General features: G+C 71.3%; 77 protein-coding genes and 3 pseudogenes (1 of these 80 running past the window's edge). 40 read left to right on the plus strand and 40 right to left on the minus strand.

The window, feature by feature from the left end; translation table 11 throughout:
• Positions 1-261, minus strand: a pseudogene (locus NQU54_RS04445) (hypothetical protein); the annotation flags it as partial.
• A gap of 470 nt (positions 262-731) precedes the next feature.
• On the opposite strand from NQU54_RS04445, the gene NQU54_RS04450 reads away from it, so the two are divergent.
• The 4 genes from NQU54_RS04450 (at position 732) to NQU54_RS04465 (ending at position 26,071) form a co-directional block, all read left to right on the plus strand.
• On the plus strand, positions 732-19,640 hold the full coding sequence (locus NQU54_RS04450; RefSeq protein ID WP_257629856.1) for a non-ribosomal peptide synthase/polyketide synthase: 18,909 nt from the start codon (positions 732-734) through the stop codon (positions 19,638-19,640).
• Between the two features lie 244 nt (positions 19,641-19,884).
• Entirely contained in the window at positions 19,885-23,109 is a 3,225-nt protein-coding gene (locus NQU54_RS04455; protein WP_257629857.1) for a non-ribosomal peptide synthetase family protein, read from the plus strand.
• Positions 23,110-23,188: 79 nt separating this feature from the next.
• A complete protein-coding gene (locus NQU54_RS04460; RefSeq protein ID WP_257629858.1) occupies positions 23,189-24,622 on the plus strand; it encodes an FAD-dependent oxidoreductase in 1,434 nt (477 codons plus the stop codon).
• 237 nt (positions 24,623-24,859) lie between these two features.
• Entirely contained in the window at positions 24,860-26,071 is a 1,212-nt protein-coding gene (locus NQU54_RS04465; RefSeq protein WP_257629859.1) for a cytochrome P450, read from the plus strand.
• A gap of 59 nt (positions 26,072-26,130) precedes the next feature.
• On the opposite strand, the gene NQU54_RS04470 is transcribed toward NQU54_RS04465, so the two are convergent.
• From NQU54_RS04470 to NQU54_RS04480, 3 genes are all read right to left on the minus strand, one after another.
• Positions 26,131-27,045, minus strand: a complete 915-nt coding sequence (locus NQU54_RS04470; RefSeq protein ID WP_257629860.1) for a TauD/TfdA dioxygenase family protein — start codon at positions 27,043-27,045, stop codon at positions 26,131-26,133.
• Positions 27,046-27,212: 167 nt separating this feature from the next.
• Positions 27,213-27,710 (minus strand): sulfotransferase domain-containing protein, encoded by a 498-nt coding sequence (locus NQU54_RS04475; RefSeq protein ID WP_257629861.1) that lies wholly within the window; start codon positions 27,708-27,710, stop codon positions 27,213-27,215.
• Positions 27,711-28,169: 459 nt separating this feature from the next.
• A complete protein-coding gene (locus NQU54_RS04480; protein ID WP_257629862.1) occupies positions 28,170-29,225 on the minus strand; it encodes a methyltransferase in 1,056 nt (351 codons plus the stop codon).
• Positions 29,226-29,388: 163 nt separating this feature from the next.
• Here NQU54_RS04480 and NQU54_RS04485 point away from each other — a divergent pair, with 163 nt between their 5' ends.
• From NQU54_RS04485 to NQU54_RS04515, 7 genes are all read left to right on the plus strand, one after another.
• Complete coding sequence (locus tag NQU54_RS04485) at positions 29,389-30,555, plus strand: glycine amidinotransferase (protein WP_257629863.1); 1,167 nt, start codon at positions 29,389-29,391, stop codon at positions 30,553-30,555.
• Positions 30,556-30,935: 380 nt separating this feature from the next.
• On the plus strand, positions 30,936-31,790 hold the full coding sequence (locus NQU54_RS04490) for a thioesterase II family protein (protein ID WP_257629864.1): 855 nt from the start codon (positions 30,936-30,938) through the stop codon (positions 31,788-31,790).
• Positions 31,762-32,118, plus strand: a complete 357-nt coding sequence (locus NQU54_RS04495; protein ID WP_257629865.1) for a hypothetical protein — start codon at positions 31,762-31,764, stop codon at positions 32,116-32,118. The genes NQU54_RS04490 and NQU54_RS04495 overlap by 29 nt, the downstream gene beginning before the upstream one ends.
• Positions 32,115-33,743, plus strand: a complete 1,629-nt coding sequence (locus tag NQU54_RS04500) for a condensation domain-containing protein (protein WP_257629866.1) — start codon at positions 32,115-32,117, stop codon at positions 33,741-33,743. The genes NQU54_RS04495 and NQU54_RS04500 overlap by 4 nt, the downstream gene beginning before the upstream one ends.
• Positions 33,734-35,245, plus strand: a complete 1,512-nt coding sequence (locus NQU54_RS04505) for an argininosuccinate lyase (protein WP_257629867.1) — start codon at positions 33,734-33,736, stop codon at positions 35,243-35,245. The genes NQU54_RS04500 and NQU54_RS04505 overlap by 10 nt, the downstream gene beginning before the upstream one ends.
• The gene (locus tag NQU54_RS04510) at positions 35,242-36,174 is read left to right on the plus strand and encodes a GHMP family kinase ATP-binding protein (protein ID WP_257629868.1); all 933 of its coding nucleotides are present in this window, start codon (positions 35,242-35,244) and stop codon (positions 36,172-36,174) included. Before NQU54_RS04505 ends, NQU54_RS04510 begins: the two co-directional genes overlap by 4 nt.
• Positions 36,164-38,395 (plus strand): pyridoxal-phosphate dependent enzyme, encoded by a 2,232-nt coding sequence (locus NQU54_RS04515; RefSeq protein ID WP_257629869.1) that lies wholly within the window; start codon positions 36,164-36,166, stop codon positions 38,393-38,395. The genes NQU54_RS04510 and NQU54_RS04515 overlap by 11 nt, the downstream gene beginning before the upstream one ends.
• A gap of 94 nt (positions 38,396-38,489) precedes the next feature.
• Here NQU54_RS04515 and NQU54_RS04520 read toward each other — a convergent pair whose 3' ends face one another.
• Both NQU54_RS04520 and NQU54_RS04525 read right to left on the minus strand, forming a co-directional pair.
• Positions 38,490-41,303: a helix-turn-helix transcriptional regulator gene (locus tag NQU54_RS04520; RefSeq protein ID WP_257629870.1), complete on the minus strand. Its 2,814-nt coding sequence runs from the start codon at positions 41,301-41,303 to the stop codon at positions 38,490-38,492.
• A 960-nt stretch (positions 41,304-42,263) separates the two neighbouring features.
• Positions 42,264-43,010, minus strand: a complete 747-nt coding sequence (locus NQU54_RS04525; RefSeq protein ID WP_257629871.1) for an SDR family NAD(P)-dependent oxidoreductase — start codon at positions 43,008-43,010, stop codon at positions 42,264-42,266.
• Between the two features lie 94 nt (positions 43,011-43,104).
• On the opposite strand from NQU54_RS04525, the gene NQU54_RS04530 reads away from it, so the two are divergent.
• Both NQU54_RS04530 and NQU54_RS04535 read left to right on the plus strand, forming a co-directional pair.
• Positions 43,105-43,713 carry a TetR/AcrR family transcriptional regulator gene (locus tag NQU54_RS04530; RefSeq protein WP_257629872.1) on the plus strand — a complete coding sequence of 203 codons (609 nt, stop codon included), beginning with the start codon at positions 43,105-43,107 and terminating at the stop codon, positions 43,711-43,713.
• Between the two features lie 80 nt (positions 43,714-43,793).
• Positions 43,794-44,333 (plus strand): GNAT family N-acetyltransferase, encoded by a 540-nt coding sequence (locus tag NQU54_RS04535; protein ID WP_257629873.1) that lies wholly within the window; start codon positions 43,794-43,796, stop codon positions 44,331-44,333.
• 62 nt (positions 44,334-44,395) lie between these two features.
• On the opposite strand, the gene NQU54_RS04540 is transcribed toward NQU54_RS04535, so the two are convergent.
• On the minus strand, positions 44,396-44,821 hold the full coding sequence (locus NQU54_RS04540) for a MarR family winged helix-turn-helix transcriptional regulator (RefSeq protein ID WP_099016251.1): 426 nt from the start codon (positions 44,819-44,821) through the stop codon (positions 44,396-44,398).
• 61 nt (positions 44,822-44,882) lie between these two features.
• Between NQU54_RS04540 and NQU54_RS04545 the strand changes: the two genes are divergently transcribed.
• A complete protein-coding gene (locus NQU54_RS04545) occupies positions 44,883-45,689 on the plus strand; it encodes an alpha/beta fold hydrolase (protein WP_257629874.1) in 807 nt (268 codons plus the stop codon).
• Positions 45,690-45,790: 101 nt separating this feature from the next.
• Here the strand turns inward: NQU54_RS04545 and NQU54_RS04550 are convergent, their stop codons facing one another.
• Positions 45,791-46,708 (minus strand): aminoglycoside phosphotransferase family protein, encoded by a 918-nt coding sequence (locus tag NQU54_RS04550; protein WP_257629875.1) that lies wholly within the window; start codon positions 46,706-46,708, stop codon positions 45,791-45,793.
• Between the two features lie 102 nt (positions 46,709-46,810).
• Positions 46,811-47,548, minus strand: a complete 738-nt coding sequence (locus tag NQU54_RS04555; protein WP_257629876.1) for an SDR family oxidoreductase — start codon at positions 47,546-47,548, stop codon at positions 46,811-46,813.
• Between the two features lie 143 nt (positions 47,549-47,691).
• On the opposite strand from NQU54_RS04555, the gene NQU54_RS04560 reads away from it, so the two are divergent.
• On the plus strand, positions 47,692-48,264 hold the full coding sequence (locus NQU54_RS04560; protein ID WP_257629877.1) for a TetR/AcrR family transcriptional regulator: 573 nt from the start codon (positions 47,692-47,694) through the stop codon (positions 48,262-48,264).
• Positions 48,265-48,311: 47 nt separating this feature from the next.
• On the opposite strand, the gene NQU54_RS04565 is transcribed toward NQU54_RS04560, so the two are convergent.
• The 4 genes from NQU54_RS04565 to NQU54_RS04580 all read right to left on the minus strand — a co-directional run bounded on the left by NQU54_RS04565 (position 48,312) and on the right by NQU54_RS04580 (position 51,552).
• Positions 48,312-49,331: an NADPH:quinone reductase gene (locus NQU54_RS04565; RefSeq protein WP_257629878.1), complete on the minus strand. Its 1,020-nt coding sequence runs from the start codon at positions 49,329-49,331 to the stop codon at positions 48,312-48,314.
• Positions 49,332-49,425: 94 nt separating this feature from the next.
• Positions 49,426-50,319: an aldo/keto reductase gene (locus NQU54_RS04570; protein WP_257629879.1), complete on the minus strand. Its 894-nt coding sequence runs from the start codon at positions 50,317-50,319 to the stop codon at positions 49,426-49,428.
• Positions 50,316-50,873, minus strand: coding sequence for a TetR/AcrR family transcriptional regulator (locus NQU54_RS04575; protein WP_142881305.1), 558 nt, complete (start codon positions 50,871-50,873; stop codon positions 50,316-50,318). Before NQU54_RS04575 ends, NQU54_RS04570 begins: the two co-directional genes overlap by 4 nt.
• Positions 50,874-51,015: 142 nt before the next feature.
• Complete coding sequence (locus NQU54_RS04580) at positions 51,016-51,552, minus strand: GNAT family N-acetyltransferase (protein ID WP_257629880.1); 537 nt, start codon at positions 51,550-51,552, stop codon at positions 51,016-51,018.
• Positions 51,553-51,724: 172 nt separating this feature from the next.
• Here NQU54_RS04580 and NQU54_RS04585 point away from each other — a divergent pair, with 172 nt between their 5' ends.
• The gene (locus tag NQU54_RS04585; RefSeq protein ID WP_093701196.1) at positions 51,725-52,090 is read left to right on the plus strand and encodes an MmcQ/YjbR family DNA-binding protein; all 366 of its coding nucleotides are present in this window, start codon (positions 51,725-51,727) and stop codon (positions 52,088-52,090) included.
• Between the two features lie 9 nt (positions 52,091-52,099).
• Here NQU54_RS04585 and NQU54_RS04590 read toward each other — a convergent pair whose 3' ends face one another.
• A complete protein-coding gene (locus tag NQU54_RS04590; protein WP_257629881.1) occupies positions 52,100-52,648 on the minus strand; it encodes a TetR/AcrR family transcriptional regulator in 549 nt (182 codons plus the stop codon).
• Positions 52,649-52,759: 111 nt separating this feature from the next.
• Between NQU54_RS04590 and NQU54_RS04595 the strand changes: the two genes are divergently transcribed.
• Positions 52,760-53,773: an NADP-dependent oxidoreductase gene (locus tag NQU54_RS04595; protein ID WP_257629882.1), complete on the plus strand. Its 1,014-nt coding sequence runs from the start codon at positions 52,760-52,762 to the stop codon at positions 53,771-53,773.
• A gap of 76 nt (positions 53,774-53,849) precedes the next feature.
• On the opposite strand, the gene NQU54_RS04600 is transcribed toward NQU54_RS04595, so the two are convergent.
• From NQU54_RS04600 to NQU54_RS04615, 4 genes and pseudogenes are all read right to left on the minus strand, one after another.
• Positions 53,850-54,773, minus strand: coding sequence for a GbsR/MarR family transcriptional regulator (locus NQU54_RS04600; RefSeq protein WP_372505780.1), 924 nt, complete (start codon positions 54,771-54,773; stop codon positions 53,850-53,852).
• A gap of 32 nt (positions 54,774-54,805) precedes the next feature.
• Positions 54,806-55,510, minus strand: coding sequence for an ABC transporter substrate-binding protein (locus tag NQU54_RS04605; protein WP_308408468.1), 705 nt, complete (start codon positions 55,508-55,510; stop codon positions 54,806-54,808).
• Positions 55,459-55,803, minus strand: a pseudogene (locus NQU54_RS49960) (helix-turn-helix domain-containing protein); the annotation flags it as partial. The gene NQU54_RS04605 and the pseudogene NQU54_RS49960, both read right to left, overlap by 52 nt.
• Positions 55,804-55,819: 16 nt before the next feature.
• Positions 55,820-56,767, minus strand: a complete 948-nt coding sequence (locus NQU54_RS04615; RefSeq protein WP_257629883.1) for a methionyl-tRNA formyltransferase — start codon at positions 56,765-56,767, stop codon at positions 55,820-55,822.
• Positions 56,768-57,043: 276 nt separating this feature from the next.
• Between NQU54_RS04615 and NQU54_RS04620 the strand changes: the two genes are divergently transcribed.
• The 8 genes from NQU54_RS04620 (at position 57,044) to NQU54_RS04655 (ending at position 77,066) form a co-directional block, all read left to right on the plus strand.
• Entirely contained in the window at positions 57,044-58,399 is a 1,356-nt protein-coding gene (locus NQU54_RS04620; protein ID WP_257629884.1) for a lysine N(6)-hydroxylase/L-ornithine N(5)-oxygenase family protein, read from the plus strand.
• Positions 58,400-58,478: 79 nt separating this feature from the next.
• Positions 58,479-59,537, plus strand: a complete 1,059-nt coding sequence (locus NQU54_RS04625; protein WP_257629885.1) for a FecCD family ABC transporter permease — start codon at positions 58,479-58,481, stop codon at positions 59,535-59,537.
• Positions 59,534-60,595 (plus strand): FecCD family ABC transporter permease, encoded by a 1,062-nt coding sequence (locus NQU54_RS04630; protein ID WP_257629886.1) that lies wholly within the window; start codon positions 59,534-59,536, stop codon positions 60,593-60,595. Before NQU54_RS04625 ends, NQU54_RS04630 begins: the two co-directional genes overlap by 4 nt.
• A gap of 38 nt (positions 60,596-60,633) precedes the next feature.
• Positions 60,634-61,473, plus strand: a complete 840-nt coding sequence (locus NQU54_RS04635) for an ABC transporter ATP-binding protein (RefSeq protein WP_069868472.1) — start codon at positions 60,634-60,636, stop codon at positions 61,471-61,473.
• Positions 61,474-61,584: 111 nt separating this feature from the next.
• Positions 61,585-62,634, plus strand: coding sequence for an iron-siderophore ABC transporter substrate-binding protein (locus NQU54_RS04640; RefSeq protein WP_257629887.1), 1,050 nt, complete (start codon positions 61,585-61,587; stop codon positions 62,632-62,634).
• A 3-nt stretch (positions 62,635-62,637) separates the two neighbouring features.
• Complete coding sequence (locus NQU54_RS04645) at positions 62,638-64,425, plus strand: ABC transporter ATP-binding protein (protein ID WP_257629888.1); 1,788 nt, start codon at positions 62,638-62,640, stop codon at positions 64,423-64,425.
• Between the two features lie 58 nt (positions 64,426-64,483).
• Positions 64,484-75,379 (plus strand): non-ribosomal peptide synthetase, encoded by a 10,896-nt coding sequence (locus NQU54_RS04650; RefSeq protein ID WP_257629889.1) that lies wholly within the window; start codon positions 64,484-64,486, stop codon positions 75,377-75,379.
• Entirely contained in the window at positions 75,366-77,066 is a 1,701-nt protein-coding gene (locus NQU54_RS04655; RefSeq protein ID WP_257629890.1) for an ABC transporter ATP-binding protein, read from the plus strand. Before NQU54_RS04650 ends, NQU54_RS04655 begins: the two co-directional genes overlap by 14 nt.
• 9 nt (positions 77,067-77,075) lie before the next feature.
• On the opposite strand, the gene NQU54_RS04660 is transcribed toward NQU54_RS04655, so the two are convergent.
• Positions 77,076-78,176: an alpha/beta hydrolase-fold protein gene (locus tag NQU54_RS04660; RefSeq protein ID WP_257629891.1), complete on the minus strand. Its 1,101-nt coding sequence runs from the start codon at positions 78,174-78,176 to the stop codon at positions 77,076-77,078.
• A 94-nt stretch (positions 78,177-78,270) separates the two neighbouring features.
• On the opposite strand from NQU54_RS04660, the gene NQU54_RS04665 reads away from it, so the two are divergent.
• The 4 genes from NQU54_RS04665 to NQU54_RS04680 all read left to right on the plus strand — a co-directional run bounded on the left by NQU54_RS04665 (position 78,271) and on the right by NQU54_RS04680 (position 82,584).
• Entirely contained in the window at positions 78,271-78,483 is a 213-nt protein-coding gene (locus tag NQU54_RS04665) for an MbtH family protein (protein ID WP_147964881.1), read from the plus strand.
• A 46-nt stretch (positions 78,484-78,529) separates the two neighbouring features.
• Positions 78,530-80,107: an amidohydrolase gene (locus tag NQU54_RS04670; protein ID WP_257629892.1), complete on the plus strand. Its 1,578-nt coding sequence runs from the start codon at positions 78,530-78,532 to the stop codon at positions 80,105-80,107.
• A 175-nt stretch (positions 80,108-80,282) separates the two neighbouring features.
• The gene (gene ctaD, locus NQU54_RS04675) at positions 80,283-81,950 is read left to right on the plus strand and encodes an aa3-type cytochrome oxidase subunit I (RefSeq protein WP_372505795.1); all 1,668 of its coding nucleotides are present in this window, start codon (positions 80,283-80,285) and stop codon (positions 81,948-81,950) included.
• A gap of 55 nt (positions 81,951-82,005) precedes the next feature.
• On the plus strand, positions 82,006-82,584 hold the full coding sequence (locus NQU54_RS04680; RefSeq protein WP_257629894.1) for a hypothetical protein: 579 nt from the start codon (positions 82,006-82,008) through the stop codon (positions 82,582-82,584).
• Between the two features lie 86 nt (positions 82,585-82,670).
• Here NQU54_RS04680 and NQU54_RS04685 read toward each other — a convergent pair whose 3' ends face one another.
• On the minus strand, positions 82,671-83,135 hold the full coding sequence (locus NQU54_RS04685) for a pyridoxamine 5'-phosphate oxidase family protein (protein WP_257629895.1): 465 nt from the start codon (positions 83,133-83,135) through the stop codon (positions 82,671-82,673).
• Between the two features lie 443 nt (positions 83,136-83,578).
• Between NQU54_RS04685 and NQU54_RS04690 the strand changes: the two genes are divergently transcribed.
• Both NQU54_RS04690 and NQU54_RS04695 read left to right on the plus strand, forming a co-directional pair.
• Positions 83,579-84,271: a response regulator gene (locus tag NQU54_RS04690; RefSeq protein WP_257629896.1), complete on the plus strand. Its 693-nt coding sequence runs from the start codon at positions 83,579-83,581 to the stop codon at positions 84,269-84,271.
• Between the two features lie 202 nt (positions 84,272-84,473).
• Positions 84,474-85,679 (plus strand): globin domain-containing protein, encoded by a 1,206-nt coding sequence (locus NQU54_RS04695; protein ID WP_257629897.1) that lies wholly within the window; start codon positions 84,474-84,476, stop codon positions 85,677-85,679.
• Positions 85,680-85,764: 85 nt separating this feature from the next.
• Here the strand turns inward: NQU54_RS04695 and NQU54_RS04700 are convergent, their stop codons facing one another.
• The 6 genes from NQU54_RS04700 to NQU54_RS04725 form a co-directional block, all read right to left on the minus strand.
• Positions 85,765-86,373 carry a vitamin K epoxide reductase family protein gene (locus NQU54_RS04700; RefSeq protein WP_257629898.1) on the minus strand — a complete coding sequence of 203 codons (609 nt, stop codon included), beginning with the start codon at positions 86,371-86,373 and terminating at the stop codon, positions 85,765-85,767.
• The gene (narI, locus tag NQU54_RS04705; protein ID WP_257629899.1) at positions 86,370-87,134 is read right to left on the minus strand and encodes a respiratory nitrate reductase subunit gamma; all 765 of its coding nucleotides are present in this window, start codon (positions 87,132-87,134) and stop codon (positions 86,370-86,372) included. Before narI ends, NQU54_RS04700 begins: the two co-directional genes overlap by 4 nt.
• Positions 87,131-87,901, minus strand: a complete 771-nt coding sequence (gene narJ, locus NQU54_RS04710; protein WP_257629900.1) for a nitrate reductase molybdenum cofactor assembly chaperone — start codon at positions 87,899-87,901, stop codon at positions 87,131-87,133. The genes narI and narJ overlap by 4 nt, the downstream gene beginning before the upstream one ends.
• A complete protein-coding gene (narH, locus tag NQU54_RS04715) occupies positions 87,898-89,430 on the minus strand; it encodes a nitrate reductase subunit beta (RefSeq protein WP_257629901.1) in 1,533 nt (510 codons plus the stop codon). The genes narJ and narH overlap by 4 nt, the downstream gene beginning before the upstream one ends.
• 1 nt (position 89,431) lies before the next feature.
• Positions 89,432-93,127: a nitrate reductase subunit alpha gene (locus NQU54_RS04720; protein WP_257629902.1), complete on the minus strand. Its 3,696-nt coding sequence runs from the start codon at positions 93,125-93,127 to the stop codon at positions 89,432-89,434.
• Positions 93,128-93,265: 138 nt separating this feature from the next.
• On the minus strand, positions 93,266-93,829 hold the full coding sequence (locus tag NQU54_RS04725; RefSeq protein ID WP_257629903.1) for a TetR/AcrR family transcriptional regulator: 564 nt from the start codon (positions 93,827-93,829) through the stop codon (positions 93,266-93,268).
• 93 nt (positions 93,830-93,922) lie between these two features.
• Between NQU54_RS04725 and NQU54_RS04730 the strand changes: the two genes are divergently transcribed.
• From NQU54_RS04730 to NQU54_RS04740, 3 genes are all read left to right on the plus strand, one after another.
• On the plus strand, positions 93,923-94,798 hold the full coding sequence (locus NQU54_RS04730) for an NAD(P)H-binding protein (protein WP_257629904.1): 876 nt from the start codon (positions 93,923-93,925) through the stop codon (positions 94,796-94,798).
• Between the two features lie 320 nt (positions 94,799-95,118).
• On the plus strand, positions 95,119-96,144 hold the full coding sequence (locus tag NQU54_RS04735; protein ID WP_257629905.1) for an Acg family FMN-binding oxidoreductase: 1,026 nt from the start codon (positions 95,119-95,121) through the stop codon (positions 96,142-96,144).
• Positions 96,145-96,626: 482 nt separating this feature from the next.
• On the plus strand, positions 96,627-97,838 hold the full coding sequence (locus NQU54_RS04740) for an MFS transporter (RefSeq protein ID WP_257630083.1): 1,212 nt from the start codon (positions 96,627-96,629) through the stop codon (positions 97,836-97,838).
• 146 nt (positions 97,839-97,984) lie between these two features.
• On the opposite strand, the gene NQU54_RS04745 is transcribed toward NQU54_RS04740, so the two are convergent.
• Positions 97,985-99,676 (minus strand): sensor histidine kinase, encoded by a 1,692-nt coding sequence (locus NQU54_RS04745; RefSeq protein WP_306278381.1) that lies wholly within the window; start codon positions 99,674-99,676, stop codon positions 97,985-97,987.
• A gap of 257 nt (positions 99,677-99,933) precedes the next feature.
• Positions 99,934-100,143 (minus strand): hypothetical protein, encoded by a 210-nt coding sequence (locus NQU54_RS04750; protein ID WP_257629907.1) that lies wholly within the window; start codon positions 100,141-100,143, stop codon positions 99,934-99,936.
• On the opposite strand from NQU54_RS04750, the pseudogene NQU54_RS49965 reads away from it, so the two are divergent.
• Together NQU54_RS49965 and NQU54_RS04755 are read left to right on the plus strand one after the other, a co-directional pair.
• A pseudogene (locus tag NQU54_RS49965) lies at positions 100,107-100,526 on the plus strand (transporter permease); the annotation flags it as partial. The gene NQU54_RS04750 and the pseudogene NQU54_RS49965 overlap by 37 nt on opposite strands.
• A gap of 4 nt (positions 100,527-100,530) precedes the next feature.
• Entirely contained in the window at positions 100,531-101,403 is an 873-nt protein-coding gene (locus tag NQU54_RS04755) for an SLC13 family permease (protein WP_257629908.1), read from the plus strand.
• Here the strand turns inward: NQU54_RS04755 and NQU54_RS04760 are convergent.
• From NQU54_RS04760 to NQU54_RS04795, 8 genes are all read right to left on the minus strand, one after another.
• Positions 101,393-102,556, minus strand: coding sequence for an enolase C-terminal domain-like protein (locus NQU54_RS04760; RefSeq protein ID WP_257629909.1), 1,164 nt, complete (start codon positions 102,554-102,556; stop codon positions 101,393-101,395). The genes NQU54_RS04755 and NQU54_RS04760 overlap by 11 nt on opposite strands.
• 25 nt (positions 102,557-102,581) lie before the next feature.
• A complete protein-coding gene (locus tag NQU54_RS04765; RefSeq protein ID WP_257629910.1) occupies positions 102,582-103,523 on the minus strand; it encodes a phosphoglycerate dehydrogenase in 942 nt (313 codons plus the stop codon).
• A gap of 178 nt (positions 103,524-103,701) precedes the next feature.
• Positions 103,702-104,469 (minus strand): HpcH/HpaI aldolase family protein, encoded by a 768-nt coding sequence (locus NQU54_RS04770; RefSeq protein WP_257629911.1) that lies wholly within the window; start codon positions 104,467-104,469, stop codon positions 103,702-103,704.
• Positions 104,470-104,545: 76 nt separating this feature from the next.
• On the minus strand, positions 104,546-105,391 hold the full coding sequence (locus NQU54_RS04775; RefSeq protein ID WP_257629912.1) for an ABC transporter ATP-binding protein: 846 nt from the start codon (positions 105,389-105,391) through the stop codon (positions 104,546-104,548).
• On the minus strand, positions 105,388-106,194 hold the full coding sequence (locus tag NQU54_RS04780; protein ID WP_257629913.1) for an ABC transporter ATP-binding protein: 807 nt from the start codon (positions 106,192-106,194) through the stop codon (positions 105,388-105,390). The genes NQU54_RS04775 and NQU54_RS04780 overlap by 4 nt, the downstream gene beginning before the upstream one ends.
• Positions 106,191-107,102 (minus strand): ABC transporter permease, encoded by a 912-nt coding sequence (locus tag NQU54_RS04785; protein ID WP_257629914.1) that lies wholly within the window; start codon positions 107,100-107,102, stop codon positions 106,191-106,193. Before NQU54_RS04785 ends, NQU54_RS04780 begins: the two co-directional genes overlap by 4 nt.
• Complete coding sequence (locus NQU54_RS04790; protein WP_069868414.1) at positions 107,099-108,034, minus strand: ABC transporter permease; 936 nt, start codon at positions 108,032-108,034, stop codon at positions 107,099-107,101. The genes NQU54_RS04785 and NQU54_RS04790 overlap by 4 nt, the downstream gene beginning before the upstream one ends.
• A 1-nt stretch (position 108,035) precedes the next feature.
• Positions 108,036-109,619, minus strand: coding sequence for an ABC transporter substrate-binding protein (locus NQU54_RS04795; protein WP_306278364.1), 1,584 nt, complete (start codon positions 109,617-109,619; stop codon positions 108,036-108,038).
• A 130-nt stretch (positions 109,620-109,749) separates the two neighbouring features.
• Between NQU54_RS04795 and NQU54_RS04800 the strand changes: the two genes are divergently transcribed.
• From NQU54_RS04800 to NQU54_RS04810, 3 genes are read left to right on the plus strand one after another with little or no spacing between them, the layout of a single operon-like run.
• Positions 109,750-109,977, plus strand: coding sequence for a hypothetical protein (locus NQU54_RS04800; protein WP_257629916.1), 228 nt, complete (start codon positions 109,750-109,752; stop codon positions 109,975-109,977).
• Positions 109,974-110,978 carry a 4-hydroxythreonine-4-phosphate dehydrogenase PdxA gene (pdxA, locus tag NQU54_RS04805; RefSeq protein ID WP_231981120.1) on the plus strand — a complete coding sequence of 335 codons (1,005 nt, stop codon included), beginning with the start codon at positions 109,974-109,976 and terminating at the stop codon, positions 110,976-110,978. The genes NQU54_RS04800 and pdxA overlap by 4 nt, the downstream gene beginning before the upstream one ends.
• The gene (locus NQU54_RS04810) at positions 110,965-111,309 is read left to right on the plus strand and encodes a DeoR/GlpR family DNA-binding transcription regulator (protein WP_257629917.1); all 345 of its coding nucleotides are present in this window, start codon (positions 110,965-110,967) and stop codon (positions 111,307-111,309) included. The genes pdxA and NQU54_RS04810 overlap by 14 nt, the downstream gene beginning before the upstream one ends.
• A 153-nt stretch (positions 111,310-111,462) precedes the next feature.
• On the opposite strand, the gene NQU54_RS04815 is transcribed toward NQU54_RS04810, so the two are convergent.
• Entirely contained in the window at positions 111,463-112,338 is an 876-nt protein-coding gene (locus NQU54_RS04815; RefSeq protein WP_257629918.1) for a universal stress protein, read from the minus strand.
• 73 nt (positions 112,339-112,411) lie between these two features.
• Positions 112,412-113,299 carry a universal stress protein gene (locus tag NQU54_RS04820; RefSeq protein ID WP_257629919.1) on the minus strand — a complete coding sequence of 296 codons (888 nt, stop codon included), beginning with the start codon at positions 113,297-113,299 and terminating at the stop codon, positions 112,412-112,414.
• Between the two features lie 393 nt (positions 113,300-113,692).
• On the opposite strand from NQU54_RS04820, the gene NQU54_RS04825 reads away from it, so the two are divergent.
• Entirely contained in the window at positions 113,693-114,439 is a 747-nt protein-coding gene (locus NQU54_RS04825) for a CBS domain-containing protein (RefSeq protein ID WP_257629920.1), read from the plus strand.
• A 72-nt stretch (positions 114,440-114,511) separates the two neighbouring features.
• On the opposite strand, the gene NQU54_RS04830 is transcribed toward NQU54_RS04825, so the two are convergent.
• The gene (locus tag NQU54_RS04830) at positions 114,512-114,715 is read right to left on the minus strand and encodes a ferredoxin (RefSeq protein WP_069868397.1); all 204 of its coding nucleotides are present in this window, start codon (positions 114,713-114,715) and stop codon (positions 114,512-114,514) included.
• 64 nt (positions 114,716-114,779) lie between these two features.
• Positions 114,780-115,343, minus strand: partial view of a cytochrome P450 gene (locus NQU54_RS04835; protein ID WP_257629921.1) — the 3' end only. 654 nt of this gene lie beyond the right edge of the window; only the last 564 of its 1,218 coding nucleotides appear in the window; the start codon falls outside the window, past its right edge; its stop codon occupies positions 114,780-114,782.

The following is a 115,343-nucleotide window of genomic DNA, read 5'->3' on the forward strand; positions in this document are numbered from 1 at the left end:
GGAGCGGCGGTCGGCAAGATCGGCGCGGGGCGTGTCCGGCCCGTCCTGCGCCGCCTGTTCGACCAGGCCCGCCGAGACCAGGGCACCCAGATACGCCGCCGCGCCCGGTGCGGGCACCGCCGCGAGATCGGTGGCCTGCCGCAGGGTGAACGGTTCGGCACGGTCCAGTAGGTCGGACAGCCCAAGCTCCTCTGCGATCTCCAAGAGCGCCGCCTCGGCGGCGAGATCCGCGGCGGTCTCGGCGGAGTCGGTCCTGTTCATGCGTCACTCCCGAAGGTGCGAAGGGCGTATGTCTCGAAGGAGGGCGGTGCGCGCCGGGCCGCTCCGCGTCGCCAACCGTCCGCCGACGCGGTTCTGCCCGCCGGGCGGCCCGCGCCCGGCACCCGATCTGTCCAGCGCAATGATTCGGCGCCCCGCGCGGACGGGCATCCGCGACCCCCGCCGTTACGGTCGCCGCGGCCCTGGGCGGCACGCTCCACACGGGTACCCGGAGTGCCGTCGGCACCGGGCGCGTCGCGCGGGCGGCCCGTAACTGTGGCTCCCACCGATGCCGCCACCCGCGTGGCCCAGCACGATCACAACCGTCGGAGTGGAGCCGGACACGTCGGCCGGGCCTACCGCCGCGGACCGGACCGGCGATCGCCCCGCGTTCCGCCCGGACACCCGTTGTCCGTCCCTCACCGGATGCGCTCGCACAGACGGATGTGCCCGCACTGCACTAAGGAGTGCACGTGATTCCTGCGTCGTACGCGCAGCGTCGGCTGTGGTTCCTGGACCGTCTGGAGGGGGCCGGCGCCCTCTACAACGTTCCGCTCGTCCTCCGGCTGTCGGGCCGGCTCGACGTGGCCGCGCTGCGGGCGGCGCTGACCGATGTGCTCACCCGGCACGAGAGCCTGCGCACCCGGTTTCCGCAGCACGACGGCGAGCCCGTCCAGGAGATCGTGCCCCCCGACGGCATCGGCGACCCGTTGACCGTCACCCCCGTGCCCCCGGACCGGCTGGATGCGGAGATCGCCCGCGCCGCCCGCCACGTCTTCGACCTGGCCCATGACCTCCCGTGCCACGCGCGGTTGCTGACCGTCGGCGACGAGGAGTCCGTCCTCGTGCTGGTGCTGCACCACATCGCCGCCGACGGCTGGTCGGTGGCCCCGCTGTGGCGGGACCTGTCCGCCGCCTACACCGCGCGCGTCGCCGGGAGCGCACCGCGCTGGGAACCGCTGCCCGTGCAGTACGCCGACTACACCCTCTGGCAGCGCAAACTCCTCGGCGACGCCGACACCCCCGGCAGCGTGCTGGCCACCCAGCTCGCCCACTGGCGCACGGCCCTGGCCGGCGCCCCCGAAGAACTCTCCCTGCCCACCGACCGGCCCCGCCCCACCACTTCGGCGCGCGCCGGCGGCACCGTACGCCTCGATGTGCCGGCCGGTCTCCATGTACGGCTCGCGGAGCTGGCGCGCGCCGAGGGCGCGACCCTCTTCATGGTGTGGCAGGCCGCGATCGCCGTCCTGCTGTCCAAGCTCGGCGCCGGCGAGGACATCCCCGTCGGCACCCCCGTCGCCGGACGCGACGAGGTCGATCTGGAGGACCTCGTCGGGTTCTTCGTCAACACCCTCGTCCTGCGCACCGACCTGAGCGGCGACCCCGCGTTCACCGAGGTCGTGGGCCGGGTCCGGCAGGCCACCGTAGCGGCCCTGGAACACCAGGACGTGCCCTTCGAACGGCTTGTGGCGGAGCTGGCCCCGAACCGGTCCCTGACCCGCCACCCTCTGTTCCAGATCAACCTGACCCTCCACAAGCCCCCCGAGGCCACCGTCGAGCTGCCCGGTCTGACGGCCACCGCGCACGCCGCCGAGCTGCCGCTCGCCAAGTTCGACCTCGACTTCCAGGTCCTGGAACGCCGCGACGCGCGGGGCGGGCCCGCCGGGCAGGACGTCGAGATCACCTACTCCGCCGACCTGTTCGACCACACGACCGTGGAGTCGTTCGCCGCCCGCCTGCTGCGCGTGCTGCACACCGTCGCCGTCGACCCCGGTACCCGGCTGCACGCCGTCGACGTCCTCGACCCGGCCGAACACCGCGTGCTCCGCCAAGCGGCCACCGGCCCCACCCGAGCCCTGCCCGGGACAACCCTCCCCGACCTCTTCGCCGAGCAGGCCGCCGCCCGCCCCGACGTGGTCGCCGTCACCGCGGACGGCGCGAGCCTCACGTACGCCGAACTCGACGCCGCCGCCAACCGGCTCGCCCGCCATCTGATCGCGCAGGGCGTCGGCCCCGAGACCCGGGTCGCCGTTGCCATGGAGCGCACCCCCGACCTCGTCACCGCGCTGCTGGCGGTCATGAAGGCGGGCGGCGCCTACCTGCCCGTCGACCCCGCGTATCCGGCCGGCCGGATCGCCACCCTCCTCACCGACGCCACCCCCGCGGTGCTGCTCACCACCACCGGCCTCGCAGGACGCCTCCCCGAAGACGTGGACATCCCCCGCGTCCTGCTCGACCGCCCGGCCGTCCGCGCCGCCGTCGCCGCCCGTGCCCCGGACCCGCTCGCCCAGGAGGAGCGCTCCGCCCCGCTGCTGCCCGACCACCCGGCGTACGTCATCCACACCTCCGGCTCCACCGGCTCCCCGAAGGGCGTCGTCGTCGCCCACGCCCAGGTCACCGACCTGCTGCGGACCGCCCGCGAACGGTACGGATTCGACGGCCGGGACGTGTGGACCTGGTTCCACTCCCACGCCTTCGACTTCTCGGTGTGGGAACTGTGGGGCGCCCTGCTGACCGGCGGCCGGCTCGTCGTCGTCGACCACGAAACCTCCCGCTCCCCGCGGGAGTTCCTGCGCCTCCTCGTCCGTGAAGACGTCACCGTCCTCAGCCAGACCCCCGCCGCCTTCCACCAGCTGGCACACGCCGACGCCCAGGAACCCGGCACCGGCCTCGGCGCCCGGCTGCGGCTCGTCGTCTTCGGCGGCGAGGCACTGGACACCGCCCGGCTCGCCGACTGGTACGCCCGCCATGACCCCGGCGCTCCGCTGCTGGTGAACATGTACGGCATCACCGAGACCACCGTGCATGTCACCCACCTCACCCTCGACACCGGTGCGGGCCCCGGCCCGCACGGCGCGAGCCCGATCGGCCGGCCCCTGGACAACACCCGCGTGCATGTCCTCGACGCCCATCTGCGCCCCGTACCGCCCGGCGTACCAGGCGAGATGTACGTCACCGGCTCCGGCGTCGCCCGCGGCTACCTGAACCGGCCCGCCCTGACCGCGGACCGCTTCGTCGCCTGCCCCTTCGAGCCCGCCGGCGCCCGCATGTACCGCACCGGGGACATCGCCCGGTGGACGCCCGACGGCACCCTGGAGTACCTGGGCCGATCCGACGACCAGGTCAAGATCCGAGGCTTCCGCATCGAACCCGGCGAGGTCGAGGCCGCCCTGCTCGCCCATGAACGCGTCGCGCACGCCGCGGTCGTGGTCCGCGAGGACACCCCCGGCGACCGGCGGCTGACCGCCTATGTCGTACCCCGTCGTCCCGCCGACGCCACCGGGGAGAGCGGTACCGCGCTGGCCCAGCTGGTCCGCGCCGCCGTCGCCGAACTGCTGCCCGCCCACCTGGTGCCCGCGGCCGTCGTTCCGCTGGAACGGCTGCCGCTCACCCTCAACGGCAAACTCGACCGGGCCGCCCTGCCCGCGCCCGCCCATACCCCCGGCCCCGCCGAGGGCCGTGGCCCCGCCACCGTCCGCGAGGAAATCCTCTGCGCCGTCTTCGCAGCCGTCCTGGGCGTGGACCGGGTGGGTGTCGATGACGACTTCTTCGCTCTCGGCGGGCACTCCCTGCTCGCCGTGCAACTCGTCGAGCACCTGCGCGACCGCGGCGTGCTGGTCGACATCCGGACCCTGTTCACCGCGGCCACGCCGGCCCGGCTCGCCGCCGTCGCCGGCCACGAGCCCGTCGAGATCCCGGAGGGCACCGTACCGTCCGGCGCCACCCGGATCACCCCGGACATGGTGCCGCTGGCCGGGCTCACCGCCGCCGAACTGGACACCGTCACGGCCGCCGTCCCCGGCGGCGCCGCCAACGTGGCCGACGTCTACCGGCTCGGCCCGCTCCAGGAAGGATTGTTCTTCCACCACCGGCTGCACACCGAGAGCGGCACCGACGCGGGTGACCCGTACATCGTGCGGTACGTCATGCGGTTCGACACCCGGACGCTGCTGGACGCCTTCCTCGACGCCTGGCCACGCGTCATCGAGCGGCACCAGGTGCTGCGCACCGGCCTCGCCTGGGCAGGGCTCCCGCATCCCGTGCAGGTCGTGCACCGGCACGTCGAGCTGCCCGTCACCGAGGTCGATCTCGGCCCCGACACCCCCGGCGCCCCGGCCGACGACGCCGAACTCGTCGAACGGCTCCTGGCCCGCGCCGACGACCCGATGGACCTGCGCCGCGCCCCTCTGATGGACATCCGTACAGCCGCCGAACCCGGCACCGACCGCTGGCTGCTGGTCGTCCGCATGCACCACATCACCCAGGACCACACCACCCTCGAACTGGTCCTCCGCGAGGTCACCGCTCTCCTCGCCGGCCGCGGCGACGACCTGCCCGCCCCGCTGCCCTACCGCACCTTCGTCGGCCAGGCCCTGCTCGGCACGCCCGCCGAGGAACACGACGCGTACTTCGCGCGCGTGCTCGGCGACGTCACCGAGCCGACCGCCCCCTTCGGGGTGCTCCAGGTCCGCGGCGACGGCCGCGACGTCACCGAGCGCCGAACCGTCCTGGACCCGCTCGTCACCGCCCGGTTGCGCGAACAGGCCCGCCGCGCCGGAGTCGGTGCCGCCACCGTCCTGCACGTCGTCTGGGCCCGGGTACTGGCCGCGCTCGCAGGCCGCGACGACGTCGTGTTCGGCACCCTCCTCTTCGGCCGTATGCAGGCCGGCGGCGGCGCCGACCGGGTTCCGGGCATGTTCATCAACACCCTTCCGGTGCGGGCCCGAACCGGCGGCACCGGCGTGGCCGACGCGGTGCGCGCCATGCACACCCAGCTGGCCGACCTGATGGTGCATGAACACGCCTCGCTCGCCGCCGCCCAGCGTGCCAGCGGCGTCCGCGTGCCGGCCCCGCTGTTCACCGCCGTTCTCAACTACCGGCACAACTTCTCCGGCGACCCCGAGACCGTCCTCCCCGCCGGCGCCGACGTGCTCGCCTTCCGGGAACGCACCAACTACCCGCTGCTCGTCTCCGTAGACGACCACGGCCACGGCCAGGAGATCGCGTACGTCGTGCAGGCCGCCGCGGGGATCGACCCCGACGCCGTCACCGGACTGCTGCTCGCCACCACCGACCACGTCGTGACCGCCCTCGAACGGGCCCCGCACAGCCCGCTCGCCCACATCGACGTGCTGCCGCCCGGCGAACGGCACCGCATCCTCGTCGAGTTGAACGACACGGGCCATCCCGACACGAGCCATCCCGACACGGGCCATCCCGACACGAGCCATCCCGACACGGGCCATCCCGACACGAGCCATCCCGACACGGGCCACTCCGACACCGGCCACTCCGACACCGGCCACTCCGACCACCCCGCCACCACCCTCGCCGACGTGTTCGCCGACCGGGCCGCCGCCACCCCCGGAGCCGACGCCCTCGCCTTCGGCGCCGAACGCCTCGGCTACGCCGAACTCGACGAGCGCGCCAACCGGCTGGCCCGCCACCTGGTCGGCCACGGCGTCGGACCCGAAGGCCGGGTCGTGCTTCTGATGGACCGCTCACCCGACCTGATCACCGCGCTCCTGGCGGTGCTGAAGTCCGGCGCCGCCTACGTGCCGATCGACCCCGACCAGCCCGCCGAACGCATCGCCCACCTGTGCGCCGACGCCGCCCCGGTGGCCATCCTCACCGCCACCGCGGCCGCGGCGGCCACCCCGCTGCCCGGACCGGCCCCGATCGTCGTCGACGCCCCCGCCGTCCAGGCCGCCGTCGCCGCCCTCCCCGGCCACCCCCTCGCCCAGGCCGACCGGACCACCCCGCTGCGCCCCGACCACCCGGCGTACGTCATCTACACCTCCGGCTCCACCGGCACCCCCAAGGGCGTCGTGGTCCCGCACGCCGGCGCCGTGAACCTGCTCGCCTTCCGGTGGCCGCACCTGGAGCCCGGCGGCCGGCTCCTCCAGTTCGCCTCGATCGGCTTCGATGTCGCGACCTGGGAGATCATGACGGCCTTCGCCGCCGGCGCCTGCCTCGTCGTCGCCCCCGCCGCCGAACTCCTGCCCGGCGCCGGTCTGGAGGAGACGGTCGCCCGGCACGGCGTCACCCATCTGCAACTCCCGCCCACCGTCCTCGGCATGGTCGCGGAGCCGCACCGGCTGGCCTGCGTACGGACCCTGCTCGTGGCCGGTGAGGCCCTGGGCTCCGCACTCGTCGACCGGTGGGGCGCCGACCACTGGTTCGGCAACGCGTACGGGCCGACGGAGATCACCGTCATCGCCGCCGCGGACGGACCGCTGCGCCCCGGCGACGCCCCCACCATCGGCCGCCCGCTGCCCGGCGTGCTCCTCTACGTCCTCGACGCCCATCTGCATCCCGTACCGGACGGCGTGGACGGCGACCTGTACGTGGCCGGAAGCGGGGTCGCCCGCGGCTACCTCGACCGGCACAGCCTCACCGCGGAGCGATTCGTCGCCGACCCGTTCGGGCTTCCGGGCACGCGCATGTACCGCACCGGCGACACCGTCCGCCGCACCCCCGAAGGCCGTCTGCTGTACGTCGGCCGATCCGATGACCAGGTCAAGATCCGTGGCTTCCGCATCGAGCCGGGCGAGATCGAGGCCCACCTCGCCGACCACGTACGAGTCGCCCAGGCGGCGGTCGTCGTCCGCGAGGACACCCCCGGCGACAAACGGCTCACCGCATACATCGTCCCCGCCGGGCCCGCCGGCCCGGACCTGCCCGCCGCCCTGCGCGGCCATCTCGCGTCCCGGCTGCCCGCCCACCTGGTGCCGTCCGCCTTCGTCGTCCTCGACCGGCTGCCGCTGTCGGTCAACGGCAAGCTCGACCGCGCCGCTCTGCCCTCGCCCGAGCACGGCGCCGGTCCCGCCACCCGTCCGGCGGGCCCGCGCGAGGAACTGCTGTGCTCGGTGTTCGCCCAGGTCCTCGACGTGCCTCGGGTGGGTGTCGACGACGACTTCTTCGCGCTCGGCGGGCACTCCCTGCTCGCCGTCCGCCTCGTCAGCCGGATCCGCACCGTCCTCGGCGTGGAGATCCCCGTGCAGGCCGTCTTCGAGTTGCCCACGGTCGCCCTGCTCGCCGCCCGGCTGGCCGGGTCGGGCGGTACCCCCGTACGTCCGGAGCTGACGGCGGGGGTGCGGCCGGGGCGGTTGCCGTTGTCGTTCGCGCAGCGCCGCCTGTGGTTCGTGGACCGCATGGAGGGTGCCAGCGCGCTGTACAACATTCCGCTGGTGTTGCGGTTGGCCGGGCGTGTCGATGTCGGTGCGCTGCGTAGGGCCTTCGGGGATGTGCTGGCCAGGCATGAGACGCTGCGTACCCGGTTCCCGGAGGTGGACGGCGAGCCGTACCAGGAGATCGTGCCTGTGGCGGGGGCCCCGGTCGAACTGCCGGTGATCCCGGTGGACGACGGCGAGCTCGAGGCGCGGATCGCGGAGGTGTCGGGGTACGTCTTCGATCTGGCTGTTGAACTTCCTCTTCGGGCGGCCCTGTTCGCCCATGGGCCGGAGAGTTCCGTTCTTGTGCTGGTGGTGCATCACATCGCGGGTGACGGGTGGTCGATGGGTCCGTTGTGGCGGGATTTGTCGGCGGCGTATGCGGCGCGGTGTGGGGGTCGGGCGCCGGTGTGGGAGCCGCTGCCGGTGCAGTATGCCGACTACGCGCTGTGGCAGCGCGACCTCCTCGGCGATCCCGACGACCCCGACAGCCTCCTCTCCGGCCAGCTCGCCTACTGGCGCGCGGCACTGGCCGGCGCCCCCCAGGAACTCGCCTTGCCCACCGACCGGCCCCGACCGGACGTGGAGAGCCATGCCGGTGACCTGGTGCCGCTGCACATACCCGCCGAACTGCACGGGCGGCTGACGGAGTTGGCGCGGGCCGAGGGCGTGACGATGTTCATGGTGTGGCAGGCGGCCGTCGCCGTCCTGCTGTCCCGGCTCGGTGCGGGAGAGGACATTCCGCTGGGCAGCCCGGTGGCGGGCCGTACCGACGGGGCCGCCGAGGACCTCGTCGGCTTCTTCGTCAACACCCTGGTGCTGCGCACCGACCTGTCCGGCGACCCGGACTTCACCGAGGTGCTGGCCCGGGTGCGGCAGGCCGCGCTCGGCGCCCTGGAACACCAGGACATCCCCTTCGAACGGCTGGTCGAGGAGCTGGCACCGACCCGTTCCATGGGCCGCCACCCCCTCTTCCAGGTCGTCCTGGAGGTGCGGTCCACCCTGCTCACCGCCCCCGAACTGACCGGCGCCGACGTCGAACCGCTCCCGTACGGCACCAGCGACGCCAAGTTCGACCTGGACCTCCAGATCGCGGAGAGCTTCGACGCCGGGGGCCGGCCCGCGGGCATGGCGGGCGCGCTCATCTACGCCACCGACCTCTTCGACCCCGGCACCGCCGAGACCCTTGTCGCGCGCCTGCTGCGCGTCCTCGACGACATGACACGGGACCCCGGCCGCACCGTGCACACGGTCGACGTCCTCGAACCGGCCGAACGGCGGCACGTCGTGGCGGAGTGGCCCGGCCGGCAGTCGCACTACGCGGGCCCCGACGCCCGCGTCTACGTCCTGGACGCCCACCTCGCCCCCGTGGCTCCGGGCGTACCCGGCGACGTCTACGTCCTCGACGGCGCGGCCCGGGACGATGACGCCTCCGTACCCTGCCCGTTCACGGACGACGGGAGCCTCATGCGACCCACCGGCAGCCGCGCCCGCTGGGACCGCGAAGGCCGGTTGCACCCGCTCGACCCGGAGCCCGGCCACACCGCCGACGACACCGCCGCCGGGGTGCCCGCGCGGCGCCCGGTGAGTCTGCGCGAGGAGCTGCTGTGCTCGGTGTTCGCGCAGGTCCTCGGCGTGGACCGGGTGGGTGTGGACGACGACTTCTTCGCGCTCGGCGGGCACTCGCTCCAAGCGGTGCGCCTGGCCAGCCGGATCCGCGCCGTCCTCGGTGTCGAACTTCGCGTCCGCACCCTGTTCGAGGCGCCGACCGTGGCGGGGCTGGCGGCTCGGCTGGCCGGGTCGGGCGGTACCCCCGTGCGTCCGGAGCTGACGGCGGGGGTGCGGCCGGGGCGGTTGCCGTTGTCGTTCGCGCAGCGCCGCCTGTGGTTCGTGGACCGCATGGAGGGTGCCAGCGCGCTGTACAACATTCCGCTGGTGTTGCGGTTGGCCGGGCGTGTCGATGTCGGTGCGCTGCGTAGGGCCTTCGGGGATGTGCTGGCCAGGCATGAGACGCTGCGTACCCGGTTCCCGGAGGTGGACGGCGAGCCGTACCAGGAGATCGTGCCCGCTGATGAGGCCGTGGTGGATCTGCCGGAGACGGAAGTGGATCCGGCGGAGTTGGAGGCGCGGATCGCGGAGGTGTCGGGGTACGTCTTCGATCTGGCTGTTGAACTTCCTCTTCGGGCGGCCCTGTTCACCCATGGGCCGGAGAGTTCCGTTCTTGTGCTGGTGGTGCATCACATCGCGGGTGACGGGTGGTCGATGGGTCCGTTGTGGCGGGATCTGTCGGCGGCGTATGCGGCGCGGTGTGGGGGTCGGGCGCCGGTGTGGGAGCCGCTGCCGGTGCAGTACGCCGACTACGCGCTGTGGCAGCGCGACCTCCTCGGCGACTCCGACGACCCCGACAGCCTGCTGCGCGGGCAGGTCGAGTACTGGCGGGCCGCACTCGACGGCGCCCCCCAGGAACTCACGCTCCCGCTCGACCGCCCCCGTACCGCGGACACCGGACGCGGCGCCGGCTGGGCGGACATCGCCGTACCCAACGAACTGCACGGGCGGCTGGTGGAGTTGGCGCGGGCCGAGGGCGTGACGATGTTCATGGTGTGGCAGGCGGCCATGGCCGTGCTGCTGTCCCGGCTCGGTGCGGGGGAGGACATTCCACTGGGCAGTCCGGTGGCCGGCCGTACGGATGAGGCGGTGGAGGACCTGGTGGGGTTCTTCGTCAACACCGTCGTGCTGCGCACCGACCTGTCCGGCGACCCGGACTTCACCGAGGTGCTGGCCCGGGTGCGGCAGGCCGCGCTCGGCGCCCTGGAACACCAGGACATCCCCTTCGACCGCCTCGTGGAGGAACTCGCCCCCACCCGCTACACCGACCGCCACCCTCTCTTCCAGGTGATACTGGCCGTGCAGAACATCCCGCAGAGCGACGTGGTGCTGCCCGGCCTCGAGGTGGACGCCCGTCCGGGCCCGCCCACCCTGGCCAAGTTCGATCTCGACTTCCAGGTCATCGAGCTCTTCGACGACGCCGGTGAACCGGACGGAATGCTCGGCGGCCTCACCTACGCCACCGACCTCTTCGACCCCGGCACCGCCGAGACCCTTGTCGCGCGCCTGCTGCGCGTCCTGGACGCCGTCACCACGGCCCCTCACCAGCCCGTCGCCCGCGTCGACCTCCTCGACCACACCGAACGGCGGCGCCTCCTCACCGAGTGGAACGCCACCCGCAGCGACACCCTGGCGCTCACCGTCCCGGAACTGTTCACCATCCGCGCCTCCCGGGCCCCGAAGGCCGTCGCCCTCACCTCCGGCACTGAACAGCTCACCTACGGCGAACTGGACACCCGCTCCAACCGGCTCGCCCACCACCTCGTCGACCTCGGCGTCGCCCCCGAGACCCCGGTCGGCGTGGTCATGGACCGCTCGACCGACCTCGTCACCGCTCTGCTCGCGATCCTCAAGGCCGGCGGCGCCTACGTCACCGTCGCCCCGGACCAGCCCGCCCCCCGGATCGCCGAGGTGCTCTCCCGCGCCGGGGTCGGCGTGTGCCTGGCCGACGGCAGGTACGCCGACGACGTGCGCGACGACGTCGCCACCGTGGTCGTCGCCGACGACGGCGGCACCGCCTGGGCGGACCGGCCGGCCACCGCGGTCACCGGGCGCAGCCTTCCCGACCAGCTCGCCTACATCATGTTCACCTCCGGCTCCACCGGCGAACCGAAGGGCATCGCGACCACCCACCGGGACATCGTCGACCTCGCCGGCGACCGCTGCTGGCAGTTCCCCGGCACCGCCCGCGGCCTGTTCGCCGCACCGCACACCTTCGACGGCTCCACCGTGGAGCTGTGGGTGCGGCTGCTCACCAGCGGCGAACTCGTCATCGCCCCGCCCGGCCGCCTCGACGCCGCCCGGCTGCGGTCCCTCGTCGCCCAGTACGGGCTGACGCACGTACATATGACGGCGGGTCTGTTCCGCGTCATCGCGGAGGAGGACCCGTCCGCCTTCGCCGGCGTGTCCGACGTGCTCACCGGCGCCGACGTCGTCCCCAAGGCCGCCGTACGGCAGATCCTCGAGGCGGTCCCCGGGATCGTCGTCCGCAGCAGCTACGGCCCCACCGAGGTCACCGTCATCGGCACCCAGATTCCGCTGACCGACCCCGAGGGGATCGGCCAGAGCGTCCCCATCGGCCGGCCCATGGACAACACCCGGATGTACGTCCTGGACAACGCCCTGGACCCGGTCCCGGCGGGAGTCGCCGGAGAGCTGTACATCGCCGGGGCCGGTCTGGCTCGCGGCTACGTCGGCCGCGCCGGGCTCACCGCGGAACGCTTCGTGGCCTGCCCGTTCGACGGGGTCGGCGAACGCATGTACCGCACCGGCGACGTGGTGCGGTGGCGGACCGACGGGGTGCTGGAGTTCGTCGGTCGCGTCGACGACCAGGTGAAGATACGCGGGTTCCGGGTGGAGCCCGCGGAGGCCGAGTCACTGCTCGCCGCGCACCCGGCCGTGGGCCAGGCGGTGGTCGCCGTCCGGGAGGACACTCCGGGCGACAAACGCCTGGTGGCGTACGTGGTACCGGCGGCCGACGCCGCTGAATCGGGCGACGCGCTCCGCGACCATGTCGCCGCCCGGCTGCCGGACTACCTGGTGCCGAGCGCCGTGGTCACCCTGGACCGGCTGCCGCTGACCGGCAACGGCAAGGTGGACCGGGCCGCCCTGCCCGCCCCCGAGACGGTCGCCGCCGGTGCGTTGCTCCGCCCGCCGTCGCTGCGCGAGGAGCTGCTCTGCTCCGTCTTCGCCCATGTGCTGGGCGTGCCCCGGGTGGGTGTGGACGACGACTTCTTCGCGCTCGGCGGGCACTCGCTGCTCGCCGTACGCCTCGTCAGCCGCGTCCGCGTCGTGCTCGGCGCGGAGATCCCCGTGCAGGCCGTCTTCGAGACGCCCAGCGTCGCCGGACTGGCCGCGGCGATCGACGCGACCGGCGCCCTCCCGGCCCGGCCCGCCCTCACGCCCCGGCCGCGGCCGGAGCGGCTGCCGCTGTCGTACGCCCAGCGCCGCCTGTGGTTCGTGGATCGCCTCGAAGGCGCCAGCGCGCTCTACAACATCCCTCTTGTGCTGCGGCTGACCGGCCTCCTCGACATCGGCGCGCTGCGCGCCGCCCTGGCCGACGTGGTGGCCCGGCACGAGAGCCTGCGCACCCGCTTCCCGCAGCAGGACGGCCGGCCCCACCAGGACGTCGTACCCGCCGACGAGGCCCGTCCGCACCTGGACGTCGTGCCCGTCTCCCGCGCCGCGCTCGACGCGCGGATCGCCCAGGCGGCCGGCCACGTCTTCGACCTCGCCGGGGAACTTCCCGTGCGGGCGACCCTGTTCGACCTCGGCGGGCCGCCCGTCGGCGACGTGGCGGAATCGGCGGAGGGAGCCGTACCGGCTGAAGTGGCCGAGGCCGTGCTGGTCCTCGTCACCCACCACATCGCCGCCGACGGCTGGTCCATGGCCCCGCTGCTGCGCGACCTGTCCACCGCCTACACCGCCCGCCGCGCCGGGAGCGCACCGCGCTGGGAACCGCTGCCGGTGCAGTACGCCGACCACACCCTGTGGCAGCGCGAACTCCTCGGCGATTCCGACGACCCGGACAGCCCCCTCAACGGCCAGGTCGCCTTCTGGAAGGACGCGCTGCGCGGCATCCCGGAGGAGCTGGAGCTGCCCACCGACCGGCCCCGGCCCGCGGTCGCGAGCCGCGAGGGCGGCTGGGTGCCGCTGCGGGCGACGGACGAGTTGCACCGTGCGCTGGCCGAATTGGCCGCCGCGCAGGGCGTCACCATGCACATGGTGTGGCAGGCGGCCGTCGCCGTCCTGCTGTCCCGGCTCGGCGCGGGCGAGGACATCCCGCTCGGCAGCCCGGTCGCCGGCCGCACCGACGAGGCCGCCGACGACCTGGTCGGCTTCTTCGTCAACACCCTGGTGCTGCGCACCGACCTGTCCGGCGACCCCACCTTCGCCGAGGTCCTCGGCCGGGTACGGAGGTCGGCGCTGGGCGCGCTGGTCCACCAGGAAGTGCCGTTCGAGCGGCTGGTGGAGGAACTGGCACCGGCCCGGTCCATGGCCCGCCACCCCCTCTTCCAGGTCATGCTGGCCGTGCAGAACGTGCCCACCGCCACCATCGACCTGCCGGGCCTGCACGTCGAGGGCGTTCCCACCGATGTGCCCGGGGCCAAGTTCGACCTCGACTTCCAGGCCGTCGAACGGTTCGACGACGAGGGCCGGCCCGCCGGTGTCGACGGCGGCCTCACCTACGCCGCCGACCTCTTCGACCGCGCCACCGCCGAGACCCTGGCCGCCCGGCTGCTGCACGTACTGCGCGTCGTCGCCGCGGACCCGCGGCTGCGGGTTCGCGACATCGACCCCCTGGACGCCACCGAACGGCACCGCGTCCTCACCGAGTGGAACGCCACCGACCGGTCCGAACCGGCCGCGACCGTGCCCGCCCGGTTCCGCGCGCAGGCCGCCCGCACCCCGGACGCTCCCGCCCTGGTCGCCGACGGCACCCGTATGACGTATGCCGAACTCGACGCCGCCTCCGACCGGCTCGCCCGGTATCTCGTGCGCCACGGCGCCGGGCCGGAGAAGTACGTCGCCGTCGTCATGGACCGCTCACCGCAGATGGTCACCGCCCTCCTCGCCGTCCTGAAGACGGGCGGCGCCTATCTTCCCGTGGACACCGGATACCCGGCCGCCCGCGTCGAGTTGATGCTCCGGGACACCGGCCCGGTCGCCCTCCTCACCACCACCGACGTCGCGGCCCGGCTGCCCGCGACGAGCGCCGTGCCGGTCCGTCTCGTCCTGGACGACCCGGCCACGCGAGCCGCCGTGCACGCCGAGGACGCCACGCCCCCGGCTCCGCTCCCGCACCTCGACGCGGCCGCCTACACCGTCTACACCTCCGGCTCCACCGGCACCCCCAAGGGTGTCGCCGTCACCCACCGCGCCATAGACCGGCTGGTCCGCCCCGCCGACTACGCGGACGTCCGGGCCGGGGACGTGGTGGCGCACATGGCGTCCGTGTCGTTCGACTGCACCACCTTCGAGATCTGGATCACCCTGCTCAACGGCGCCACTCTCGCCGTCGCACCCGCCGGGACGCCGTCCGCCGCCTCCCTGCGCACCTTCCTGGCCGCGCACCGCGTCACCGTCGCCGTGCTGCCCACCGGACTGCTGCACCAGGTCGTCGACCTCGACGTCGACGCGCTGAGCGGCGTGCGCTCCCTGCTGACCGGCGGCGATGTGCTCTCCGTCGAGCACTGCCGCGCCCTGCTCGACGCGCTGCCCGACACCGTCCTGATCAATGGCTACGGCCCCACCGAAAGCACCACCTACACCCATAGCCACCCCGTCAGCCGCGCGGACGTCGACAGCGGCCGGGACATCCCCATCGGCCGTGCCCTGGCCCGAACCCGCGGCTATGTCCTCGACAGCGCCCTGCGCCCGGCTCCCGTCGGTGTGCCCGGTGAGCTGTACATCGCCGGTGACGGACTCGCCCGCGGCTACGCCGGACGCCCCGGACTGACCGCCGAACGCTTCGTCGCCTGCCCGTTCGAGGGCGCGGGCGCCCGTATGTACCGCACCGGCGACCTGGTGCGGTGGCGGGCCGACGGGGTGCTGGAGTTCGTCGGCCGCGTCGACGACCAGGCCAAGATCGGCGGATTCCGCGTCGAACCCGGCGAGGTGGAGGCCGTCGTGTCCGCGCACGCCGACGTGACCCAGGCCGTGGTCACCGTCCGCGAGTACGGCCCGGGGGACAAGCGCCTGGCGGCGTACGTGGTGCCCGCCGACGGCACCGACGGTGCCGAACTGGCTTCCAGGTTGCGGGAGTTCGTGGCCGAGCGGCTGCCGAAACATCTGGTGCCGTCCTATGTGACGGTGCTCGACCGGCTGCCCCTGACCGCGAACGGCAAGGTGGACCGCGCCGGTCTGCCGGAACCCGAACCCCTGTCCGCGACCGGCCCCGGACGTGCCCCGGCCTCCCCGCGGGAGGAACTCCTGTGCACCGTCTTCGCCTATGTGCTCGGCGTGCCGCGCGTGGGTCCCGACGACGACTTCTTCGCCCTGGGCGGGCACTCTCTGCTCGCGGTGCGGCTGGTCAGCCGCATCCGGGCCGTCCTCGGGGTGGAGACGTCCGTACGGGCGGTGTTCGAGGCGCCGACCGTGGCCGGACTCGCCCGGAAGCTGGCGCAGGCCGTCGGCCCGGTACGGCCGCCGGTGGTGCCCATGCCCCGGCCCGCCGTGCTGCCGGTGTCCTACGGGCAGAGCCGCCTGTGGTTCCTGGACCGTCTGGAGGGCCCCAACCACCTCTACAACATCTGCCTGCTGCTGCGGCTGTCCGGGCGGTTGGACACCGCGGCCCTGCGGGCGGCCCTGGCCGATGTGGTGGCCCGGCACGAGAGCCTGCGGACCACCTTCCCCCTGGTGGGCGATCAGCCGTCCCAGCTCGTCCACCCCGCCGAAGAGGTGACCGTCGACCTGCCGACGACCACCATCATGGCGGCGGAGCTGGCGGAGCGCCGCAGCGAGCTGGCCGCCCACGCCTTCGACCTCGCCGCCGAACTGCCCGTGAAGGCCGACCTGTTCCGCCTCATGGACGGTGAGTCACCCGGCGGCGAGGAATGGGCGCTCTCGTTGGTCGTCCATCACATCGCGGGTGACGGATGGTCCATGGGTCCCCTGTGGCGGGATCTGTCGGAGGCGTACGCGGCGCGGTGCGCGGGGTACGAGCCGGGCTGGGAGCCGCTGCCGATGCAGTATGCCGACTACACACTGTGGCAGCGGGACCTGCTGGGGGACATGGATCACCCGGACAGTGTGCTCGCCCGACAGGTGGCCTACTGGAAGGCCCAGCTCGGAGGGGCACCCGAGGAGCTGGCCCTTCCGGTGGACCGGGCGCGGCCGGCCGTGGCCGGCCGCCGGGCCGGATGGGTTCCGCTGCGGATACCGGCGCGACTGCACGCGCGACTGGCCGAACTGACGCTCGGCCAGGGCGTGACGATGTTCATGCTGCTCCACGCGGCGGTCTCGGTGCTGCTGTCGAAGAGCGGCGCCGGGCGGGACATCGTGATCGGCAGCCCGGTGGCCGGGCGGATGGACCAGGGCCTGGACAAGCTGGTCGGATTCTTCTCCAACACCGTGGTGATGCGGACCGACCTGTCGGGCGACCCGGACTTCGTGGAACTGCTCCACCGGGTGCGTGCCGCCGGCCTGGAGGCGTTCGAGCACCAGGACGTGCCCTTCGAGCGGCTCGTGGAAGAGCTGGCACCGGCCCGTTCGATGGCCAGGCACCCGCTGTTCCAGGTCCTGCTCGCCGTGCAGAACAACCCTCGGTCGGTGCCGCAACTGCCCGACGTGCGGGTGACCGAGGATTCCACCGGTCTGCCGTCGGCCAGGTTCGACCTGGACATCGAGGTCCACGAGCAGTTCGACGAGACGGGTGCCCCGGCGGGCCTGGACGGCGGGGTGGTGTTCGCGGCCGAGCTGTTCGACCAGTCCACCGTGGAGGGCCTGACGGCCCGGCTCGTACGGGTCCTGGAGGCGGTCACCGCGGACCCCACCACGCCGGTGCACGGCATCGACCTGCTCGACGGCGCTGAACGGCGGCGGGTGCTCGAGGAATGGAACGACACCGCCCATCCGGTGCCGGACGCGACCCTCGCCGAACTGCTCCACCAGCAGGCCCGACGCACCCCCGACGCCATCGCCCTGCTCGCCGAGGAGGAGCGGGTCTCCTACGCCGAGCTGGACGCGCGGACGAACAGGCTGGCCCGGTATCTGATCGCCCGCGGGGCGGGGCCGGAAGCCCCGGTCGGCGTGGTCATGGACCGTTCCGTGGAACAGGTCGTGGCGATCCTGGCCGTCATCAAGGCCGGCGGCGCCTACCTGGCCATCGACTCCGACCAGCCGTTCCAGCGCGTGAACAGCTCGCTCGCCGACGCCTCACCGGTGGCCGTGGTGAGCACGGAGGCCGTCGCCTCCCGGCTCCGGCGCCCCACCGGCCCGTCCCGGCCGGCGGAAGCCGTGGCGGAGTGGATCAGGCTGGACGATCCGGAGGTACGGGCGGAGGTGGCCGCGGCGGATGCCCGGGAGGTCACCGACGCCGACCGGACAACGCCACTGCGGCCCGGTCATCCGGCCTATGTGATGTACACCTCCGGGTCCACCGGCACCCCGAAGGGCGTCACCGTCCCGCACCACGGGGTGGTCAACCAACTGGCCTGGATGCAGCAGGAGTTCCAGCTGGGAACCGCGGACCGGATCCTGCAAAAGGCTTCGTTCGGGTTCGACGCCTCGGTATGGGAGCTGTTCTGGCCGTTGCTGACCGGCGCCGGGATGGTGCTGGCCCGACCGGGCGAGCACCGGGATCCCCGATACCTGACCGGCTTGATCAACCGGGCACAGGTGACGGTCGTTCAGCTCGTTCCCTCCGTGCTGCGGGCGTTCCTGGAAGACGCGGCCATGGAGAAGTGCACCAGCCTGCGGACGGTCCTCTGCATCGGGGAGGTGCTGCCGGCACCGGTGCGCGACCGCTGCCAAGCCGCGCTGGGCGTGCCGTTGCACAACCTCTACGGGCCCACCGAAGCCTCGGTCGCCGTCACCTCCTGGGAGTGCGATCCGGAGCGGGACGGCGAGACCGTGCCGATCGGAGCGCCCATCTGGAACATCGGGGCCTATGTGCTCGACGATGGTCTCCGGCCCGTGCCGCCGGGCGTGGCGGGGGAGTTGTACGTGGCCGGCGACGGGCTGGCCCGGGGCTATCTGGGGCGTCCGGCACTCACCGCCGAGCGGTTCGTGGCCTGCCCGTTCGGACCGGCTGGTGAGCGGATGTACCGCACGGGCGATGTGGTCCGGTGGGATGCAGCCGGTCGGCTGGAGTTCGTCGGCCGCGTCGACGAGCAGGTCAAGATCCGCGGTTTCCGGATCGAGCCGGGTGAGATCGAGGCGGCACTCGCCGGGCACGAACAGGTGGCGCAGGCGGCGGTCGTCGTCCGGGAAGCGGCTCCCGGTTCTCCGCGCCTGCTGGCCTATGTCGTCGCCCACGCCGGAGCCGATGCCGACAGCGAGCGACTGGCGGCGGCGGTGCGGGAGTTCGCGGCGAGCCGGCTGCCGGAGTACATGGTGCCGGCGGCGGTGGTCGTACTGGAGAAACTGCCGTTGACGGCGAACGGCAAGCTGGACCGCGCCGCGCTCCCCGCCCCCGACCACTCCGTCGGCCCCGGATCGGGCGGCCGCGGCCCGGTCACACTGCGGGAGCAACTGCTCTGCTCGATCTTCGAGCAGGTGCTGGAGGTGCCGTCCGTCGGGGTCGAGCAGAGCTTCTTCGAGCTGGGCGGGCACTCGCTGCTGGCGGTGCGGCTGGTCAACCGCATCCGGGCGGTCCTCGACGCGGAGATCCCGGTACGGGCGGTGTTCGAGGCGCCGACCGTCGTCGGCCTCCTCGACCGGATCGCCCGGGGCGGGCAGCGCAGGACCACGGATGTGCTGGTGCCCATGCGATCGAGCGGCGACCAGGCGCCGATCTTCTGCGCACACACCGTGCTGGGGCTCGGCTGGGAATACGGCTGGCTCGCCAACTGCGTGTCGGACCGGTATCCGCTCTACGCCCTGCGGCCCCGGGGCACGGACACGGGCACGGCCGAACTGCCCGACTCGCTGTCGCAGATGGCCGCCGACTACGTCGCACAGATCCGTACGGTGCAGCCCACAGGCCCCTACCAGCTGCTCGGTTGGTCCTTCGGCGGGAACGTCGTCCAGGAGATGGCCGCCCAGCTCAGGGATGCCGGCGAGGAGGTGTCGCTCCTGGTCGTACTGGACTCGAGCCCGATGGACGGGGACCCCACCGCGGAGCAGCGGGCGGGCTTCGTGGAGCAGGAGGACACGGTGGCCGGGGCGCTCACCGGAGAGGAACACGAGGCGTACATCCGGATCGTGCGCAACAACACGAAGATCCTGCTGGCACACCGGACACGGAAGACGGCCGGTGACTTGCTGCTGCTCTCCGCCGACGCGGAACCGAAGGCCGACCTGTGGCATCCCTTCGTCGCCGGCGAGGTCCGGGAGCACACTCTCGACTGCTCCCACCGCGAGATGTTGCTGAACCCCGATGTCGCCCGGCAGATCTGGGACATCGTGGCCGCCGAGCTGGACGGGGGGCGGGCCGACTGAGCGCTCCGCTGGAAGTGCCCTGATCTGCCGTCGACCGTCCGCGGCGCCGTCGTGGCCGGTCGCCCACGCGGCGGAGCCGCATATCGACACAGCCGCGGCGGAGCCGCCCATCGACACAGCCCCGCGCCCCTTCGGGGCGCCACCCAACCGCAGCCGACTTCCGCCGATCCGATTCGTTCCCGCCGGGACCATCCGCGGGGGAGCCGCCCCGCGCCGTTTCACCGATCAGCAGGAGGAGACCCCAATGCAGGACACAGCCACCGGTGCCCTCGGCGCCGAACGGGCGGCACCCGGTGAGCGTGCGGAGGCCGTCGCCGCCCTGGCCCGCTCGTGCGGGGCCGAGGCCGAGGCGGTGTGGCGCGCCGCACGGCTGAAGGTCGCCTCGGTGGTCCTGGGGGCGCCCGCGTTGCCGCCCGACGCCACCTGGCGCGACCTGATCCTGCGCGCGGCCACCGCGGAGGGGCGTGAGGAAGCCGAGGAAGCCTGGGAAGGCGCCGGCGCACAGCCCCACATACCCGCCGAGCGCCTGGACCACTATGTCCGGCGCGCCCTGCGACTGCTGACCGGCGCCCCCGACGCGCCGCACACCCGGCACGGGCTGCTCTCGGCGGCGGAGGCCGAGGACGTCATCTCCGCCGGCTCCGGCCCCGTACGGCCGCTGCCCGGCCGCCGCTTCCACGAACTCTTCGAGGAGCGCGTCCGCCGCCACCCCGACGCGGTCGCCGTTGTGCACGGCCCGGCCACCCGGACGTACCGCGAGGTCAACGAGGACGCCAACAAGATCGCCTGGGCGCTGCACCGACGGGGGCTGCGCCCGGAGGACGTGGTCGCCGTCGTCACCGAGCGCACCCCGCACTGGCTCGCCGCTGTGCTCGCCGTGTTCAAGGCGGGCGGCTGCTACCTGCCGCTGGAGCCCCGTTTCCCCGCCGGGCGCATGGCCAGGACCCTCACCCGGGCGGAGTGCCGCTGGGTCCTCGCCGACCGCGACGTACCGCCCCTGGACGAGGCACTCGACGGCCGCGACGGGGTGCACCGCATGGACGTGACCGAGGTGATCGACGCCGACGGCCCCCGCCACGACCCGGACCTGCCCGTGGCCGGTGACCAACTGGCGTACGTGTACTTCACCTCGGGCTCCACCGGCGAACCCAAGGGCGCCCTGTGTGAGCACGACGGCTTTCTCAACCATCTCTACGCCAAGATCGAGGACCTCGGCGTCCAGGAGGGCGACACGGTCGCTCAGACCGCGCCGCAGTGCTTCGACATCTCCCTGTGGCAGCTGGTCTCCCCGCTGCTGCTGGGCGGCCGTACCCTGCTGGTCGAGCAGGAGGCCGTGCTCGACGTGCGCCGGTTCGTCGATCTGCTGGCCCGCCACCGCGTCCAGGTCGCCCAGGTGGTGCCGACCTACCTCGAACTCCTCCTCGCGGAGACGCCCGACGGCCGCGCCGCACTGCCCGACCTGCGCGTCATGGCCGTCACCGGGGAGGCGCTGAAGAAGGAGCTGGTGCGCCGCTGGTTCGCCGCCTTCCCCGGCGTCCCCCTGGTCAACTGCTACGGGCTCACCGAGGTCAGCGACGACTCCAACCACGGCGTCATGCACGCGCTGCCCGGCCACCGTTCCATACCGCTCGGCGACACCATCCGCAACTGCCGTGTGTATGTGATGGACGAACAGCTCCACCTCGTGCCCATCGGCGCGCCCGGCGAGATCGTCATGGCCGGGGTCTGCGTCGGCCGGGGCTACGTCAACGACCCCGACCGCACGGCCGCCGTCTACGGGCACGACCCCTACCGCCCCACCGACCGCCTCTACCGCTCGGGAGACTTCGGCCGCCGGCTGCCGTCCGGGGACTTCGAATACCTGGGGCGACGCGACTCCCAGGTGAAGATCAGCGGATTCCGCATCGAGATCGGCGAGATCGAGGACCGGCTGCTCCAGGTGCCCGGCGTGCGCGACGGCGCCGTCGTCGTCGCCGGAACCCAGGACGATCCCCAACTCGTCGCCTACTACACCGGCGAGGACGCCCCCGACGGCGACGGTGTCGCCCGCGCCCTGGGCGCCGCCCTGCCCGACTACATGGTGCCGCCCCGGCTGTACCACACGCGCGAACTCCCCCTGTCCGGCAACGGAAAGATCGACAAGATCGCCCTCACCGCCCGGGCCGGCCACGACCGCGACACCGGCGGCGCCGACGGCGCCGGTACGGGCACCCCGCGGCTCGCCACGGACACCGAACGCCGCGTCGTCGCCCTGTGGGCCCGGTTGCTGAAGGTGCCCGAGGAGCGCATCGGCCGCGACTCCCGCTTCGCCGAACTCGGCGGCACCTCGCTGTCCGCGATCCGGCTGTCCATCGCCCTCGACCGCCTGGTGACCGTCGCCGACCTCAAGGACACCCCCACGGTCGCCGACGTCGCGGCCCTTCTCGACCGCGCGTCCGCGACGGCCGGGGAGGGAGCCCCGGCGGACCCCTCCCCGCCCGCGCCTGCCCCCGCTCCGGTCCCGGCCGCGCCCGCCCCGCTGCGCGTGCTGGACGCCCGTGGCGGCCCGGACCCCGCCGGGCGGGCCGCCGCGCACCGCGGCGCGGCCCGCGCCGCGCTCGCCGAGTCCGGCGCCGTCATGCTGCGCGGCTTGGGCGTCCGCACCCCCGGCGACGTCGCCGACGTCGCCGCGGCGCTGGGGATCGCGGCGATGACGGAGCGCGAGGGCTTCGCGCCCCGCACCGCCCATGCGCCGGGCGTCTATTCCGGCAGCCACTGGCCCGCCGACGAACCGATGTGCATGCACCACGAGTTGAGCTACGCCGCCACCGTCCCCGGCACCCTCCTCCTCGGCTGCCTCACCGCACCCGGCAGCGGTGGCCGCACCACCGTCGCCGACTCCCAGCGAGTCCTCGCCGCCCTGCCACCGGGCCTCGTCGCCCCCTTCGAGCGCCACGGCTGGCTGCTGCGCCGCATGTACCACGACGTGGGGGTCGCCTGGGCCGACGCGTTCGGCACCGCCGACCGCTCGGCCGTCGACGCCTACTGCGCCGCCGCCGGGATCGAGCACGCCTGGCTGTCCGACGACCGGCTCGCCACCCGGCAGCGTCGCACCGCCGTCGTACGCCACCCGCGCACCGGGGCGCCCGGCTGGTTCAACCAGGTCGCCTTCCTCAACGGGCTCACCATGGACCCGGCCGTCCGTGACTACCTCACCGACGTTTACGGCCCCGACGGGCTCCCCTTCGACACCTCCGCCGGCGACGGCACCCCCGTCACCGCCGCCACGGTGGACGGCATCAACGCCGTCTACGACCGGTTCACCGTCGGCGAGCCGTGGCGGGAGGGCGACGTCCTCCTCGTCGACAACATCCGCACCGCCCACGCCCGCGAACCGTACGAAGGGCGGCGCGACATCGCCGTCGTCCTGGGCGACCCCACCGAACTGCCCGGCCATGTGCTGCCGGTGAGTGACGGCGAGCACCCATGACCCGCCGTGGCCCGACGGCGACTACCACACCGGTCGGCGCCGCCGACCGGGTTCCCTGCGCGCGGAAGGTCCATCCCTCATGACACATCCCACCGACGGCAAGGTCTATGACGTCATGGTCGCCGGGGGTGGCCCCGCCGGTTCGTCCGTGGCGGCGTTCGCGGCCATGCAGGGCCACCGGGTCCTGCTGCTGGAGAAGGAGGAGTTTCCCCGGTACCAGATCGGCGAGTCCCTGCTGCCGTCCACGGTGCACGGGATCTGCGGTCTGCTCGGCGTCACGGAGGAACTGGAGAGCGCCGGGTTCGTGCGCAAGCGCGGCGGCACCTTCCGCTGGGGCTCTAACTCCGAGCCCTGGTCCTTCGACTTCGCGCTCTCCGAGAAGTTCGCCGGTCCGACCTCCTACGCCTACCAGGTCGAACGCGCGAAGTTCGACCAGCTGCTCCTCGACAACGCCCGCCGCAAGGGCGTCGAGGTGCGCGAACGGTGCGCGGTGCGCGACGTCCTGGAGGACGACGGCCGGGTCCGCGGTGTCCGGTACACCGACCCGGACGGTGCCGAGCGCGCGGTGCACGCCCAGTTCGTGGTGGACGCCACCGGCAACCAGAGCCGGCTTCAGCGGTACATCGGCGGACAGCGCCGCTACTCGGACTTCTTCCAGAACATCGCGCTGTTCGGCTACTTCGAGGGCGGCCGGCGGCTGCCCTCGCCCAACAGCGGGAACATCACCTGTGTGGCCTTCCCCTCGGGCTGGTTCTGGTACATCCCGCTGAGCGACACCCTCACCTCGGTCGGCGCCGTGGTCCGCAAGGAGTGCGCGGACCAGGTGCGCGGCGACCGGGCCGAGGCGCTGGCCGCGCTGATCGCGGACTGCCCGCTGATCGCCGACTACCTCTCCGACGCCCGGCGGGTGACCAGCGGCCGGTACGGCGAGGTCCGCGTCCGCAAGGACTGGTCCTACCTCCACGACACCTTCTGGCAGCCGGGCATGGCCCTCGTCGGCGACTCCGTGGGCTTCATCGACCCGCTGTTCTCCTCCGGCGTCCATATGGCGACCTACAGTGCCCTGCTGGCCGCCCGCTCCCTCAACACCGCGCTCCGCGGCGACCTGGGGGAGCGCGAGTGCTTCGCGGAGTACGAGGCCCGGTACCGCAAGGAGTACCAGTCGTTCCACGACTTCCTCGTCAACTTCTACGACGTCAACCGCGACGAGCAGCAGTACTTCGAGGTGGCCAGGCGCGTCACCCGGGACACCGCGCCCGGCGCCGGGGCGTTCGTCGGGCTGGTCGGCGGCGGCGCCTCGGACGAGGCGGCGCTGACCTCCGAGTCCTACCGCGACAAGCGCAAGAAGGACCTTCTCGAACAGTCCCGGGCCGTCCACCACGAGGGGCACCGCATCCAGCTACAGGCGGCTTTCGGCGAGGCGGTCGACGACACCCCGCTCAGCGCGGACGGCCTGGTCGTCAGCCAGGACGGCATGCACTGGGAGAAGAGCGTGACGTCCTCGACGGTGTGACGCGTTCGCCGGCCGACGGGGCACCCGGTCCGGCCCGGACCGGGTGCGGTCGGCGGATCCGGAGCGACCTCGCCTTGCCGCCGGGTGGGAGTGAGTGCACAGGCTCGGTGTCGAGCGGGTGGGCGGGCGGGCGGTGGTATCCGAGCGGACGGCCTGCACGTGGGCGGGCCCGTATTCAGCATGCAAGTAGCTTTCGTGCATTGTCACGTAGATGCCGTCGCGAGATGAGGTTTGGCCATGGATGAATCCCTGCACACCGTCACGACGATGCCGACGGCGCGGCAGCCCGGCCGCCCCTTCGACCCGCCTGCGGAGCTGCTCGACGCCCGCCGGCACGGCCCCATCAGCCGCTATATCTTCCCCGGTGGAAAACCCGGCTGGCTGCTCACCGGATACGACCTGATCAAGTCGGTCCTGGCCGACTCGAGGTTCAGCTCACGCCAGGAGCTCATGCTCCACCCGACCATCGACTACACAGACGCCGAGTTCTCTCCGGCGCCGCCCGGTGAGTTCCTCTTCATGGACGACCCCCGGCACAGCCGTTATCGGAAACCGCTCATGGGCAAGTTCACCGTACGGCGGATGCGACTGCTCACCGAGCGGGTCGAGCAGATCACCGCCGACCACCTGGACGCCATGGAGAAGGCCGGGCCTCCGACGGACCTGGTGACCGCGTTCGCCAAGCCCATCCCCGCCATCATGATGTGTGAGCTGCTGGGGGTGGAGCACCAGGACCGGGACTCCTTCCGGGAGCAGATCGACGCGTTCAGGGATGTGGAGGCCGACGGCGAGGATGTGATGGCGGCCTATACGGCGACTCGGAACCATCTCGCGGAGTTGGTGGCCGCCAAGCGCGCGCACCCCACCGACGATGTGCTCAGCGACCTCACCGACAGCGATCTGAACGATGAGGAGCTGAAGGGCATGGCCCTGTTCCTGCTGGCGGCCGGGCTCGACACCACCATGCACATGCTGGCGCTCGGCACCTTCGCGCTGCTGCGCAACCCGGATCAGCTGGCCGCGCTGCGCGCCGACCCCGCGCTCATCGACCGGGCCGTGGAGGAGTTGCTGCGGTATCTGAGCGTCGGCAAGACGTTCATGCGGACCGCGCTGGAGGACGTCGAGCTCGGCGGCCGGACCATCAAGGCCGGCTCGCCGCTGATCCTGTCGTACAACACCGCCAACCGCGACCCCGAGCGCTTCCCCGACCCCCATGTGCTCGACCTTCACCGGCAGGACGGCGGGCACCTGGCCTTCGGCCACGGTGTCCACCAGTGCCTGGGCCAGCAACTGGCCCGCGTCGAGATGCGTGTCGCCTTCCCCGCGCTCCTCAACCGCTTCCCCACACTGCGCCTTGCCATACCGGCCGAACAGGTCCCCCTCCGCCCGGAGGCGGACATCGCGGACGTCTATGGAGTGAAGAGTCTCCCGGTCACCTGGGATGCGTGACCGGCCACGACGGTGCCGCGGACGATCGGCGGCAGGCCAGGGCACTTCCAGCGGAGCGCTCAGTAGCCGACGCGGGCGTTGATGCGGCGCGGGTAGTACCGTTCGTCGCCGATCTGCTCGTAGTCGGGCTTGCGCGGGGTGTCGCTCGTGGGCAGGTCCCCGGAGACGACGACGCGCCGGCCGCGGCGGTATTCCTGGTAGTCGTTGATGGCGACGTGCTGGGTGGCCCGGTTGTCCCAGAGTGCCACGGTGTGCGGGTCCCAGCGATGCCGGCAGGTGAAGCGCGGCTGCTCGGAGTGCTCGAACAGGTGCTGGAGCACGGCGTCGCTCTCGTGCCGGGACAGCTGCGGGATGTGCGAGGTCCACATCCGGGTGACATAGAGCGACCGGCGCCCGGTTACCGGGTGGACCCGCACGACGGGGTGCTCGGCGGACATCTCGACGACCGGCGGTACCTTCAGCACGTGGACGGCGGTGAGGCCCTCGAGCATCTCCTGGAACGTCGGGGACAGAGTCTCGTACGCGAGGTACTGGTTGCTCCACATGGTGTCGCCGCCCGATGGCGGGCAGGTGATCAGGTGCAGGATCGCGGCGATGGGCGGATTGGGACTGAAGCTGACGTCGATGTGCCACTCGTCGGCCTTCCCACCCTTGTCGGGCTCGATCAGCGTGACCTCGGGGTAATCCTCCAGCCTGGGCAGGTTCGGGTGGACCTTGACGTCGCCGAAGCGCCTGCCCAGCGCCACGTGCGCCGTCGGGGTCAGGTTCTGCTGGTCCGGGAAGAACAGCACGAGGTGTTCGAGCATGAGCGCGTGGATCCGGTCGAACTGCGCGTCCGTGACCTCGTTCAGATCGATTCCGCGCACCTCGGCGCCGAGGGCGCCGGAGACGAGGCGGATGTCGAGGCCGTCGCCGGAAGCGGAAGCGGCGGCCGGAGCAGTGGTGGTGGGCTGCCGGGATGCGGACTGCGTCACAGAGGTATCTCCTTCATCTGTAGGGGAGCCGAGGTATGAGGGAGGGCGGTGGCGGCGCGGTGGTTCGGCCCCCGGCACCCGGTGGGAGCGCGGACCGGGTGCCGGGCCGACCTGCTGGAACCGGTCCAGCGGGGTCATCGGCAGGGGCTGAGGCCCGCCGCCAGAGGTCATCCGAGTGCGCTCGCTCCGCCGCCGTCGGCGGGCGGATCGCGGTGCAGCCAGTCCAGGAACGGCTGCGGAGCGAGGGGTGCGACCCGCTTCCGGTACGCCTCCAGGTCGTCCTCGGTCAGGAGCTCGCGGCCGGCGCCCGAGCGTCCTTCGCGGAAGAATTCCACCGGATCCGTGAGGATTTCCGTGTCCGGCGCCAGCCACTCCGCGCGGGCCTTCATCTCGTCGAACGTCGCGGCCTTCACCAGCTCGGGCCAGACCGCCTCGTCCACGGTGATGCCCAACCACTCGGCCAGCGCGGCCATTTGGCCCGCGAGGTCGGTGCACAGGTCGTCGTAGTGCAGGAGCCTGACGTTCGGCTGCGCCCGCCGTTTCCAGGCGTCGAGGGGATGATGGAGCTCGGCAGCGGCCACGTCCTGTTCCCAGCCGTCGCCCGGATCGGGCTGACACCACTTCAGCAGCCACTCGCGCTCCGGCGGAAGCGTGAGCGAGGTCACCGGCACGCACCGGGAAGTCGTCCCAGCGGGCGCAGATCCGGCGCGGTGCTTCCGTCATCATCGGCTCCCGACCCGTGGGAGGTCGTCGCTCGGCACCCATGCGCCACCGTCACAGGTGGCCGGAGGCGGCACGGGGCGACATTTCTTCAGGATCGGGTCTTGGCCACTCATATGACGGCACTCCTCAAATGAGAACGAGAGGCGGCGGATACCGCCCCAACCTGCCGCCGTCGTCGAGGGGAAACATCCACAATCACCACAGTTACGGCCGTACGGCGGTCCCTCCGCCGCGCGGCGAGCGCGAGGACGACCGTACGGCGCCGAGACTGGCGCTGATGACCCGACGACCGGCGACCGAGTGCCGACGATCGAGCCCCGGCAGCCGGCCGTCGCTTCGTCAGACGGGGGCGGCCGGCTCCGACAAGGCGGGTGCCATGACCATCCTGTGGTCTGCGTTTGTCAACGCTTGACGCCCAGGCTCAGCCCGTGCTCGTACGGCAGCCCGCCGACCGTCCTGACCTCCTCGAACCCGGCCCGGCCGAGCCACCGTTCGTAGTCCCGGGCCGGGTAGGCCATGCCCCGGCCGCTGGCGAGAACGTTGAAGTAGAGCCCGAGCCGGGCGCCGAAGATCCCTTCCGTCTCGTCGTCCGAGACGTTGTAGCCGTAGAGCAGCACCTTCCCGCCCGGCGGCAGCGACGCGTACGCCTTGCCCAGCAGGTGCAGGATGCCGTCCTCGTCGAAGATCTCCAGGACATGGCTGAACAGCACCGCGTCCGGACCGTCCGGGAACGGGTCGGTGAAGATGTCGCCCGCGAGGAGGTCCACCCGGTCCGGTCGCCCGGCGGAATGTCCGGCGTCCTGTCCGCCGTCCGCGAGTCGCGACACGCTCGGCATGTCGAACACCGTCGACCGCATCCCCGGATGGCGCGCGACCAGCCGCGCCGATGTGCTGCCGTCGCCACCACCCACGTCCAGGACGTGCTGGACGTCCCCGAACACGGGTTGCTCGATCAGCGCGTCCACCGAGCGGAGCGTGAACGCGGTCATCGCCCGGTGGAAGACCTCCTCCAGCGGTGGATTGTGCGCAAGCCGCTCGTAGAGGGTCGGCTCGTCGCCGGGGTGGATGCGCAGCGCGGTGTTGGTGCCGGCCCGCAACGCCTGCGTCATATGGGCGAACGCCGGATAGTACACCTCCTTCCAGCCGGTCAGGATGTGGCGCCAGCTGTCCGGCCCGTCCGGGGCCAGCAACTCCTCGGCGACGGCGGAATTGTGGTAGCCGCCGTCCCTGCGTTCCAGCAGCCCGGTCGTGCACACCGCCTGTAGCAGGACGCGCAGCTGATGGGCGGGCAGCCCGCTGAAAGCGCGGATCTCCTCCGCCTGGGCGCCCGGTTTCCCGGACAGGAAGGAGAAGACGCGCAGTTCGGCGGCGGTGGTGACGGCGTTGAACAGTGCGGGTGCGTTGACGAGGAAATGGAACCGGTCGAGAACCGGGTCGTCTTCATGCTCGTTCTTCATGACTCTCCGCATGGTGGTGGTTTTCGCAAAGCCCTTCGGCTTCATACCAGGAAAAGCCGGGGCGGAGACTCATCCGGGTCCGTAACTGCGGTGAGTACTGGTGCGGTGGTCCCGCGCTCTCCCGGAGTATCGGGGATACCCCGATGAGTAGGCGGTGCCCTGCGTGCGTTTGAACAGCTTTGACGAATGGTCGCCCTTGCGGGAAGTGGTCGTCGGATCCGCGGAGAACTATGTCTCCCACGAGCGGGAACTCTCCTTCGACCTTTTCTTCCACGACAATCTCGTGCACGACAATGCCGAACAGCGGGGATCTGGCCGGTCCGAGTGGTACTACCCTCGGCTGACCGCCCGCCGTGGCGAATCCGGCCGGTGGCACACGCCAGTGGCCCGACGGTACGTGGACGAGCTGAACGAGGACCTGGAAGGGCTCGCCGACACCCTGCGCTCCCTCGGCGTCACCGTCCACCGGCCGCTCACGCTGCCCGCGGACACCGCGGAGGTCACGACCCCCGCCTGGTCCGCGTCCGTCGTCCCGCCGCTGAACGTCCGCGACAACACGCTCATCGTCGGCGACGAGATCATCGAGACCTCACCGATGATCCGCTCCCGCTACTTCGAGACGCAACTCCTCAAGCCGCTCTTCCAGGACTACTTCCGCCGCGGCGCCCGCTGGACCGTTATGCCGCGCCCGCTCATGACCGATGCCTCCTTCGACCTGTCGTACGCGGGCACCGCGACTGCCGGCGGGCCCACCGAGCCCGTCGAGGACCCGCGGCCCTCACCCTGGGACGTGGGGGTGGAGATGATGTTCGACGCCGCCCAGTGCCTCCGGCTCGGGCGGGACATCGTCGCCAACGTCTCCACCGAGCACCACGCACTCGCCGTCACCTGGCTGGAGCGCCACCTCGAAGGACGCTTCCGCATCCACCGGGTGCACAAGCTGAGCGACAGCCATATCGACAGCATGGTGCTGGCCCTGCGCCCCGGCCTGCTGCTGGTCCGCTCCGACGCGGTGGCCGACGCGCTGCCGCCCGCGCTGCGCCGCTGGGACCGGATCGTCGCCCCCACACCCCGGCAGAACAACTTCCCCCGGTACGAGGCCGACGCGCTCATCCTGACCAGCCCCTTCATCGACCTCAACGTGCTGTCCGTCGACTCGGAGACCGTCCTGGTCAACGAGGCCAGCCCGGAACTGGTCCGGACCCTGGAGGACGCGAAGTTCACCGTCGTCCCGGTACGCCATCGGCACCGGCGGCTGTTCGGCGGCGGCTTCCACTGCTTCACCCTCGACACCGTCCGCGACGGCGGACCCGAGGACTACCTCACCTGACCCAGGAACGGCCGGTGTCCCGCGTACCAGGCCGTCGCACGGAAAGGGGCGCGCGACGTATGGACGAGCATCCGCTGACGCGGTATCCGGAGCAGATCCGGACCGGCCGTGGCGACGGCCGCCGCGAGTGGACCCGCCGCGGGCTGTCGCGAGCCGGTGGGGGCGAGGGCGCGGCCCCGCGCGTGCGCGGAGCGGGGCGTGGCGGAGGCCCCCGAGGACGTCATCCGGCGTGATCGCGCCTCGGCGTCCTCGTCCTGGCGTGGCCCGCCCTGGACGCATTCGCCCTGAGCGCCCGTGACGAGGGGATACCAGCCGGACAACCACGCGCACCCGCCGCATCACGGCCAGCACCGACAAGCCGAAGGGACACCGACCCCGCCATGGCACCGCCCGTCACCCCCGCCAGTCCGTGGTTCCGCAGATTCCACCCGCGTCCGGACGCCGAGGTCGCTCTGGTCTGCCTGCCGCACGCGGGAGGATCCGCGAGCAGTTACTTCTCCCTGTCGTGGCGTCTCTCCGCGAGTGCCGACGTCCTCGCCGTGCAGTACCCGGGGCGCCAGGACCGGCTGCACGAACCGTGCCTGGACAGTGTGCGGGACCTCGCCCGTGGGGTCGCGGCGGACCTGGAACGACTGGTGGCGGGGCGGCCCTTCGCCCTGTTCGGCCACAGCATGGGTGCCGCCGTCGCCTTCGAACTGGCACTTCTCCGCCGGCGCGAGGGCGCCCGCGCGCCCCACACCCTGTTCCTCTCCGGCCGTGGCGCCCCCGCGTGCGGCACCGACCGCGGGATCCGCTTCCTCGACGACGACGGCCTGATCGCCGAGGTACGGCGGCTGGCGGGCACGGACGCCCTCGTCCTCGACGACCCCGACCTGGTCGAGCTGGCCCTGCCGTCGCTGCGCGCGGACTACACGGCCGCCGAGACCTACGACGCCGGACCCGGCGCCGTCGTGCACTGCGACATCGTCGCGCTCACCGGGGACGGCGACGACCATGTCGGGATCGCCGACGCCGAGGACTGGCGCGACCACACCACGGGCGCCTTCGACCTCCGGGTCTTCAGCGGCGGCCACTTCTTCCTCGGCGAACATGAGCCGCGGATCGCGGATATCGTCGGTACCGCCCTGCGCGCGGCGGAACGCCCCCGCCCCGGCACCCGGGGGCCCGGCGCCCGAGGACCCGGCGCCCGAGGAAAGGAGGACGACCGTGCGCGTTCGATCCGTGACGCGGGCTGACCGCTCTCACCCGCTGCCGATGGTCCCGCTCGCCCGGCCGCTGTCCGTGGCCGGCCACGAGGCCCAGGCCGTCGGCACCCCCGCCCTCGCCGGCCCCGGTCTGTCGGCCCACGCCGCGCCCGACGGCGGCGGCGTCCTCGCCGCCGACACGGCCGCGGCCCTCGGCGACCTCACCACCGACGTGCTGCGCGAGGGCGTCCAACGGCTCGGCCACCAGCCCTCGTTGAGGACCGGGGCCGAGCGGCCGCGCGCGGAGAACCTCGCCAGGCCGGGCCCGCACGACCTCGCGCCCGTGCCGGAGCGCCGCACCGCGGAGCGCCGCCGATGACGGGACGCGAGCCGGTGGTCACCGGTGGCGGCCGATCCGCCCCCGGCGAAGACCGGCCGCCGCCGGCCTCCTACGCCCAGGAGCGTGCCTGGTTCGCGTCCCGGCTCACCCACGATCCGCCGACGTACTGCGTGGTCGAGGAGTTCCCCCTGCACGCGGACATCGCCGCGTCCGACATCCGCGAAGCCCTCGCCCTCCTGACGGCACGCCACGAGCCGCTGCGCACAGGACTCCGCGTCCTCGACGGGCAGGTGACCCAGGATGTGCGCCCTAAAGTGGAACTGCCCGTCGAATGGGTCGACTTGACCGGACTCGACCGCACCGAACAGGAGGAGGCGAGAGACTCCCTGCGCGCCGCGCTGGCACGCCGGCCGTTCGACCTGGAGCGGCCGCCGCTGTGGCGGGCGGCGATCCTCGGGCTGGGGGAGGGGGCGTGGTCGGTGATCCTCGCCGCCCACCACACCGTCTACGACAGCGCCTCCCGCTTCAACGCGCACGCCGAGCTCATCGAGATCTGCGCTGCCGTGGAGGAGGGGCGTGAGCCCAAACTCCCGCACCTCCCCCGCACCTACAGCGATCACGCCAGGCGCGAGCGCGCTCGTCTCACGTCCGCCCGACGCGCGGAGCTCGCCACTCATTGGCGCTCCCGCCTCGCCGGGCTGCCACCGGTCCACACATTGCCGCTTGACCGGCCCCGCCCCCCGACTCGCACCTTCCGCGGTGCCGAGGTGCGCGCCCCGCTGCCTGCCGGTGTCCTCGCCGCCATCAACGCCGGTGCACGCCACCACGGCACCCGCCCCGTCGTGCTGCTCCTCGCCGCGTACACCGCCCTGCTGCACCACCACTCCGGCGCCGTGGACATCAGCCTCGGCCTGCCCGTGGCCGGGCGCGCCGAGGCCGAGACACTGCCCATGGTCGGCACCCTGGTCAACATGCGTGTCCTGCGCGTCGACGCCACCGGCGACCCCGACATCGCGGTGCTCGTCCGCCGGCTGGACGCCGCCCTCAGCGCCGACGAGCGATACGACATTCCGTTCCAGACCCTCGTCGAACTGCTGCCCGCTCCGCGCCTGCCCGGAGTCCCGCCCCTGTACCAACTCGCCTTCAATCACGCTCCCGCGGGCGATCTGGGAGCGCCCGTGTCCTCCTGCGAGGAGGATCTGCTGCTGGACATCACCGACGACACCCTCCGGATCGTCTACGACGTGGCCCTGTTCGACCGTCCCACCGCCCAGACACTGCTGTCCGACTACCTGCGCCTGCTCCCCGCCGCCCTGGACACCCCGGGCATGCGGCTGTCCGGGCTGGGAGCCGTCCTCGGCCTCCGCCGCTCCGCGACGAAGGCGCGCCCCCCGGCCGGGCGGCCTGCCGCGGCCGCCCCCCGGACACCGGCCCAGAAGTACGTGGCCGCGGTGTGGGGGGATCTCCTGGACGTGGACGTCGTCGACGTCCACCAGGACTTCTTCAGCCTCGGGGGCCACTCGCTCCAGGCCCTGCGCCTGTTGTCCCGCATCGCCCCGTACGACCCCGAGGCGACGCTTCGGGCCTTTTTCGCCGACCCGACAGTGGCCGGACTCGCCACCGTATTGCAGCGCATGTGCCCCGGGAGGACGGTATGGCAGTGACCGGCCGGATCGACGGCATCCCCCACGACGTCTGGCACACGGAAGTGCTCGCACCGCAGTTCACCTACGAGGTGAAACATCTCCTCGGCCACTACCTCGCCATCGAGAAGGTCCTCCTTCTGGAATACGTCCGCATGGACCTGGTCGGCGCCGCGGACGCGGCCGCCCTCGGCACCCGGCTCGACGCCCTGGGTCCCGACGCCGTACGCGCCGACCCCGAACAGAACATGTCCGATATCTCCTTCGCGGTGGAACGGCACGTCCAGACCGGTGACACCCCTCCCTTCCCCGCCTGGCACGTCGACCGCAGCCGCAACGACCTCCAGGCATGCGCCCAGCTGATGGCCGCCCGCGAGGACCTCGCGGCCGTCGCGGAAGACCTGGCCGCGTTCGCACGGGCGGTCCTCGACCTCGCCGGTCGGTACACCGACACGCCCATGCCGGGGTACACCCACGGCCAGGCCGCCCAGATCATCAGCCCCGGCTTCCACCTCGCCGCGCTCGCCGCCGAGACGATCGGCGCGCTGCGCCGCATGCTGCACACCTACGACGAATGCGATGCCTGTCCCCTGGGCGCCGGCACCATGGCCGGGCAGGAACTGCCGTGGGACCGCGCCCGGATGGCCGATCTCCTCGGATTCGCGCGTCCTCAGCCGCACGCCCTGGTGGCCGTCGCCTCCCGCACCTGGACCACCCTGATCGCGGGGGACCTCGCCCACTACGCCGTCGTCCTCAGCCGCTTCACCACCGACCTCATGACCTGGGCCGGCAGCGGGTTCGGCTTTCTGGACCTGCCCGACGAACTGGCCGGCATCTCCGCCGCCATGCCGCAGAAGCGCAACTTCCCCGTCCTGGAACGCATCCGTGGCCGCTGTGCCCATGTCGTGGGCCGCGCCACCGACATCGCCGCCGGACAGCGCAACACCCCGTACACCAACACCGTCGAGGTCTCGAAGGAATCCGGCGGCCAGCTGCGGGTCCAGGTCGACACGATGCGCTCCGTGCTGCGCCTGGCCCACGCCGTCGTCGACGGCGCCACCTTCCGCGCCGACCGCATGCGCGCCGCATGTGCCGAGGACCACCTGGGAGGATTCACCCTCGCCAACCGGCTCACCCTCGACCAGGGCATTCCCTGGCGCACGGCCCAGATCATCGCCGGACGGTACGTCAGACACGCCGTGCGCAAGGGCCTGACCTCCGGTGAGCCCGACGCCGCGCTGCTGCGCGACTGTGCCGCCGAGTCCGGCTATGACCTCGAAGGCATTGGTGATATCGGTGATACCGGCGACCTGCTCACGGCGGCCTTCGACGTCGACCGCGGACTGCACGCCAAGCGGTCGGCGGGCTCCGCCCACCCCGACCGGGTACGAGAGCTGCTCGCCGGGCAGGACACCGAACTCGACGTCCTCGGCTCCGCCTGGGCCGAGCGTGCCGCCCGTCGGGCAGAGGCCACCGGCCGCCACGGCACCCTGCTCACCGACCTCGGTCAGCGGTCGTCATGACGGAACCGGCACTCGTCGCCCGGCGCGCGGGCGTGGACCTGAACGAGGGCACCGCCGCCGCCTGCGGCACCTTCGGAGAACTGCTCCAGGGCGTCCTGCCCGACGGCACCGACTTCCTGGTCACGTTCCCCATCACCCGCGGCACCCGTGCGTGGTTCCGGTACGACCGGGTCGGTCCGCTGCGGGTCTACCCCGCCCACAAGACCAAGTCGCTCCGCCTGGCGCGGAGCATGCTCGACGCCCGGTGCGCGAGCGGCGGCGGCTCCCTCGTCCTCGACAGCGATCTGCTCATCGGCAAGGGCCTCGCCAGTTCGTCCGCCGACCTCGTCGCGACGGCCCGGGCCGTCGGTACCGTCCTCGGTCTGGACACCTCGCCCGCCACTGTCGAGGACTGGCTGCGTCCCATCGAACCCACGGACGGCGTCATGCACCCCGGGATCGTCGTGTTCGAGCACCGCGCCGTCCGGTTCCGCGCCCGCCTGGGAACCCTGCCGCCCACCACCGTCGTCGCGGTCGACGAGGGCGGCCGGCTCGACACGGTCGCCTACAACCGGCGCGACAGACGGGTCCCGCCCGTGCTGAGAGCCGGGTACGCACACCTTGTCGACGACCTCGCCGCGGCGGTACGCGACAGCGACCTCCAGGGCGTCGGCGCCGTCGCCACCCGCAGCGCCCGGCTCAACCAGCGATGGCTGCCCAAGCACAACCTCGACGCTCTTCTCCGCATGGCCGACGACCTCGGTGCCCTGGGAGTGATGTGCGCCCACAGCGGCACCATGGCCGGGGTCCTGCTGGACGCCACCGCCCCGGGCCACCGCGACACGCTCGCCGCCGTCAAGGCCGCCTGTGCCCGGCTGCCCGGCACCGTGTCCGTCTACCGATCCGCCACCCCATCAGGCGCCTTCCCAGGGAGCACGCATGCGTCATGACACCCTCATCGACGCCATCGGCAACACTCCGGTCGTCCGGTTGCGCATGGATGTCCCGGAGGACGTGGAGGTCTACGCCAAGCTCGAAATGCACAACCCGTACGCGATGAAGGACCGGGTCGCCCGCCGCATGATCCTCCAGGCCCGCCGCACGGGTGCCCTGACGGACGGGGCGCCCATCGTGGAGAGTTCCTCGGGCACCATGGCGCTCGGCATCGCCCTCGTCGGCACCTACCTGGGCCATCCCGTCCACATCGTCAGCGATCCCCGCATCGACCCCGTCACCCTCGCCAAACTGACGGCGATGGGCTGTACGGTCCACATCGTCGAGGCGATGACGTCCCAGGGATGGCAGAGCGCCCGGCTGGAACGCCTCGCGGAGCTCGTCCAGGACCTGCCCGGCGCCTACTGGCCGCGGCAGTACAGCAACCCGGACAACCCCGCCGCCTACCGCGCCCTCGCCGAAGAACTCATGGACGACCTGGGGACCGTGGATGTCCTGGTCGGCTCCGTCGGCAGCGGTGGTTCGCTGTGCGGAACGTCCGCCGCGCTCCTCGAGCGGCTCCCGGACCTCAAGGTCGTCGGAGTGGACTGTGTCGGCAGCGTCCTGTTCGGCCAGCCCGACATGGCGACCCGCAAGCAGAGCGGCCTCGGCAACAGCCTGTTCCCCGACAACATCGACTACCGGCTCATCGACGAAGTGCACTGGCTCTCCGACGACGAGGCGTTCGACGCCACCCACGGCCTCGCCCGGGAACAGAAGATCTTCGCCGGCAACACCTCCGGCTCCGTCTACCGAGTCCTGTCCCACCTGGCCGCCCGTGCCGCACCGGGCACCCGTCTGGTCGGCATCATGCCTGACCGTGGCGACCGCTACGCCGATAGCGTCTACCGGCACCAGCCGTCCGGCCCGGTCGCCCAGGCACCCGCACGGGTGGCGTTCGGTACGACCGTGACCAGTTGGTCGTACGCGTCCATCCCACGCCACGACCGTCCGGTGCTGGTCTTCCTGGAATCCAACACCACCGGCACGGGAACGCTCGCTCTGCGCACCGCGACCCGGCTCGGCTTCGCCCCCGTCCTCCTGACGGCGGACCCCGGCCGCTACGCCGCGTTCGGCACCGCCGGCTGCCCCACCGTCACCTGCGACACCGAAGACCCCACGGCCGTGCTGGACGCGGTTCGCGGGGCCGCCGGCGGACGTACCGTCGCCGGTGCCACCACGACCAGCGACTTCTACCTGGAGCACACGGCGCGCCTGGCCGGCTCGCTGGGTCTGCCCGGCCACGCTCCCGCGACGGCGGCCGCCTGCCGGAACAAGGCCCTGACCAGGGCAGCCCTGCGGAACGCGGGTGTGCCCCAGCCCGCGCACGCCGTCGTCGCGGACATCGCCGGGGTCCCGGAGGCGGTTGCGCGTGTCGGCGTGCCCTGTGTCGTCAAACCGGTCGACGGATCCGGCTCACAGGACGTGCGGTGGTGCCCGGACGAGGCCACCGCCGTGGAGCACGCCGCCCGCGTCCTCGCCGTCACGGAGAACGTGCGCGGGCAGAAGAGCGCGGGAGAGGCGCTCGTCGAGGAGTTCGTCGGCGGTGCGGAGTACAGCGTGGAGATGTTCTGCACCGGGGGCGAGGCCGTGTGCGTGGGGGTCACCCGGCGGACCATGACCCCGTTGCCCCACTTCGTGGAGACCGGGCACCTCTTTCCGGCAGGTCTGCCGGCGGCGCGGCAGGCTGAACTGGCGGAGGCCGCCCGGCAGGCGCTCAAGGCCGTCGGGTTCGAGCACGGCCCCGCCCACATCGAGATGCGGCTGACCCCGGTGGGACCCGTGGTCATCGAGATCAACGGGCGGCTCGCCGGTGGCATGATCCCCGAGATCGTCCGCGCCGCGACCGGGCTCGACCTCCTCGAACAGCAGGTCCGTGCTGCCACCGGACTGCCGACGTACCTGGAGCCGGCTCGTTCCCGCCAGGCGGGGCTGCGTTTCCTCACCGCGGGGGACGTCGGCCGGCTGGTGGCCATCACGGGAACCGCGGCCGCCGAACGGGTGCCCGGCGTGATGGCCGTCGTCACCACCGGCACGCCCGGCCGCGCGGTCCGGCCGCCCAGGGACGCCTACGACCGCCTCGGCCACATCATCGCGGTCGGTGACACTCCGCAGGAGGTGGAGGCCACACTGGACACGGCGATGGCGCTGGTACGGGTGGAGACCACCGCCGGCTGAGCGACGCCGGAGAGTGCGTGGGGGCACACCCGCCGCTCGGGTGTGCCCCCACGCATGCCGCCGCGGCTCACCGCGCCAACCGCCTGTTCGAGCTTCAGGTGTGCCCGCTCGCCGAGTTGTCGAGGGCCTCCCGCAAGCTGCGACGTCCCGGAATGCCCAGCTTGCGGTAGCAATTCGTAAGGTGCTTCTCGGTCATCCGGGATGATATGCCCAGTTGCTCCGAGATCTCCGTATTGCTGCTGCCCTCGGCCGCCAGCCGCGCCACTCTGAGTTCCGCCCGGGTCAGCCGGGATTCCTCCATTTTGGTGCTTGTGTATTCCCTTTCCAGCTTGGCGCTGATTTTCTGCACCATCCAGTCGGCGCCGCATTCCATACCCAGGTCGTATGCCCGTCTCAAAGTGTCCGTCGACCGTATCCGGCTCGTTTTCTCGTGGCTTCCCAAGGCGTACAGCGCCCGGCACAGCTCATGGCTGTTACTCCCCCTCTCCAGTACGGCGACGGCCTCCTCCAGCACGTGGGCCCCCCGGTGTCCGGGGATGATCCGGCCCAGTGCGACGAGTGCGTGGCCCTCCGCCGCCGGGGTGCCCCACTCACGTGCCCGTTCCACCTCCAGCCGAGCGGCACTCAGCGCCTGGTCATGCTCGCCGAGGCGGTGATGCATCAGGGCGGCGCACGAGGACCATGGCAGCAGGACGGGGTTGAGCCATCCGATCCGCTCCATCCGCTGGCCGGCCGTGCGGAAGTGGGTGAGGGCACTCCGCGGCTCATGGCGCCGGGCCGCGAGCAGGCCGCGCGCCATATGCAGCAGCGCGGCCAGATACTGGTTGGTGTGGCCGAGCCGATGACGGGTGAGGAACTCCTCCGCCAACTCCGGCTCTTCGCTGTGCAGCGCGACGATGGCGAGGATGGGGGTGCAGAGCGCGGGCAGACCGCTCGCCTCCGGACCGGCGAGGACATCGGCCCGCAGCATCTCCTGCTTGGCGTCGGCCACATCGCCGACAGCCAGCGCGATCATGGCCTGTTCGGCCCGTATGACCGCCCGCTCCACCTCTCCGCCCTGACGGTGCGCCCGTCGACCGGCCACGCGCAGCCAGTCGGCCATCCCTTCCGTACGCCCCCCGGCGGCCAGGACGTTCACGGCCAGCGGCAGCGTGGTGTGGACGTGCTCCGGGCCCGGCCGCTCCCGCTCCAGCAACTGGGCGCACAAGGCCGCCGATTGACCGGCCGTTGTGCTGTTGGTGACGAACGCGATATGCGCAAGCGAGGCGACCAGCTCCCGTTGACCGGTTGTGCGCAGCGGCGGGCGCGGGCCGAGCTCCCTGAGCCTGCGCATGGCCTCGGGGACATGGGAGGGGTCATGGGCGGCCAGGGCGTGTCTGCGGGCCTCCAAGCGCAGGGCCAGCTCGCTCGTCACAGGGTCGTCCGCGCCCGGTCCGTCCAGGCCATCGGCTATGTCGCGCATCAACGAGTCGATGGTGAATTCCGCCGGTTCCATCAGCAGCGGGCCCAGCCGTGTCACGGCGGCCGCGCGATCCCGGGCGGTGCCGAGCAGCGGTAGGGCCTCGGCGACGTGGCGCAGCGCGGACATGGTGGCGAAGCTGCGCTCCGCCGACGCCAGATCGGTCAGCAGATCCGTGCGGACGGAGCCGACGGCCGAGCTGTGCAGCAGGGCCTGCCTCAGATAGCGTGCCGCGTCGCGGGGCGCGCCCCAGCGCAGTGCGCTGTCCGCGGCCTCGCGGAGGATGCGGACGGCTTCGGGGGTGTGCGGGGCAGGGGCGGACAGCAGCTGCTCCGCGGCGACTTCAGCCGGATGCCCCGCTCGGTGCAGGAGCTCCGCGGCCATGCTCCGCATGGCGGTGAGCTCTTCGGCGGGAATGCCGTCCACCAGGGCGTCCCAGAGGAGCGTTCCGCCCGCTCGGGCACCGGACCGCTCGTCGAGGAAGCCCAGGAGCCCCAGCACACGGACCGCCTCCGCGTGCCGGTGCGCGTCCAGCCCGGCGAGCTGGGCCGTGACCGGTAGGTCCACGGTCCGGCCGAGCACGGCCAACGCGTTGGCCGTGCGTCGTACATGATCGGGCTGGGACCGGAGGAAACCGGCCAGGCGCGGGTACAGGTGGTCGGGGCGCAGCGCGCGGACGGCGTCGGCGTTCGCGGCGGTCGGGCTCAGCCCATGGAACCGCACCTCGTCCATCAGAGACCGCGTCAACAGAGGATTGCCGCCGGATCGCTCATACAGGGCGCCGACGAACTCCTCTTCCGCCGTCGTCTCGAACGCGTCCCTGATCAGGGCCCGTGTGCCGATGGGGCCGAGGGCGGACAGGACCACCGTCCGGTCCGCGGTTCCGAGCAGGTCCTTCATGGCGGGCCGTTCGGCGCGCACGTCGCCCGGCAGAACCGAGAACACGAACAGCAGCCGCCGGCCGTGCCGCCGGGCCACTTCCCGAGCCAGCGCCCGCAACGACTCGGTGTCGGCCATGTGCAGATCGTCCACCAGCACGAGCAGGGCTCTGTCCGCCGACACCGTGTCCAGGAGAGACATCAGGTCCCTCGGCGTGTGCTCGGGTGTGGTCCGGGGCACCTGCCCGGGGGCCGTTGCTATCCCACCGGGCTTGGCCACCATGGCCGTGGTGGCCCGCGCCCTCGTGGACCACACCGGGACGCCACAGCGGCCGGAGTCCGCCAATTGGCGCACCACACCGAGCGCCAAGCCTTCCTCCGCGGCAGACGCCTGGGCTCTGAGGAGCCCGGTCCGCTCCTCCTGCGCCAGCTGGGCGAGAGCTTCCAGGAACGACGATTTGCCCGTGCCCAGCGGGCCTCGGACGACAAGGAGCGATCCGCTTCCGCTTACGGCCTGCCGCAGGGCGGCTGCTGCCTTCGCCAGTTCAGTCCTGCGTTCCAGTAACACCATGCCCTCCTCAATGCGGTAACGCCTGGGCCAGAGGCTTCGGTCGGCTTCTTCGAGGAGGCGTCACCGTCGTTCGGGCGAGGCGGATGGCCGGCGCCGTTTCACCACGGCGGGGATCGGCCTCGCACAGCGAGAACGGGAGCCAACGTCCCAACCTGCCCGGTGGCAGAGGTGGCGTCGGCCGGGACGCTACGGCCGGAAGCAGCCGAGGCTTGCACGCCTCGGCGTCGCGTCATCGACGCCGGTGGAGCTCATCGTCGCGGCCATGGTCCGGTGGTCGCCCAAGCCCATCTGGTCGATGGCGCCAGGAACGGCCTGCCCGCGGCGCTGAACCCGTGTGTAGCCGCCCGGCCCGTTCGGCCACACCGCTCGTGACCGCGGTGATGGCGGTCAGGCCCGAGACGTCCGCGCACCGGGGAAGGCGTCTCCATCACACCATCCGGGCTCTCTTCGATGGTGGGCCGCGGGGTCGCCCCGGTGTGCCCGATGAGCGCTACGGTGGTCCCGCTGGTGGCTGGAACCGGTCCGCAACCGCGGCCCCGGTGCCCCTACCGGTAGCGGGGATGACGACTTGGACGGGATTCTGTTGGCTCACGAGTTTCTCGTCTTTCGTATATGCCAGGTCGGAACAGCCCGGCTTTGTCGCCCCCGCGGCCGTAGTCTAGGGCGCGTATCGAGTCGTGATCAATTAGTCGATTCGCCCTCGTGGCGAGGCATACACCGGTAAATCTTCTTCACCCGAGCCCAACTGACATATGCGCGGCGCCGCCACGCATGTGCATCCAGTGCTCCGGTCCGATGAAGCTGTCACCGGGGACATTGCCGGTGGCGGCGTGCAACACCGGCAGGGCACCGTCCTCCGGGCCCTGCCGCTTCTCGGCACGTCACGGATGGTCGCGGCTCGTGGCGGCGCCACTCGTGAAGGCGTCACTTGTGGTCGCGCGACGGAGGTCGCCCCGCGGGTCAGATCTGGATCTCGCCACCGTCGACGTACAGGTTGGCTCCGAGGATGAAGCTGCTCTGCTCGGAAGCGAGGAAGGCCACCGCGTCGGCGACCTCGTCAGGGCGGCCGATCCGGCCCAGCGGGACACCCGCGGCGAACTGTGACTTGGCGGGGCCCGTGTCTCCCGCGGCCACGGCGTCGAGTCCAGGAGTGTCGATGGTGCCCGGGGAGATCGCGTTGACCCGGATGCCACGGTCCTTGAGCTCGTTGGCCCAGGTCCGGACGAAGGACCGTAGTGCCGCCTTGGAGGCCGCATACGTGCCGAACGCCGCGACACCGTCATCGGCGCGCACCGAGGAGTTCACGATCACCGACGCGCCGTCGTTGAGCAGCGGCAGCGCCTTCTGCACCGTGAACAGTGTGCCCCGGACGTTGACGCCGAAGGTCTTGTCGAAGTGTTCCTCGGTGACCTGCTGAAGCGTGGCGAACGACGCGGCGGCGGCGTTGGCGAACAGCACGTCCAGGCCCTGGCCCCGGGCGCGGACCGTGTCGTACAGCCGGTCCAGGTCGGCCAGGTCGGAGATGTCGCCCACCACCGCGGTGGCCCTCGCCGGGCCGATCTTCTCGACGGCCGCGTCCAGCACGTCCTCGCGCCGGCCGGTGATGAACACGTGCGCGCCCTCCGCTGCCAGTCGTACGGCGGTGGCCAGGCCGATCCCGGTGCCGCCGCCGGTGACGACGGCGGTCTTGCCTTCAAGCTGTGCCATGCGAATGACCTCCGCGAAATTCGGTATCGATCGGTACTGAAGTCGACCGTAGCACATCTGAATCGATCGGTACGGAAGGGGTATGATCGATCGCATGGAGACGCGGCGGAAGTCATCGATCGGCCGGCCGAGGGGTTTCGACACCGAGGAGGCCCTCGAACGCGCCATGCGGGTTTTTTGGGAACAGGGCTACGAAGGCGCCAGCCTGGCCGATCTGACCAACGCCATGGGCATCACCCGCACCAGCATGTACGCGGCCTTCGGCAACAAGGAGGACCTGTTCCGCAAGGCCCTCGAGCGCTACACCGAAGGCCCCGCCTCGTACGCGGACCGGGCCCAGCGGGAACCGACCGCCCGACAGGTGGCCACCGCGTTCCTCAACGGCTCCGTGTGGGCCACCACCCGCCCCGGCTGCCCCGCCGGGTGCTTCGGCGTCCAAGGCTCCCTCGCGGCCGGCGACCCGGGGCGCAGCGCTCGCGACGCCCTCATCGCCTGGCGCAACGAGGGCACCCTGCGCCTGTGCGGCCGGTTCCAGCGAGCCATCGACGAAGGCGACCTGCCCCCCGACACCGATCCCGAACTGCTCGCCCGCTATCTCATGACCGTGGCGAACGGCATCGCCGTCCAAGCCGCCAGCGGCGCCACCCGCGACGAACTCCAGCAGGTGGCCGACATGGCCCTGCGAAGCTGGCCACCTGCCTGACGGCCCCCGACGGCTCTGACGACTGAGTGCGCAGAGGAAATGGGATTGCTCCGGGGGAGAGCGCGGCGTTGAGTGGGCGCATGACCGAACTGCGCACCGACCGCCTCACCCTGCGCCGATGGCGTGACGCCGACCTCGAACCATGGGCGGCGATGAACGCCGATCCCGAGGTCCGGGAGCACCTGGGCGACCCGCTCACCCGTGAACAGAGCGACGCCTCCGTGGCGCGATTCCAGGCCGAGTTCGACCGACGAGGCTACGGGTGGTGGGCCGTCGAGGTTCAGGCCACGGGCGAGTTCATCGGCTTCGCGGGCCTGGATGAAGTGGATGACGGCATGCCGTTCACGGGAGTGGAGATCGGCTGGAGGCTCGCCCGACCGGCCTGGGGCCAGGGGTACGCCACCGAGGCCGCGCTGGCAGTCCTGGCCCACGGCTTCGACACGCTCGAGCTTGCCGAGATCCTCGCGGTGACCACGGCCGCCAACCTCCGTTCCCAGGCGGTGATGCGACGGATCGGCATGACCCGGGACCCGGCCGACGACTTCGACGACCCCGCCGCGCCCGAAGGACCACTGCGTCCGAACGTGCTGTTCCGTATCGCCCGCGGTGCGCGAGGCTGACGTTCTGCTGTAGCGAACAGTCAATGGCGCAGGTTTCGGCGTCAACGCTGCCTTCCGGCACCTCAGTTGGCGAGGGACTCCTCCCCATTGAGCTGTCGCAGCAGGCCGAGCAGGGTTGCCCGGTCTGCGGACGGGAGGGGGGAGAAGCACTCTTCCAGGACCTTTTGGCTGACCTGATGGCCGGCGGCCAGAGTCTGTTCGCCGGTGGGTGTGAGGCGATGTTCGACGCGGCGTCCGTGGCCCGGACTGCGCTCCACCAGTCCCTGGGCGGCCAGGCGGCCCGCAAGCGCTCCGAATGCCTGCTCGCTCTGGAACGTCGCCGCGGCGAGCTCGCGCGCCGACGCTCCGGGCCGGTAGCTGATGGCGCGCAGCGCGTCCCACTGCGCCAGCGTCGTGCCGACCTCGCCCAGCGCACTGTCCAGCGCTCGGTGCTGCCGGTACTGCGCCTGCTTGACCGCGCGGCCCAAAAACTCCAGATCAGCATCCATGCGGTAAGTCTACCCGCAGTGAAACTAGCTTAATTAAAGAACCTTAGTTAGAGTCTGGGGCATGACGACGGACTCCCATTCCCTTGCCCATGCGGCCGCCTGTGACGACCTCGACCTCACCCTCTCCGAGGCCGGTACCGGCCGCCCGGTGCTCGTCCTGCACGGAGGCGGCGGGCCCGCCACAGTCGCCGGCATCGCGTCACATCTCTCGCGCACCGCGCACACGCTCACGCCCGTGCACCCCGGCTGGGAGGGGACACCTCGCCCCGACTGGCTGACCGGCGTGGACGATCTGGCCATGGCCTACCTGCACCTTCTGCACGACCGCGGTCTGCGCAACGTCTTGGTCATCGGCTCCTCGCTCGGCGGTTGGATCGCGGCCGAGATGGCGGTACGTGACACCGCGGGTGTTATCAGTGGCCTCGTCATGATCGATGCCGTAGGGGTGCATATCGCCGACGAGCCGATCACGGACTTCTTCGCCCTGGACGCCCGCGGTGTGGCGAAGCACTCCTGGCACGACCCGGACCGCTACTACGTGGACCCCGCCGCCATACCGGCCGACCAACTCGCCATCCGGCAGGCCAACATGGCCACCATGCGCGTCCTCGCGGGCGAGCCGTACATGCACGATGCGAAGCTGCTGCGTCGGCTGAGCCGTGTGCATACACCGGCACTGCTGCTGTGGGGGGAGAGCGACCGCGTGGTCACACCGGCGTACGGCGCCGCCTACGCCGCGGCCTTCGCCGACGCCCACCTCGAAGTCATCCCCGAGGCCGGCCACCTGCCCCATATCGAACAGCCCGAAGCCACGCTCGCCCTGATCGACGCCCACGCCCACCGCACGGACAACCCCGACGCCACCTGAACTCCTCGTCCCGCGCGTCTGCGCGGCAGAGCGAGAATGTGCCGGAAACGATCCGGGCGGCGATGTCGGCGTGTAGTTCAACCCCCGGCCGGGATGCTTGATCACTGGTGGACCGTCGCGGTGAGGCGTTGCAGTGCGGCCTGGGCGGGCGGGCCCCAGGTGGGCTTGCCTCCGGGGCGGCCATGGACGCCGGCGTCTCCGATGTGGATGCCGGTGAGGGCGCGCAGCACCGCCCAGCCGCGGGCGCGGCGTAGGGTCGCGGCGTCCGGGCTTGGCCGGTAGCTCTCGTGGAAATGGTCGGCGGCGCCGTCCGGCAGCAGGATCCAAGCGGCGGCGAGGTCGAAGGCCGGGTCCCCGGCGAAGAGGTCGCCGAAGTCGATCACGCCGGAGAAGGTGCCGTTCGTGGTCAGGATGTTGGCTGGATGCAGGTCGCCGTGGAGCCAGAGGCGTGGGCCTGCCCACTCCGGCGCGGCGGCGGCGTCTTCCCAGACCGCGCGGACGGCGTCCGGATCGCGGATCAGCCCCAGTTCGGTGGCCGAGGCGAGGTCTCGGGCGAAGTGTTCGGCGGTGTCGGCCAGCGGGCCGCCGCGGTGCCGGCCTGTGGGCGCCCCGTCAGGGGCGGGGCGGTGGAGGGCGGTCAGGAAGGCGGCCAGGGTGACGGTCGCCTCCGCGGCGCGTGTAGCGGGGGCGCGGTCGGCGGGTTCGCCCGGCACCCAGGTGGTGACGAGCCAGGGCCGCGGAAACCGTTCGGAGGGCTCACCGAGGCGCTGCGGGACGGGGATCCGGAGAGGAAGGCGCGGGGCGAGGAGGGGCAGCCAGGTGTGTTCCTTGCGCAGCAGCGCGTCCGCGGACCGTGTCGCCCAGGGCAACCGGACGGCGAGGTCGTCGCCGAGCCGCCACACTTGATTGTCCCAGCCGAGCGCTCCGAGTTTCAGGGGGTGATCCGCCAGATCGGGGTGCTGCTCGCGCAGCAGATCCCGGATCAAGTCTTCCGTGATGTCCGTCTCGGTGGCTGTCATGTGGAGCAACGGTAGCGTCGAACAGCCGGTCACCGGCCTGAATGACGAGGCCAGCGCCTGTATGCGTGCCGCTTGCTCGGACGTAGGTGTCTCTGCTGGTGGTCAGGCTTGCGCGGTGGGCCGGACGACGACCTCGCTGACGTCGATGCCGGCGGGCTGCTCGATCGCGTAACCGATGGCGGACGCGATGGCGGAGGGCGGGATGGCTATCTCGTCGCGCAGTCGGGTGGCCGCCGCCGCTGCCTCGGGACTCGCCCCTTTGCCCACCCCCTCCGTGTTGGTGAAACCGGGGGAGACCAGGGTGACACGCAGGTGGGGTCCCGACTCCTGCCGCAGCCCCTCGGTCAGCACCTTCACCGCCGTCTTGGTGGCGGCGTAAACGCCCTGCGGGGACTTCACGACGTATGCCGCGGTCGAGGCCACGTTGACGAACTGGCCGGAGCGCTGGCGCCGGAAGACGGGAAGCGCCGCCCCGATACCGTTCAACAGGCCGGTGATGTGCGTGGCGACCATCGCGTCCCAGTCGTCCTGGCGCAGCTCGTCAAACGGTGACACCGCCATCGTGCCGGCGTTGGAGACCAGCACATCGAGCCGGCCGAACCGGTCGACCGCCGTGTCCGTCAGACGCTTGAGGTCCTCGCGGCGCGTCACGTCGATGACGATCCCGACGGCCGAGCCGCCCTGCGCCGTGATGCGGTCCACCACCTCGTTCAGCCGGTCCTCCCGCCGGGCTCCGAGCACGAGCCGGGCGCCTTTCTCGGCGAGGTGGGTCGCGGTCGCTGCTCCGATGCCGCTGCTGGCACCTGTGATCGCTACGACCTTGCCTTCGACACCTGACATGATCAACGTCCTTCCAAAGGGGATGTGCGCAGGTCAGACCATGGCCTACAGTAAATGGGGGTGTCCCCACTTACGCCACACTAAATGGGCGCGCCTCCGCTTAGCAAGGTGAAGAGGGTCGGAGAGGGGAATGGCGACCGCTGATGGCCGACAGTGCACAACGTCCGTTGCGAGCTGACGCGCGGCGTAACAGAGACAGGATCCTCGCGGCCGCGGTGCGCATGTTCGGTGAGGAGGGGCTGGACACGCACCTGGAGCGCATCGCCAAGGAGGCGGGCGTGGGCAGCGCGACGCTGTACCGCAACTTCGCCACCCGGGAGGCGCTGATCGAGGCGGTCTACCGCAACGAGGTGGCCCAGCTGTGCGACGCCGCCCCCGAACTGCTCCAGGAGAAGCCGCCCTACGAAGCCCTGCGCGCCTGGACACGCCTCTTCCTGGACTACGTCACCACGAAATTCGGCATGGCCGAGGCGTTGCGTGCCATCGCCGCGACGGGAAGCAATCCGTACGGCCACAGTCGGGACATGATCCAGGCCGCCATCGCCGACCTGATGGGCGCCTGCGCGGCCGCCGGGGCGATTCGCACCGACATCAGCCCCACCGACATGGGCGCCGCCCTCGAAGGCATCGCTCTCACCTCGGCCAACCCCGAACACCGAGAACGGGCCGAACGCCTGCTCGACCTGACTCTGGACGGGCTGAAGGCCGGCTCGTGACGCCGTCTCGGCGGCCGCGAACTGGTCACATGGTGGCCGGATGGACGTTACGCCGTGACGTCCACCAGGACCTTGCCGACCGCGCCGCTCTCCACCGCTCGGTGTGCGTCGGGGGTGCGGTCGAGCGGGAAGCGGACCAGTGGCAGACCGTGTTCCTCGCCGACCGGCAGTGCGCCGGCGAGGACCGCGGCGGCGACGTCGTCAACGGCCGCGGTGAGCGCTTCCGGACCGACCGTGTAGAGGACGAGGAATTGCAGGCGTGTATTCAGCATCATGTTCTGCGGCACGTTCAGTTCGACCGGCTTGTCACCGTCGTTGGCGTAAGTGGCGATCGTGCCGCGTGTCCGGAGCACGGCCAGGTCCAGTGCGAGGTTCGCGCCCAGCGCCACCTCGGCGATGATGTCGACGCCGTCCGGGGCGATCTCTCGGATCTCGGCGGCCGGGTCGCCCTCGCGATAGTTGATCACGTGGTGGGCCCCGGCGGCGGTGGCCAGGCGGGCCTTCTCCGGGCCGCTGATCGTGCTGATCACGGTGGCGCCGGCCCATCGGGCCAGCTGGATCACCGCGTGCCCGACGGCCCCGGCTCCGCCCGCAGCGAGCACCACCTTGCCGTCGAGCGCCCCGGGCCGCAGACGGCGCGGCCCGTCCTCGGCGACGGTGAGCGCGCGGTGTGCGGTGAGCGCGGGGACCCCGAGTGAGGCGCCGATGTCGAAGCCTGCCTCGTCGGGCAGCGGCACGGCCCGCTCTGCGGGTACGACGGTGAACTCGGCGGCGGTACCGGTGGGCCGCCCGGCGGCGGCCATGAACAGCCAGACCCGCTGACCGACCCGGCTCCGGTCGACCCCCTCACCGACGGCGTCGATCGTGCCGGCGCCGTCGAGGTGCGGGGTGACCTCGGGGAATTGCTTGGGGCGTGTGGTGCCGGAGCGGGTCTTCCAGTCGGTCGGGTTGACCCCGGAGACGGCGACCCGGACTCGTACCTCGCCGGGGCCCGGTGTGGGCAGGTCGCGGTCGAGAAGCTGAAGAACCTCGGGGCCGCCGAGATCGCGGTAGATGATGGCCTTCATGATCCGTCCTTGGAAGCTGGTGGGTTTTCCGGGGCGGTCCGGTGCTCGGTCAGGGTGTCCGGCGCGGGGTGCCCCGGGAGGCGTTGGGTTCCGGTCAGCCGATGGGACCCTCGTTGGAGCGGGACTTGATCGCGTCGAGGGTGGCGAGGGTCGCGGCGTCGAGGGTGATCTCGCTGACGGCCATATTGGCCTCCAGGTGTGCGGCGTCCGCGGTGCCGGGGATGAGGAGCACATTCGGGGCGTGGTGCAGCAGCCAGGCGAGGCCGATCTGGGAGGGTGTGACGCTCAGGGCCGCGGCCGCGGTCTGGACGGCCGGCTCCTCGGTCACCTTGGGCAGACCGGGGAAGGCCCCGCCGAGCGGGAAGAACGGCACCCAGGCGATGCCCTCGGCCACGCACAGTTCGAGCATATCCTCGTCGTCGCGGGAGGCGAGACTGTAGGCGTTCTGCACGCAGACGACGCCGGCCGGCAGGGCGCGGCGCAGGCCGTCGGGGGTGACGCTGCTCAGGCCGATCGCGCCGATCTTGCCCTCGTCGCGCAGGGCGGTCATCGTCGCGAGCTGGTCGTCGAGGTCGACGACCTGGTCGCCCTCGGGGCGCAGCCCGGGGCCGGTGTCCAGGCGGCGGGGGTTGACCACCGGGAGCCGGTCGACGCCGAGGCTGCGCAGGTTGTCCTCGACGCTGGCGCGCAGCTGCTCGGGCCGCTGTGCCAGACGCAGCGGCAGGGGCCCGTCGGGGTCGGGGTCGGCCCCGACCTTCGTGACGACCAGGACCTCGTCCTCGGGGCGCAGCGCCTCGCGGATCACGTCGTTGGCGAATCCGAAGCCGTAGAACTCGGCGGTGTCCACATGGTCGGCGCCCAGCTCGACCGCGCGGCGCAGCAGCGCGACGGCCTCGCCGCGGCGGTCGTGCAACCGCTCGAGCTGCAACGCGCCGTAGCCGATCCGGAAAACGGTGCGGCCGGCGAACGCGGCGGTCGGGGTGGTCATCGAGCCGTCTCCTCGGTTGGTGATCGCAAGGCGGTGTACAGCAGTTCGGCCTGGTAGAGCGACATCACCCGGTGCGCGATCGGGGCGGCGTGCTCCCGGGCCCCGGCCGCCTCGTGATGCTCGACCTTGACCAGCCACGCCGTGAGGCAGTCGTGCAGCATCGCGCGCATCCGGTCGGTCATGTCGACGACGATGTCGCGGATGACCGGGTCGGTGGTCGCCTCGCCCCAGGTCTGCACGCCGACCCGGGCCTCGACGGGGTCGATCGCGGCGATCAGGCGCGCGAGCAGTTCGTCGGGGCCGGGCGGGGTGTCGCTCGCGGCGTACGCGCCGAGGACCTCGGCGCGTTTGGCGAGCACCTCGCGGGCGGCGGCCTGGACCAGGTCGGCCTTGTTGCGGTAGTGCGCGTAGATCGAGCCGGCCGAGAGACCGGACTCGGCCGTGATGTCGGCGATCGAGGTCCGCTCCAGGCCGTTGCGGCCGAAGCAGCGCACGGCGGCTTCGGCGATCTGGGCACGCCGGAGTTCCTTGCGCGCGTCGGTGAGCCGCGGCACCACACACCCCCTCGCAAAAAGAATGGCGCTTCTGCTTGTAGAAGCACACTAACAGAATCGCTGTTCCGTTTGCGGTCCGGAAACACGGACTGAGTGCCCGTACCTTCCGGGCCGAGCTGCCGCCGGGTGACCTGTTGCGTTGTCAGCCGACGCGGCGCGCCAGTACCTGTCCTGGCCAGGTCTGGGACAGGAATCGTTCGGTGGGCGTGAATCCGTGGCGCCGGTAGAACGCGACGAGTTTGCCTTCGCCGCCTGCCCAGCAGTCGACTCGCAGCAGCTCCACGCCGGCTTGCCGGGTCTCTTCCGCGGCATGGGCGAGCAGCGCTGTGCCGATGCCGAGTCCGGCGTAGTCCCGGTGGGAGACGAGCAGCCGGATGTACCGTTCGGGTTCGCCGGCGGGTGTGATCGGCATCTGCGGGCTGGGCCCGGAGTCCATCACCAGGGCTCCCACAGGCGTCTCATCCAGTTCCGCGATGTATGGGGTGTTCACGGTCAGGTACCGTTCGACCCGCGCCACCCCGCCGGGCTTTTGCGAATACGGTGTCGTGCCCCATTGCTCGGTGTTGCCGCGAGCGTTCATCCAGGCCACCGCGGCGTCGAGCATGTCCAGAACGGTCGGTGCGTCGGCCGGGGTGCCGGGTCTGATGCGTATGCCGGTGCCATGTGTGGTGTCGTTCACGACGGAAGCCTAGGCGCCGTCAGGTGGATTGGGTCGACTGTCGTAGGCGTGGGCTACGGTGAGGATCGTCCTTGTAGCGGCGTTTGCGCCGGCGGGGACGCCCTTTGAGCCCTTGAGCCCTTGAGCCTTGTCGGTCGAGTGCGAGGTCGGTCGAGTACGAGGAGAATCCGGAGTGACCCCCGAGCAGTTGCGCTCCTTCTGCCTCTCGTTCAACGCGGCGGTGGAGGAGTTCCCGTTCTCGCGTCATCCGGACGTGTCGGCTTTCAAGGTGGTCGGCAAGATCTTCGCTCTGACGACGCTGGACGCGCGTCCGCTCACGGTGAACCTGAAGTGCGATCCGGCGGACGCGGGCCGGCTCCGTGAAGGGCACCCGGAGCTGATCGTCCCGGGATGGCATATGAACAAGCGCCACTGGAACACGGTGACGGTGGACGGCGGGCTTCCGGACCGGCTGGTCCGGGAGCTCATCGAGGATTCCTACGACCTGGTGGTCGCCGGGCTGCCGAGGGCCGAGCGGCTCCGTCTCGACCGTCCCTGAGGGGCGCGGTCACGCTCTCGTCAGAATCGCGCTCGTGACCACCTCGAAGAGGTGGTCGGCGCGTGGCGTGAGCGCGGGTTGATCGCCGAGCCACGCAAGCGCCGCCACCAGCGCGAACAGATCGGTGCCATCGAGGTCGGTCCGCGCCGCACCCGCGTCCTGAGCGCGGGCGAGGAGCCGGGTGCCGGCCGCGCGCATGGTGACGCACGACGCATGGAGCGCGGACTCGCTGTCCTCGAGGGCGGCCGTCATCAGCGCCACAACGCCCCGGTACTCATGTGTGCACGCGACGCAGTCGCGCAGCCACGCAACGAGAGCGTCTTCGGGCGAGCTCGACGTTTCGAGTTCGCCCGCCGTTGCCGTCAGCTCGTCGAAGCGCGTGCGCAGCAGGGCATCGAGCAGCGCCTCGCGCGTCGGGAAGTGGCGGAGCAGCGTCGCGAGCCCTACGCCGGCCTTGCGCGCGATGTCGCGCAGCGATGCGTCGACGCCTTGCTCGGTGATGACGGCGCCCGCGACGGCGAGCAGATGGTCGTGGTTCTTCCTGGCGTCGGCCCGCATCTGTCCCCTCTTGACTATCCGGATCAGTGGTCCATATATTCGGATCAGTGGTTCGGATATATGGACCACTGATCCGATAGCGTATCCCGCGGCGCGGGGCTGGAGAAAATGATGCCGATACACACGATGAGGGCGATCCGGCTGCACGAGTTCGGCGGCCCCGAGGTGCTGCGTCATGAGGAGGTGCCGGTTCCCGAACCGGGGCCGGGCGAGGTGCTCGTACGCGTGCACGCGGTCGGCATCAACCCTCCTGACTGGTACGCACGCGAGGGGATGCCCGACGTACCTCCCGAGCTCAAGCCCCCGTTCGATCTCCCCCTGATTCCGGGGACCGATGTCTCGGGCGTCGTGGAAGCCGTCGCCGCCGACGTCAACGGCTTCGTGGTCGGAGACGAGGTGGTCGGGCTTCTGCGCTTCCCGACCGCTCTGCAAGGCAGCGCGTACGCCGAGTACGTCACCGCGCCGGCCTCCGACCTCGCCCGTAAGCCGGCTGCCATCGATCACGTACACGCCGCCGGCCTGCCCATGTCGGGGCTGACGGCGTGGCAGTTCTTGATCGAGCTCGGGCACGGCCACCCCTCGCCGTTCCAAGAGGCCCCGCACCGCCCGATGGCGCTCGACGGCGAGACCACGGTGCTCATCAATGGCGCCGCCGGTGGTGTGGGGCACCTCGCTCTCCAACTGGCCAAGTGGAAGGGGGCCCGCGTCATCGCCGTGGCCTCCGGAGCCCATGAGGCGTTCCTGCGCAAGCTGGGCGCCGACGAGTTCATCGACTACACCAAGGACCGGCCCGAGGAAGTCGCCCGTGACGTCGATCTCGTCCTGGACACCGTCGGGGGTCCCGACAGCAGGCGCTTCCTGCGCACCCTCGAGCGCGGCGGGTCCCTCTACCCGGTGTACTTCGGCGAGTTCGACGACGAGGAGAACGCGGAGCTGGGCGTCACGGTCACGGCCACCCAGGTCCGCTCGAACGGCGCGCAACTCGCTGAACTGGGACGCCTGCTCGACGCGGGCACGGTTCGCGTCGCAGTGGACAGCACGTTTCCGCTCGCGGAGGCCCGAGCGGCGCACGAACGCGCCGCCCGGGGGCATATCCAAGGCAAGATCGTGCTCACGGTCGCTTAGGGACGAGCCGTTTCACGGACGCGCTGTACGAGATGAAGCGCCTGGGCCCCGAGACGCGTGGTGGCATTGGCGCGCCCTACTGGTGGAGGGCTTTGCGTTGCGCCGGGCTGAGACGGTCCGGTCTCGTGGTGAGGGTGTACGTCCGGGGCCCGACGGTCCTCAGGGCGAGGGGATCGGCGATGGCCGGTTTGCGTCGGATCGCGTCCAGGGCGGCGGTGGCGCGGTCTTCGGGCCAATCGAGCGCGGTGGCCAGCGTGCCCAGGGTGAGCGGTCGGTCGGCGTGCACGAGGGCGGCGAGCACGGTCAGCGCGTCGTACACGGCGGCCTCGGTGAGGGTGCTGCCGCTCATCTGCTCGCTGAGCCAGGCGAAGAACCGGCCCATCGCGCCGAGTCGGGTGCCGGCCGTCGTGTCGGTGCCGAAGATCTCGACGCCCCGCCGTGCGGCGGTTGCGATCTTCGAGTGTGCGCCGGTGTCGGCCTGCCACGCCCGGAGCCAGGCGTCGTCGTCGATGACGTACCGTTCGCGGCGCCCGCCGGGATCCGGCCGGCGCACCACCAGTTCCATGGCTTCGAGGTGGCCGATGGACTTGGATACCGATGCGGGACTGACCTCCAGCCGACGCACCAGGTCGGCTGCCGTCAGGCCGTCGGCGTCGGCGGTGAGCAGGCAGACGAACACCCGGGAGGTCATCCGGGGCAGACCGGTCGCGGCCAGCAGCGTCGCGAACTGGTCCACGAAGCCGCGCACCACCTCGGCCGGCTGCTCGCCAGGCGCCGACTCGGCGGGCCGGGCCGGCTTGCGGCCGCGCGCACGGTGGCCGGAGACCCGCTGTGCGTGGTCGGCGACATAGTCGCCGGACGCCCCGTTGCGTGCGACCTCGCGACTGATCGTGGACGTCGGTCGGCCGAGCCGTCGGCCGATCTCGGCGTACCCGAGCCCTTCGGCCAGCCACGCCGCGATCCTCCGGCGATCCTCGTGGGTCAGCCTGCCTCCTGGCACCGATGCGACTCCTCTCCTCGCGTTCAGAGCGTTCAGGGGCGCGGGAACGCCGGCACCGTCGACTTCCCGCTCTTCGGCAGGAAGGTGACCGGTGCGCCCTTGGTCGTCGAGCGGGTGGTGATGTAGGTGTAGTTCATCGCCTCCATATGGGTCTGGCCGGAGGTCAGGAACTGCATCATCGTGGTGTGGCCCTTGGCCACCTTGGAGTTGGCGACGATCTTCTTCCAGAGCTGGTCTATTTCCGCCCGGGACTTGCCGTGCTCCAGCCAGTAGTGGGTGACGTTCTCGTACCAGTCGCTGTCGCTGACCTCCAGAGTGATGCGCCCCTTGTACTTGGGGTCGGCGAGCTCCTCCCAGCTCGTCGGTTCCTCACCGGGCTTGATGAGGCGGGTGTTCCAGGCCGGGTGGAAGATGTTGAGGCGGGTGGCGGTCCAGGTGGCGAACTTGCCGGTCTTCTCCACCTTGTCGAGGGCGGAGCCGTCGTACTTGGCGAGCAGCTTGTTGTCGGAGAGCGCCACCATTTCGCGGAAGTTGGTCTCCACCGCGTCCGCGCCCGCCCTGCGGGCCTGCGACTCCTGAAGGGTGCGCTGGAGGACCGTCTCGGAGTTACCGCGGAAGACGGTGACATGGATGCCGGTGTCTCTCTCGAACGGGCCCGGGGGAGGAAGGCCGCACCGGCCGCGGTGAGCCTGCTGCCCTGGGTGGTGCGTTCCAGCAGGCGCACCCCCGGTGCGTATTCCAGTCGCTGGATCTGGCGGCTCAGGAAGGGCTGGGCGACGTGCAGCGCCGCCGCTGCCCGGGCGAATCTGACCTGCTGCGCAGTTGGGTCAGCGACACCATCGCCGGTTACGAGCCGGATTTCGTCCGGCACCCGCTGGCACAAACGTGGCAGATGCCGCCGTCGATGCTGAGTGAACGTGGCCGCGATCTTTCCGTCGCCGCCACTCGGCCGGGTTTGGTTCCCGTCGCCACTGAGGATTTCCGCTTTCCCGGGAGCGAGGTCCCCGGCGGGGCCGACATGGTCGGTCACGCCGGGGATCGGCGTTTCACGGATGGCTGGTCAGGTAGCCGCCCATCGAGGTGAAGTACTCCGTCGCGGCCCACTCCCGGCCGTCCTCGGTCCGTACGCGTGTGATGGCCAGGCCGTGGTTGCGGCCGGTGCGCGCGTCGGCTCCGGCGACGATGACCACGCCGTCGCCCTCGCGGTAGAAGATGCGTCCGGGAGTGCCGCCGTAGCGGCCCTCGGACACCACCGCGGCGAGGATCTCGAGACGCTTGCCCTTGTGGAAGGTGAAGGCGCTGGGGTACGGCTCGGACTGGGCGCGGACCAGGCGCTGGAGGTCCTCCGTGGGCCAGGTCCAGTCGATGCGGCTGTCCTCGATGGACCGCTTGTGGAAGAAGCTGGCCCGGGACCGGTCCTGCTTGGTGAACTCCGTCTGCCCGGCGGCGATGAGGTCGAGCGCGCCGATGGTGACCGGGGCGATGAGGTCGACGGTCTTGTGGAAGAGATCGGTGGCGGTGTCCGTGGGCCCGACCGGAACCGCCTCCTGCCGCACGATGTCGCCGGCGTCGAGTTCGTCGTTCATCATGTGCGCGGTGACGCCCACTTCGGACTCGCCGTTGATCAGTGCCCAGATCAGCGGGGAGAAGCCGGCGTACTTCGGCAGCAGCGCGTCATGGACGTTCAGCGTGCCGTGGCGCGGGAGGCCGAAGATGCGCGGCGGGATCCAGGTCCGCCAGTTGTTGGCCACGATGATGTCCGGGTCCGCCTCCTTGAGGCGCTCGAACAGTTCGTCGTCATCGGGACGGTTGCGGAGCAGCACCGGGACGCCGTGCTCCTCGGCCAGGTCGGCGACCGAGTCGCTCCAGATCTTCTCGTACGCGTGATCGCTCTTGGGGTGTGTCACGACCAGTACCACGTCGTGTTCGGAGTCCAGGAGGGCTTGCAGGGTGCGGTGCCCCCAGGTCTGGTAACCGAACATGACGACCCGCATGGGGTTCCTCCTCGAGGCAGGGAATGGCCGTGGTCAGTAAAGCAAGGCTTACCTAAGTGGTCAACGGGGTGTCCGTGGACAGCCGTTGGTGGCCGTGTGCTTCCGGCTGTTCGCTCCCGGCCATCGGTTCGACTCTGGACAGTCGGATGACATGAGCTTAGCCTTACCTAAGTTTTGGGCCGTGGCTCTTCGACGTGCCCGACTTCCGTACTTCCTGATGCTCGACCCTGGGCCGGCCGTCCCGCATGGCGGCCGCCCCCGCACGATGGGAGTGACATGGCACAGGCTCGTCCTGGCGACGCCCCTTTGATCCACGACCTCATTGGCATCGGCTTCGGGCCGTCCAACGTGGCCATGGCGATCGCACTCAGCGAGCACAACGCAGGCGTCGGGAGGGAGGAAGCGGTCACCGCTCACTTCTTCGAGCAACAGCCGCGCTTCGGCTGGCACCGAGGCATGCTCATCGACGACGCGACCATGCAGGTGTCCTTCCTCAAGGACCTGGTGACGCTCCGGAATCCCGCCAGCGAGTACAGCTTCCTGTGCTACCTCCAGAGCAGGGGACGGCTGATCGACTTCATCAATCACAAGAACCTCTTCCCGCTGCGGGTGGAGTTCCACGACTACTTCGAGTGGGCCGCCGGCAAGGTCGACGACATGGTCTCCTACGGTCATGAGGTCGTCGGCGTGATGCCCGTCCTGCGCGACGGCGCCGTGGAGTATCTGGACGTGACGGTTCGCTCGGGGGAGGGGCTCGCCGTCCACCGGGCGCGCAACCTCGTCATCGGCACCGGTCTGCGTCCCCTGATGCCGGAGGGCGTGGAGCGCGGCGACCGCGTCTGGCACAACTCCGAACTGATGGTGAAGGTCGATGAGCTGGAGTCCACATCGCCCTCCCGGTTCATCGTCGTGGGAGCCGGACAGAGCGCCGCGGAGAACGTCGCCTACCTGCACCGCCGCTTTCCCCGGGCCGAGGTCTGCGCGGTCTTCTCCCGCTACGGCTACAGCCCCGCCGACGACAGCAGCTTCGCCAACCGGATCTTCGACCCCGGGGCCGTCGACGAGTTCTTCACCGCACCGGAGAACGTCAAGCGCCGGCTGATGGACTACCACGGCAACACCAACTACTCCGTGGTGGACATCGACCTGATCGACGACCTGTACCGGCAGATGTACCAGGAGAAGGTCCTCGGCGCCGAACGCCTGCGCTTCCTCAACGTGTCGCGGCTCGTGGACGTCAAGGAGACCCCGGACAAGGTCCGGGCCACCGTCTCGTCCCTCGTCACCGGCGAGGAGACCCCCCTGGACGCGGACGTCGTGGTCTTCGCCACCGGCTACAGCCCCGCCGACCCCGTCGGCGTGCTCGGTGAGGTCGCGGACCGCTGCCTCCGCGACGAGGACGGCCGCGTCCGCGTCGAGCGCGACTACCGCATCGCGACCGGCACCGATCTGCGCTGCGGCATCTATCTGCAAGGCGGCACGGAGCACACGCACGGCATCACATCGTCCCTGCTGTCCAACACCGCCATCAGGGTCGGCGAGATCCTGGACTCGCTCCTCGGCCGGGGCCTCGCGCCCGCTTCCGGCGAGGCCCGGACGGTCGCCGACGGAACCGGCAGCACCGCCCGCTGATCCGCCCGACCGGTTCAGCCACACACCGCCGCACACCGCCGCGCCCCCGCCCGGAAGCAAAGGGATAACGTACGTCGACATGGGCACGATCGAAGTCGAGCGCCCCGCGCCCAGGGGCCCAACACAGGCCCGTCACAGGCGAGTTGTGGGTCTGGGCACGCTTGTGGTGATCCTCGTGATCACGGGGGCGGTGTCGTTGGCCGTCGGCGCGCGGGCGTTGAGCCCCGCCGAGGTGTGGCACGGGCTGTTCGGGGGACCGGACGCCGACCAGCGGCTCACCGAGATCAGGCTCATCGTGCGGACCGTGCGGGTACCCCGGACGGTGCTCGCGATCGTGGCGGGCATCGCCCTGGGGGTCGGCGGAGCGCTGATCCAGGGATACACGCGCAACCCGATCGCCGACACGGGCCTGCTGGGCGTGAACTCCGGTGCCTCGTTCGCGGTGGTGACGGTGATCGCCGTGTTCGGGCTCGCCAACCCGTTCCAGTACGTCTGGTTCGCCTTCCTGGGGGCGGCGGTCGCCGGTGTCGTCGTGTTCGGGCTGGCCAGCATCGGCCGGGGGGCGGGCAATCCGTTGACGCTCGCACTGGCCGGACAGGGGATCACGGTGTTCCTCGCGGCGATGACCACGGCCGTCTCGCTGTCGGACAAGGCGGCGCTGAACGCGCTGCGGTTCTGGAACGCGGGCTCACCGGCCGGTGTCGGATTCGATGTCATCTGGCCGGTGTCCGCGTTCATCGCGGCCGGGCTGGTGCTGGCACTGATCACGCTGCCCGCGCTCAATCTGCTCAACCTGGGTGACGATGTGGCGCGGGCGCTCGGGGTGAACATCGCACTGAGCCGGACCATCGGCATCGCCGCCATCACCCTGCTGGCCGGAGCGGCGACGGCGGCGTGCGGCCCCATCGCCTTCCTCGGGCTCATGGTGGCGCATGTGGCCCGCTACCTGACCGGGCCGGACTACCGCTGGCTGGTGCCGTACGCGGGGCTGCTCGGCGCCATCGTCCTGCTGCTCTGCGACATCGTGGGACGCCTGGTGGTGCGGCCGGGCGAGTTGGACGCGGGTGTCCTCGTCGCCCTCCTCGGCGCCCCCTTCTTCGCGGTTCTGGTGTGGCGCGGAAAGTTCAAGAGCGTATGAACGGGACCGAGGTGAAACCATCAGTGGCGCCGGGCGTCCGGCTCGGCCATGTGTCGTTCGTCTGGCGGCCCTGGGTCGCGCTGATCACGCTGCTGCTGGTGGCGGCGACCTTCCTGGTGTTCTGCCTGTCCATCGGCGTCGGGGACTTCCCCATCGGACTGCCCCGGGTGGCGGCCACGATCTTCGGCCGGGGCGAGCGGGTCGACGAGTTCGTGATCATGGACCTGCGGATGCCGCGCGCCCTGGCCGGGCTCGTCGTGGGCGTCGCGCTGGGGGTGTCCGGGGCGATCACGCAGTCCATCGCGCGCAATCCGCTGGCCAGCCCGGACATCCTGGGGATCACCGGGGGCGCCGGCGCGGTCGCGGTGTTCCTGGTGACGGTGTCGGGCGGGGCGGCCACGGCGGTCGTCGACGCCGTGGGGCTGTCCGCGGCGGCACTCGCGGGCGGTCTCGGTACGGGTCTGCTGGTGTACTTCCTGGCGTGGCGGCGCGGGCTGGACGGCTTCCGGCTCATCCTCATCGGCATCTCGGTGAGCGCCGTGATGGAGGCGATCACGACCTGGCTGCTGGCCTCGGCCGACATCAGGGATGTGGCCAGGGCCCAGGCATGGCTGATCGGCTCGCTGGACGACCGGTCATGGGAGGAGGTCCGGGTGGCGCTGTGGTGCTCGCTCGTCCTGCTGGCCGTCGTGACATGTGTCGCGTTCCAGTTCAAGCCGATGCAGCTCGGCGACGATGTCGCCGCGGGCCTGGGGGTCCGGTACACGATGGTGCGGGCGGTCCTGCTGCTCTGCGCGGTGCTGCTGGCCGGTGTGGCGGTGAGCGCGGCCGGCCCGGTGCCGTTCGTCGCGCTGGTGGCGCCGCAGGTGGCGATGCGCATGGCGAGGTGCCCGACGCCGCCGATGGTCGCCTCGGGGATGGTGGGCGCGTTGCTGCTCATCGGCGCGGACCTGGTGGCGCGCACGGCACTGCCGGTCGACCTCCCGGTCGGCGTGGTCACCGCCGCGATCGGCGGCCCGTTCCTTGTCTATCTGCTGGTGCGGGCGAACCGCGGGTAGCTGGTAAGAAGTCGGATGAGCCTGAATAAGGGGGCCTTGTGGTCGCTCAGTCCATCACCGGGACCGAGTGCGCGGTCGATGACACCTCACGGCTGGCAGCCAGGGGTATCGCGGTCGGGTACGGCGCCCGGACCGTCATCGACGATCTCGACGTCGCGATCCCGCCAGGGGTGGTCACCACGATCATCGGCCCCAACGGCTGCGGGAAGTCGACCCTGTTGCGCACCCTGTCACGGCTGCTCAGACCGGTCAGGGGAACGGTGCTGCTGGACGGCGACGACATCGTCAAGCTCAGGACCAGGGACGTGGCGAAGAAGCTCGGTCTGCTGCCGCAGTCGCCGGTCGCCCCGGAGGGGCTGACCGTGTCCGACCTGGTGGCCAGGGGCCGCCATCCGCACCAGAGCTGGCTGCGCCAGTGGTCGTCGGACGATGCCGCCGTCGTGGCGCGCGCGCTGGCCATGACCGGGGTGTCCGACCTGGCCGACCGCCCGGTGGACTCACTCTCCGGCGGGCAGCGTCAGCGCGTCTGGATCTCGATGACGCTGGCTCAGGGCACCGATCTGCTGCTGCTTGACGAGCCGACGACCTATCTGGACCTGGCGCATGCGATCGATGTGCTCGACCTGGTGGACGATCTGCACGAGTCGGGGTGCACCGTGGTCATGGTGCTGCACGACCTCAATCTGGCCACGCGCTACAGCGACAACCTCATCGTGATGAAACAGGGCGCGATCCTGGCGCAGGGACACCCTCGGGAGGTGATCACCGCCGAGTTGCTGCACGAGGCGTTCGGGCTGCGCGCCATGGTGATCGACGACCCGGTGGGGGACCGGCCGCTCATCGTGCCGATCGGCCGTACTCACGTCCAACTCGGCTAGATCCTGCTCAGGTTATGTAGGTTAGGCTAGGCTTACCTCACCTGGTCACGGTAAGGTTTGCCTGCCCTAAGACAGGGCCGAGTGGACAGCGCGAAAGCAAGGGGATCCCGGATGCTCCTCCACGACACGACGCGTAGAAAGCCCTGGCGGCGGTTGGCGGCGATATTGTCCGCCGCGGCCCTCGGTGTCGGCCTTCTCGCGGGATGCGGTTCCGACTCGGAGGACAAGGGGAGTGAGACCACCTCGGGCGGCGCCGGCGGCTCGTTCCCGGTCACCGTGGAGCACGCGTTCGGATCCACGACGATCAGCAAGGCCCCCCAGCGGGTCGTCTCCGTCGGCTACACGGACGACCAGACCATCCTGGCGTTCGGCATCAAGCCCGTCGGCATGGTCGACCAGTATCCGAACCCGGCGGGCCGGACCCCCGACATCAACACCCAGTGGCCCTGGGTGAAGGACAAGTGGGGCGGCACCAGGCCCGAGGTCATCATGAAGAACGGCGACTCCGGCCCCAACTACGAGAAGATCGCCGCCCTGCGCCCGGATCTGATCGTCGCGGTCTACTCCGAGATCGACAAGCCCGCCTACGACAAGCTCTCCAAGATCGCCCCGACGGTGGCCCGTACCAAGAAGGAGAAGGAGCCCTTCAGCGCGCCCTGGCAGGACAACGCGCTCCACATCGCCAAGGCACTCGGCAAGGCGAAGGAGGGCGAGAAGAAGGTGGCGGACATCCAGGGCAAGCTCGCCGCGGCCGGGAAGGCGCACCCGAAGTTCGCCGACCGGACCGCCGTGGTGCTGTCCTGGTACGAGAACTCCGTGGCGCCGTTCACCTCCACCGATGTGCGCGGGCGGCTGGTGACGGGCATCGGCTTCACCTACCGGACCGCGATCGACAAGATCGCGGGTGGCAACTTCTACACCAAACTCTCGCCCGAGCGCGTCGACCTGGTCGACGTCGACCGCGTCTTCGTCATTAACGACAAGGCGGACACCCAGGCGCTGAAGAAGTTCAAGCTCTTCGCCAACCTGGACGCCGTGAAGAAGGGGAACGTGTCGTACCTGCCGGACAGCGAGGGCCCGGCGGTCGGCGCGGCCATCTCCCAGGGCACGCTGCTGTCGATGCCGTACGCGATCGACGAGCTCGTCAAGTCGGCCGAGTAGGACGTGAGCGCCACCGATACGCGCGTCGCCCCGGCAACTCTGCGCACGGCGACCGGACATGAGGCCACCCGCTGGGTCGCGGCACACTGCCGCGGTGTGCCATGGCTGACGGCCGCCACCGTCCTCACCACGGTGGCCGGGGCGGCGCTCCAGGTGCTGCCGGTGCTGCTGCTGGGCCGGGTGGTCGACGGAGTGGTTCAGGGCGAATCGCAGTCGGTGCTGGTCGTGATCGGTGCCCTGATGGCGGCCGCCGCGCTGCTCGGAGCGGCGGCCGCCGCGGTGTCGACCTATCTGATCGGGCGACTGGGCGCGGATCTGCTGGCGCGGTTGCGCGAAGGCGCCGTCCGGGCGGTGCTCGGGATGCCGAGCGCACGGATCGAGCAGGTCGGCCGGGGAGATGTGCTGTCCCGGGTCGGCGATGACGTGGCCGTCATCTCCAAGGGCATCCGCACGGCCATCCCCACGGTGTTCTCGGCGGGAGTGCTGGTCGCCATCGCCACGGTCGGCATGTTCGGACTGGACTGGCGGCTCGGGCTGGCGGGCGCCGCCGCGCTGCCCGCGTACGCGCTGGCCCTGCGCTGGTACCTCCCCCGGTCCGCACCGCTCTACCGGAAGCAGCGGGTGGCCCAGGCCGACCGGGCGCAGGCGCTGATCAGCGGCCTGAACGGGATCGACACGGTCCGGGCGTACCGCCTCGAGGACGCCTTCCGGGAGAAGGTCACCCGTGAGTCCTGGCGGGTGCGCGATCTCGGTATCGAGGTGTTCCGGTTCTTCGGCCGGTTCGTCGGGCGGGAGAACCGCGCCGAGTTCATCGGACTGGTCCTGATCCTGGTGGTGGGCTACGCCCTGTTGGAGACCGGCGCCGCCAGCCTGGGCGAGGTGTCGGCCGCCCCACTGCTGTTCCACCGGCTGTTCACCCCGCTGGGCCTCATCATGTTCACCTTCGACGAGGCGCAGAAGTCGGGCGCGAGCCTGACCCGGCTGGTCGGAGTGGTGGCCGAGGACGCCGAGAACCGGCTGGTGGGCGACCCGGCCGTGGCGCCGGCGGACGCCGCGCCCCTGCCGGTGACGGTGGAGGGCCTGACGTATCGCTACCCGGGCGCCGAGGAGCCGGTCCTGCGGGAGGTCGGTCTCACGATCCCGGCCGGAGGCTCGCTCGCGCTGGTGGGCGCCACGGGCGCGGGCAAGACGACCCTGGCCGCGCTGATCGCGGGCATCGGGACCCCGCAGTCCGGAACGGTGCGCATCGGGCCGACCGACCTCGCCGGTCTGGACGAGGCCGGGGCGCGGGCCCTGGTGAGCATCCTGACGCAGGAGACCCATGTGTTCTCCGGTCCGCTCGCCGACGACCTGCGGCTCGCCGCGCCGGGGGCGTCCGACGCCGAGTTGCTGGGCGCGTTGCGCACGGTCGGCGCCGACGGATGGGTCGAGGCGCTGCCCGACGGGCTGAACACCCCGGTCGGGGAGGGGGGTGAGCGCCTGGACGTCACCAAGGTCGCCCAGCTCGCCCTGGCCCGGCTGGTGCTGAGCCGGTCGCCGGTCGTGGTGCTGGACGAGTCGACGGCGGAGGCGGGCAGCGAAGGCGCCGCCGAGCTGGAGCGGGCCGTGCTGGCCGCGTGCTCGGGCCGGACCACGCTGTTCGTGGCGCACCGGCTGACCCAGGCGGTGGCGGCCGACCGGATCGCCGTACTGGACGCCGGACGTGTCGTGGAGCAGGGGACCCATGAGGCGCTGGTGGCTCAGGGCGGCCGGTACGCGCGACTGTGGCGGGCCTGGCGAGAGATCGGTTAGGTAATCCTAAGTTAGGTTGGGCTAACTTTCGTGCCGTGGAAGGGACGCTGAGTCTTCGATGATGGAACCGAGCGCTCGTCTCGTACTGCTCACCCCCGCCCGACTGGCCGGCGTACGGCGGCGAGTCGGCGGCTACTCCGACAGGACCATCGCCGAAGCGTGCGCCATCGGGCTGTCGTACTGGGCGACGGGCGAAAGTCCCGAGGGCATCGACCTCACTCCCGGCACGCTGTTCGCCGATGTTCTCGGGTGGGTCGACAACGGCGGGGCCGGGCCCGCCGGTTGGCGGGTCGGCGCCGACGGCCGGAGCATCGCCGCCCCGGCAGGCGTCGCGCTCGCCGACGCCCAGCTCGCCCTCGACGACCTGGCCGACTTCCCGGACCGGCCCATCGGCACCATCGGCCCGGCAGGCATGGCCGCGCGGCTGGAGTCCCTGGCCGAGTGGAACGACACGCGGGCCGACCGGGACCGCCCGACCATCGTGGAGATGTTCCGCGAGCAGGCGCGGACCAGGCCGGACGCCGTCGCCATCGTCGACGAGCACAGGTCCCTGACGTACCGTCAGGCGGCCGCCATGTCGAGTCAGCTGGCCCACCATCTGATCGACCGCGGACTCGACCGCGAACAGGTCGTCGGCATCTCGCTGGACCGCTCTGCCGACATGGTGATCGGGCTGCTCGCCGTGGTCCAGGCGGGGGCCGCGTTCGTGCCGCTCGATCCGCGGTGGCCCGCCGCACGCCGCGCCGTCGTCATCGAGGACGCCGGGGTCGTCGTGCAGCTCAACCACTCCGGCGAACACGACCCGGGCGAACCGGAAGCCGTGGCCGTCGACCTCGGCGACTGGGGGTTCGGTGCCCACCCCACCGAGGGGACCGGAATCACCGTCCCCGGCGCGGCCCTGGCATACGTGATCTTCACATCCGGTTCGACCGGCCGGCCCAAGGGCGCGATGATCCGGCACGAGGCGATCAGCGAGCGCCTGCTGTGGCAGGTGAACGAGATCCTGGGCTTCGGCCACGACGACGCGTCGCTGTTCAAGGCGCCGCTGTCCTTCGACATCTCCATCAACGAGATCTTCCTGCCGCTGGTCTGCGGCGCCCGGCTGGTGGTCCTGCGGCCCGGCGGCGAACGCGACCCGCACCATCTGCTGAGCGTGATAGCCGAGCAGCGGGTCACCTTCACCTATCTGGTGTCGTCCATGCTGGACGTGCTGCTGGAGATGGCGGGCGACTCCGGCCGCCTCGACAGCCTGCGGCATGTGTGGTGCGGCGGCGAGGTGCTCACCCCGGAGCTGTACGAACGGTTCCGCGGCAAGCTGGACATCCCCCTGTACCACGGCTACGGTCCGGCCGAGACGACGATCGGCGTCTCCCATGTGATCTACCGGGGCGCGGCGGAACGCCTGTCCACCTCGATCGGCAAGGCCAACCCCAACACCCAGCTGTATGTGCTGGACGACGAACTGCGCCCGGTCCCGGTCGGGGTCGGCGGCGAGCTCTACGCGGGAGGGTTCCTCCTGGGGCGCGGATACGTGGGCGCGCCCGGCCTGACTGCGTCCCGGTTCGTCGCCAACCCCTTCGCCGACGACGGTTCCCGGCTGTACCGGACCGGTGACCTCGCCCGGTTCCACCCGGATGGATCGCTGGACTTCCTCGGCCGGGCCGACAACCAGATCAAGATCCGCGGTATGCGGCTGGAGATCGAGGACGTCGAGGCCGGTCTCGCGGAGCACCCCGGCGTACGGCACACCTGCGTCGTCGCCAAGCAGAACGCCGCGGGCGGCACCTACCTGGTGGGCTATGTGATCCCGGTGGCCGGGCGCAAGGACCTGCGGGCGGACGAGGTCACGGAGTGGGCCGGGGCGCACATGGTGGAGTACATGGTGCCCGCCCATATCGTGGTGATGGAGGAGTTCCCGCTCACCGCGAACGGCAAGCTGGACCGGCGCGCGCTGCCGGAGCCGGTGATCGGCGGGGGCCCGCTCGTCCCGCCCACCACGGAGGACGAGCGTGTGGTGTGCGCGGCGGTCGCGGCACTGCTGCGGCTCGACGAGGTCGGTGTCGACCAGGACTTCTTCCAGCTCGGCGGGGACAGCATCCTGGCGATCTCGCTGCTGAGCGCGTTGCGCGACGCCGGTCTCCATGTCACGGCACGGCAGATCTTCACCCACAGCACGGTGGGCGCGCTGGCGGCGGTGGCGAGCCGTGAAGAGGTTTCCACGGTGGACCACCGCGATGTCGCGACCGGTCCGGTCGTGGGATCGCCCATCGTGCAGTGGCTCGGCGAGACCACCGACGCGATCGACGGCTTTGTGCAGTCGGTGGTGGTGAACACCCCGGCGGACCTGACCACCGGCGCTCTCGACGAGATCCTCGCCGCCCTCGTCCGGCGCCACGACATGCTGCGCGCCAAGCTGGTGCGCGGCGACGGCTGGAGCTTCGACATCCCGGAGGCCGGCCGGGCCGTCGCCGGGTGGCAGCAGAGCGACCGGCCGCTGGAGGAGTGCGTCGCGCTCGCCACCGAGGGGCTGGACCCGGCGGGCGGGGTGATGCTGCGCGCCGTCTGGCGGCGCGAGGCACGGCAGCTGGTCCTGGTCGCCCATCATGTGGTGATCGACGGCGTGTCCTGGCGGGTCCTGATGGAGGACCTGGCCACGGCGTGGCGCCAGTTCGCCTCGGGCGCCCCGATCGAGCTGCCACCGGTGGGCACGTCGTTCCGGCGCTGGACACAGCTGCTGGAGCGCGCGGCGTTCGACGCGGACAGCGCCTACTACCGGCGCCCGCTGCCGGGTACGGACCAGCCGGTGGGCAGGCGCGCGCTGTCCGGCGACGACACCGTCGCGTGCGAGCGGGTCCGGACCCTCCCGGTCGGCCCCGGGGTCACGGCCGCGCTGCTGGGGGAGATTCCCGCGAAGTTCCACGCGGGCGTCAACGATGTGCTGCTCACCGCGCTCGCCGTCACCCTCGCCCGGTGGCGCCGCGACCTCGGACAGGACCAGACGTTCGCGCATATCGAACTCGAGGGGCACGGCCGCGAAGGGCGGTTCGTGGCGGGCTCCGCCGGTTTCGAGCCCGAACTCTCGCGCACGGTGGGCTGGTTCACCACCCTGTTCCCGGTCACCGTGGACCCCGGCGCGGCGGCCGACTTCACCGCCCCCGAATACCTGGCCGCCGCGCTCAAGGCCGTCAAGGAAGACCTCGCCCGGGTGCCGGACAACGGCGTCTCCTACGGTGCGCTGCGCTATCTGACCCGCACCGGGTTCGACTCGCCCGCACCGCAGGTGCTCTTCAACTACCTGGGCCGCTTCGATGCGGGCGAGTCCGGCGACTGGCAACTGTCCGGGCCCACGGGCCAGTTGGGGGAAAGGCGCGACCCGAGGATGCGCCTGCCGCGCGCCCTGGAGTTCAACGCCATCGCCGAACCCGCCCCGACCGGTGAGTACGAGCTGGTCACCACCGTCTCCTGGCCCGACGGGATGTTCACCGACGAGGACATCACGGCCATCGGCGAGTACTTCCGGGAGACGCTGACCGCCCTCGCCGGGCTCGACCGGGGCGGCCACTCTCCCAGCGACTTCGGCCTGGTCCGGCTCACCCAGGCGGACGTCGACGCCCTGGACGGCCCGGCGCTGCGGGACATCCTGCCGCTGACTCCGTTGCAGGAGGGCCTGTACTTCCATTCGGTCTTCGACGACGACTCGGCGGGCTCCTACGTCGAGCAGCAGTTGCTGAAGCTGGACGGGGAGGTGGACGCCGACCGGCTCGCCGCGGCGGCCACCCGGTTGCTCACGCTGTACCCGAACCTGGCCGCGCGGTTCGTGGCCCTGGCCGACGGTCGTGTGGTCTCCGTGCTGGAGGGCGGTGTTCGGGCGCCCTTCACCACACTGGACCGCCCCGGGATCACCGACGCCGAGATCCGCGAATACGCCGAGCGGGACCGGCGCACCGGGTTCGACCTGGCGACCGGCCCGCTGATGCGGTACACGCTCATCCGTGCGGGCTCCGGCCGGAACATCCTGGTGCAGACCGTGCACCACATCATCGCCGACGGCTGGTCGGTGCCGCCGATGCTCCGGGCGCTGCTGGCCGAGTACCACACGCCGGGGACCACGTACCCGATCGGCGGCTTCCCCGACTATGTGCGCCGGCTCGCCGGACGCGACGCCGAGGAGAGCGACCGGGTATGGGGCGAGCAACTCGCCGATCTGCCCGGCCCCTCGCTGGTCGCCGAGGGCCACACCCCGTCCGACCGGTTCGCCGACACCGCCGTGGAACCGGCCGACGACATCGACGCGGCCGTACGGTCGGCCGGGGTACCGCTGAGCGTGGCCGTGCACAGCGCCTGGGCGGTCACGCTGGGTTCCCTCCTGCACGGCCAGGACGTGGTGTTCGGTTCCACGGTGTCCGGCCGCGACGCGGACGTGCCCGGCATCGAGGACATGGTGGGTCTGTTCATCAACACCATCCCCGTACGCGCCCGTTGGGCCGCCACCACCACGGCACACGACCTCCTCGCCGCCGTCCGGGAACACCAGAGCGCGGTGCTGCCGCACCAGCATGTCTCGCTGGCCAGGATCGGCCGCCACGCCGGGGCGGGCGCGCTCTTCGACACCCTGGTGGTGTTCGACGTCGCGACCGACCCGGCCGCCCTGCGGCGCCCCGGCGACACACTGGTCATCACCGACATCGTCAACGAGGGCGCCCCGCACTACCCGTTGACACTGGTCGTCGAGCGCGTGGCCGACGGGCGTCCGCGCTTCAACCTGATCTACGACGGGGCACTGCTGCGGGAGGCGAGCGCCCGGACGATCCTGCACACGTTCACCCGAACCCTCACCGCTCTGCTCACCCGGCCGGACGCCCTGGTCGACGACCTGGCGCCCGGGAACGCCTCGCGTCCCGCGCCGATCAGCCCCGTGACCCTGGGCGCGCTGTTCGACGCCGCCGCCGACCGCGACCCGGCCGCCACCGCCGTCACCCAGTGCGGCCTCGACGGCGGCAGCCGGTCCCTGACCTACGGCGCACTGGCCGAGGCGAAGCACGAACTGGCCTCGGCGCTGCGCGCGGCCGGCGTCGGGCCCGGCACCCGCGTCGCCGTCGCCGTCCCGCGCTCCCTCGAACAGGTCGTCGCCCTGGTCGCGGTGGTCACGGCGGGCGGCGCGTATGTGCCGCTGGACCTGGCCCACCCGGACGAACGGCTGGAGTACATCCTCGCCGACTCCGCTCCGCAGGTGGTTCTGGTGGACGGTGAGCAGCGGGACCGCTTCACACGGATGCTGGACCGAGCGGGCGTGAGCGCCCGGGTGCTCGTGCGGGGAGACGAACCGCCGGCGGGGGACACGACCGGCCCCGAGCCCGGCTGGCACGACCCCGCGTATGTGATCTACACATCCGGATCGACCGGCCGGCCCAAGGGCGTCGTCGTCCCGCACTCCAGCGTGGTGACGCTGCTCGCGAACACCCGGCCCGAGATGGACTTCGGCCCGCATGACGTATGGGTCCAGTTCCACTCGTACGCCTTCGACTTCGCGGTCTGGGAGCTGTGGGGCGCGCTGGTCCACGGCGGTGAGCTGCTGGTGCCGGAGTACGGACTGACGCGCTCTCCGGTCGACTTCCACCGGCTGGTCCGCGAACGCGGTGTCACCGTGCTCAATCAGACCCCTTCGGCGTTCTACCAGTTCATCGAGGCCGACCGGCATGCCGATGAGCCGGTCACCGCACTGCGCCGGATCATCTTCGGCGGCGAGGCGCTGGATCCCGGGCGGCTGCGCGGCTGGGTCGAGCGGTACGGCACCGGCTCGCCCGAGCTGGTCAATATGTACGGCATCACCGAGACCACCGTCCATGTCACCCACCGGGTGCTGACCGACGAGGACTTCGGCTCCGGCGACGACGTCAGCCCCATCGGCGGCCCGATCCCCGGGCTGGTCACCTACCTGCTCGACGACCGGCTCCGGCCGGTGGCACCGGGCCGGGTGGGCGCCATCTACGTCGCCGGGGACCAGGTGTCGCTGGGCTATCTGGGCAGGCCGGGGCTCACCGCGGGCCGGTTCGTGGCCGACCCGTTCGCGGGCGACGGCTCCCGTATGTACCACACGGGCGACCTCGCCCGCCGCACGCTCGACGGCGATCTCGAGTTCACCGGCCGCGCCGACGACCAGGTTCAACTCAAGGGCTTCCGCGTCGAGTTGGGCGAGGTGGAGGCCGCGATCAGGGAACTCCCCGGCGTGGTCGACGCGGCCGTCACCGTGGCGGACACCGGTGACCACCTGGTCGCACACATCGTGGGCCGGGTGCCTCGCGATATCACCGGCCCGCTGTCCGCGAAGCTGCCCGCGCATATGGTGCCCGGCCGGAATCTGCCGGTCGCGGCCCTGCCGCTGACGGTCAACGGCAAACTGGACCGGAAGGCCCTGGCCGAGCGGGTCGCACAGTCCGCTGAGGACCAGGACCACACCCCGCAGGCCGGGAGTGATTCCGCGCTCGCCGCGCTCGTCGACATCTTCGCCGAGGCCCTGCCCGGCTCCGCCGTCGACGCCGACACCGACTTCTTCCGGGCCGGAGGTGACAGCATCGTCGCCATCACCGTGGTCAACCGGGCCAGGGCGCTCGGTCTGCCGATCGCGCCCAGGGACGTGTTCCTGCGCCGGACACCGCGCGCGCTCGCCGGGAACGTGGCGACGCGCCCGCCACGGGAGGCGGCCGCCACGCCGGCCCGCCACGGGGACGGCCCGCTGACGCCGACGCCGATCATCCTGCGGCAGCGCGAAATCGGGGGCTCGCTCGCCCGGTTCGCCCAGGCCAGGACGCTGGTGGCCGCCGAGGGCGTCACCTTCGCCGACATCGAGCGCGCGGCGAACGCCGTCGTGGCCGCACACCCGGTCCTCCGGCTGCGGCTGCGCGTCCGGCACGGGGTGTGGGAGCTGCGCACCGAACCCGAGCGTGAGATCACCGTCGTACGGGCGGACACGACCGACGCGACAGAGGCGGCGAACGAAGCAGCCGGACGGCTCGATCCGGAGTCCGGCCACATCATCGCGTTCTCATGGCTGGCGGCGAGCCGGACCCTGGTGGTCACCGTGCACCACCTCGCGGTCGACGCGGTGTCCTGGCTGATCCTGCTGGACGACCTCGCCACCGCCCTGCGCGGGGCGCCCCTGGCACCGCCGACCACGTCGTACGCCGAGTACGCCGAAGCGCTCACCCTCCAGTCCACCCATGCGATCGACGATCTCGGGCACTGGGCCACCACGCTCCGGGCTCCTGAACTGCTGCCCGCCCTCGGGGAGTCGCGCGAGACCACCGTCGTGCTCGCCCCCGATGTGAGCGACCGCGTCACGCGTACCGCGCCCGCCGCACTCGGCGTCGGCCTCACCGAATTGCTGTGCGGCGCACTGCGCACCGCGCTGACCCACATCCAGCCGTCGCCCACCGATCTCGCGATCGAGCTGGAGCGGCACGGCCGGGTCCCGGCGCTGGAACACCATGACTACACCCGTACGGTCGGCTGGTTCACCTCCATCGCGCCCGTGCGGCTCACGGCACACACCGACCCCGTGGCGGCGGCCCGCGAGATCGCCGAACGCCAGCCCGACGAGCGCGGGCACCTCGCCTACGGCCTGCTCAGATATCTCAACCCGCAGACCGCTCCGCTGCTGGAGACCCGCCCGCAGGTGCTGTTCAACTACCTCGGCCGGGGCGGTGAGTCCCAGGTGCCGCATATCACCGGCGGCGTGGGCAGTCCGTACGCCGTCGAGGTCAACGCGTGGACCGACGCGGCCACCGGCAGCCTGCACGCCGCCTTCACCCTCGCCGACGGCGTCCCCGACGAGATCACCGAGCACTGGCGGAGCGCGCTGGAGCACATCGCGGACGCCTCCGCGACGGCCGAGCGCACGGCACCGGTCACCCCGCTCCAGCGGGGCCTGTACTTCCAGGCCCAGATGGCCGGCTCGGCCGGACACTACGTGGCGCAGAGCTGGTTCACCTTCGACCGGCGCCTGGACACCGACGCCCTGTCCGAGGCCATGGCGCGGGTGATCGCGCGGCATCCGGTGGTGGGCGCCGGCTTCTCCACCGACGACGACGGAAACCCGGTCCAGGTCCTCACGCCGGGCCGGCGGGTCGATGTCCACACGGTGCGGCTGTCGACGGACGCGGAAGTCGAGGACCTGCGCGCCCGGGACCGCGACACGGGATTCGACCCCGGTGAACCGCCGCTGATCCGGCTGACCGTGGTGCGTCTGCCCGACGGCCGCGACGGCCTGCTGCTGAGCTACCACCTGCTGTTGTGGGACGGCTGGTCCCGCGCGATCGTGCTGCGGGACCTGTTCGACGCCTACCGGGCCGTCGTGGCGGGCGAGCCGTTCGACCCGGCCCCGGCCACCCCGAGCTTCGAGGACCACGCCCGGACGCTCGCCGCCCGGGACACCGCCGCGTCGGAACGCTTCTGGGCGGAGCGGCTGGCCGGTCTCCCCGGCCCGACGCTGCTCGCCGGACGGGCGCCGTCCCTCTCGGAGGAGCCGCCGCGCGCGCTCGTGCACACGCTGTCCGCCGAGGGGTCGGAGCTGCTGCGGGAGGCGGCCAGGGCGCACGGCGTCACACTGAACTCGGTGCTGACCGGTGCGTTCGGCCTCCTGCTGGGCGCCCACACGGGCCGTGGTGACGCCGTGTTCGGCGTGACCGTCTCCGGCCGTGAGGGCGAGGGGCTGGACGGCATCGTCGGGGTGCTCCTCAACACCGTGCCCATGTGGACCCGGGCCCGGCCGGACGACACCGTCGGGGAATACCTCTCCGCCGTGCAGACGGCCAGGGTCGAGGCGATGGACCACGAGCACCTCGGGCTCGGCGAGATCCAGCGGGCCACCGGGCATGACACCCTCTTCGACAACCTCTTCGTGCTCCAGAACTTCCTGGACCTGGACGGGCTCGCCGAGATGAACGCCCGGCACGGCATCACCTCGGTACAGGCAGACGACTCCACCCACTACCCGTTCACCTGGGTCGTCACGCCCGGCGACCGGCTCACGGTCAAACTGGAGTACCGCGACGAGGACACCGCGCACGCGCGGCGGCTCCTGGCGGACTACCTGCGGGTGCTCGACGACCTGGCACGCTCGACCGGACCGGTCGGCGCGCTGCCGGGGGTGGGGCCGCGGCCCCCGCGGGGCGAGCGTACGGACATCGGCACCGATACCGTCGTGGACCGGTTCGATCAGGCGGCGGACCGTGCCCCGGAGCGGATCGCGCTCGTCGCCCATGGCTCGGCCATGACCTTCGCCGAGCTCAGGGACCGCAGCCGCGCCGTGGCGGGTGTGCTCGCCCGGCGTGGCATCGGCCCCGGGGCCACCGTGGGTCTCGCGATCCCGCGCTCCCCGGACTCGATCGTGGCGCTGTTCGCCGTGTTGCGGGCCGGCGCCGCGTATGTGCCGCTGGAGCTGGACCACCCGGACGAGCGGATCGCCTCGATCGTCGCGGACGCCCGCCCGGACGTGCTCCTCACCGTGAGCGCGGTGTCGCCCCGGCTGACGGGCGACCTGATCGAGCTGGACCGGCCCCTGCCCGAGGCCGAGCCGTATCGGACGTTCGCGCCGGACGACCCGAACCGCCTGCGGCACCCCGCGTACACGATCTACACCTCGGGATCGACCGGGCGGCCCAAGGGCGTGGTGACCGAGTACGCCGGGCTCACCAACATGCTGATCAACCATCAGCGCCGGATCTTCGCGCCGGTGCTGGCCGAACACGGCCACCGGGTCTTCCGGATCGCGCACACCGTGTCCTTCGCGTTCGACATGTCCTGGGAGGAGCTGCTGTGGCTCGCCGACGGCCACGAGGTGCACATCTGTGACGAGGAGCTGCGCCGTGACGCCCCCCGGCTGGCCCAGTACTGCCTCGAGCACGGCATCGACGTCATCAACGTGACCCCGACCTATGCGCAGCAGCTGGTGGCGGAGGGCCTGCTGGACGACCCGGCACGGCGGCCGACGCTCGTCCTGCTCGGCGGCGAGGCCGTCACCCCGGCGCTGTGGCGGCGGCTCGCCGAGACCGAGGGGACGGTCGGCTACAACCTGTACGGACCCACCGAGTACACCATCAACACCCTGGGTGTCGGCACCTTCGAATGCCAGGACCCGGTGGTGGGCGTGGCCATCGACAACACCGAGGTGTATGTGCTGGATCCATGGCTGCGGCCGCTGCCGGACGGAGTCCCCGGTGAGCTGTATGTGTCGGGCATCGGCATCGCCCGCGGCTATCTCGGCCAGGCCGCCCGGACCGCGCACCGCTTCGTGGCGTGCCCGTTCGGCGCACCCGGCGAGCGGATGTACCGCACCGGGGACCTGGTGGTCCGCCGTCCCGACGGGAATCTGATGTACCTGGGCCGCACCGATCAGCAGGTCAAGATCCGGGGCCACCGGGTCGAACCGGGCGAGGTCGAGGCCGCGTTCGCGGCACACCCGGCGGTGCGGTTCGCCGCCGCGGTCGCCCAGCCCGATCCGCAGGTCGACGGCTCCCACCGGCTGGCCGCCTACCTCGTTCTGGACGGCGCCGACCTGGCGACGGTCGCCGCCGAGGCGGGCGCCGGGCTGCCGGACTTCCTGCGCCCGACGCACTACGCCCAGGTCGACAGCATCCCGCTGACGGTGAACGGGAAGGCCGACGCCAAGGCGCTGCCCGAGGCCAAACCGCTGGGCGCGCTGACCACGGCGGGGGAGCGGGGGCCGGAGACCGGGACCGAGACCGTGGTGTGCGAGTTCTTCGCCGAGGCACTGGATCTGGACGACGACGAGGTGAGCGCGGTGGGCGACTTCGTGTCCCTGGGAGGGCACTCCATGGTGGCGGTGCGGCTGATCGGGCTGCTCCGCCGGGAGTACGGCCCCGTGATCACGATCCGAGACCTGTTCACCCTGCGCACCCCGGAAGCGATTGCCCGTCACCTTGATGAAAACTCCTGACACCCAGCGGCCCCGACCGGGGTCCGACATCCTGCGCACCGCGCTGCGCCGCAACGTCCGCGCCATGGCCTCGGGCACCGTTCTGATGGGCCTGTACCAGGCCGGTGAGACCGCCTTCCCCATCGCGCTCGGCCTGATCGTCGAGCACACGATGCGGGACCGGAACCTCGGCGCGCTCGGCCTGTCGATTGCCGCGCTGGCGGTGATCATCACGACGGTGTCGCTGTCGTGGCGGTTCGGGATGCGGGTCCTCCAGAAGGCCAATACCACCGAGGCGCACCGCTGGCGGGTGAAGGTCGCCGCCTGCGGACTCCAGCCGGTGGCCAGGGGCACCGACCTGAAGTCCGGCGAGGTGCTGACCATCGCCACCGAGGACGCCGACCAGACCGCGGACATCATCGAGGTGGTGCCGCTGCTGGTCAGCTCGCTGGTGGCGGTGCTGGTCGCGGCGGTCGCGCTGGGTCTGGCCGACATCCGGCTCGGTCTGCTGGTGCTCGTGGGAACCGTCGCGATCCTGTCGATCCTGAGCGTGCTCTCCAAACGGATCGGCACCAGCACCCGTGAGCAGCAGGCCCGGGTGGCGCGGGCGGGGGCCAAGGTCGCGGACCTGATCACCGGCCTGCGCCCGCTGCACGGTTTCGGCGGCAACCACGCGGCGTTCCGGTCCTATCGGAAGGTCAGCACGGAGGCGAAGCACCAGGCGATCACCGTCGCCAAGGTGAACGGCGCGTACGCGGGCGCCGCGCTGGCCCTCAACGCGATCCTCGCCGGCGCCGTGACCCTGACGGCGGGCTGGCTGGCGTTCCACGACCTGATCAACATCGGGGAACTCGTCATGGCCGTGGGACTGGCGCAGTTCATCATGGAACCGCTCAAGCTGTTCTCGGAGATGCCGAAGTACATCATGATCGCGCGCGCGTCGGCCGAGCGGATGGCACTGGTGCTGACCGCGCCGCCGGTGATGAACCCGGGGCCGGAGCGCCCGGTCGAAGGGGGAGACCTCGAGATCGACTGCGTCCGGTACGGAGAGCTGCGGAATCTGGAATTCAAGGTGTCCGCCGGCGAGTTCGTGGCCATGACCGCCTACCAGCCCCGCGCGGCCGCCGAACTCGCGTCGATCCTGGCGGTGAAGGTGCCGCCCGACGCGTACGAGGGAGCCGTGCGGATCAGCGGGCGGGAGCTCGCGGAGCTGTCGGTCGAGGCGGTCCGCGAGCACATGCTGGTGAATCCGTACGACGGGGAGATCTTCGCGGGCACCCTGCGCACCAACATCGATCCGTCGGGCGCCGGCCGGATGGTCTCCGAGGCCGTCGAGGCGTCCATGCTGACCGATGTGGTCGCCCTCCACCGCGAAGGGCTCGACTACGGCGTCCGCGACCGCGGTGCGAACCTCTCCGGGGGGCAGCGCCAACGGCTGTCGCTGGCCCGCGCCCTCGCCGCGGACACCGATGTCCTCGTGCTGCACGACCCGACGACGGCCGTCGACGCGGTCACCGAACAGCTCATCGCGCGGGGCGTCGCGAAGCTGCGCCGGGGCCGCACCACCATCGTGATCACCAGCAGCCCGGCCCTCCTGGACGCCGCCGACCGGGTCCTCGTCCTGGACGACGGCGTCATCGCGGTCGAGGACACCCATCGGAATCTCCTCGCCACCGACGAGGACTACTGCGCGGCGGTGGCGCGGTGAACCAGGCCGTCAGCCGAGCGCCCAGGCGACATCCCGGAGCAGCGCGTGCCGCCAGCCCGCCCGGTCGTGGTCCGAGGCCGAACGGGAAACCCGCACGGTCGCACCGGCCTGTTCGGTGAGGGTCTCGACCGGCTCGCAATGGGGCAGCATCCGGGTCTCGTGTTCCCCGACGTCGAACGCGATCCGCAGACCGGACAGGTCGGGGCGCTCCCGCAGGCGCGCGGCGATGGTGCCACCGGCCGGGCCGCCCAACGGGTCCGCCAGGTCCATGGCGTCGGGCGTCCACCAGAAGGACGCCGACTGACAGGCGACGCGGGACACCAGACCCGGGAACTCCAGCGCCGCGTACATCGCGCTCAGCCCGCCGAGGCTCTGCCCGGCGACCACCAGCCGGTCCAGGTCGGCGGGCACGCCGGTGTCCGCCACCAGCGGCAGCAGTTCGTCCCGGATCCCCTCCCACAGCTCGCGTCGGCACCCGAACTCGGCCGCCCTGTCCTTGGACGGCAGGAAGACGAGTGTGACCGGGGGCATCCCGCCACTGGCGACGGCCGAGTCGAACGCGGTCATGGCGGGGTGCAGATACAGCCAGTCGTCCCCGTCCAGGAGCAGGACCACGGGCCCGCCGCCGCCCGCCGGATGGACGCGTACGGTGCGCCGCCCGCCGAGCCGACCGCTGTTCCAGCGGACCCGGGTGAGCGGAACGGGCAGTACGGCGTCGGCACCCATGGCGGGCCAGTGCGGCTGGGCCGGGGCGTCCGGGGTCGCGGCGATGGACCGGTCACCGCCCGCGCCGACCGGGTTGAACGGGTCGGCGTACGCGGTGCCGTCCACGAGGAACTGATAGGTCACCCGCAGCCGCGCGGGCATGCGGACCGTGGCGTACCAGCAGTCCGTATCGCCCCAGCGACGCAGGGGGACCGGTTCCGACCAGCTCTCGAAACCCACGCTCGCCTCAGGTCCGCGCCACAGGAACAGGGTCGCCCAACCGCCGTCCTCGGCCGGTGCCGACACGGGCGTGCCGACCGCGGCCCAGAACTCCTCGGTGCCGGGAGTGCCGCGCAGCCCGAATGCCGCGAAGGCGTTCTCCATGTCGGCCGTGACCAGGGGCATGAACGTCTCCTTGTGAGAGGGAAGCGGCAAAGGCTAAGCTCCAGTCAGTTAGGTCAGCCTAACCTAAGGTCAGCGTTCCGAGGAGGCGCCGAGCATGAGCACCAACCCCTTCGACGACAACGAAGGCCGTTTCCTGGTCCTGGTGAACGACGAGGGCCAGCACTCTCTCTGGCCGTCCTTCGCCGAGGTGCCCGGGGGATGGACGGTCGTCTTCGACGAGAACACCCGAGAGGCGTGTCTGGAGTTCATCGAGGCCCACTGGACCGATATGCGCCCCCGGTCCCTCGCGGCATCCGCGGACGGCTGATCCGCCGCCGTAGCGAACCACCCGGCGTCCAGGAGAGCCTTGGCAGATGCTCTGTACCAGACTGACGAACGCCCGCTTCCTCACCATGGACCCCGACCACCCCGTCGCCCACGACCTGGGCATCTGGCGGGGCCGGATCGTCGGCCTGGACGAGGCGGTGACCTCGCTGCCCGCACATGAGGTGATCGACCTCCAGGGCGCCACCGTGCTGCCCGGGTTCATCGACGCCCATGTCCATCTGGCCTGGACCGGCTTCAAGGAGAAGACCCCGAGCATCGCGGGCCGTACGGGGATCGACGAGGTGCTCGCCGTCGTGGAGGAGGCCGTCACCCGGAAGGGCTCGCCCGGCGCCTGGGTGAGCATCGCCGGCTATGACCAGCGGGCCCTCGGCCGTCATCTGACCGCCGCCGAACTGGACACGGTCAGCCATGGCCACAAGGTGTTCATGCTGCACGACTCCGGGCACGGCTGCGTCGTCAACACCGCCGTTCTCGATCTGCTCCCCGCCGGCACCCCGCATGACAGCGGCTTCCTCGCCGAGGGCGCCATGGGCGCCGCCCGCGCCCTGCGACTGCCGTACTCCCAGGAGGAATTGGCCCGGGCGATCGGACGGGCCGCTCGCACCTGTCTGGCCGAGGGCGTCACCGCCTGCGCCGAAGCGGGCATCGGGGGCACCCTCTTCGGCCACAGCCCGGTCGAGCTGGGCGCGTATCAACTCGCCTCCGAAAAGGGCCTGTTGCCGCTGCGCGTTCAGCTCATGGTCTCCGCGGACCGGCTGCGCCCGGTCGCCGCACACGAGGCCGACGGCATTCCCCGCGCCCTCGACCTCGGTCTGCGCACCGGGTTCGGCGGCGACCGGCTCTCCGTGGGCGCGCTGAAGATCTACACCGACGGCGGCATGATGGCCCGGACCGCCGCGCTCGGCAGCCCGTACGAAGGGCTGGACCACTCCGGTCAGTTGCAGGACGATCCGGATGTGCTCGCGGACACGATCGTGGACGGCCATCTCGCCGGGTGGCAACTGGCCGTCCACGCGATCGGCGACCGCGCGGCCGATGTCGCCCTGGACGCCCTGGAACGGGCCCAGCGCCTCCGCCCGCGCCCCGGCGCCCGGCACCGCGTCGAGCACGCCGGCTTGATCCGCCCCGACCAGCTCCCGCGCTTCGCGCGGCTCGGCGTCAGCGCGGTCGTCCAGCCCAACTTCCTGCGCTACTTCGGCGACGACTACGCGGCGATCATGGGCGAGGAGCGGGCCCCGTGGCTCTACCGGGGCAGGGCGTTCCTGGACCACGGCATCACGCTCGTCGGCAGCTCCGACCGCCCCGTCACGGACGGATCCCCGCTGCGAGCCATCCAGTTCATGGTCGAGCGCGCCTCCGAGTCCGGCCGGCTGATCGGCCCGGACGAGGGCATCACCGTCGACGAGGCCCTGCGCGCCTACACCGTCGCCGGCGCCTTCGCCTGCCACTGGGAGGACAGCCTGGGCAGCCTCACCCCGGGCAAGCTGGCCGACCTGGTGGTGCTCGGCGACGACCCCCGGCGCGTCGATATGTCGCGCATCGGGGACATCGAGGTGGTGACGACATACGTCGACGGCCGCGAGAGCGGGAAATCGGCGTCCTGAGCATCCCGTCATCAGGGACCTTCGACCCCGGCCCTGGACTGTTCGGCCCTGTGCGGCCATTGCCCGACCGATGATCATGTGACGAGTCGGAAAGAGCGGCGGCTTTCTCGAGCGCCCTCTTTCCGGCTGTTTCGGAAATGATCAGAGAGACGGAGGGCACGGCTCGGTGGACGGACTGAGTACAAACGGGAACCAGGTCGGGGGAACCGCTCCCGGAACCGATTCCCAGCCGTCGCGCAGACATGTCCTGGTGGAGTGGCTGACGACGACCGATCACAAAAGAATCGGCACGCTGTATCTGGTCTCGGCATTCGTCTTCTTTCTCGTCGGCGGGCTGATGGCGCTGGTCATGCGGGCCGAGTTGGCGCGCCCGGGGACGCAGTTGGTGTCGAACGAGCAGTACAACCAGGCATTCACGATGCATGGCTCGGTCATGCTGCTGCTCTTCGCGATGCCTCTGTTCACCGGCTTCGCCAACTGGATCATGCCGCTCCATATCGGGGCACCGGACGTGGCTTTTCCCCGTCTGAACATGCTCGCCTACTGGCTGTTCCTGTTCGGCTCGCTGATCGCCGCAGCCGGATTCCTCACCCCTCAGGGCGCCGCCGACTTCGGCTGGTTTCTGTATGCGCCCCTTTCGGATGCCATCCACTCACCCGGTGTCGGCTCCGATATGTGGATCATGGGCGTGACGCTCTCCGGCTTCGGTTCCATCCTGGGCGCGGTCAACTTCATCACCACGATCACCTGTATGCGAGCTCCGGGTATGACGATGTTCCGCATGTCCATCTTCACCTGGAACGTGCTGCTGACCTCGGTGTTGATCCTGATTGTCTTCCCGGTGCTGGCCGCCGCGCTCCTCGCGCTGGAATGCGACCGCAAGTTCGGATCGCATATCTTCGACCCGGCCAATGGCGGTGCTCTGCTGTGGCAGCATCTGTTCTGGTTCTTCGGCCACCCCGAGGTCTATATTCTCGCGCTGCCGTTCTTCGGCATCGTCTCCGAGGTCATCCCGGTGTTCTCGCGCAAGCCCATGTTCGGCTATATCTCGCTGATCGCCGCCACGATCTCGATCGCCGGGCTTTCGGTGACGGTGTGGGCCCACCATATGTATGTCACCGGTGGTGTGCTGTTGCCGTTCTTCTCGTTTATGACGTTCCTCATCGCGGTGCCCACCGGCATCAAGTTCTTCAACTGGATCGGCACGATGTGGAAGGGGTCGCTGTCCTTCGAGGCGCCGATGCTCTGGGCCACCGGCTTCCTGGTCACCTTCACCTTCGGCGGTTTGACCGGTGTGATCCTGGCGTCACCGCCGATGGACTTTCATGTATCGGACTCCTACTTCGTCGTCGCGCACTTCCACTACACGCTGTTCGGTACCGTGGTCTACGCGATGTTCGCCGGATTCCACTTCTGGTGGCCGAAGTTCACCGGAAAGATGCTCGACGACCGGCTTGGAAAGATAACGTTCTGGACCCTCACCGTCGGGTTCCACCTCACCTTCCTCGTGCAGCACTGGCTGGGCGCCGAGGGCATGCCCCGTCGATACGCGGACTATCTCGCGGCCGATGGTTTCACCGCCCTCAACACACTCTCTTCCATCGGCTCGTTCCTCCTCGGCCTTTCGGTCCTGCCGTTCTTCTACAACGTCTGGAAGACCGCCAGATACGGCAAGCCGGTCGAGGCGGACGACCCCTGGGGATACGGACGCTCCCTGGAGTGGGCCACCTCGTGCCCGCCGCCGCGGCACAACTTCACCAGGCTGCCCCGGATCCGCAGCGAATCCCCGGCCTTCGACCTGCACCATCCGGAGATCCGCGAGCTCGAGGCCACCCAGCGCTGAGCGGACCGCCGTGGTCCGGCCGCCCGATCCCTGGTGTCCGACGAAGGAGAGTGCCATGTCCCATGCCGTTCTCGCCCTGGCCGCCGCGGTGTTCTGCGCCGCCGGCTGTGTCTGGTCCCTGCCCGCGGTGGCGGACGTACGGGCCCGCGAGGACCGGCCGCGGTCCCGGCGGATCGCGGCGGCCGGGTGCCTGACCGGTTGGGGCACGGTGGCGCTTCTGGTACCGCTGCTGCTCGCGCCGGTGTCCTGGAAGGGCATCGGCGCCGTGGCCGTGACGGGCGCGGCCACGGCCACGGCGCTGGCCGCCCGGTCCCGCGTCCAGCGGGCACATGAACTCCGGGAGGCCGAGGAACACTGGGTGGCCTGGGGGTACGGTGTCCCGGTCCGGCCCGCTCCGGCACCGTCCCGCGCCTTCCTCGTATGGCTGCTGCCCGGACTCGTCGTGGCGACCGCGGTGGCGACCGCGATCCTCTGGAGCGGGCAGGCGGACCTGGGCCGTACGGCTGCCGCGGCCTTGACCGCGGCGGGCATCGTCAGCGTGTTCCTCGCCCTCGCCCTCGCCATCGTCGACCCGGCCGCGGGACACGCCGCGCGGCGCGGCGAAGCGCCCAGGGGCCGCCCCGGCCGTAGGTGATCTCCGCGCCGGGATCGCCGGGCGGGCGACGGTCATCCGCACCCCCGGCAACCGCGCGCCGCCGGAGGGGAGGGCCCGGACCGCGGTCAGGAGTCGTCGGCCTCATCGGCGGCGGTGAGCCGGACGCCGGTGATCAGGTCGGGACGGATGCGCACCGCGTAGTCCATGGTCCGCTTCACCCAGGGGCTGAGCAGGTCCTGGTAGCGGGCCAGCTCCTCCGGGTCGGTCACCAGGTGAGCGTAGCCGGTGACCACGACGCTCCAGCCGAGGTGTGTGTCGGGGTCGATGGAGTCGGCCTCGTATGCCACCACGACGCCGCGCTCGTCGGCCTGCCCGGCGCGCGCGGTCAGGGCCGCGCCCTCGTGGGTGCGGATGACGATGTCGCCGCCCACCAGGACGTGGTTGACCGGGCGGATCGTCGGCAGCGCGTGGCGGGTGAAGACGATCCTTCCGAAGGACGCGCTGCCCAGCAGCCGCAGGGCTTCGTCGCTGTCCAACTCGATGCTCCGGCGCGGTCCGGCGGGGACGGCCTGGGGGGTGTCGATGGTCATGGGGGGCTTCCGTGCGGGTTCGTTGCTCACTGCTGTATGTCTTCGGCCGGCGCGGCGGGACTGTCGGGCGGTCCGTGGCCGTGGTGGCGGCCGGTGCGCCGGTACGGCATGAGCGTCGTCCCTTCCGGGCGTGGGCGGTTGCCTGTCCATGGCGTCGGGTGGGGGCCGTGGACAGGCTCGATCAGGTCATTGGAATGGCACCGGAACACTTGATGCCAGGGCCGTTCGGCCCTGGTCCGTGTCCGGCCGACCCTGCTTGTCCCGGTGGCCGCCAGGCCCGTGATCTCCCGCATGCCGCTCCTGCCCCCGGGGCTCCAGGGGCGGACAACAGGGCCGACCGGCCCTGGCCCTTCGGCCCCGGAACGAGAAAGATCTCAGCGTGGAGAGCCGATCCCAGTCGCAAGCGGGCATCGGTACGGAACGCGGAACCAGGGAGCGGTTTGATGGCGGACAGCGAGCGGCCCGGCGCGGCCGACCCGATCAGGGTCTTCCTGCTGGACGACCACGAGGTGGTACGGCGCGGTGTGCGCGACCTTCTGGACGACGAGCCGGACATCGATGTGATCGGCGAGGCCGGCACGGTGGAACAGGCGCTGGTGCGCGTTCCCGCGTTGCGCCCGCAGGTGGCCGTGCTCGATGTCCGGCTGCCCGACGGCGACGGGGTGACCGTGTGCCGGGAGCTCCGATCGCGCATGCCCGAGCTGGCCTGCCTCATGCTGACCTCCTTCGACGACGAGGAGGCCCTGCTCGACTCGATCATGGCCGGTGCCTCCGGATACGTGCTGAAGCAGATCCAGGGCTCGGACCTGGTGTCCGCCGTACGCACCGTGGCCAAGGGCCAGTCCCTGCTCGACCCCAGCGCCACCGCCAAGCTGATGGCCCGGCTTCGCGGCAGCCAGGAGGAGGAGCAGCAGCCCGACGGACTGGCGGGCCTGACCGAGCGGGAGCGGGAGATCGTGGCTCTGATCGGTGAGGGGCTCACCAACCGCCAGATCGGCCAGCGGCTCTACCTGGCCGAGAAGACGGTGAAGAACCACATCTCCCGTCTGCTGGCCAAGCTGGGCGTGGAGCGCCGCATCCAGGCCGCCGTCATCGCCACCCAGGTCCAGGACCGGCAGCGCCAGGAAGGGCGCTGAAACCCCGGCACGCCGGGAGACGCGGCGCTTCGGGCGGCGTAGGGGGCGAGAGGACCGACGGGCCCTGTGGCCGGGGAAGTTCGGCCCTATTCCAGGTGACGGCTTCGGCGGAATGATCGATATGCCCTCGGATCCGCACCACGGATCCCGGCTGTAACGGTGAACGCCGTCCCCCTACGGGCCCACATCTCAGAGGAGTCCCATGCTTTCGCCTGAGTCGGCCGCTGTCGTTCGCGCCACCCTGCCCACCGTCGGCGGGGCCCTGGACGAGATCACGGCGCGCTTCTACGGCACCATGTTCGCCGAGCAACCCGAGCTGCTGGACGGGCTGTTCAACCGAGGTAACCAGGCCAGCGGCGAGCAGCGCCGGGCGCTGGCCGGATCCATCGCGGGCTTCGCCCGGGCCCTGCTGGCCGACCCCGGCGCCCGGCCGGACGCGCTGCTGTCCCGGATCGCGCACAAGCACGCCACGCTCGGCGTCACCGAGGACCAGTACACGATCGTGCACAAGTACCTGTTCCGCGCGATCGGCGATGTGCTGGGCGACGCTGTCACGCCCGAGGTGGCGGCCGCCTGGGACGAGGTGTACTGGCTGATGGCCGGTGCCCTCATCGCCCAGGAGGCCCGCCTCTACCACGAGGCACAGGTGGACCCCCGCGACCCGTGGCGGCGGTGGACCGTGGTGGAGCGGCGCGAGGAAACCCCCGACGTGGTCTCCTTCCTGCTGCGCCCGGCCGACGACGGCCCGCTGCCCAGGGCGCGCGCCGGACAGTACGTCAGCGTCCGGGCGCTCATGCCCGACGGCATCCACCAGACCCGCCAGTACAGTCTGTCCAACGCTCCCGGCGACCGTCTGCGGCGTATCACCGTCAAGCGGGTGGCGAGCGTCGCCGACGCCCCGGAGGGCGAAGTTTCCAGCCAGTTGCACCGCACCGTGGGAGTCGGCGACGAGCTCACCCTGTCGGCCCCGTTCGGAGACGTGGTCCTCGACGACGCGGCCACCCCGCTCGTGCTGGTCTCGGCCGGTATCGGCTGCACCCCGATGGTCGGCATGCTCGAACACCTCGCCGCCACCGGTTCGTCCCGGCCGGTGTGGGTCCTGCACGCGGACCGCACCCCGGCCGACCACGCTCTGCGCGCCGACACCCGGCGCCTGGTGGGCCAACTGCCGGGCGCGAAGGCGGAGTTCTGGTACGAACAGGACGCGGCGGCGGAGCCCGGCTCCCGGACGGGCCTGATGGACCCCGACGACCTTGACCTGCCCGCCGACGCCGACGTCTATCTGTGCGGCGCGCTCCCCTTCATGCGCGCCGTCCGCACCCGGCTGCTCCGGGCCGGTGTTCCGGCACGCCGCATCCGCTACGAGGTCTTCGGCCCCGATCTGTGGCTGGCTCACCCCGAGGGCTGATACCCCGCTCCACACCTGACGTCAGATGAGCACGCTCAGCCCCGGCCGACGCCGGGGCTGATTGCGCTCGCTTCCCGGTGCCGGGTCATGGCAACAGGCTGCTCCCGTACTCCCGGAACTGGGTCAGGGCGAGGACGGCGATCACTCCGTACCAGGCGGCGAGGAGTATCCAGTGGGTCTCCAGCACCAGGGCGAGGACGCTCCGGCCGGCCGCCGGTAGGGGGATGACGCCATGTCTGAGATTGCGCAGTGTGACGTACCAGAACAGGGCGATGGTGACGGCCCAGACCACGGCGCAGTACGGGCAGAGCCGGCCCAGGACGAAGAGGGACTGATAGATCAGCCAGTGCACGAACACCACGCCCGCCAGCGCGCCGGTGTTCAGCGCGAGCCACAGTGCCCGGTGCAGACGCGCTCCGCCGAGCACGGCCAGGCCCAGGCCGGCGATCGCGGCGAAGGCGCCGAGCCCCAGCAGCATGTTGGGGAAGCCGAACACGCTGCCCTCGGGACTGGACATGACGCTGCCGCAGCTGACGATCGGGCTGATGTCGCACGGCGGCCGGTAGGCCGGGTCCTTCAGCAGCCGCCAGTCGTCCACCGTGAGCTGGAAGGAGGCGAGCCAGCCGATGGCCCCGGTCAGGGCCAGCAGCCGGCCGATACGCCGATCCGGCCGTACCGGGCGGGGCCGCCTCATGCGGCGCGCCGGGGACGCGGCTCGGGGGTCGGCACCTCATGCGTCACGGGCGCCGGGGTGGCCGCGCGCCGCCGGTAGACCAGATACGGCCGAGCGAGGTAGCCGATCGGGGCGCTCCACACATGGACCAGCCGGGTGAACGGCCAGGCCGCGAAGAGCAGACAGGCGCTCAGGGCGTGCAGCTGGAACAGCAGGGGCGCCCCGGTGATCGCCTCCGGACGGGGGCTGAGGGCGAAGATGCCCCGGAACCAGACCGAGACGGTGGCGCGGTAGTCGTAACCGCCGCCGAACACGTTCTCCACGGCGGTGGCGCTGATGCCCAGCAGGACCGTGATGGACAGCAGCGGGAACAGCAGTTTGTCGCTGGGATCGGTGGTGAGCCGGATCCGGCGGGTCAGCAGCCGGCGGGCGCACAGCATGCCCAGGCCGGTGACCATGGCGACCCCGGCGACGGACCCGAGCGCGACCGCCGTGGTGTGGTAGGCGTGCTCGCCGATCCCCGCGGCTTCGGTCCAGGAGGCGGGCACCGCCAGGCCGATCACATGTCCGGCGATCACCGCGAACGCGCCGAGGTGGAACAGCGGGCTGCCCCACCGCAGCCAGCGGTGTTCCAGGAGCTGGGTGGTGCGGGAGGTCCAGCCGAACTGGTCCTGGCGGTAGCGCCAGACATGCCCGACGGCGAACACGGCGAGGCAGATGTAGGGGAAGGCGACCCACAGCAGCAGGCCGGCGCCGCCGGTGGCGGCCGCGATCGGGTTCATCGAGGACCTTCCGAACGGTAGGTGGGCGGGGCGGGCGGCGGCGGTACGAAGGCGTCGGGCGGGGCGAACTCCCCGTGCGCGTAGGGGCCGTAGGGATCGAGCCCGACCTCCTCGTTCGGCGGACCCTCGGCCGCCAGCTTCGCCACCGCCGCCTTGTCGGCCTCCGTCGGCGGCGGCAGAAGGGTGAGCAGCGCGGCCAGGATGTGCCGGTACGGGGAGTCGGAGTCGGCCAGGGCCCGGTGGATCAGCTCCAGGCCGCGCCGGTGCCGGCGCAGCGGCGCCTCGCCCGCGCCGCCGCCGGCCAGCGCGGCGAACTCCAGGACGACCGGCAGGTGGTCGGGCAGTTCACCGCCGTGGATGTCCCATCCCGTGGCGCGGTACTGCCGGCTCAGCGCGAGCAGGGCCATGCCGCGGCGGCGGGTGTCGCCGTGCAGGTAGTAGGTGAGGTAGAGGCCGCTCCTGCGGCGCAGGTCGAACATCTCGACGTAGTGCCGCTCCAGCGCTTCCGGCTCCTGACCGGCGAACCACGCGGTGAAGTCGGCCAGGTGCCGGGCGGCGGGCCCGGCCGGCAGCGCGTCGACGGTGGTCGTCAACACCGGCCGGGCGGCGGTGAGTTCGGCGTCCGGGTACTGGAGCAGCAGCGAGCACAGCCGCAGCAGCAGGGCGCGTGCCCCGGCCTCCTCGGGGGTGAGCCTGGCCGGGCGGCGTACGGCCGCGCGGACGCGGGTGCGGACCATGGCGGGGATCGTCGCGGGCTGCGGGCTCATGCGCGGCCTCCGGGCGTGTGGCGTCGCAGGGTGGGGAGGCCGAGCATCACTCGCCGGCCACCGGCAGCCGCCGGTTCGCCGGAGGTCTCGACCGGGCAGCGGTTCTCCATCGCGGTCAGCGCGGCGGCGTCCTCCTTGTGGGCGGCCGGGACGACGTACCGGTCCTCGTACTTGGCGACGGCGAGCAGCCGGTGCAGGTCCTCGGCCTCACCGGCGGTGAGGCCGACGGCCTCGAGCCCCGCCTCGTCGCCCGCTTCGCCGAGGGTGCGTTCACGCATGTGGGAGCGGAGCGCGGTGAGCTTCATCAGCACTCCGGCGACCAGGTCGGTGTCCCCGGCGGTGAACAGGTTCGCGAGGTACTCCAGCGGGATGCGCAGCCGGGCGACGGCGGCGAACACATGGTCCGGATCGTCCTGGTCCCCGCCCGCCGCGCCCACGGCGTCCAGGACGGGGGAGAGCGGCGGCACGTACCAGACCATGGGCAGGGTGCGGTACTCCGGGTGCAGCGGCAGCGCTATCCGGTACGTGGCGATGAGGGCGTACACCGGGGAGCGGCGGGCCGCCTCCAGCCAGTCCTCCGGGATGCCGGAGGCGCGCGCGGCCGCGATCACCCCGGGGTCGCTCGGGTCGAGAAGGACGTCGCGCTGGGCGTCCAGCAGATCCTTCTCGTCTTCGGTCGCCGCGGCCTGACCGACACGGTCGGCGTCGTACAGCAGCAGCCCGAGGTAGCGCAGCCGGCCGACGCAGGTCTCGGAGCAGACGGTGGGCTGGCCGGCCTCGATGCGCGGGAAGCAGAAGGTGCACTTCTCGGCCTTGCCGGTGGCGTGGTTGACGTACACCTTCTTGTACGGGCACGCCGTCACGCACATCCGCCAGCCGCGGCAGCGGTCCTGGTCGACCAGGACGATGCCGTCCTCGACGCGCTTGTACATCGCGCCGGACGGACAGGCGGCGATGCAGGCCGGGTTGAGGCAGTGCTCGCACAGGCGGGGCAGGTGGAAGAGGAAGGTCTGCTCGAACTCGAACCTCACCTTCTCCGCCAGCTCACCCCCGAGGTTGGGGTCGCCACCCGCGTGCTCGGGCGCTCCGCCGAGGCCGTCCTCCCAGTTGGCGCCCCAGGTGATGGCGGTGGGCCTGCCGGTGAGCACCGAGCGGGGGCGGGCGACCGGGATGTCGTCTCCGGCCGGGGCGCCGACGAGGTTGTCGTAGTCGTAGGTGACCGGCTCGTAGTAGTCCTCGATACCGGGCAGGTCCGGGTTGGAGAAGAGCGACAGCAGCCGTTTGACCCGGCCCCCGGAGCGCAGCACGAGGCGCCCGCGCTTGTCGAGCGTCCAGCCGCCCTTCCACTGCCGCTGGTCCTCGTAGCGGCGCGGGTAGCCGACGCCGGGCTTGGTCTCGACGTTGTTGAACCAGGCGTACTCGACCCCGGTGCGGTTGGTCCACGTCTGCTTGCAGGTGACCGAGCAGGTGTGGCAGCCGATGCACTTGTCGAGGTTCATCACCATCGCCACGTGTGCCATGATGCGCATCTCAGTACTCCACTCGCCGGACACGGCGGCGGATGACGGTGACCTCGTCGCGCTGGTTGCCGGTCGGACCGTAGTAGTTGAAGGCGTAGGTGAACTGCGCGTAGCCGCCCGCGAGATGGGTGGGCTTGAGCAGCAGCCTGGTCAGTGAGTTGTGGATGCCGCCCCGTTTGCCGCTGACCTCGGCCTTCGGCACGTTCACGGTGCGGTCCTGGGCGTGGTACATGTACACGGTGCCCTCGGGCATACGGTGTGTGACCACGGCCCGCGCGGCGACGACGCCGTTGCGGTTGTACGCCTCGATCCACTCGTTGTCCGTCACGCCGATCTTCTCCGCGTCGGCGGTGGACATCCAGATCACCGGGCCGCCGCGGGACAGGGCGAGCATGTGCTTGTTGTCCTGGTAGTTCGAATGGATGGACCACTTGGAGTGCGGGGTGAGGTAGCGGACCGTGACCTCGGCCCCTCCCTCGTGGAGGTGTTCGTCGCCGTAGTGCCGCGACGCGTTCAACGGCGGCCGGTACACCGGCAGTTGTTCCCCGAGTTCGGACACCCAGGAGTGCTGGAGGAAGAAGTGCTGACGGCCGGTGAGGGTGTGCCAGGGCTTCTTGTGCTCGGTATTGATGACGAAGGGTGAGTAGCGCCGGCCGCCGGTCTCCGAGCCCGACCACTCGTAGGAGGTCAGCACGGCGCGCGGCTGGGTGCGGGTGTCGGCGAAGGTGATCCGCTCGGCCTCACGTTCGGAGGCGAGCCCGCTGAGCCCCTCGCTGCCGGTCTGCCGCTCCAGCTCCCGGAAACCCTCCGTGGCCAGGCGGCCGTTGGTGGTGCCGGACAGGGCGAGGATCGCCTCGCACATATCGGAGGCGGTGGCAAGCGAAGGCCGTCCGGCGGCGATCCCGTCCCGTACGGTCCCACAGCGGTGCCGCAGCTCGTCCAGCTCCTGATCCGGATGGACGGTGATGCCCTTGGTGGTGGTGCCCAGGGTGTCGAGCAGCGGGCCGACGGAGCGCATCTTCTGCGCGGTCGTGGCGTAGTCACGTTCGATGACCACCAGCTTCGGCATGGTCAGCCCCGGCACCGGCGCGCATTCGCCCGCCTTCCAGTCCCGTACCGCCCCGCCGGGCTGGGCGAGTTCATCGGGGGTGTCGTGCTGGAGCGGCACGGCGAGGACGTCGGTGCGGGTGCCGAGGTGCTCGGCGGCCAGTTCGCTGAAGCGGTCGGCGATGGCCAGAAACGTTTCGTAGTCGGTGCGGGCCTGCCACGGCGGGGCGATGGCGGGGGTGAAGGCGTGCACGAAGGGGTGCATGTCCGTACTGGACAGGTCGTCCTTCTCGTACCAGGTCGCGGCGGGCAGGACCACATCGGCGAGCAGCCCGGTGGAGGTCATCCGGAAGTCGATGGTGACCAGCAGGTCCAGCTTGCCCTCGGGGGCCTCCTCCCGCCACACCACCTCCTCCGGGCGACCCTCGGACGGGGTCTGCTCGGAGCGGATCGCCGCGTCCGTGCCGAGCAGGTGGCGCAGGAAGTACTCGTTGCCCTTGCCCGAGGAGCCGAGCAGATTCGCCCGCCACACCGTCAGGACACGGGGGAAGTTGGCGGGGTCGTCGGGGTCCTCGGCGGCGAACCGCAACCTGCCGGACCTCAGCTCGTCCACGATGTGCTCGGCGACCGGCCGGCCCGCCCGTGCCGCCTCGTCCGCCAGGTCCAGGGGGTTGCGGTTGAAACCGGGGTGACCGGGCGTCCAGCCCCGCCGCACGGCCTGGGCCAGACAGTCGGCGAACCCCTTGCCCGCGAACCGCCCGTCCCCGAGCGGGGAGGCCAGTTCCCCGGGCCCGAACGCCTCGTACCGCCACTGGTCGGAATTCAGGTACCAGTACGATGTGCCGGCCATGTGCCGCGTGGGCCGCTGCCAGTCGAAGGCGAAGGCCAGGTGCTGGAGCCCGGTGAGCGGGCGGATCTTCTCCTGGCCGACGTAGTGCGCCCAGCCGCCGCCGTTGACGCCCTGGCAGCCGGTCATGGTCACCAGCGCCAGGAACGCGCGGTACATCGTGTCGGAGTGGAACCAGTGATTGGTACCGGCGCCGAGGACGATCATCGAACGGCCGCGGGTGCGCTCGGCGTTGCGGGCGAACTCGCGGGCGATCCGGGCCGCCTGCCCGGCCGGCACCGACGTGATCGCCTCCTGCCAGGCCGGGGTGGCGGGCTCCGACGCGTCGTCGTACGAGGCCGGCCAGCGGCCAGGCAGCCCCGGCCGCTCCACCCCGTACTGCGCGAGCATCAGGTCGAAGACCGTGGTGACCAGACGCCCGCGGAGCCGCCGCACGGGCACCCCGCGCACCATGACCGAGCCGCCCTCGGTACTGCCCTCGTCGAACCGGGGCAGGGCCACGGCCACGGTGTCCTCCGCGCCGTCGAGCAGACTCAGCGCGGGCACGGTGTCGCCCAGGTCGAGGTTCCAGCGGCCCGGCTCGGCCTTTCCCCAGCGGAAGCCGAGCGAGCCGTTCGGCACGACCGGTTCGCCGGTCACCGCGTCGAGGAGCACGGTCTTGGACTCGGCGTGTTCCGTGTCATGCCCGAGGTCGGCGGCGGTCAGGAACCCGTCCGGTACGAGACCGCGCTCGTGCTCGCGCAGGGTCACCAGGAACGGCGCGTCCGTGTACGTCCTCAAGTAGTCCTGGAAGTACGGCACCGCGCGGTCGACGAGGAATTCGCGCAGGATCACATGCCCCATGGCCATCGCCAGCGCCCCGTCCGTGCCGGGGTGCGGGGCGAGCCACTCGTCGGCGTGTTTGACGTTGTCGGCGTAGTCCGGGCTGACCGCGACGACCTTGGTGCCGTTGTAGCGGGTCTCGGTCAGGAAGTGGGCGTCGGGCGTGCGGGTCACGGGGATGTTGGAGCCCCACATCACCAGATAGCCCGCGTTCCACCAGTCCGCCGCCTCGGGGACGTCGGTCTGGTCGCCGAAGACCTGTGGGGAGGCGACCGGGAGGTCGGCGTACCAGTCGTAGAAGGACAGGAGCGTGCCGCCGATCAGTGACATGAAGCGGGCACCCGCCGCGAAGGACGCCATGGACATCGCCGGGATCGGGGAGAAGCCCGCCACCCGGTCGGGGCCGTACGTCTTGATGGTGCTGACGTGTGCGGCGGCCACCAGCTCGGCCACCTCGTCCCAGTCGGCGCGCACCAGACCGCCCTTGCCGCGGGCCCGCTTGTACGCCCGTGCCTTCGCCGGGTCGCGGGTGATCTCCGCCCAGGCCGCCACCGGGTCACCGAGCCGCCCACGGGCCTCGCGCCACAGCTTCAGCAGGGCGCCGCGCACATACGGATAGCGGACGCGGCCGGGGGAGTAGGTGTACCAGGAGAACGACGCCCCGCGCGGACAGCCACGAGGCTCGTACTCGGGGCAGTCGGCGCCGATCGACGGGTAGTCGGTGGCCTGGTGCTCCCAGGTGATGATGCCGTCCTTGACGTACACCATCCACGAACACGACCCGGTGCAGTTCACGCCGTGTGTGGAGCGCACCACCCGGTCGTGCGCCCACCGGTCCCGGTAGAACCCTTCCCATGTGCCGTCGTCGGTGCCGAAGACGGCGCGTCCGTCCCCCGACACCTCGCGGCGGGTCAGCAGCCTGCGGGCGGCCAGCGGCCAGCCCTCGCCCGCGCGCCGCTGCGAGCGGCGGGTGCCCTTGTCGTTCTCCATGCTCGTGAACGCTAGGTTTCGGCCCTGGACGGGTCTTGGGCCCAACGGCCCCCGCGGCCCGTCCCTTCGGCCTGTCCCCGTCCCTTCGGCCCGTCCCCGTCCGGCCGCTCGCCACGGCTGCCGAAGGTCCGGTCGGGGTCAGCGTTCGGGGCCGCGGATGCCCTCGAGCAAGAGCGTGACGTGCCTGCGCCAGTTACGGGCGTCCGTCATGTTCGCCATGGCGCCACGGGTGATGAGGACGAAGTCATCGGCGCGGAAGTCCTCACGGAGGTGGCCGGCGTCGATGGCGCGCCGCACGATGCGCTCGGTGATCGCGGAGAAATCCGTCTTCTCGGCGGCGATGTCGTTCCAGCTCGGCTCTTCCGGACCGAGGAGCGCGAAGCGGAACGCGGCGTCGGCCTGTGCGGACTCCAGGTAGCCGTAGAGCAGCGTCTCGAAGGCCGCCCAGGGATCGCTGGCCTCGTCGGCGGCGCGGGCGAGGGCGGTCATCGCCTCGAACCGGCGGCCGATGATCGCCGCGAGCAGCGCCTGCTTGTCGGCGAAGTGCCGGTAGAGGGTGCCGACACCCAGACCGGCGCGTTCGGCGATCTCCTCCATCTGCACGGCGTCGCCCCGCTGGGCGAACAGCTCGCCGGCGGCGTCGAGGACGGACTCGCGGTTGCGCCGGGCGTCGGCCCGCAGCGGACGTTCGGGAGCAGTCATGGTCAGTTCACTGTAGTTGACGTTGCGCGGCAACCGTGCCTACATTCGGATTATTCAGAACCGGAATTCAGCTTCAGGTTAGAGGGATGTCCAATGATCGTCGTCACCACACCGACAGGACAGATCGGCGGTCAGCTGGTCCATCGGCTGCTCGACCAGGACAAGGAGGTCCGGGTCATCGTCCGTGACGCCTCGCGTCTGGAGGACACGGTCCGCGAGCGGGTCGAGACCGTCGAGGGCTCCCACGACGAGCCGGGAGTGCTCGATGAGGCACTGCCCGGGGCCGAGGCGCTGTTCTGGCTCGTCCCGCCGAGCCGGCAGGCGCCGAGTGTCAGGGAGTACTACCTCGGTTTCGCCCGGGCCGGCGCCGCCGCCGTCGCACGCCACGGTGTCGGCCATGTCGTCGGGGTGTCCAGCGCCGGACACGGCTGGCCGACCCCGGCCGGTGTCCTCTCGGCGGCCTTCGCCATGGACGCCGAACTCGGCGCGTCCGGCGCGGCGTACCGGGCGTTGTCCATGCCCTTCTACATGGAGAACCTCCTCGGACAACTCGACGCGATCCGCGGGCCGGGCGCGTTCCACCTGACCTGTGCGGGTGACCTGCCGCTCGCGTCGATCGCGACGCGGGACATCGCCGGTGCCGCCGCCGATCTGCTCACCGATCTGTCCTGGACCGGGCAGGAGAACCTCCCCGTGTTCGGCCCCGACCGGCTGACCCCTGACGGCATGGCCGAGGTGATCAGCCAGGAACTCGGGCGGCCGGTCACCTACCGTCGCATGAGCATGGACGACTACACGTCGCTGCTCCGCTCCCGGGGCGCCGGTGACCAGCAGGTCAAGGACATGACCGAGGCGTTCGCCGCACAGGACCACGGCATCTACGACGCCGACTGGGCGACCGCCGAGCCCACGTCGACAGACTTCCGCACCTGGTGCAGGGAGGTGCTCAGGCCCGCCGCGGACGCCTGAGCGCTCCGCTGGAAGTGCCCCGACCTGCCGTCGATCCTCCGCGGCGCCGTCGTGGCCGGTCGCGCCCGCGCGGCGGAGCCGCACATCGATCGCAGCCCCGCGCCCCCGCGGGGCACCACCGAACCGCAGCCGACTTCCGCCGATCCGCTCAGTGGCTCATGCGGCGGCCTCGACCACGGGGCGCGGCCCCGGACCCCGGTCGTCCGTCCATGAGCGGGGACGGTTGGCCCTCGTCAAGCGTCCTGTGACGACGGAGAGTGGAGGCCACACGGGGGACCGCCCGCACCCCGTGGATTTTCACGGGAGCGGAGGAGCCGCGCATGCAGACCCGGGAGATCGACGCCACCGTGCTGGAAACGCTCATGGCCGCGGCGGTGGCGGCACCCTCGATCCACAACACACAGCCGTGGCGCTTCGGGATGCGGGCGGCCACCCGGTCCATCGAGGTCCGCGCCGACGACAGACGAGCGCTGCCGCTGGCCGATCCGGAGCGGCGCGCCCAGCATCTGTCCGTGGGCGCCGCGGTCTTCAATCTCCGGGTCGCCGTCGCGCACCTGGGCTGGGACCCCGTGGTCCGGTTGCTGCCCGATGAGGACGAGCCCGACCTGCTGGCCGCCGTGCGACTGACCACGCCCACGGGGCAGCTGTCGGATCACCGGTGGCTGTATCCGGCCGTCGAGCGGCGCCACACCAGCCGGATGCCGTTCACCGGCCGCCCGGTGCCCGAAGCGGTCGTGGCGGAGATGACCGCGGCCGCGCGGGTCGAGGGCGCGCGACTGCACGTGCCGGACTTCGCCGCCACACGGCTGCTGCTGGGCCTGACCGCGGCGGCCGAAGCCCGCAACCACGCAGGCCCCGCGCGCAACGCTGAAGCCCGCGCCTGGATCACCACCCCGGGGGCGAACGTTCCCTATGGGATTCCGCTCACCACTCTCGGCCCGCAGGACGCGGACGGGCGGATGCCGATGCGCGACTTCACCGACCGGTCGCCCGTCCCGGGCCCACCCGCCCGGCACTTCGAACGCCACGCCCAGGTGGCCTTGTTGTCGACGGCTCAGGACCGGCGGGAGGACTGGCTGCGGGCGGGCCAGGCCCTGGAGCGCGTGCTGCTGACCGCGACCGCGCACGGGGTGCGCACCTCGATGCTGCACCAGGCCATGGAATGGCCGGATCTGCGGGCGGCGGCGTCCCTGTCCCAACGGCGTTGCTTCCCGCAGCTGTTGATCCGGTTCGGCTACGGCCCGGACGGTGGCCGAACACCGCGCGCCTCCGCGCACGCGGCCGGACATCACACCGAGGGAACCGGACCGGAGCCGGGGCGAAGTGGTACCGCCTCCGCGACCTGAGCTCGACGCGGCTGTGTGGGACGGGTCTCCGGCCGCGGGGGACCGGTGGAAGCGGGGGCGGGGGCCGCGGTGCGCCGGAGTCGGTCTGTGCCGGGCGTGCGGCGAGTCCCCGGCCGGTGGCCATCTCGCCGTGCCCAGCGGCCCGTTGGCCGTTCTTCCGGACGACCTCCGGCTCCCCGCCGGGGATCGCTCCGGCAGAGCCCCCGGCCGGTACCGGGACGCGGTAGGGCCCATCGGCCCGGACAGCCCGTCTTGATGGGCGGCCCCTACGGCCCCGGCGCCGAGGACCGGTCGGACCGGCACGAGGCACCGACGGCCCCGTGCGGGGCAGCCACGAATCCCGAAGCCTGGGCAAGGGCCGCCGCCAGGGCGCGAGCGGCCGGATCACTGCTATCGGGAGGAATACGATGGTGCTCCAACGGTCTGGGAGAGACGGCGCGACGCCGTCGGCGCACGAGCCGGTGCCGGCCCGCGCCTGGCTGATGCTGGCGCTTGCCACGGTCGGCTTCGCCGTCAACTTCTGGGCCTGGGCGCTGCTCAGCCCGCTCGGCCCGCGCTTCCAGGACCGCCTGGACCTGACCTCGTTCCAGCAGTCGCTGCTGGTGGCGGTGCCGGTGGTGGTCGGCTCGCTGGGCCGTATCCCGGTCGGCGCGCTGACCGACCGGTTCGGCGGGCGGGCCATGTTCCCCATCGTGTCGGCGGCCACCGTCGTGCCGGTGCTCCACCTCGGTCTGGCCGGTCACTCCTCCCTCGCCGCCCTGCTGGTCGGCGGATTCTTCCTCGGCATCGGCGGTACCGCCTTCGCCGTCGGCGTACCGTTCGTCAACGCCTGGTTCCCTCCCGAGCGGCGCGGTCTGGCCATCGGTGTCTTCGGCGCCGGTATGGGCGGTACGGCCATCAGCGCTCTGACCACGGTGAAGCTGGTCGACGCGCACAGCATGTCCACCCCCTTCCTGATCACTGCCGCGGTGCTCGCCGTGTACGCCGTGACGGCCGCGCTGCTGCTGCGTGACGCGCCCGGCCGCACCACGCCGACCGAGCCGTTGGCCCGCCGGCTGGCCGCCACCGCCCGGCTGGGCATCACCTGGCAGGCATCCGCGCTGTACACGGTCGCGTTCGGCGGCTACGTCGCCTTCTCCGTCTACCTGCCCACCTACCTCAAGACCGGCTATGGCCTGACCCAGGCCGACGCCGCGAACCGCATGGCCGGGTTCGTGCTCGTCGCGGTCGCGATGCGCCCGGTCGGCGGTTGGCTGTCCGACCGGCTGGGCCCGGTCCGGGTGCTGGCCGGGGCGCTGGCCGTGGTCGTGGCCGGGGCGGTGGCGCAGTCTTTCACCCCGGCCCTGGCTCCGATGGGCACCATCGCTTTCCTCGCCATGGCCGGGGCGCTCGGCGCGGGCAGCGGGGCGACCTTCGCCCTGGTCGCCCTCCTGACCCCGGCTGATCGGATCGGCTCGGTCACCGGTGTGGTCGGCGCCGCCGGTGGTCTGGGCGGCTTCGTCCCGCCGCTGGTGATGGGCTCGATGTACGGCGAGTACGGGACGTACGCGGCCGGCCTCGCCCTGCTCGCGATCGTGGCGGCCGCCGCGCTGGTCTACACCCTTATCCGCGTACGTGCCGCGGCCGAAGGCGGCGGGGGGAAGCGGCCCACCGACCGCCGGGGTGAGCGCCGCATCGCGGGCACCACCACGTAGGCGCGAAGCGGTCGAGGCCACGCGCGCCAAGGCGGGCAGCCCCCTGTCCCGGCCGGTCGCGTGAAGGGGCGGTCGCAGGGCGGCACTCCCATCCGCCCGCCCACCCGCGCGTCTGCGTTCACCAGGCCGGTCCGGAGCTGGGCACGTCAGGTCGAGGAGAGCGGGACGACCCACTCGACGACCGTGCCGCTCGGCTGGTTCGCGGACAGGTCGAAGGTGCCGCCCAACTCCTCCGCGCGTCGGCGGAGGTTCGCCAGGCCGCTGCGGCGGGTGACCGCCGGGTCGATCCCCAGGCCGTTGTCGGCCACCCGCAGATGCAGGGTGGCGTCGGTGGCCTCGACGCCGACATCGACGGTGGTGGCCTGCGCGTGCCGGGCGGCGTTGGACAGCGCCTCGCCGAGCACGGCCAGCAACTGCTCGGCCTGCTCGGCGGACACGGCCGTGTCCAGCAGCCCGGTCATGCGCAGCGCGGGGGCGAAGCCGAGCGATTCGGTGGCCCGTTCGGTGGCCGCCACCAGCTGGGCGCGCAGCCCGCTGCCGCGACGGGCCTGATCGTGCTCGCGAAGGGCGTAGACGGTGGAGCGGATGATCTTGATGGTGTCGTCCAGGTCGTCCACGACTCGCTGGACCCGTTCGCTCACCTGTGGTCGGTCGGAGACCCGGCCCAGCGCGGACTGGAGGGACAGCGCACCCGCGAACAGCCGCTGGATGACCAGGTCGTGCAGGTCCCGGGCGATCCTGTCGCGGTCGTCGAGCACGACCATGCGCTCGGTGTCCCGCCGGTGCTCGGCGACGTCCAGGGCCAGCGCGGCCTGGTTGCCGAACCCGGTGACCATGTCGATCACGGCGTCGGTGAACAGGGCGCTGCCCGGCAGGTTCGCGACCTGTAGCACTCCCCGGACGTGCTCCCGCGTGCCGAGCGGCACGAAGAAGGCCGGCCCCAGCTCCACCACCGAGGCGCTGCCGCCCTCGGCGCGCGGGTCGGCGCTCACGGCCTCGCTGATGATCGTCTCCCCGGATGTGTAGACCTTCGCGGCCAGCGCCGTGGCGGGCAGCACCAGCCCGCGCACCCGCTCCGTCTGCGTGCCCGAGCCGGCCTCGAGGACCAGCTCCCCACTGTCTCCGACGGGCACCGCCAGGGTGACCAGGTCCGCGTCGGCCATCTCCCGCACGGTGGCGGTGAAGGACTCCAGCACCGCGGCGGGCTCGGCACCGGACAGGAGGCTGCGGGTCAGCTCGTTGCTGGCCGCGAGCCATCGCTGCCGACGGTGCGCCTCGTCGTACAGCCGGGCGTTGTCGATCGCCACACCGGCCGCCGCGGCCAGGGTGCGCAGCACCGCCTCGTCGTCGGTGTCGAACTCCGTACCGCTCCGCTTGTTCGTCAGGTAGAGGTTGCCGAACACCTGGTCGCGCACCCGGACCGGGGCGCCGAGGAAGCTGGTCATCGGCGGATGGCCGGACGGGAAGCCGACGGACGCCGGATGATCGGCCAGGTTCGCCAGGCGCAGCGGCTCCGGGTGGCGGATGAGCAGCCCGAGGATGCCCGCGCCGCGCGGGTAGGGCCCGATCCGGGCGATGGTCTCGTCGTCGATGCCGACGGTGACGAACTGCTTGATCGTGCCTTCCTCGCCCAGCACCCCGAGCGCCCCGTACTGGGCGTCGACCAGGGCGACCGCCGACTCCACGATGCGTTGCAGCACCACCTCGAGATCCAGGTCGGAGCCGACCGCCAACACCGCGTCGAGCAACGTATGGACCCGGTCCCGGGCCGCCCTGACCTGCGCCACCTGCTGCTGTAGGTCGTCCAGCAGTGCGTCCAGCCGCAGCTGGGGAGACATCCCGGATGCCTCCACCTCATGCGAACCCCGCGCGCGCTCGTCCACCACAGCTCCCTTCACCATGCCCCCGGCCCACCCAAGAATGCCGGACGAACCGAACTCGTACGACGGCACCCGGGGGGCGCACCCGAGCGGACGGTGTGGGCACGGCTCACGAGTGATGGGCGGATGGCGATCGTCCCACGACTCGGCCCGGCGGCACCGGCGGCCCCGGCACAAGCCGTTCGCGCGCGGCCGTACCAGGCGGCCGGTATCGCTCAACCCGGGCGGCCCGACAGCTCGTCGGCGCGAGCGATGATCAACCGGCGGACGACGACGGAGGATCGCGACGGCTGGCTGTCCACGCGCTGGACCAGGCTGACCTCCACCGGTTCCGCGTCCGCCAGGGGGAACCGCACCAGACCGGTCGGGGGCGGCCGGGTGCCGAAGTGTGCCAGAAGGCCCACCCCGGCGCCTTCGGCCGCCATGGTCCGAACCGTTCCGGCGCTCCATCGTCGTTCTCATCGCCCTCTTCGCGGCGACCGCCCTGCCGAGGTTCAACCTCGGGCCGGCGGCCCTTCCGGCCGCCTTCCTCGTCGGTCTCGCCGCGGACCGCACCGCCGACGATGTGACGGCGTTCTTCCCCGGTGACTTCTTCGTGCTGATCGTCGGAGTCACGGCGCTGTTCGCCGTCGCCCAGATCAATGGCACCCTCGACTGGCTCCTCAATGGAATGCTCCGTCTGGTCGGCGGACGCGCGCTGTTGGTCGTCCTGGTCCCGTTCCTGATCGGCGCCGTGCTGACGGCGATCGGCACACTCCCGGCCGCCGCCACCGCCATCGTCGCTCCCCTCGCACTCGGTCTCGCCGCGCGCTATGGGATACCCCTTTTCATCGCGGCTGTGCTCGGTATCACCGGCGTCATCAGCGGGCTGCTTCTCGCCCCTGGCCGTCTACGGCACCAGCGCGCGCCAACTGGGGGACAAGCTGGGAATCGGGCTGCCCGACTCCGCCCCGGTCAGCTTCTTCTTCGGCGGAGTTCTGGCCGGCCTCGCCGTCTCGGCCGGTTGTCTCGCCGTCGGGTTCCGCACCGGCGCCATGCCGCGTGGCCGTGTGGCGCCGACCACGCCGGACGGACTCCACGCCGCCCTCGCGCCCACCGGCACCGGCACCGGACCAGCAGCCGGAGAAAAGGCCGGGCGTGCCCCGTCGTCAGGTATCTCCCGGGTGCTCACCCTCGCCTGCCTGCTGGCGGTGGTGGTGCTCTCGGTCGGCTTCGACGTCAACATCGGCTACCTGGGGCTCACCGCCGCGGTCATCCAGCAACTCGTCCTCGGGCTGGAGCCGAACGACATCATCTCCCGCATGCCCTGGAATGTGGTGCTGCTGATCGGGGGACTGCTCACCTACATCGGGTTGATGCAGGATCTGGGCGCCTTCGCCCGGATCAGCGACCTGCTGCGGGTGGAGGGGGCACCGATGCTGAGTCTGCTCGTCCTGTGCTACATCGCCGGTGTCACGTCCTTCGCCGCGAGCTCCATCACCGTCTTCGCGACGATGATGCCGCTGGTTCCCGCGGTAGTCGCCGAAGGGGTTTCGCCCGTCGGCGCCGTTCTCTCGGTCGCGTTGGCCTCGGTGCTGGTCGATGTCAATCCGCTGGGTATCAGGCGGCCCCGGAACATCGTGGGTGGCTCCTCGTTCCGTGGCTCGTACAGATCGGCCCGTGTGACCGCCGGTGTCATCGAGTGAACTCCACGGTGTCGACCGTGTGCGCTTCGATGGCGTCCCAGTCGTACTCCACGCCGAGCCCGGCGCCCTCGGGCACCGGCACACAGCCGTCCGCGTCGATCGCGGTGAGCCCGTCGCGGTAGCCGTCGGCGTAGATCAGCTGGCTGCGGCCGATCTCGGAGGATTTGGGGTGTACGAAGGACATCTCGTAGTAGTTGGTGTTCCGCAGTGAGGCCATCAGCTGGCGCTGCGCGGGGCCCGGCGTGTGCAGTTCCACGTCGAGGCCGAGCGCCTCGGTGGCGTGGGCGATCTTGAGGGCGCCGGTGATGCCGCCGTCGTACTCGGCGTCGGCGCGCATGAAGTCGGTGCCGCCGCCGATCGCGAAGTCCATGTGCTGCTCGAGGCCGCGCACGTGCTCGGTCTGAAGCAGGGGAGTGCGGATCAGTTCCCGCAGACGCTTGTGGCCGAAGATCGAGATGCCCGTGTCCTTGTACGGGTCCTCCAGCCACAGGAAGTTCGCGTCGTCGCATGCGCGGCCCACCTGCACCGCGTGCGCGAAGGTCTCCAGTTTGCAGCCGGGGTCGAGCATCAGGTCCATGTCCGGACCCACGGCCTCGCGCACCTTGGCGATCGTGCGCACCACCTCGGGCACATCGTAGGTGTCCCACACATGCAGCTTGTACGCGCGGTAGCCGAGCTCCTTGCAGGCCACGGCGAAGTCGGCGTACGCCTCGGGGCTGTCGAGGCCACCGTTCCGGTCGCCCGCCGCGGTGGAGGCGTAGGCGGGCAGCCGGGTCTTCCAGCCCCCCAGCAGGGTCCGGATCGAGGCGTTGTGCACCCGGCCCGCGAGGTCCCACAGCGCGATGTCGACGAAGCCCATACCCATCTTGTCGAACTTGCGCAGCTGCCGCTTGACGTCGTTGTAGATGAGCTCGCGTTGCAGCGGGTCCTTGCCGATGAGGTAGCCGCCGAACATGTTCACCTGCGCGGTGGCCACCGAATTACCGCCGACGTACTGCCCGACCACCCCCTCGTCGGTGTAGATCCGGATCGCGTAGGCGCTGGTCGGCTTGCGGCTGCCGGGGGTGTACACCAGCGAGAAACCGGTGGGGTGCTTGGAGAAGTCGACCATGTCGAACTTCGCCTGATCGATGCGGATACGTTCGATCTTCATGACTGTCCTTTGCGTTGGAGCGGGGTCAGGCGGCGGAGTACCGGGGCTCGGCCCCCTGGAGCACGGCGAGTACGCCTTCGCCCACGGTGACGCCCATCGCCCGGTTCGCCTCCCGGCTGCACGCGCCGATGTGGGCGGTCAGCACCACGTTGGGCGCGCTCAGCAGTGGGCTGTCGCCGGGTGGCTCGACGGCGAAGGCGTCGAGGCCGGCTCCGGCCAGGTGTCCGCCGTGCAGCAACTCGGCGGCGGCGGCTTCGTCGACGAGGCCACCGCGTGCGACGTTGAGCAGGATGGAACCCCGCCGCATGGCGGTGAGCCGGTCACGGTGCAGCAGCGGCTCGGCGCCGGGGGTGGCGGGCAGGTGCAGGCTTACCACGTCGCTGTCGAGGATGGTGTCGAGATCGGCCGATGCCACGTCCCCGAAGGCATCGGTGGGCAGGTATGGATCGTGGGCGATCACGTCCATGCCGAAGGCGGTGGCGTACTCGGCCACGCGTCTGCCGATCCGGCCGAAGCCGACGATGCCGAGGCGGCGCCCGGCCAGTTCGACGCCGAACGTCTTCGGCCAGCCGCCGGCCCGTACGGCGCGGTCGTTGGCGGAGATCCCGCGCGCCACGTCGAGCAGCAGGCCGAACGTCAACTCGGCGACGGCGCGTGAGTTGCTGCCGGGCGCGTACACCACCCGCACGCCGTGCTCACGCGCGGCGTCGAGGTCGATGTTGTCGTAGCCGACACCGTGCTTGGCCACGACCTTGAGCCGGGGCGCCGCCTCGAACACCTCGTTGTCGATCGGGTCGAGCCCGACGATCAGCGCCTCGGCCTCGTGGACGCGGGCGAGCAGGTCGGCGCGGGGCAGCGGCACGTCCTCGCGAGGCCGCTCCGCGCGCACGCCCGCCACGCGCAGCAGCTCCCACGGCTCGCTGGAGAACCGGCCGAACGTGGGCGTGGTGATCAGGGTCAGGCTCATGTGGTCCCGGTTTTCGCATCGGATTCCCGCCGGCCCGGCCAGTCCGCGTCGAGCCGGACGTACGAGCCGGCCGAACGGTGGCCGTCGGACGAGGTGCTGGAGCGATTCGCCGCGTGCGACCGGGCCACCGGGGCGGTGAGCATGGCTTCGGCGCGGCCGCGTCCGGTCTCGCGCGGCCTCACAGATCGCCTCGCGCGGCTGACAGATGAGCCTTTGCCGCCTGTTCCAGGTGGACCAGGTCGCTCGCCACCGACGCGAACGTGTAGCCCTGCTCCAGCCTGCGCCTGGCGACCTCGCCGTTCGGCGTGTGGATGCCCGCAGCGATCCCCGCTGCCTCCGCGGCCTTGGCGATCTTCTCGACGGCCTGCTCGAACACCTCGTCCACGGCCGGGTCGGTCGAGGTCTCTCCACCGACCGCGAGCCGCAGATCCGAGGGGCCCACATAGATGCCGTCGAGACCCGGCGTCGCGCAGATTTCGGCTACGTTGTGCAGGCCCTGAGGCGTCTCGATCATCGCGAGCAGCAGTACCGACTCGTTGGCCTCCGCGGGCTTGGGGCCCACGCGCAGTTGTGCGCGCATCGGCCCGTACGAACGGCGGCCCTCCGGCGGGTAGCGGGTCGCGCGTACGGCGGCCGCGGCATCCTCGGCGGAGTCGATCAGCGGCACGATGACGCCGGTGGCGCCCGCGTCCAGCACCCTGCCGATGGCGAAGGGGTCGTTCTGCTCCACCCGCACCATCGCCGCGGACGTGGCCCCCGCGTCGATGGCGAGCATCGCGTTGCGGATGCCGGTGTAGCCGATGAGGCCGTGCTGGGCATCCACCGCGACGTAGTCGTAGCCGAGCCGGGCGAGCCGTTCGGTGGCGATGGGGTCGTCGAGCACCACCCAGTAGCCGATGGCGTGTTGACGGTTACGGATTCGACGGGCGAACTCGAGTGCGCTCACGGGAATGTGCTCCTGTCCTTCGTTCTCAGCGGTCAGCGGTTGTGGTTGTGGTTGGGCATCGGCCCGGGTGTGCCGGTCATGTGTTCCTTTCCGTTGCTCTGGCGCCGATGCCGGCGAGCAGATGCCGGGGTTTGCGGCCGGTCATGGCCGCCGGATCCAGTGCGGCGTCGCGCAGCGCGCGGGTGTAGGCGGATGCGGGTTCGGTCAGCACCCGGTCGGCGGGCCCGTACTCCACCACCTCGCCCCGGCGCAGGACGAGCACGTCGTCGCTGAGCTCGTGCACCACGCCGAGGTTGTGCGAGATCACCACGTAGGCCACGCCGGTGTCCGCCTGGATGTCCCTGAGCAGCGCCAGCACCTGTGCCTGTACCGAGACGTCGAGTGCGCTGGTCGCTTCGTCGCACACCAACACGTCGGGCCGGCACGCGAGCGCCCTGGCGATGCCGATGCGCTGGCGCTGCCCGCCGGAGAACTCGGCAGGTAGCCGGTCGAGCGCGGTCTTCGGCAGCTCGACCCGCTCCAGCAGCGCGAGCGCCTGCTTTCTGCGCTGGACCGAGTCGCGCGTTCCGCGCAGCTTCAGCGGCTCTCCCACGATCTCGCCCGTGGTGAGCCTCGGGTCGAGCGACGCGTACGGGTCCTGGAAAATCATCTGCACGCGGGCGCGCAGCGGCCGCAGACGGCGTTCGGACAGCCGGGAGATGTCGGTGCCGTCGAGCAGGATGCGGCCGGACGTCGGCCGCTGCAAGCGGACGATACTGCGTGCGATCGTGCTCTTGCCGCAGCCGGACTCGCCGACGATGCCGACGGTGCGGCCCTTCCCCAGGCTGAATCCCACACCGGAGACGGCGCGGAACCTCGTCTTGCCGCTGTCGGGGAATTCCACCACCAGGTCCTCGACGGACAGGATCGGTGTCTCGCTCACGCGGGCGTCTCCTTGTGTACCAGCCGCGGTACGGCGGCGAGCAGTTGCTTCGAGTAGGGGTGCGTCGGCGCTGTCACCACCCGCTCGACGTCGCCGCTCTCCACGAACCGGCCCGCGCGCATCACGTGCACGCGGTCGGACACGAGCCGGGCCACGCCGAGGTCGTGGGTGATCATCAAGATCGCGACGCCAGTGCGTTCTTGCAGCTCCATGAGCAGGTCGAGCACGCCCGCCTGGACGGTGACGTCGAGAGCGCTGGTCGGCTCGTCGGCCACCAGCAGCTCGGGCTCGCCCACGAGCGCGCACGCGATCAGCACCCGCTGTTGCAGTCCGCCGGAGAGCTGGTGGGGGTAGTGGTCCAGCACCCGTTCGGGGTCGGGTACGTGCACCCGCTCCAGCAGTTCCCTCGCCATCAGCCGGGCCTGGTGGCGGCTGGTTCCCCCGAGTCGCAGGCGGACCAGCTCGGTCAGCCGCCTGCCGACGGTGTGCACCGGGCTCAGAGCGGTCATCGGGTCCTGCGGGATGAGCCCCACGACGCGTCCGCGCAGGCCGCTGATCGCGGCCGGGTCGGCGATCACATCGTGCCCCGCGAGCACCGCCCTGCCCGAGAGCACGGCCAGGTCCGGTGGCAGGAGCCGGAGCAGACCCATCGCCGTGGTCGACTTGCCGGAACCGGACTCGCCGATCAGTGTCACCGTCTCGCCGGGGTCGACGTGCAGCGAGATCCCGTCGACGGCGCGGACCACGCCGTGTTCGGTGATCAGCTCGATCTGTAGGTCCTCGACCTCCAGCACACTGCTCATGCCGCCACTCCCTTCTTGGTACCCCTGACCGCGTCCCGCAGCCCGTCGCCGAGCAGGTTCACGCCCACCACCAGCAGCACGATGACCAGACCGGGCAGCGTGACGAGCCACCACGAGGTGGTGACGTAGTCCTGACCGTCCGAGATCAGCCGTCCCCAGGTGGCGAACGGCCGCTCCGGGCCGGCGCCGAGGTAGCTCAGCGCGCTTTCCAGCAGTACCGCCTGCGCCAGGAGCAGGAGCACGACGAGGCTGGTCTGCCGGACCACATTGGGCACGAGGTGGCGGAACAGCACGCCGCGGTGGGACAGGCCGAGCGTGCGGGCCGCGTCCACGTACGGCTTCTCGCGCTCGACGAGCACCATCGAGCGGGTCAGCCTGGCGACCTCGGGCCACTGTGCGATGGCGATGACCGTTGTGATCACCGGCACCGATGGGCCGAACAGTGCCACGACGAGCAGCAGCATCATCAGCAGGGGCAATGACATCTGGGCTTCGAGCAGGCGGCTGATGACCGCGTCGCACCAGCCGCCGAAGTAGCCTGCCGCGGCACCGGCGGTGAGGCCGATCAGCCCGGACACGAGCACGGCGAGCACACCGATGAGGATCGACACCTGCCCGCCGTCGAGGACCCGTGCGAGCAGGTCCCTGCCGAGCTGGTCGGTTCCGAACAGGTGGCCGTCGGTGAGCGGCGGCAGTCGGCGTGAGCCGAGGTCCTGCTCGGTGGAGCCGGGCAGGGGCAGCAGACCGGCCAGCGCCACCGGCAGTACGACCAGCGCGGTGAGGATCGCGCCGATGCGGATTTTGACACGTGCCATGCGGGGACGACGGGTGGCTCCGGCATCGCGCAGCTGGGTGGCGGTGATGCGGCTGGGGCGTTTCCCGGTCTCCGTGGGTTCTGTGATGGTCATCGCGCCGTGGCCTTTCCGAGGCGGATCCGTGGATCGAGCAGCGGGTACATCAGGTCAATGAGGAGCTGGACGAGGATCGCGAGTGCGGCGGTGACGAGGACCGTCGCCTGGATCAGCGGGTAATCGCGGGTCTCCAGCGCGCGCACCACGAGCGAGCCGACGCCGGGCCAGTTGAACACGACCTCCACCACGACGACGCCGTTGAGCATCGCCGCGAACCGGGTGCCGAGGGCGGTGAGCACGGGGATCGCGGAGTTGGTGAGGGCGTAGCCCCAGACGAGTCTGCGTTCCGGGATGCCGTGCGCGCGGGCGACCGTGAGGTAGGGCGAGGTCAGGTTGCTCACCATCTCGCGGCGCACGAGCCGTGAGATGAGCGCGACTTGGAGCAGCGCGATGGTGGTCGCGGGCAGCACCAGCCCCGGCCACGTGGTGAACCCGGAGGAGGGCAGCACCGGCAGGAGCACGGAGAAGACGGTGAGCAGCATGATGCCGCTCCAGAACTCGGGCATCGACTGCGCGGCGATCGTCACGATGTTGGCGCCCATCTCGCGGCCGGTGTCGGCGCGGCGGGACATCCAGATGCCCAGTGGCAGCGCGATCACGGCGGTGAGCGCGACCGCGGCCAGCGCGAGCGTGATCGTGTAGGGCAACCGGTCGATCACCACGTCGAACGCGGGTGCGCGGAACGAGTACGACGTGCCGAGGTCGCCGGTGAACAGACGCTCGAGGAAGGTCAGGTACTGCGAGAGGATCGAGCCGTCCAGCCCGAGCTGGGTGCGGATCTTGGCGAGATCCGCGGCGGTCGCGTTCGGCCCGGCCAAGGCGGTGGCCGGGTCACCCGGCGCCATCCGGATCAGCACGAACACCGTGGAGACCGTGAGCAGCACGACGAATGCGCTTTGACCGAGTCGCTTGAGGACGTAAGTGATCACCTCACGCCTCCAGACCGATGCGCGCGAGCTGGTAGGAGTTGGTCGCTTCCAACGACACATCGGCGACGCGGGTGCGGTAGGCCAGCACCGAGTTCGGCACGAACGCCCACATGCTCGGCCACGAGTCCCACACCACCTGCTGGATGCGGGCGGTGGTCTTCTGCCGTCGCTCGGCGTCCACCTCGGCGTAGGCCCTGTCGAGCAGCGTGAGCACCTCGCGGTTGATATAGCCCTGGTAGGTGTCGCGGGTGCGTTCGCGTTCCGGTGTGCCGCCGTACATCCCTTGCAGGATCGGCAGTGCCGCACCGACGGGGGAGGCGTAACCGTTGCCGAGGATGTCCCAGTCGCCCGCCCGGCCCTGGCGCCACTCGGAGATGTTGCCGCCCGGCTCGAACTGCCGCAGCCTCACACGGACGCCGATATCGCCGAGCATCTGCACCACGGCCTCCATCACACTGGTGTCGCCCGCGAACTCGCCCGTCTCCCAGATCAGCGTGAGCCGCAGATCGCCGTCGGCGATGCCCTCGGCCTCCAGCATCTGCTTGGCCCGGCGGGGGTCGTAGTGGTAGGTGCCGCAGGGCACCGCGCCGTTGAGCGTCTGCGCCACCGGCCCGACAGCGGGCTGCGCGGAGCCGGCCAGGACCTCGTCGGCAAGCCGCTTGCCGTTCACGGCCAGCGAGAGTGCCTGGCGGACCGACGCCTTGGACAGCGGATGGCCGTCCGGCTTGCGGAAGTTGTAGAAGAGCTGGTTGATCCGGGTACCGCGGACCCGCTCGAACGCCACATCCGGCTGCCCGCTCAGCTGATCGGCCGAGTCGGGAGTGATGGTGTCGATGATGTCGATCTCACCCGAGCGGAGTCCCACCACCCGGTTGGACTCCTCGGGCACGAACCGCACCTGCACCTGCTTCACGCGCGCGGGCCTGCCCCAGTAGTTGTTGTTGCGGCGCAAGGTGTACTCGCCGGTGCCGCGGTTCGACGCGGTGACCACGTAGGGGCCGGAGCCGACGCCGGACTGGAGTTCCTCGGGCACGTTCGCCGAGGCGGGCGTCAGGAGGATGTTGGCCATCAGGTAGTCGAGCACCGGTAGCGGGCGCTTGGTCTCCAGCGTGAACGTTCGCTCGTCCACCGGTACGACCGTCGGCCACTCGGGGAAGAACCCGGCGATGTAGGAGCCGCTGACCTGCCGGTACATCGTGAGCGCGGTGCTGACGTCCTTGATGCGCACCGGGCTGCCGTCGGAGTAGCGGATGCCCTCACGCAGCCGTACCGTCCACTGTGTCGGGGCGGTGAGCTCGAATCGATCCGCGAGTACGGGCACCGGGGTGAGATCGGCACCGATCCGGGTCAGTCCCTGGCGCACCGCGCGCTGCACGGTGACCGCCGCGTCGAACTGATTGAGCTTGTTGTCGAGTGAGACGAGTGAACGGTTCAGTCCGAGGGTCACCGAACCGGGCGGCGGACCGCCCGTGGGACTCGCACAACCGGCAAGGCTGCCCACAGCCATCGCGCCTCCGGTGACGCTCAATGCCTTGAGCAGTGTTCGTCGGGATATCTGTGCCGTCTGTGGCGTTGCTGTCCGCATGTGGAACCCTCCGTTGCTCGTCGGCGCCTTCGCCGTAGGAGCACCTGTGGGTGCGCACTCTGGCACTCTTGCACGCAATGCGCAATGCCGATAGCGTGTTTCACGCAAAATGGGTCGTGGGGAGGTGTGCGTGAGATCCGCGGAATTTATGGGTTCAGCCTTGTGCGACGACCTCAGCGGCGCTGTGGGGGCGGCTCTGGCCATTGGCGCCGACACGGTCGAACTTGCGCGTTCCACGCGGAATTCGGGCGTGCAGGTGATCGACCTCGTGGCCCGGCCCGGCGGCCACGGTGGCCCGGACAGCCTGCTCATGATCGCCGACCGGCTTCACCAGCCTGATCCTCAGGAGGAGCAGTGAAATCGCCCTTGCCCGTCATAGCCGTCACGATGGGGGACGGAGCCGGAATCGGCCCCGAGGTCGTGGTCGGCGCGCTCGCCGACGCGGCCGTGTACGAACGGTGCCGTCCCCTCGTCATCGGGGACGCCCGCCGGCTGCGCGAGGCCGCCCTGGCGCGAGGTGCGAGCGTCGAGGTGGCGGCCGTCGAATCGGTGGCACGGGCCCGGTTCACACCCGGCCGGATCGACGTCATCGACCTCGGTCTGCTACCCGACGGCCTGGAGTGGGGGAAACTGAGCCCGGCCGCGGGCGAAGCGGCCTACCAGTATGTGCGTGTCGCGGCCGAGCTCGCGGTCGCGCGCGAGGTGCAGGCCATTTGCACGGCGCCGTTGAACAAGGAGGCGCTGCACGCGGCCGGGCATATCTACCCCGGGCATACAGAGCTGCTCGCGGCGCTGACCGGTACCGAGGAGGTGTCGATGATGTTGTCGACACCCAAGGTCAAGGTCATCCACGTGACCACGCACATCGGCCTGATCGACGCCATCGCCAGGATTGATCCCGGCCTCGTCGAGCGGACCGTGCGCCGCGGCCACCAGGCAATGCGCGCCTCGGGAGTCGGCACGCCCGTCATCGGAGTCTGCGGGATCAACCCGCACGCCGGGGAGAACGGCCTGTTCGGTGCCGGTGAGGAGGAGACGAAGATCCAGCCCGCACTGGAGAAGCTGCGCGCCGACGGTATCGACGCGCGTGGCCCGCTGCCCGCCGACACCGCGTTCTTCCTCGCCGGCCGCGGGGACTACGACCTGATCGTGGCCATGTACCACGACCAGGGCCACGGGCCGGTGAAGGTGCTCGGCATCGAAGCGGGCGTCAACATCACCGTGGGGCTGCCCGTGATCCGCACATCGGTGGACCACGGCACGGCCTTCGATATCGCGGGAACCGGAGCGGCCGAGGTGGGCAGCATGATCGAGGCGCTGCGCCAGGCCGCGGACCTGGCGCCGGGTGCCACCGGATGAAGGGACGGCGAGACTGGAACGCCGCACCTTCGACCGGGTGTTCCTCGGCGCGGACGGGGTCACCGCGGAGGACGGCATCTGCGAGGCCGACATCCGGCAAACCCGGCTCAAGGAGCTGATGACGCGCCGCAGCGACCGTGTCTACCTGCTCGTGCATGCCGCCAAGATCGGCCGTCGGCCGTTTCACGCCTGGGCTCCGATGCCTCCGAAGTGGACACTGGTCACCGACGACTCGGCCACCGACGCCGATCTCGACCCGTTCCGCGCCAAGGGGATCGACGTCGTGGTCACCGACGAGAACGGCGACGACATATCCGGCCGCCGGAGCTGACCGCGGACATCCGCTGGATTCGGTTGAATTGCGGATTCACCCGGCGGCGCGGCGGGGCCCAGGGCCGGCCGGTCCCGGCGGACAGGAGGTGTGCCCGGTCCACCGGGAGGGGCGGTGCGGCCGAGGACCCGGCCCGGCGCCCGGAGCCGGCTTTCAGTCATGCGGTACGACGGCCACCGGCACGGTGGAGTGGTGGAGCACCGCGTTGGTGACGGGGCCGATATGCGTGCCCAGGGCGGAACGGCGCGTCCGGCGGCCGACCACGAGCAGTCCGGCCCCGGCCGCGGCCCGCAGCACCGACCCGGCCACGAACGCGAGATCGATCGTGCGTACCACCGTGACCCGCGGGTACTTCTCCCGCCACGGTTCCAGGGCCTTGTCGAGTTCCCGGTTCAGCCGGCCCTCCAGATCACCGTCCAGGTAGCCGATGGGTCCCGCGGCGATGCCGTACCCGTAGTCGGACGCCGGCAGCTTGCAGACGTGCACGGCGCGCAACGTCGACCCGCGTGCGGACGCCGCGGCGAAGGCGAAGTCCAGCAGCGACCCGGGGGCTTTCGCCAGGTTGCTGAGCGCGACGACGACCTCGTCGCCAGGCAGCTCGGTGGCGGACTGCTCATTCGCCCGCACCATCACCACCGGGCATGTCGCCCGGGCGAGGACCTGCTGGCCGACGGAGCCGAGCAGGAAACCGGCCAGGCCGCTGAGCCCGCGCGAGCCGAGCACCAGCATCTCGGCGCTCTCCGCCCGTTCCAGCAGCGCCGTGACGGCCGTGGCGGGTACCTGCTCGGCGGTGAGCGGAAGGTCCGGGTAGTGGCCCCTCAGTTCCTTCTCGGCGTCGCGCAGGATGCGCTGCGCCCAGTGCCTCACGGTGTCCTCGCTGTCCGGGGCGGGCACATCGACGGGTTGCCAGAGCCACGCGTGCACCAGGTGCAGCGGCAGTTCGCGGCGCAGGGCCTCACGGGCGGCCCAGTTGGCCGCGGCGAAACTCTCGGGGGAGCCGTCGAGCCCGACGACGACGGGGCGAAGCATGACAGGTACCTCCGTGTGTAAGGGGGTGGGCAGCGGGTGTTCCGCGCCGGGCGGATTCATCGCTCGGCGGTCGTCAGCCGTGCGCGATCACCGCCACCGGTGCGGGGGAGCGGTGCAGTACGGAGTGGGTGACCGGACCGATGCGCGGGCCGGTCCTGGGACCGCGGGTGAAGCGGCCTACGACCACCAGCGCGGCGTCGGCCGAGGCGTCCACCAGGTGCTCCGCGGGGCGGCCGGCCACGATCTGCTGGCTCACCTCGACGCCGGGGAACTTCGTCCGCCAGGGGCGGAGTACGTCGGTCAGCTCGCTCGCGACCTGAGCCGACCGCCCGGTGTCGAAGGGCGCCGTATAGCCGGAGGCGGAGGGTGGGCTCCATCCGTGGATGACGCGCAGTGCCACTGCCTGCCGGGCGGCGGCGCCGAACGCGAACTCGAGCACTTCCGCGGCGGGCCGCCGAAGGTCGAGCCCCAGTACGACATCGCCGTGCGCGCGGGGCCGGGATGCGGTGGCGGCCGAGCCGGTCCGGTGTTCGTCCTCGTCGGCCGCACCGGCCCGGACCAGGACGACGGGGAGCTCGGCCCGGGCCACGACCGACAGCGCCACGGAGCCGACCAGAATGCCGGTCACCCTGCTCAGGCCCCGGGAGCCGAGCACCAGCAGCTCGGAGCTCTCGGCGGCCGCCAGCAGCGAGGGCACCGGTTCCCGGGCGACCTGTTCATGGACGATCCGCAGATCCGGGTGGTCACGCCGCAGCCGCGCCGCGGTGTCGCGCGGCAGGCGCTCGGCCCATCGGGTCAGCGACGCGGTTCCGGTGAGTGGAGCGTAGGTGAACGAGTGCCAGTCCAGCGCGTGGACGAGGCGCAGCGGCAGTTCGCGGCGCAGGGCCTCGCGGGCGGCCCAGTCGGCCGCGGCGAAGCTCTCGGGCGAACCGTCCAGGCCGACAGTGACGGTACCGGGCATGGTGCGGACCTCCTTCGGGGACGCGCTTCCACCATCTCGGCGCGGAGGGCGGGGCGGGATGGGCCCCCAGGTCCCATGGACTCGGCCGACCGGCCCCATGTCCGTGTCCGCCCGACCACGCGCGGAGGGACACGGACAGGGGGCCAAGCCGGTACGGACGACTCCGCCTTCCCGGAGGGGGCGGAGGCTGCCACCCGAGCCGACCCGAGCCGAGCCGACCCGAGCCGACCCGAGCCGCGCCGGCCCGCCCCGGACGCGTGGGCCGGTCGGCGCCCCGGCGGGGCCCGTCGACCCACGCCGGGTGCCGCGCCACCAGCCCACAGTGGAGAGGAGAGGAGGCCGAGCCCGGCCTCCGCTTTCCATGTTCTTCCGGAAGGGAACCGTGGTGCGGCGATGACACACCGAACCGTGGGGCAGGTCATGACGACGGCCGTCGTCCATGTGCGGCCTGACGCGTCGTTCAAGGAGATCCTCAATGTGCTCGTCGAGCACGATCTCACCGCCGTGCCCGTACTCGACGATCAGAACAGGCCGCTGGGGGTGGTCTCCGATGCCGATCTGCTGAGCGACGCGGCGGGCAAGGACACCCCGGACGGCTGGGCACTCACCGCGCGGCCGTCGCCGGACGCCGAGCGCGACAGCCGGGTGAAGGACGCGGCCGGACTCATGAGGAGCCCCGCCGTATGCGCCGCATCGGAGTGGACGGTGGGCGAGGCCGCCCGGGTGATGGGCCGACGGGGTGTCGACCACCTCGTGGTGGTCGACGAAGCCGGGCGTACGGTGGGCATCGTCGGCCGCGGCGATCTGCTCCGGGGTTTCCTCCGCCGCGACCGGGCGATCGCCGAGGACATCCGGCGCGAGGTGATGGCCCGTTCGCTGGGCTTGCCCCGGGACGCGCTCGAGGTGCGGGTCGAGGAGGGAGAGGTGTCCCTCAGCGGCGTCGTGGAGCGCAGGAGTACGGCTTCCGTCCTGGTGCGCCTGTGCGGGGACCTCGAAGGCGTGGTCGCGGTCACCGACCGGCTCGGATACCGAGCCGACGACACCCTTCCGGCCGCGGCCGCCGGCGCCCGTACGGAACGGGCGGCAGGAAGCCGGTGCGGCCATCGCGGGGTGGATACGGCTTCCCGTGACGGCGGCTGATCACCCGCACCGCCCCTTGCACGGGGCGGTGCGGGCACGCGCGCCGCTCGACGCGCGGCGCGGAACCACGTCCTACGACGGATCCTCGTCGAGTGTGATCGCGGCCGCGGGGCACACGGCCGCCGCTTCCCGGACGTCGGACCGCTGGTCCTCGGCGGGCTCGGGGGTGAGCAGGACGACGATGCCGTCCTCATCCCGCTGGTCGAACACCTCCGGTGCGATCAGCACGCACTGACCGGCGCCACAGCACTTGGCCTCGTCCACATGGACCTTCATGTCATTTCTCGCTTTCTGCGGTCGTGTCCCGCTCGTCTCGTCGGCGCGGTGTTTCCGGGATGGCTCACCAGCCCACGGGCACCGTGCGCAGGCCGCCGACGAGCAGACCCTCGACACGCTGCAACTCCTGTGCGGGCACCGCCAGATGGAGCGTCGGCAGCTTCCGCAGCAGGACGTCGAGGACGACCTGGAGTTCGGAGCGGGCCAGGGTCTGGCCGAGACAGGAATGCGGCCCGGCACCGAAGGTGAGATGCGGATTCGGGGAGCGGCCGAGGTCCATCTCGTCCGGATCGGCGAAGACCCGCTCATCACGGTTGGCGGCCGGCATGCTACAGATCACGGTGGTCCCGCCGGGCAGGATCCGGCCGTCCAGGTCGACGTCCTCACCGAGGTAGCGGCGCAGCCCGAAGCCCAGGTTGGCGTCGAAGCGCAGCGCTTCGTCGACCGCGGTGCGCACCAGGGAGGGGTCGGCCAGCAGCCGCTCCCACCGGGTGCGGTCGGCGAGCAGCATCGAGACCATCTTGCCGATCATGTTCGCGGTGGTCTCGTGCCCGGCGACGAGCAGCGCCACCCCGGTGTGCAGCAACTGGTCGTCGGACAGCCCCTCGCCCTCTTCCGCGCTCTCCGC

This window comes from Streptomyces malaysiensis subsp. samsunensis (assembly GCF_024519315.1).
Classification (GTDB): Bacteria; Actinomycetota; Actinomycetes; order Streptomycetales; family Streptomycetaceae; genus Streptomyces; species Streptomyces malaysiensis.

Bases quoted from the DNA above. Each gene is read 5' to 3' on its own strand.
- NQU54_RS04525 (WP_257629871.1), bottom strand. From the start codon at position 43,010: ATGGCACAGCTTGAAGGCAAGACCGCCGTCGTCACCGGCGGCGGCACC.
- NQU54_RS04520 (WP_257629870.1), bottom strand. From the start codon at position 41,303: ATGGTGTTACTGGAACGCAGGACTGAACTGGCGAAGGCAGCAGCCGCC.
- NQU54_RS04820 (WP_257629919.1), bottom strand. From the start codon at position 113,299: ATGCCCGGTACCGTCACTGTCGGCCTGGACGGTTCGCCCGAGAGCTTC.
- NQU54_RS04560 (WP_257629877.1), top strand. From the start codon at position 47,692: ATGGCCGACAGTGCACAACGTCCGTTGCGAGCTGACGCGCGGCGTAAC.
- NQU54_RS04640 (WP_257629887.1), top strand. From the start codon at position 61,585: ATGCTCCTCCACGACACGACGCGTAGAAAGCCCTGGCGGCGGTTGGCG.
- NQU54_RS04745 (WP_306278381.1), bottom strand. From the start codon at position 99,676: ATGTCTCCCCAGCTGCGGCTGGACGCACTGCTGGACGACCTACAGCAG.
- NQU54_RS04755 (WP_257629908.1), top strand. From the start codon at position 100,531: ATGGGATACCCCTTTTCATCGCGGCTGTGCTCGGTATCACCGGCGTCA.
- NQU54_RS04480 (WP_257629862.1), bottom strand. From the start codon at position 29,225: ATGAAGAACGAGCATGAAGACGACCCGGTTCTCGACCGGTTCCATTTC.
- NQU54_RS04765 (WP_257629910.1), bottom strand. From the start codon at position 103,523: ATGAGCCTGACCCTGATCACCACGCCCACGTTCGGCCGGTTCTCCAGC.
- NQU54_RS04690 (WP_257629896.1), top strand. From the start codon at position 83,579: ATGGCGGACAGCGAGCGGCCCGGCGCGGCCGACCCGATCAGGGTCTTC.
- NQU54_RS04630 (WP_257629886.1), top strand. From the start codon at position 59,534: ATGAACGGGACCGAGGTGAAACCATCAGTGGCGCCGGGCGTCCGGCTC.
- NQU54_RS04655 (WP_257629890.1), top strand. From the start codon at position 75,366: ATGAAAACTCCTGACACCCAGCGGCCCCGACCGGGGTCCGACATCCTG.
- NQU54_RS04695 (WP_257629897.1), top strand. From the start codon at position 84,474: ATGCTTTCGCCTGAGTCGGCCGCTGTCGTTCGCGCCACCCTGCCCACC.
- NQU54_RS04830 (WP_069868397.1), bottom strand. From the start codon at position 114,715: ATGAAGGTCCATGTGGACGAGGCCAAGTGCTGTGGCGCCGGTCAGTGC.
- NQU54_RS04760 (WP_257629909.1), bottom strand. From the start codon at position 102,556: ATGAAGATCGAACGTATCCGCATCGATCAGGCGAAGTTCGACATGGTC.
- NQU54_RS04505 (WP_257629867.1), top strand. From the start codon at position 33,734: ATGGCAGTGACCGGCCGGATCGACGGCATCCCCCACGACGTCTGGCAC.
- NQU54_RS04490 (WP_257629864.1), top strand. From the start codon at position 30,936: ATGGCACCGCCCGTCACCCCCGCCAGTCCGTGGTTCCGCAGATTCCAC.
- NQU54_RS04685 (WP_257629895.1), bottom strand. From the start codon at position 83,135: ATGACCATCGACACCCCCCAGGCCGTCCCCGCCGGACCGCGCCGGAGC.
- NQU54_RS04700 (WP_257629898.1), bottom strand. From the start codon at position 86,373: ATGAGGCGGCCCCGCCCGGTACGGCCGGATCGGCGTATCGGCCGGCTG.
- NQU54_RS04660 (WP_257629891.1), bottom strand. From the start codon at position 78,176: ATGCCCCTGGTCACGGCCGACATGGAGAACGCCTTCGCGGCATTCGGG.
- NQU54_RS04625 (WP_257629885.1), top strand. From the start codon at position 58,479: ATGGGCACGATCGAAGTCGAGCGCCCCGCGCCCAGGGGCCCAACACAG.
- NQU54_RS04555 (WP_257629876.1), bottom strand. From the start codon at position 47,548: ATGTCAGGTGTCGAAGGCAAGGTCGTAGCGATCACAGGTGCCAGCAGC.
- NQU54_RS04665 (WP_147964881.1), top strand. From the start codon at position 78,271: ATGAGCACCAACCCCTTCGACGACAACGAAGGCCGTTTCCTGGTCCTG.
- NQU54_RS04650 (WP_257629889.1), top strand. From the start codon at position 64,484: ATGATGGAACCGAGCGCTCGTCTCGTACTGCTCACCCCCGCCCGACTG.
- NQU54_RS04590 (WP_257629881.1), bottom strand. From the start codon at position 52,648: ATGCGGGCCGACGCCAGGAAGAACCACGACCATCTGCTCGCCGTCGCG.
- NQU54_RS04825 (WP_257629920.1), top strand. From the start codon at position 113,693: ATGACACACCGAACCGTGGGGCAGGTCATGACGACGGCCGTCGTCCAT.
- NQU54_RS04785 (WP_257629914.1), bottom strand. From the start codon at position 107,102: ATGACCATCACAGAACCCACGGAGACCGGGAAACGCCCCAGCCGCATC.
- NQU54_RS04615 (WP_257629883.1), bottom strand. From the start codon at position 56,767: ATGCGGGTCGTCATGTTCGGTTACCAGACCTGGGGGCACCGCACCCTG.
- NQU54_RS04750 (WP_257629907.1), bottom strand. From the start codon at position 100,143: ATGGCGGCCGAAGGCGCCGGGGTGGGCCTTCTGGCACACTTCGGCACC.
- NQU54_RS04620 (WP_257629884.1), top strand. From the start codon at position 57,044: ATGGCACAGGCTCGTCCTGGCGACGCCCCTTTGATCCACGACCTCATT.
- narJ (WP_257629900.1), bottom strand. From the start codon at position 87,901: ATGAGCCCGCAGCCCGCGACGATCCCCGCCATGGTCCGCACCCGCGTC.
- NQU54_RS04795 (WP_306278364.1), bottom strand. From the start codon at position 109,619: ATGCGGACAGCAACGCCACAGACGGCACAGATATCCCGACGAACACTG.
- NQU54_RS04500 (WP_257629866.1), top strand. From the start codon at position 32,115: ATGACGGGACGCGAGCCGGTGGTCACCGGTGGCGGCCGATCCGCCCCC.
- NQU54_RS04735 (WP_257629905.1), top strand. From the start codon at position 95,119: ATGCAGACCCGGGAGATCGACGCCACCGTGCTGGAAACGCTCATGGCC.
- NQU54_RS04680 (WP_257629894.1), top strand. From the start codon at position 82,006: ATGTCCCATGCCGTTCTCGCCCTGGCCGCCGCGGTGTTCTGCGCCGCC.
- NQU54_RS04730 (WP_257629904.1), top strand. From the start codon at position 93,923: ATGATCGTCGTCACCACACCGACAGGACAGATCGGCGGTCAGCTGGTC.
- NQU54_RS04535 (WP_257629873.1), top strand. From the start codon at position 43,794: ATGACCGAACTGCGCACCGACCGCCTCACCCTGCGCCGATGGCGTGAC.
- NQU54_RS04510 (WP_257629868.1), top strand. From the start codon at position 35,242: ATGACGGAACCGGCACTCGTCGCCCGGCGCGCGGGCGTGGACCTGAAC.
- NQU54_RS04720 (WP_257629902.1), bottom strand. From the start codon at position 93,127: ATGGAGAACGACAAGGGCACCCGCCGCTCGCAGCGGCGCGCGGGCGAG.
- narH (WP_257629901.1), bottom strand. From the start codon at position 89,430: ATGCGCATCATGGCACACGTGGCGATGGTGATGAACCTCGACAAGTGC.
- NQU54_RS04465 (WP_257629859.1), top strand. From the start codon at position 24,860: ATGGATGAATCCCTGCACACCGTCACGACGATGCCGACGGCGCGGCAG.
- NQU54_RS04570 (WP_257629879.1), bottom strand. From the start codon at position 50,319: ATGACCACCCCGACCGCCGCGTTCGCCGGCCGCACCGTTTTCCGGATC.
- NQU54_RS04780 (WP_257629913.1), bottom strand. From the start codon at position 106,194: ATGAGCAGTGTGCTGGAGGTCGAGGACCTACAGATCGAGCTGATCACC.
- narI (WP_257629899.1), bottom strand. From the start codon at position 87,134: ATGAACCCGATCGCGGCCGCCACCGGCGGCGCCGGCCTGCTGCTGTGG.
- NQU54_RS04530 (WP_257629872.1), top strand. From the start codon at position 43,105: ATGGAGACGCGGCGGAAGTCATCGATCGGCCGGCCGAGGGGTTTCGAC.
- NQU54_RS04540 (WP_099016251.1), bottom strand. From the start codon at position 44,821: ATGGATGCTGATCTGGAGTTTTTGGGCCGCGCGGTCAAGCAGGCGCAG.
- NQU54_RS04740 (WP_257630083.1), top strand. From the start codon at position 96,627: ATGCTGGCGCTTGCCACGGTCGGCTTCGCCGTCAACTTCTGGGCCTGG.
- NQU54_RS04515 (WP_257629869.1), top strand. From the start codon at position 36,164: ATGCGTCATGACACCCTCATCGACGCCATCGGCAACACTCCGGTCGTC.
- NQU54_RS04550 (WP_257629875.1), bottom strand. From the start codon at position 46,708: ATGACAGCCACCGAGACGGACATCACGGAAGACTTGATCCGGGATCTG.
- NQU54_RS04460 (WP_257629858.1), top strand. From the start codon at position 23,189: ATGACACATCCCACCGACGGCAAGGTCTATGACGTCATGGTCGCCGGG.
- NQU54_RS04565 (WP_257629878.1), bottom strand. From the start codon at position 49,331: ATGAAGGCCATCATCTACCGCGATCTCGGCGGCCCCGAGGTTCTTCAG.
- NQU54_RS04545 (WP_257629874.1), top strand. From the start codon at position 44,883: ATGACGACGGACTCCCATTCCCTTGCCCATGCGGCCGCCTGTGACGAC.
- NQU54_RS04595 (WP_257629882.1), top strand. From the start codon at position 52,760: ATGCCGATACACACGATGAGGGCGATCCGGCTGCACGAGTTCGGCGGC.
- NQU54_RS04815 (WP_257629918.1), bottom strand. From the start codon at position 112,338: ATGCTTCGCCCCGTCGTCGTCGGGCTCGACGGCTCCCCCGAGAGTTTC.
- NQU54_RS04670 (WP_257629892.1), top strand. From the start codon at position 78,530: ATGCTCTGTACCAGACTGACGAACGCCCGCTTCCTCACCATGGACCCC.
- NQU54_RS04455 (WP_257629857.1), top strand. From the start codon at position 19,885: ATGCAGGACACAGCCACCGGTGCCCTCGGCGCCGAACGGGCGGCACCC.
- NQU54_RS04725 (WP_257629903.1), bottom strand. From the start codon at position 93,829: ATGACTGCTCCCGAACGTCCGCTGCGGGCCGACGCCCGGCGCAACCGC.